This window comes from Bacillota bacterium (genome assembly GCA_013178045.1).
Lineage (GTDB): Bacteria > Bacillota > Ch66 > Ch66 > Ch66 > Ch66.
Map to the genome: position 1 here is coordinate 1 of JABLXP010000003.1, position 113100 is coordinate 113100.

General features: G+C 50.3%; 101 protein-coding genes and 5 pseudogenes. 21 read left to right on the forward strand and 85 right to left on the reverse strand.

Annotated features, from left to right (window positions below; translation table 11 throughout):
* The first annotated feature begins 203 nt into the window (after nt 1-203).
* Nucleotides 204-383, forward strand: a complete 180-nt coding sequence (locus HPY81_02855; GenBank protein NPV26400.1) for a hypothetical protein — start codon at nt 204-206, stop codon at nt 381-383.
* Between the two features lie 379 nt (nt 384-762).
* On the opposite strand, the pseudogene HPY81_02860 reads toward HPY81_02855, so the two are convergent.
* The 6 genes and pseudogenes from HPY81_02860 to HPY81_02885 all read right to left on the reverse strand — a co-directional run bounded on the left by HPY81_02860 (nt 763) and on the right by HPY81_02885 (nt 6148).
* A pseudogene (locus tag HPY81_02860) lies at nt 763-1782 on the reverse strand (tyrosine-type recombinase/integrase).
* Between the two features lie 985 nt (nt 1783-2767).
* Nucleotides 2768-4021, reverse strand: a pseudogene (locus tag HPY81_02865) (tyrosine-type recombinase/integrase).
* A gap of 143 nt (nt 4022-4164) precedes the next feature.
* Nucleotides 4165-4849, reverse strand: a pseudogene (locus HPY81_02870) (transposase).
* A gap of 79 nt (nt 4850-4928) precedes the next feature.
* A pseudogene (locus tag HPY81_02875) lies at nt 4929-5425 on the reverse strand (transposase).
* Between the two features lie 8 nt (nt 5426-5433).
* Complete coding sequence (locus HPY81_02880) at nt 5434-5634, reverse strand: hypothetical protein (protein NPV26401.1); 201 nt, start codon at nt 5632-5634, stop codon at nt 5434-5436.
* Nucleotides 5627-6148 carry a terminase small subunit gene (locus HPY81_02885; GenBank protein ID NPV26402.1) on the reverse strand — a complete coding sequence of 174 codons (522 nt, stop codon included), beginning with the start codon at nt 6146-6148 and terminating at the stop codon, nt 5627-5629. Before HPY81_02885 ends, HPY81_02880 begins: the two co-directional genes overlap by 8 nt.
* A gap of 72 nt (nt 6149-6220) precedes the next feature.
* On the opposite strand from HPY81_02885, the gene HPY81_02890 reads away from it, so the two are divergent.
* Complete coding sequence (locus tag HPY81_02890; GenBank protein NPV26403.1) at nt 6221-6406, forward strand: type II toxin-antitoxin system HicA family toxin; 186 nt, start codon at nt 6221-6223, stop codon at nt 6404-6406.
* Nucleotides 6407-6454: 48 nt separating this feature from the next.
* Nucleotides 6455-6862 carry a HicB family protein gene (locus tag HPY81_02895; protein ID NPV26404.1) on the forward strand — a complete coding sequence of 136 codons (408 nt, stop codon included), beginning with the start codon at nt 6455-6457 and terminating at the stop codon, nt 6860-6862.
* A 396-nt stretch (nt 6863-7258) separates the two neighbouring features.
* Here the strand turns inward: HPY81_02895 and HPY81_02900 are convergent, their stop codons facing one another.
* The 5 genes from HPY81_02900 to rodA form a co-directional block, all read right to left on the reverse strand.
* Nucleotides 7259-8932, reverse strand: coding sequence for a hypothetical protein (locus tag HPY81_02900; protein ID NPV26405.1), 1674 nt, complete (start codon nt 8930-8932; stop codon nt 7259-7261).
* A 50-nt stretch (nt 8933-8982) separates the two neighbouring features.
* On the reverse strand, nt 8983-9717 hold the full coding sequence (locus HPY81_02905) for a hypothetical protein (protein NPV26406.1): 735 nt from the start codon (nt 9715-9717) through the stop codon (nt 8983-8985).
* 233 nt (nt 9718-9950) lie between these two features.
* Nucleotides 9951-11960 carry a DUF2334 domain-containing protein gene (locus HPY81_02910; protein ID NPV26407.1) on the reverse strand — a complete coding sequence of 670 codons (2010 nt, stop codon included), beginning with the start codon at nt 11958-11960 and terminating at the stop codon, nt 9951-9953.
* Nucleotides 11961-12188: 228 nt separating this feature from the next.
* Entirely contained in the window at nt 12189-13535 is a 1347-nt protein-coding gene (locus HPY81_02915; protein ID NPV26408.1) for a butyryl-CoA:acetate CoA-transferase, read from the reverse strand.
* A gap of 153 nt (nt 13536-13688) precedes the next feature.
* Entirely contained in the window at nt 13689-14840 is a 1152-nt protein-coding gene (gene rodA, locus HPY81_02920) for a rod shape-determining protein RodA (GenBank protein ID NPV26409.1), read from the reverse strand.
* A 109-nt stretch (nt 14841-14949) separates the two neighbouring features.
* Between rodA and HPY81_02925 the strand changes: the two genes are divergently transcribed.
* Nucleotides 14950-15201 (forward strand): DUF3243 family protein, encoded by a 252-nt coding sequence (locus HPY81_02925; protein ID NPV26410.1) that lies wholly within the window; start codon nt 14950-14952, stop codon nt 15199-15201.
* Between the two features lie 55 nt (nt 15202-15256).
* Here the strand turns inward: HPY81_02925 and HPY81_02930 are convergent, their stop codons facing one another.
* Together HPY81_02930 and cysK are read right to left on the reverse strand one after the other, a co-directional pair.
* Nucleotides 15257-15709 (reverse strand): Rrf2 family transcriptional regulator, encoded by a 453-nt coding sequence (locus tag HPY81_02930; GenBank protein ID NPV26411.1) that lies wholly within the window; start codon nt 15707-15709, stop codon nt 15257-15259.
* Nucleotides 15710-15724: 15 nt separating this feature from the next.
* The gene (gene cysK, locus HPY81_02935) at nt 15725-16648 is read right to left on the reverse strand and encodes a cysteine synthase A (protein NPV26412.1); all 924 of its coding nucleotides are present in this window, start codon (nt 16646-16648) and stop codon (nt 15725-15727) included.
* Between the two features lie 143 nt (nt 16649-16791).
* Between cysK and hydE the strand changes: the two genes are divergently transcribed.
* Nucleotides 16792-17847, forward strand: a complete 1056-nt coding sequence (gene hydE, locus HPY81_02940) for a [FeFe] hydrogenase H-cluster radical SAM maturase HydE (GenBank protein ID NPV26413.1) — start codon at nt 16792-16794, stop codon at nt 17845-17847.
* A 92-nt stretch (nt 17848-17939) separates the two neighbouring features.
* Here the strand turns inward: hydE and HPY81_02945 are convergent, their stop codons facing one another.
* The 4 genes from HPY81_02945 to HPY81_02960 all read right to left on the reverse strand — a co-directional run bounded on the left by HPY81_02945 (nt 17940) and on the right by HPY81_02960 (nt 21221).
* Nucleotides 17940-18179 carry a MoaD/ThiS family protein gene (locus tag HPY81_02945; protein ID NPV26414.1) on the reverse strand — a complete coding sequence of 80 codons (240 nt, stop codon included), beginning with the start codon at nt 18177-18179 and terminating at the stop codon, nt 17940-17942.
* A 17-nt stretch (nt 18180-18196) separates the two neighbouring features.
* The gene (locus HPY81_02950; protein NPV26415.1) at nt 18197-19897 is read right to left on the reverse strand and encodes an aldehyde ferredoxin oxidoreductase; all 1701 of its coding nucleotides are present in this window, start codon (nt 19895-19897) and stop codon (nt 18197-18199) included.
* Between the two features lie 67 nt (nt 19898-19964).
* Complete coding sequence (locus HPY81_02955; GenBank protein NPV26416.1) at nt 19965-20768, reverse strand: hypothetical protein; 804 nt, start codon at nt 20766-20768, stop codon at nt 19965-19967.
* Between the two features lie 15 nt (nt 20769-20783).
* Nucleotides 20784-21221, reverse strand: coding sequence for a DUF441 domain-containing protein (locus HPY81_02960; GenBank protein ID NPV26417.1), 438 nt, complete (start codon nt 21219-21221; stop codon nt 20784-20786).
* Between the two features lie 187 nt (nt 21222-21408).
* Here HPY81_02960 and HPY81_02965 point away from each other — a divergent pair, with 187 nt between their 5' ends.
* Nucleotides 21409-21597, forward strand: a complete 189-nt coding sequence (locus HPY81_02965; protein NPV26418.1) for a ferredoxin — start codon at nt 21409-21411, stop codon at nt 21595-21597.
* A 57-nt stretch (nt 21598-21654) separates the two neighbouring features.
* Here HPY81_02965 and HPY81_02970 read toward each other — a convergent pair whose 3' ends face one another.
* The 13 genes from HPY81_02970 to HPY81_03030 form a co-directional block, all read right to left on the reverse strand.
* On the reverse strand, nt 21655-22485 hold the full coding sequence (locus tag HPY81_02970) for a L,D-transpeptidase family protein (GenBank protein NPV26419.1): 831 nt from the start codon (nt 22483-22485) through the stop codon (nt 21655-21657).
* Nucleotides 22486-22813: 328 nt separating this feature from the next.
* Nucleotides 22814-24844, reverse strand: a complete 2031-nt coding sequence (fusA, locus tag HPY81_02975; protein NPV26420.1) for an elongation factor G — start codon at nt 24842-24844, stop codon at nt 22814-22816.
* A 225-nt stretch (nt 24845-25069) separates the two neighbouring features.
* A complete protein-coding gene (surE, locus tag HPY81_02980) occupies nt 25070-25840 on the reverse strand; it encodes a 5'/3'-nucleotidase SurE (GenBank protein NPV26421.1) in 771 nt (256 codons plus the stop codon).
* Nucleotides 25841-25857: 17 nt separating this feature from the next.
* A complete protein-coding gene (lepB, locus tag HPY81_02985) occupies nt 25858-26382 on the reverse strand; it encodes a signal peptidase I (GenBank protein ID NPV26422.1) in 525 nt (174 codons plus the stop codon).
* 71 nt (nt 26383-26453) lie between these two features.
* The gene (locus tag HPY81_02990) at nt 26454-26630 is read right to left on the reverse strand and encodes a YpmA family protein (GenBank protein NPV26423.1); all 177 of its coding nucleotides are present in this window, start codon (nt 26628-26630) and stop codon (nt 26454-26456) included.
* Nucleotides 26631-26668: 38 nt separating this feature from the next.
* Entirely contained in the window at nt 26669-27229 is a 561-nt protein-coding gene (folE, locus tag HPY81_02995; GenBank protein NPV26424.1) for a GTP cyclohydrolase I FolE, read from the reverse strand.
* 30 nt (nt 27230-27259) lie between these two features.
* Complete coding sequence (locus tag HPY81_03000) at nt 27260-28021, reverse strand: 7-carboxy-7-deazaguanine synthase QueE (GenBank protein ID NPV26425.1); 762 nt, start codon at nt 28019-28021, stop codon at nt 27260-27262.
* Nucleotides 28022-28579 (reverse strand): DUF366 family protein, encoded by a 558-nt coding sequence (locus tag HPY81_03005; GenBank protein ID NPV26426.1) that lies wholly within the window; start codon nt 28577-28579, stop codon nt 28022-28024.
* Nucleotides 28576-29271 carry a 7-cyano-7-deazaguanine synthase QueC gene (gene queC, locus HPY81_03010; protein NPV26427.1) on the reverse strand — a complete coding sequence of 232 codons (696 nt, stop codon included), beginning with the start codon at nt 29269-29271 and terminating at the stop codon, nt 28576-28578. Before queC ends, HPY81_03005 begins: the two co-directional genes overlap by 4 nt.
* Nucleotides 29268-29666, reverse strand: coding sequence for a 6-carboxytetrahydropterin synthase QueD (gene queD, locus HPY81_03015; protein NPV26428.1), 399 nt, complete (start codon nt 29664-29666; stop codon nt 29268-29270). Before queD ends, queC begins: the two co-directional genes overlap by 4 nt.
* A 179-nt stretch (nt 29667-29845) precedes the next feature.
* Nucleotides 29846-30538, reverse strand: a complete 693-nt coding sequence (locus HPY81_03020) for a hypothetical protein (protein ID NPV26429.1) — start codon at nt 30536-30538, stop codon at nt 29846-29848.
* Nucleotides 30539-30682: 144 nt separating this feature from the next.
* A complete protein-coding gene (locus HPY81_03025; protein NPV26430.1) occupies nt 30683-30877 on the reverse strand; it encodes a hypothetical protein in 195 nt (64 codons plus the stop codon).
* Nucleotides 30878-31078: 201 nt separating this feature from the next.
* Nucleotides 31079-31933 (reverse strand): hypothetical protein, encoded by an 855-nt coding sequence (locus HPY81_03030; protein NPV26431.1) that lies wholly within the window; start codon nt 31931-31933, stop codon nt 31079-31081.
* 296 nt (nt 31934-32229) lie between these two features.
* Between HPY81_03030 and HPY81_03035 the strand changes: the two genes are divergently transcribed.
* The 5 genes from HPY81_03035 to HPY81_03055 all read left to right on the forward strand — a co-directional run bounded on the left by HPY81_03035 (nt 32230) and on the right by HPY81_03055 (nt 36522).
* Nucleotides 32230-32859: a hypothetical protein gene (locus tag HPY81_03035; GenBank protein NPV26432.1), complete on the forward strand. Its 630-nt coding sequence runs from the start codon at nt 32230-32232 to the stop codon at nt 32857-32859.
* Nucleotides 32860-33171: 312 nt separating this feature from the next.
* On the forward strand, nt 33172-34107 hold the full coding sequence (locus HPY81_03040) for a Gfo/Idh/MocA family oxidoreductase (protein NPV26433.1): 936 nt from the start codon (nt 33172-33174) through the stop codon (nt 34105-34107).
* A gap of 16 nt (nt 34108-34123) precedes the next feature.
* Nucleotides 34124-34867, forward strand: a complete 744-nt coding sequence (locus HPY81_03045; protein NPV26434.1) for a glycosyltransferase — start codon at nt 34124-34126, stop codon at nt 34865-34867.
* A gap of 28 nt (nt 34868-34895) precedes the next feature.
* The gene (locus tag HPY81_03050; protein ID NPV26435.1) at nt 34896-35357 is read left to right on the forward strand and encodes a hypothetical protein; all 462 of its coding nucleotides are present in this window, start codon (nt 34896-34898) and stop codon (nt 35355-35357) included.
* 115 nt (nt 35358-35472) lie between these two features.
* Entirely contained in the window at nt 35473-36522 is a 1050-nt protein-coding gene (locus tag HPY81_03055; protein NPV26436.1) for a glycosyltransferase family 4 protein, read from the forward strand.
* Between the two features lie 587 nt (nt 36523-37109).
* Here HPY81_03055 and HPY81_03060 read toward each other — a convergent pair.
* The 26 genes from HPY81_03060 to HPY81_03185 all read right to left on the reverse strand — a co-directional run bounded on the left by HPY81_03060 (nt 37110) and on the right by HPY81_03185 (nt 69894).
* Nucleotides 37110-38435: a hypothetical protein gene (locus HPY81_03060; protein ID NPV26437.1), complete on the reverse strand. Its 1326-nt coding sequence runs from the start codon at nt 38433-38435 to the stop codon at nt 37110-37112.
* A 17-nt stretch (nt 38436-38452) separates the two neighbouring features.
* Nucleotides 38453-38686: a biotin/lipoyl-binding protein gene (locus HPY81_03065; protein NPV26438.1), complete on the reverse strand. Its 234-nt coding sequence runs from the start codon at nt 38684-38686 to the stop codon at nt 38453-38455.
* Between the two features lie 33 nt (nt 38687-38719).
* The gene (gene lipA, locus HPY81_03070) at nt 38720-39571 is read right to left on the reverse strand and encodes a lipoyl synthase (GenBank protein ID NPV26439.1); all 852 of its coding nucleotides are present in this window, start codon (nt 39569-39571) and stop codon (nt 38720-38722) included.
* On the reverse strand, nt 39547-40308 hold the full coding sequence (gene lipB / locus HPY81_03075; GenBank protein NPV26440.1) for a lipoyl(octanoyl) transferase LipB: 762 nt from the start codon (nt 40306-40308) through the stop codon (nt 39547-39549). The genes lipA and lipB overlap by 25 nt, the downstream gene beginning before the upstream one ends.
* A 17-nt stretch (nt 40309-40325) precedes the next feature.
* Nucleotides 40326-41705 (reverse strand): dihydrolipoyl dehydrogenase, encoded by a 1380-nt coding sequence (lpdA, locus tag HPY81_03080; protein NPV26441.1) that lies wholly within the window; start codon nt 41703-41705, stop codon nt 40326-40328.
* Nucleotides 41706-41767: 62 nt separating this feature from the next.
* Nucleotides 41768-42568 (reverse strand): hypothetical protein, encoded by an 801-nt coding sequence (locus tag HPY81_03085; protein ID NPV26442.1) that lies wholly within the window; start codon nt 42566-42568, stop codon nt 41768-41770.
* Nucleotides 42569-42639: 71 nt separating this feature from the next.
* The gene (locus HPY81_03090) at nt 42640-44145 is read right to left on the reverse strand and encodes an FMN-binding glutamate synthase family protein (GenBank protein NPV26443.1); all 1506 of its coding nucleotides are present in this window, start codon (nt 44143-44145) and stop codon (nt 42640-42642) included.
* Nucleotides 44142-45233 (reverse strand): glutamine amidotransferase family protein, encoded by a 1092-nt coding sequence (locus tag HPY81_03095; GenBank protein NPV26444.1) that lies wholly within the window; start codon nt 45231-45233, stop codon nt 44142-44144. The genes HPY81_03090 and HPY81_03095 overlap by 4 nt, the downstream gene beginning before the upstream one ends.
* A 259-nt stretch (nt 45234-45492) precedes the next feature.
* Nucleotides 45493-46503 carry a hypothetical protein gene (locus tag HPY81_03100; GenBank protein ID NPV26445.1) on the reverse strand — a complete coding sequence of 337 codons (1011 nt, stop codon included), beginning with the start codon at nt 46501-46503 and terminating at the stop codon, nt 45493-45495.
* Between the two features lie 113 nt (nt 46504-46616).
* On the reverse strand, nt 46617-47684 hold the full coding sequence (gene carA, locus HPY81_03105) for a glutamine-hydrolyzing carbamoyl-phosphate synthase small subunit (GenBank protein ID NPV26446.1): 1068 nt from the start codon (nt 47682-47684) through the stop codon (nt 46617-46619).
* Between the two features lie 218 nt (nt 47685-47902).
* A complete protein-coding gene (locus tag HPY81_03110) occupies nt 47903-49156 on the reverse strand; it encodes a tetratricopeptide repeat protein (protein ID NPV26447.1) in 1254 nt (417 codons plus the stop codon).
* A 122-nt stretch (nt 49157-49278) separates the two neighbouring features.
* Nucleotides 49279-50070: an undecaprenyl-diphosphate phosphatase gene (locus HPY81_03115; protein NPV26448.1), complete on the reverse strand. Its 792-nt coding sequence runs from the start codon at nt 50068-50070 to the stop codon at nt 49279-49281.
* A gap of 165 nt (nt 50071-50235) precedes the next feature.
* Nucleotides 50236-51570 carry a type I glutamate--ammonia ligase gene (glnA, locus tag HPY81_03120; protein NPV26449.1) on the reverse strand — a complete coding sequence of 445 codons (1335 nt, stop codon included), beginning with the start codon at nt 51568-51570 and terminating at the stop codon, nt 50236-50238.
* Between the two features lie 331 nt (nt 51571-51901).
* The gene (glnA, locus tag HPY81_03125; GenBank protein ID NPV26450.1) at nt 51902-53239 is read right to left on the reverse strand and encodes a type I glutamate--ammonia ligase; all 1338 of its coding nucleotides are present in this window, start codon (nt 53237-53239) and stop codon (nt 51902-51904) included.
* 21 nt (nt 53240-53260) lie between these two features.
* Nucleotides 53261-53857 carry an ANTAR domain-containing protein gene (locus tag HPY81_03130; protein NPV26451.1) on the reverse strand — a complete coding sequence of 199 codons (597 nt, stop codon included), beginning with the start codon at nt 53855-53857 and terminating at the stop codon, nt 53261-53263.
* Between the two features lie 326 nt (nt 53858-54183).
* On the reverse strand, nt 54184-56751 hold the full coding sequence (locus tag HPY81_03135; protein NPV26452.1) for an SMC family ATPase: 2568 nt from the start codon (nt 56749-56751) through the stop codon (nt 54184-54186).
* Nucleotides 56748-57983 carry an exonuclease SbcCD subunit D gene (locus HPY81_03140; GenBank protein NPV26453.1) on the reverse strand — a complete coding sequence of 412 codons (1236 nt, stop codon included), beginning with the start codon at nt 57981-57983 and terminating at the stop codon, nt 56748-56750. The genes HPY81_03135 and HPY81_03140 overlap by 4 nt, the downstream gene beginning before the upstream one ends.
* A gap of 4 nt (nt 57984-57987) precedes the next feature.
* Nucleotides 57988-59598 carry an ATP-binding protein gene (locus HPY81_03145; protein NPV26454.1) on the reverse strand — a complete coding sequence of 537 codons (1611 nt, stop codon included), beginning with the start codon at nt 59596-59598 and terminating at the stop codon, nt 57988-57990.
* Entirely contained in the window at nt 59598-60173 is a 576-nt protein-coding gene (locus HPY81_03150; protein ID NPV26455.1) for a hypothetical protein, read from the reverse strand. The genes HPY81_03145 and HPY81_03150 overlap by 1 nt, the downstream gene beginning before the upstream one ends.
* Entirely contained in the window at nt 60170-61348 is a 1179-nt protein-coding gene (locus tag HPY81_03155; GenBank protein NPV26456.1) for a DNA double-strand break repair nuclease NurA, read from the reverse strand. The genes HPY81_03150 and HPY81_03155 overlap by 4 nt, the downstream gene beginning before the upstream one ends.
* Nucleotides 61349-61550: 202 nt before the next feature.
* Nucleotides 61551-62795 carry an S-layer homology domain-containing protein gene (locus HPY81_03160; protein ID NPV26457.1) on the reverse strand — a complete coding sequence of 415 codons (1245 nt, stop codon included), beginning with the start codon at nt 62793-62795 and terminating at the stop codon, nt 61551-61553.
* Between the two features lie 21 nt (nt 62796-62816).
* Nucleotides 62817-63788 (reverse strand): anti-sigma factor domain-containing protein, encoded by a 972-nt coding sequence (locus HPY81_03165; protein NPV26458.1) that lies wholly within the window; start codon nt 63786-63788, stop codon nt 62817-62819.
* The gene (sigI, locus tag HPY81_03170) at nt 63751-64515 is read right to left on the reverse strand and encodes an RNA polymerase sigma-I factor (protein ID NPV26459.1); all 765 of its coding nucleotides are present in this window, start codon (nt 64513-64515) and stop codon (nt 63751-63753) included. The genes HPY81_03165 and sigI overlap by 38 nt, the downstream gene beginning before the upstream one ends.
* A gap of 1014 nt (nt 64516-65529) precedes the next feature.
* Nucleotides 65530-65970 carry a DMT family transporter gene (locus tag HPY81_03175; GenBank protein NPV26460.1) on the reverse strand — a complete coding sequence of 147 codons (441 nt, stop codon included), beginning with the start codon at nt 65968-65970 and terminating at the stop codon, nt 65530-65532.
* 383 nt (nt 65971-66353) lie between these two features.
* On the reverse strand, nt 66354-67079 hold the full coding sequence (locus HPY81_03180) for a ZIP family metal transporter (protein ID NPV26461.1): 726 nt from the start codon (nt 67077-67079) through the stop codon (nt 66354-66356).
* Between the two features lie 88 nt (nt 67080-67167).
* Nucleotides 67168-69894 (reverse strand): aminotransferase class III-fold pyridoxal phosphate-dependent enzyme, encoded by a 2727-nt coding sequence (locus HPY81_03185; protein NPV26462.1) that lies wholly within the window; start codon nt 69892-69894, stop codon nt 67168-67170.
* 238 nt (nt 69895-70132) lie between these two features.
* On the opposite strand from HPY81_03185, the gene HPY81_03190 reads away from it, so the two are divergent.
* The 3 genes from HPY81_03190 to HPY81_03200 all read left to right on the forward strand — a co-directional run bounded on the left by HPY81_03190 (nt 70133) and on the right by HPY81_03200 (nt 71443).
* Nucleotides 70133-70501, forward strand: a complete 369-nt coding sequence (locus tag HPY81_03190) for a TIGR04086 family membrane protein (protein ID NPV26463.1) — start codon at nt 70133-70135, stop codon at nt 70499-70501.
* A 98-nt stretch (nt 70502-70599) separates the two neighbouring features.
* The gene (locus tag HPY81_03195; protein NPV26464.1) at nt 70600-71019 is read left to right on the forward strand and encodes a hypothetical protein; all 420 of its coding nucleotides are present in this window, start codon (nt 70600-70602) and stop codon (nt 71017-71019) included.
* Nucleotides 70952-71443, forward strand: a complete 492-nt coding sequence (locus tag HPY81_03200; GenBank protein NPV26465.1) for a TrkA family potassium uptake protein — start codon at nt 70952-70954, stop codon at nt 71441-71443. Before HPY81_03195 ends, HPY81_03200 begins: the two co-directional genes overlap by 68 nt.
* Nucleotides 71444-71906: 463 nt before the next feature.
* Here the strand turns inward: HPY81_03200 and pssA are convergent, their stop codons facing one another.
* The 3 genes from pssA to HPY81_03215 form a co-directional block, all read right to left on the reverse strand.
* The gene (gene pssA / locus HPY81_03205; GenBank protein ID NPV26466.1) at nt 71907-72437 is read right to left on the reverse strand and encodes a CDP-diacylglycerol--serine O-phosphatidyltransferase; all 531 of its coding nucleotides are present in this window, start codon (nt 72435-72437) and stop codon (nt 71907-71909) included.
* A 103-nt stretch (nt 72438-72540) separates the two neighbouring features.
* A complete protein-coding gene (locus tag HPY81_03210) occupies nt 72541-75444 on the reverse strand; it encodes a DEAD/DEAH box helicase family protein (protein NPV26467.1) in 2904 nt (967 codons plus the stop codon).
* Nucleotides 75445-75616: 172 nt separating this feature from the next.
* Nucleotides 75617-76090: a PaaI family thioesterase gene (locus HPY81_03215; GenBank protein NPV26468.1), complete on the reverse strand. Its 474-nt coding sequence runs from the start codon at nt 76088-76090 to the stop codon at nt 75617-75619.
* A gap of 478 nt (nt 76091-76568) precedes the next feature.
* Between HPY81_03215 and HPY81_03220 the strand changes: the two genes are divergently transcribed.
* On the forward strand, nt 76569-77846 hold the full coding sequence (locus HPY81_03220; protein ID NPV26469.1) for an SLC13/DASS family transporter: 1278 nt from the start codon (nt 76569-76571) through the stop codon (nt 77844-77846).
* Between the two features lie 159 nt (nt 77847-78005).
* Here the strand turns inward: HPY81_03220 and HPY81_03225 are convergent, their stop codons facing one another.
* On the reverse strand, nt 78006-78194 hold the full coding sequence (locus HPY81_03225; protein NPV26470.1) for a hypothetical protein: 189 nt from the start codon (nt 78192-78194) through the stop codon (nt 78006-78008).
* On the reverse strand, nt 78178-78510 hold the full coding sequence (locus HPY81_03230) for a hypothetical protein (protein NPV26471.1): 333 nt from the start codon (nt 78508-78510) through the stop codon (nt 78178-78180). The genes HPY81_03225 and HPY81_03230 overlap by 17 nt, the downstream gene beginning before the upstream one ends.
* A 206-nt stretch (nt 78511-78716) precedes the next feature.
* Between HPY81_03230 and HPY81_03235 the strand changes: the two genes are divergently transcribed.
* On the forward strand, nt 78717-79205 hold the full coding sequence (locus tag HPY81_03235) for a hypothetical protein (protein NPV26472.1): 489 nt from the start codon (nt 78717-78719) through the stop codon (nt 79203-79205).
* Between the two features lie 255 nt (nt 79206-79460).
* On the opposite strand, the gene HPY81_03240 is transcribed toward HPY81_03235, so the two are convergent.
* From HPY81_03240 to HPY81_03325, 18 genes and pseudogenes are all read right to left on the reverse strand, one after another.
* A complete protein-coding gene (locus tag HPY81_03240; GenBank protein ID NPV26473.1) occupies nt 79461-80636 on the reverse strand; it encodes a thiolase family protein in 1176 nt (391 codons plus the stop codon).
* Nucleotides 80637-80676: 40 nt separating this feature from the next.
* A complete protein-coding gene (locus HPY81_03245; protein ID NPV26474.1) occupies nt 80677-82662 on the reverse strand; it encodes an FAD-dependent oxidoreductase in 1986 nt (661 codons plus the stop codon).
* A 201-nt stretch (nt 82663-82863) separates the two neighbouring features.
* Nucleotides 82864-84684, reverse strand: coding sequence for an acyl-CoA dehydrogenase (locus HPY81_03250; protein ID NPV26475.1), 1821 nt, complete (start codon nt 84682-84684; stop codon nt 82864-82866).
* A 42-nt stretch (nt 84685-84726) separates the two neighbouring features.
* Nucleotides 84727-85521 (reverse strand): enoyl-CoA hydratase/isomerase family protein, encoded by a 795-nt coding sequence (locus HPY81_03255; protein ID NPV26476.1) that lies wholly within the window; start codon nt 85519-85521, stop codon nt 84727-84729.
* Between the two features lie 83 nt (nt 85522-85604).
* Nucleotides 85605-86501: a 3-hydroxybutyryl-CoA dehydrogenase gene (locus tag HPY81_03260; GenBank protein NPV26477.1), complete on the reverse strand. Its 897-nt coding sequence runs from the start codon at nt 86499-86501 to the stop codon at nt 85605-85607.
* A gap of 50 nt (nt 86502-86551) precedes the next feature.
* Entirely contained in the window at nt 86552-87700 is a 1149-nt protein-coding gene (locus tag HPY81_03265) for a thiolase family protein (protein NPV26478.1), read from the reverse strand.
* 32 nt (nt 87701-87732) lie between these two features.
* Nucleotides 87733-88944 carry a thiolase family protein gene (locus tag HPY81_03270; protein NPV26479.1) on the reverse strand — a complete coding sequence of 404 codons (1212 nt, stop codon included), beginning with the start codon at nt 88942-88944 and terminating at the stop codon, nt 87733-87735.
* Between the two features lie 32 nt (nt 88945-88976).
* Nucleotides 88977-90314 (reverse strand): butyryl-CoA:acetate CoA-transferase, encoded by a 1338-nt coding sequence (locus HPY81_03275; protein ID NPV26480.1) that lies wholly within the window; start codon nt 90312-90314, stop codon nt 88977-88979.
* A gap of 800 nt (nt 90315-91114) precedes the next feature.
* Entirely contained in the window at nt 91115-92524 is a 1410-nt protein-coding gene (locus HPY81_03280; protein ID NPV26481.1) for a sodium:solute symporter family protein, read from the reverse strand.
* A gap of 577 nt (nt 92525-93101) precedes the next feature.
* Nucleotides 93102-93587 (reverse strand): DUF2294 family protein, encoded by a 486-nt coding sequence (locus tag HPY81_03285; protein NPV26482.1) that lies wholly within the window; start codon nt 93585-93587, stop codon nt 93102-93104.
* A gap of 238 nt (nt 93588-93825) precedes the next feature.
* Nucleotides 93826-95376 carry a methylmalonyl-CoA carboxyltransferase gene (locus tag HPY81_03290; protein ID NPV26483.1) on the reverse strand — a complete coding sequence of 517 codons (1551 nt, stop codon included), beginning with the start codon at nt 95374-95376 and terminating at the stop codon, nt 93826-93828.
* Between the two features lie 53 nt (nt 95377-95429).
* Nucleotides 95430-95828, reverse strand: a complete 399-nt coding sequence (locus HPY81_03295; GenBank protein NPV26484.1) for a cobalamin B12-binding domain-containing protein — start codon at nt 95826-95828, stop codon at nt 95430-95432.
* A gap of 122 nt (nt 95829-95950) precedes the next feature.
* Nucleotides 95951-96163 (reverse strand): biotin/lipoyl-binding carrier protein, encoded by a 213-nt coding sequence (locus HPY81_03300; protein ID NPV26485.1) that lies wholly within the window; start codon nt 96161-96163, stop codon nt 95951-95953.
* A gap of 157 nt (nt 96164-96320) precedes the next feature.
* A complete protein-coding gene (locus HPY81_03305) occupies nt 96321-98000 on the reverse strand; it encodes a methylmalonyl-CoA mutase family protein (GenBank protein ID NPV26486.1) in 1680 nt (559 codons plus the stop codon).
* Between the two features lie 277 nt (nt 98001-98277).
* Nucleotides 98278-99427 (reverse strand): annotated as a pseudogene (locus HPY81_03310) (acyl-CoA dehydrogenase).
* A gap of 81 nt (nt 99428-99508) precedes the next feature.
* Nucleotides 99509-100285: an enoyl-CoA hydratase/isomerase family protein gene (locus HPY81_03315; GenBank protein NPV26487.1), complete on the reverse strand. Its 777-nt coding sequence runs from the start codon at nt 100283-100285 to the stop codon at nt 99509-99511.
* Nucleotides 100286-100317: 32 nt separating this feature from the next.
* Nucleotides 100318-101181 carry a glutaconate CoA-transferase gene (locus HPY81_03320; GenBank protein ID NPV26488.1) on the reverse strand — a complete coding sequence of 288 codons (864 nt, stop codon included), beginning with the start codon at nt 101179-101181 and terminating at the stop codon, nt 100318-100320.
* The gene (locus tag HPY81_03325) at nt 101178-102092 is read right to left on the reverse strand and encodes a CoA transferase subunit A (GenBank protein ID NPV26489.1); all 915 of its coding nucleotides are present in this window, start codon (nt 102090-102092) and stop codon (nt 101178-101180) included. Before HPY81_03325 ends, HPY81_03320 begins: the two co-directional genes overlap by 4 nt.
* A gap of 225 nt (nt 102093-102317) precedes the next feature.
* Here HPY81_03325 and HPY81_03330 point away from each other — a divergent pair, with 225 nt between their 5' ends.
* The 3 genes from HPY81_03330 to HPY81_03340 all read left to right on the forward strand — a co-directional run bounded on the left by HPY81_03330 (nt 102318) and on the right by HPY81_03340 (nt 105425).
* Nucleotides 102318-102461, forward strand: coding sequence for a hypothetical protein (locus HPY81_03330; protein ID NPV26490.1), 144 nt, complete (start codon nt 102318-102320; stop codon nt 102459-102461).
* A 320-nt stretch (nt 102462-102781) separates the two neighbouring features.
* Entirely contained in the window at nt 102782-104698 is a 1917-nt protein-coding gene (locus tag HPY81_03335; GenBank protein ID NPV26491.1) for a sigma 54-interacting transcriptional regulator, read from the forward strand.
* On the forward strand, nt 104691-105425 hold the full coding sequence (locus HPY81_03340) for an alpha/beta hydrolase (GenBank protein ID NPV26492.1): 735 nt from the start codon (nt 104691-104693) through the stop codon (nt 105423-105425). The genes HPY81_03335 and HPY81_03340 overlap by 8 nt, the downstream gene beginning before the upstream one ends.
* Nucleotides 105426-105475: 50 nt before the next feature.
* On the opposite strand, the gene HPY81_03345 is transcribed toward HPY81_03340, so the two are convergent.
* The gene (locus tag HPY81_03345; GenBank protein NPV26493.1) at nt 105476-106135 is read right to left on the reverse strand and encodes a hypothetical protein; all 660 of its coding nucleotides are present in this window, start codon (nt 106133-106135) and stop codon (nt 105476-105478) included.
* A gap of 310 nt (nt 106136-106445) precedes the next feature.
* On the opposite strand from HPY81_03345, the gene HPY81_03350 reads away from it, so the two are divergent.
* Nucleotides 106446-107699: an adenosylhomocysteinase gene (locus HPY81_03350; protein ID NPV26494.1), complete on the forward strand. Its 1254-nt coding sequence runs from the start codon at nt 106446-106448 to the stop codon at nt 107697-107699.
* Here HPY81_03350 and HPY81_03355 read toward each other — a convergent pair.
* Nucleotides 107696-108160 (reverse strand): response regulator transcription factor, encoded by a 465-nt coding sequence (locus tag HPY81_03355; protein ID NPV26495.1) that lies wholly within the window; start codon nt 108158-108160, stop codon nt 107696-107698. The genes HPY81_03350 and HPY81_03355 overlap by 4 nt on opposite strands.
* Nucleotides 108161-108371: 211 nt before the next feature.
* On the opposite strand from HPY81_03355, the gene HPY81_03360 reads away from it, so the two are divergent.
* Nucleotides 108372-108524, forward strand: a complete 153-nt coding sequence (locus tag HPY81_03360; GenBank protein ID NPV26496.1) for a hypothetical protein — start codon at nt 108372-108374, stop codon at nt 108522-108524.
* Here the strand turns inward: HPY81_03360 and HPY81_03365 are convergent.
* Genes HPY81_03365 through HPY81_03380 form a run of 4 tightly spaced genes read right to left on the reverse strand, consistent with a single transcriptional unit; the run spans nt 108514 to nt 112819 of the window.
* A complete protein-coding gene (locus HPY81_03365) occupies nt 108514-108747 on the reverse strand; it encodes a hypothetical protein (protein NPV26497.1) in 234 nt (77 codons plus the stop codon). The genes HPY81_03360 and HPY81_03365 overlap by 11 nt on opposite strands.
* A 21-nt stretch (nt 108748-108768) precedes the next feature.
* Nucleotides 108769-109893: an endospore germination permease gene (locus HPY81_03370; protein ID NPV26498.1), complete on the reverse strand. Its 1125-nt coding sequence runs from the start codon at nt 109891-109893 to the stop codon at nt 108769-108771.
* Nucleotides 109894-109917: 24 nt separating this feature from the next.
* Entirely contained in the window at nt 109918-111141 is a 1224-nt protein-coding gene (locus HPY81_03375; GenBank protein ID NPV26499.1) for a Ger(x)C family spore germination protein, read from the reverse strand.
* 7 nt (nt 111142-111148) lie between these two features.
* On the reverse strand, nt 111149-112819 hold the full coding sequence (locus HPY81_03380; protein ID NPV26500.1) for a spore germination protein: 1671 nt from the start codon (nt 112817-112819) through the stop codon (nt 111149-111151).
* Nucleotides 112820-113100: the final 281 nt, after the last annotated feature.

The following is a 113100-nucleotide window of genomic DNA, read 5'->3' on the forward strand; positions in this document are numbered from 1 at the left end:
GCCTGGAATAAAATGTTAAATTACATTGTGGTTTGGTTTTTGACCTTAATCTAGCGAAAAAAGAGTACATCTAAACGACTAACAATGTTTTACCTTTAACAAAAAAGCTAATTTTGCAAAAGGCTCATAATAAATAGCAAATAGCACATTATAACAACAAAAGGAGCAGCTTTTTCATGCAAATAATCACCACAGAATTCTATATGAACCCAATAGAATACAAACAAAATTTCAAGCTGTTGGATATCAACCGGCCTGAATCCTGCCCGCATTGCCAGCACTGGCATACCCTGCATAAGCACGGCTGTTATTTCCGAAATGTGCTTGATGAGCATTATGAGGAGCGGATTCCAATCATCCGGGCTATGCTGCAGAGATTGTAAGCATACGGTCTCCTTATTGCCCACCTTTGTGCTGCCTCACTTCCAATATTCTCTGCACTTCATCATGAAAGCCCTGGAAATAATCTTTATTACCCTGGCTGAGTTCAAAGCTCGGTGGACAACGTTATTCCGCTTTTACAAGCGCCGGTTTTACCATAATCTAAACCGCATTGAGTTGTTTTTCCGCGACCAAGGTTGGTCGGAAGCTCGACCAACTGACGAAAAAGAAAGAGCCATAAAAGTGTTCGGCCTGTGCGCGTCCTTCCCAAAAGCGGAAACTTTTTCCCAATTATGTGCCCAATCTGATTATGTAGTCATAAATAGTGAATCTCTACATAAATAATAAAGCCCGGGGCAGGGGATTTTGGGAACATAATTTTCATAGAGAATCAAGCCAAGATAACAGCGTTTCGTCCTCTCGCCAAATTGGTTTGGTGTGGTATACCACAGAAGAACTATTCTTGGGTTCACAAACCCGTAAGGCTGCCTCCTTCATTCGAGTAGTGATCTCTGCGTAACGATTGGTGGTATCTAAGCTTACATGTCCAAGCCAACTGCGAATCACGTTCACCTCCACCCCTGACTCCAACAAATGCACGGTTGCTGTATGCCGGAACATATGGGGGCTTACACGCCGCGGAGGCGCTGCTTTCTTATTCTTTTGAAGTGAGTCGGTATGGCAACGAACGATCTTGTAAATACCGTATCGACTAAGAGGCTTTCCATTCTAAGAAAGGAAGACTGCGTCCCCTGGTGTAGCATTGATGGTTTTTTGCCCGAGGAGAGTTTTTAGCAGGTTGGTCGTCTCCTCCCATAAAGGACAGGTCCTCCACTTGTCTCCCTTCCCGTGTAGTCTAACTCGGGGCGAGGCATCAAGGTCTAGGTCTCCTACGCGTAAGTCCGCCAACCTCCTGAACACGGGCACCCGTGTTGTAAACAAACATAAAAAGCGCACGGTCCCGTAGCGCATAGCTTCCTTTAGAGGGTAAATGTGCAAAAAGCGTAGAGATCTCTTCTCGTTCCAAGAAAGATGTTTCAGGGGGGGCACGCGCTTCATGGGTATAGCCGCTACCTGCTCGGAAATCAAAAGCATCTCGGGAATCCTCCTGGCAATGTAACCGAAGAAGGTGTGCAAAACCATAAGGCGGTGGTTGCGGGTTCGAATATGATTTTTGCGATCCTCTTCGAGATAATGAAGGAATTCCTTAACCCGTTCAAAGGTCAGATCCTGGAGGGAGAGGCGGGTAATTTTACGCCGCATGTTAGCTGAGACAAATTGGAGGAAGAGCCGAATGGTATCTCGATAGCTTTTTATCGACGCCGGACGCAACCCCTTTTGAGTTGCAAGGTAGTCTGTGAAAAAAGAATATGTGATGCGACCTAGATTCTCATCATTCATGGTGACACCTCCTGTAGGGTAGAGGCCGCAAACCGCTCAAAACAACGGTTGGCCTCCAGAAGTAAATCGGGTGTAATGGTCAGGTAGACCGCGGTTGAATTCGGACTGACGTGGCCTAAAAAAGTTGCTAAATGGAGTTGGGCGTTCCCGGATCGATATCTTCGCGCGGTACCAACGGAGCAGGGTGCCTACGGCAAATGAGTGCCGCAAATCGTGCACACGGGGAGGCAAGACTCCCTGAGGCATTCGCAATCCAAGCTAGGAAACCAAGGAATGAAAGACCCGGTCGATGGTGTGGCGGTTTATGGGACGGTCGCCACTGAAGGTAAACAAGGGCACCTCTGCTAGAAGTGATCCGTGTTTCTTTGCCCGTAACTGAAGATACTCCCCGAGAAGCGTTCGCATGCGAGGTCCAAAGGGAACGAGGCGACTCTTGGCAAACTTTGTTTGACGAATGACCAGCAATGAGCGTTCGAAGTCAACATCCTTTATAAACAGAGCCGGGTTACCTTCCCAACCCTAAGGCCAAAACCGTATAGCAGAGTAAATATGGTCCGATAGGTAGGACCCCGGAGGGGTGCAATTCTGATATCTGTCAGGTTCTCTGCACAAGCCAACAACTTCCGTGCCATATCGGGCGTGAATAGAAAGGGAATCCTCTGCGAGGTCTCTCGCCGCGTCTGCATGCGCAAAGGAAAGTTAGTCAAATAAGAGTGTTTTATCAACCAGGTGAATAACCGTTCAAGGACACTGATCAAATGGTTGTAGCTTCGCGGTCTTTTTCGAGGTCGGGAGGCCAGGAAATCGTAAACAAGCTCTGCGGTGACCCCTTCGATGGTTTGCACCTTCTGTTGGACCAAAAAGGTGTCTAATGAGCGGAGAACGTATTCTTCACTGAAGAAACTCTGTCCAAGGGCACGCTTGTAAGCAAGGAAATTTTGGATTGCTTCTGCCAGAGGACTTTGGAAGCCGTTCCAAGTCGATCTCATAGGATCTCCTCCCCCACGCCGGAGCCGATTTCTCGGAGGGCCTCTACATCCACTTTGGCGTAAACTTCCGTCGGTTTCGCACTCCGATGACCCACGTAGTCACCGATGGCTTTTAGGGAAAAATCGGCATCTACAAGCCGCTGCACGCATGTGTGGCAAAGAGTGTGAGTCCTGGCCTAGTCACAGGGATTCCGGCCTTCTGTAGGTAGTGAGATGCGCGATCGGATACGCCAGAGAAAGTCAGGGGTCTGTAAGGGGCCATTACTTGGAAAAAGATATGGCGTTCGGAAGTTTTGGGCCTGCCATGTTGGAGATAATCCAGGATCGCCTCCCCCACGATAGGGGACAGGGGGTATGCCGTGGAATGGTCGGCCTTCCGTTCAGGCACCCGGAGCCGCTCTCTTCGCCAATCAATATCATCCAGGGTTAAAGCTGCGATCTCCCTTGCCCTCAGTCCATAGGTTACCAAAAGGAGCAGGATGGCGTGGTCTCGTTTGCCAAGAGGCGTCCGGCGGTCAACCGTTTCCAGCATGCGGTTAACCTCATCCCAGGTGATAGAACGCGGTATGCTCGAGAGGCGATACAGACGAGGACAATCTACGGTGTCGCTCAGATCTTTTGCTACGATTCGTTCACGGTGAGATATCAAAGAAAAACCCGCAACGCTGTGCATCGGACACTAAGACTAGTTTTGCACAATCCGCTGCTATTGGTTAAAAACCGCTTAGGATGACTGGCGAAAGGGTATGGAGTTCGTGTAAGCTGATCTCTTGGAGATAGTTTTCGAAGGAGCGAAGATTACTCCTGTAATGGACGAGGGTGCTTTCCTTGAGGCCCCTCTCATTTTGCAGGTAATCGAAAAAGCCCGGGGCAAGGTCCTGAAATGGCTCGCGCGCTCGACCCTTGTCCCCAAAACTTGGGATGACCAAACATAACATTTGCTCTACAGGGTTTCGGGCTTCTTCTTCTACTCTCTTCCGAGCTTGGTCGATTTTACACCCTTGGCCATGTTTTTTGACCCAATGCAGTGTGAACCCTTCAATGTACCCAGTCAATTCTTCCAATTTTGTCGCCCCGTGCTGCCGGGTAAATTCTCCAAATTCCATCAAAAGCGGAATACGTCGTAGAACGGATCGAGAGGAATAGCCATTTTCGGTAAGCCACTCAACGTACCTTTCGATGGGGCCACCAATCCACGAGGCTCGAACACGATCGCACGTTTCCGGACGGACATAATAGCGTTCCAGCATTAGAACAACCTCCTTTAACAAATGTTTGAAGCTATTCTAAGCTAAAACTCGTAAAATGGAAATTATGTGGCCACTTTTAAACTCCGATCTTTGGCTCATGCTACAAATTAGGCTACCTGCCACATAATTAGAATGGGCACATAATCCACATAAACCGCGTCTGGAACGCCCCGCTTCAAGATGGCTTTCCGGAAAGTATCTTCTAAGGCCGGCAGCCGCTAGTCAAGGTAAAACTCCCCGTGGCACAAAAGCCGGGTGGCATCATCAATAAAGAAAGGCCACCAGGTAGGTCCTGAGCTTTCGTTTGGGGTTTTCGGGATGGGGTAAATACGGTCCATATTTGATGTCAGCCTGCCACAGGCGGTTCCGCTTTTCTTTTTGAAAGCGCTGGTGACCAGGTAAAGTTCGATTGGTTTCCTGTCTAGTTAAGCCCAGGCGCGACAGGTGTCTGCTCAGGGTCGACCGGGCAAGCTTTCCCGGACGGGTTTTCTGCTTCCCTTCCAGGATCTCGATAACCTGGCTGACACTCCGTTCGGGAAACTCAGCCTTAAGTTTAATTGCTTCCTGGATAATTTCGGGGGCAATCGTCCGACTTTTTCCCTGATCGGATCTGACTTTGGGCATAAGGCCGGACAATCCTTGTTGTCGGTAAAGCTGCAGGTAACGGCGCAGGGTGCGCGACGAAATCTTGCCGCGGGCTAGAATCTCATTTCGCCGCCGGCGCTTCTCCGCTGCTTCCAGATCCGGTTCAAGCAGGGGTGCAATCAGGGCGAAACGCTCAAGCGCTATGTCCTGTTGGGTGTATTTATCTTCTGACATCCAGACCATCTCCTTGTTAAAATATAGTGTTTTTTTCCACCATACCACGATTAAAGGATGGCCAGGAGCCCAAACTATGTGGAATTAGCTACAGCCAGAGGCCGACCACGTCCATGGTCAGCCAGATGTTTACTGCTCCCAGTACCGACGTAGAGTCTACAGGAGGCAGTTTATCTAAGGCGGCCCGTAACTGCTGCCAGGGAGAAGACCAATTTTCTCTGATGAGTGAAACTATTCGCTTTGATAAGTTGTGGAAATGTCTTGTCCACCCTGGACCCGTTCTGGCGGTACCTGACCAGCAACCACTTCCCCAACCGCCGGGGCAATAACCTCCATTGAATAATGGCGATAGGGGGCAATGAAATCGGGTAGGATGGCGTGAGTGCGGCGACAGTTACCGCAACGGTAGCGGGCGATAGGAATTCTGACTACGGTTCCATCGGCGGTGATTAATTTGCGCTGGTATTGCCCGTGAGCAGCCATTTTTGTGTCACATAGGGGGCAAAACTGCGGTTTTTGCCCCAGAATATGTAAATATGTTGCCAAATATTCCTTTACTGAAGCGCCTAAATACGTTACAATCAAGATGTGTTTTATGGAAGTCTTCGGTAAGGGAGTTTGCCAGCTCGTTTAACCTTACTCGAAGGCTTTTCCTTTTCTCCTTGCTCAGATTTCTTTCTCTTATTTTTCGTCAGGAGAAGAATAAATCCCTTTTCTAAATGGCCACTGAATCTGAGCAAGGTATGGTCAAATAGAGTGAGCGGAAACATCATCCCCTTAACCAGTTCATCCATTCTCCGTTTCTTCCCAGGCCTTTTTCAGAAGGTCAGCCAGGCTGACTTCCACGTTTACATCAACCTTGTCCTTAAACATCCCCAGGTGCTTGCCTAGTTTCTCTAAAGCTGGACATTTGCCATGCAACTTTATTTTCCTGGTTCTTTTGGTACCGCCTGACGGTAGTTCAATCTCTGTTTCTGAAACCTCAATAATAGCGGCCGCATCATCTTCTGAAAGATCGCAACTGGGTTTTAGACGAATGCTGCCGAAGTCATCCCATTCCACAAAGTCAGTTATCTTTGCAAAGCCTATTCTGGCATATTCTCGAATGACTCTGTCCTGGTTAATGCCGGTACGCTTTGAACGTTCAGCAATAGCTTTGTCGATTGCTTCCCTAATGCTAAATAGCTGTGCTCCCTGCTCATGAGCAGTTTTTGCACTGTAACCTGCTCGAATAGCTGCAGCAGTGGCGTTTAAATCAATCAGGTATTCTTCCACGAATCTTTGTTGTTTTGGTGTGAGTTTGACCATTATCACCACCTCTTCTTGACAATACGTATAGCACGTATTATAATTTAATCATAGAAAGGAGACGATGAACAAATGAAATTCCGGGAAATAGAGAACATAATCAAGAAAGATGGTTGGGAGTACTCATACACTGCGGGCTCTCATTACTACTACAAACATCCAACCAAACCCGGAAAAGTATCAATCCCCTTTCATGGTAATAAAGACCTCAAAACCAAAACAGTAAACTCCATCCTCAAACAAGCGGGGCTGAAATAAGTCCCATCTTGTGACGGATGTAATATAAAAATAAAGGAGGTTATTATAGTGAAATTAATTTATCCCGCTTGCTTTTACCCTTGTGAAGAAGGCGGATACACCGTAATTTTCCCTGATTTGCCAGGGTGTGTAACAGAAGGAGAAACTTTATCTGAAGCCGTGGATATGGCTATTGACGCAGCTTCAGGTTGGTTGTTGGAAGAAGTAGAAAACAATAAACCAATACCAAAAGCTTCAGACATCAAAAGCATTATTCCTGATGAATATGAGAACGGTTTTGTAAGCATTATTAGCGTTGACTTGGATGAGTACTCAAAAAAGTATGGGAACAAAGCTGTTAAAAAAACCCTGACTATTCCAGCCTGGCTAAACTCTATCGCGGAAAAAGAGAACGTCAACTTTTCTCAAATTCTTCAGGACGCTTTAGTAAAATATCTTGGAATTAAGCAGCCTTAAACCGGCTGCTTTCTTTCACACAAACCACCCATGCCGGCCGTCGTATGCAAGACATCCTGGAAATCTGTTGTGGTCTTGATGCCCACATGGATCATCTTAACTACCACGGGAAGATATCCGCACGGGAAGTAGAGAATTTTGTAAAGGGGCGTGCTAAGAGCAAGCTCCATGAAATCAAACAGGCTGTCAAATGGTAAAATGGACGTTCACCAAAGGGAGTTCCTCAAGCTTTTACTAGGGTGGCTGGATCAGCACTACGAGCATCTTCACCAGGTAGAGCAAAAGCTGGAGGAAAAACTAAAGCAATACCAAATTACGTTTTGCTGTCTCCCTGACGATCGCATTTTATCTTATCGCTCAATTGAATAAAGCACATTTTGTCACCGTTCACCTCTTTTATTTTACCTTTCCAGGTTCATTTAACTCCTGAAATCTGTTTTTAATATTGTCCATTCGTTTTAAAATATAGGCACTATCCCCCCGGTTTTCTGACAGCAGCAGTTCAATCGTTTTCAGCTCTTCGTTCATATAGGCCAAGGCTTGTGCCATCAAGTTATCCATCTCTTTGTGGGTTTTTTCGTTTAAATCCGAGGTCAGGCGGTGAAGATTCTTTTCTATTTCGTAAGGAATCCTGTTTCGGAAAAAGCGTTGGAAAACACTCCTAAATATAAACATAGGAAAAAGAAACCACAACATATCAAGATGAAAATCAAAAGACCTGCTGATGGAAATATCCGGCTTGTTTAAATTTCCAACAGTTATTTCCCATTTTTCCGGTTTCATTTGTACTCCGAGAACCCGATCCAGATTTTCACTTAATCTTTCCCGGAATGATTTTAAATAAAATGATAAATGCTTTTTGACCGCACTCAATAGTTCAAAAGACTTTGCCTCTTTGAGTAAGATTTCCTTTAATTCTAAAGCCAATGCCTGATTCAACCACTGCTCGAACTGACGGGTCACTGCGTAAAGATTGCCTCTCCAGTTTGGAAAAACAGCCTTATATTCTTCAGTTATCTTTTTTTCAATCTCCTCTCTGAATGATTCTAAATAGACCCTAAAATTGTCACGGGTTTTTTCTTTATAACTACCGATGATCAGCAGAAGCTCCTGCCGAATAAAGTGAAAATTCAAACGCTCATCAAAAATCATTTCCTTAAGTTCATCTTTTTCGGACTCCTTTTTTAACGAAGCCTGGTAGGAAATGTTTAAGTAGGAAAGACAGTCGCTAACCAAGGAACTGACTTTATGGTGCAATATTTTCGTATAGATTTCGTCCCGATTCCGGGCTAGTGGAAGGAATATATCCTGTTCAATTTTTTGGTTATACTGGCGAGTGTTAAAATGGGTTGAATAACGAAATACGGGAAAATCTCTATCAAAGGTTTTTCTGAGCACTTCTTTAGTGAATAATTCAATTTCCTTTATTTGTTCCTCTTTAAATAAATCTGTCTTTGTAATGACAACAGCAATTTCCGGTGAATATAAGCAAATCTCTTTTAGAAGGCCCAATTCGTTTTCAGATATTGGCTTTTCGGCGCTTATTACAAAAAGCACCCCACCCGTCTCCGGGAACCAGTCTTTCGTTGTTTCCGTATTGTGTTTCCAGATACTTCCTATACCCGGAGTATCCACCAGTCTTAATTCCTTAACTTCGCTTAATGAAGGCAGTTCAACATCAACCAAAAATACATTTTTGCAATTCCCCGGGTTTTTCAATTCGGAAACATATTCCGCTATATCGCCTATCGGTATTGTTACGCTTGTTCCATCTATAAAGGTTACAATTGCTTTTTCTTCCGGGCCAAATTTTATCCTAGTTATAATTGAAGTTACGGGAATATTACCGACAGGTAGTATGGAATTTCTTAGATACCCGTTTAAAAACGAACTTTTTCCCGCTTTGAACTGACCTAAAACCGCTATATCCAAATATTGATTTTGCTGGGCAAAGTTATTCACACTCTGTACGGTTTTTTTCAGGGTATTCAACTGAAATTCATCGCACACTGAGTCGATTTCGTTCAAAATTTCTTTTAATCGGATAAGTGTTTGCGCTTTTGTTTCCATCGCTTTACCACCTTATGAATCACTCATGTGTGTTACTCGGGAAAGAACCTCTAGCTGTCGTTATGCCCGGCGAATATAGCTACAGCCCTGATCCAGGATGTTGCTTCTTCTTCTCCAATTGGCTCGTGTTTATGAAGATAACTATGATGTTTTAAATAATATTTAAGTTGATGATGCAAGTTGTTTAATTTGCTTAATTGATCGTCAAGTAAATATTTTGTGTCTTCAGGATTTTCTGACTGTCTAAGCAGCATAAGGAGGTGTTTCAAACAAAAAATATGTTTTTTGTCAAATCCGTTCTCTTTAAGAATACGGATCATGCGTAAAAATTCATCGGCGTAGATTCCTTCTAACAAGTCTACATGCTCACAAACAGGGCATTTACCATTCTTCTCAAAAATTCGAAGCATTTCTACATATATCTTGGTTTGCGTGTTTCGCCGAAATATGCTTGTTTTGATTGGTTGAGGTTGCTCCACGCGTTGTCTGTAAGTTTCTAATTCTCTTATGAGCTGAGCTATTAAATACTCATAAATAATCCCATTTTTCATTCCGTCATGATAAACGTTTTCCTCCATTTTTTGAATCTGCCAGGCATGTTCATTACAAAAACCTCGGCTCTGATCAATTTTTGCTCGAACATTTAGATCATTGATATACTCATGGAGAAAAGTTTCAATGTAACTTCTTGTAAGGTGCTGCCTCGCGGTACATAGAGGACACCCTGGTTCACGTAAAAATTTTATCCATGATATATAGGAAAGCCCGCCTTTGATATTATCCAATTAATCACCCCCAGTTTAGCAAGAACCTTATAAATACAAAAGCTCCTACCTTACCGGAACGGTCAGAGTAGGAGCTATTAGCAACAAGGCATTTTATGACTTTTATAGTCAAAGGCAAGCTCCATCGCCCACGATTAACTTTTTATGATATTATAACAACAAAAATATATTTAGTCTAGATTTACATAAATCATGATTAATGAGGAGATTTCTCGAGGAAAATGAGCAAGTATTCACTTCAGATATGACAGCCCCAGGTCAAGGTATTCTCCTGGTTTAAAGGCCCCAATGTCCGCCTTATGGTTGCCGTCAAAGTCACCTATGACCCCTTGCCGGTTTAAACCTCTGGCCCACGGGCCGAAAGACCTTGGCCGGGGTTGGAAACCTGTACCAGTTGAAGAAAGCACATACCATAGGCCTTCCTTGTCGCTGAAAATGACCAGATCCGTGCGGTGATCCCCGTTAACATCACCGGCCAGCAGTTGCCCTTCCTTGCGCCAGTTATTTATCCAGATTGACGGAGTGGAAAAATATCGCCCTCTGCTAAGTGCTACCTCAACAGTTCCTATGTAGGGATCGTAGCCGATCAAGTCATCCTGGCCATCGCCGTTCGGGTCACCCACGACCCACTTGAGGGAACGACCGACGAAACCGGTAAACGGCTCTGGCTGCGGGATAAATGTATGACCATTACTCAACGCCGTGTACCATCTACCTTCCGCATCACGGACCAGTAGGTCGTCCTTTCCGTCACCGTTGACATCGCCGATCAGGGGTGTCCATGACCGACCCCGGGCCCAGTTATCCAGCCAGACCCCTTGGCTAGCAAAACGGGTCCGCTCGCTCAGGGCAACGAACCAGCGGCCGGTGTCCTGTTCAATGGCCAGCACATCCTTGACCCCATCGCCGTCAAAGTCGCCAGTCAACGGGACGACATTTAAGCCTTTCGGCCAATTACTTAACCATAGCCTGGGTGGAGCCGAGGGACGGTTCCTGGGCAGGCGAATGTCGGTAGTCACCACATAGATTTCACCTGAACTCAGGACATAATAAAGGAGGTCATCGCGGCCATCGCCATCGTAATCACCAACCAGTAATTTGCCAAACTGGTTGCTGGCCGGCCTCAGATTGATCCGGTGGGCCGGGGTAAAAGGAACAACGTCATGAATGGAAACAAACTGGTAGCCTTTTTGCCTAAAGCCGCTGATTACTCGGTGCAGGTATGATGGAGTACCCTCTTTATAGTGGTATAAAGGCAGGCCATCAACATATTGCACTTCATTGTTGACGATAACCGGCTCGAGGAAAGGAAACTCAAGAAACGGATGATAAAACAGGCTGGCCAGACCGCTAAAATGATTCAGGCGAACTAACATCTGGTCAATGCTGCCGATCGGATTAGCACCATTGATATAGTAAAAAGGAGTCGGCACATAGACCGCACCCAGGGTTGGTGAGCCGTATTGATTATCCCCTTCCAGGTAGACTGGATTGCGGTCTTTTTTTTCCAGAGATTCGTACTGCAAACCGATGTAGGACCGAAAAACATCTTTTTGCATGGATGTCGAAACATTGTGTGGTGTTTCCCAGAAAGCCGGTTCGATCCCATGACTGAGAAAAGCGTTGAGACTCAAGTTCAGACGTTCAGCGGCGTAATCCGGCCAGGTGGTCTGCTCAACCCCGGCGACATTAAACTCGTTACCCGTCCCAGAATCATGGTGTCCGTCAAGCCGGCGTACGTCGCCATACTGGTGGGTATAGCCGTGCATCCCAATTATGCCTCCTTTAGCCTGAGCCCGTTTAAGCAGAGCGATAAACAGTTTGGTCTCTTCATCGGGCTCAGTGTCATCAAGGCTTCTGACCTGCCAATTATTGTTGCTATCTAATCGCTTAAAGTGCGGGATGACGGTGACGTGAAAAGGGACATTTTCCTGCGCACAGAAATCCATAACCGCCCGAAGTTTGCCTAGATCGTCTTTGCTGCTGTAAAGACCGCCAGGCCCAATATCCTCAAAACGAATCAAGGCCAATTTCGGAGTTGTTTGGCCAATTGGGGGAATCATGCTGGTGATAGAATTAAAGGCACCGGAGTTGGAATCTGAAAGAGCCTCTTCAACTTCAGCAGCCCAGGCCAGGTTAGGCCAATTGCGGACTGGTCGGTGGTAGTTTTGCTGGATATAAGCCAAAAGAGCGCTGGTAATAATAATCAGAGCCGAGAGAATCTGAGTAAGCCGTACTTTCAACCTTAACTCTCCTTCGTTTGACCAGTTCTCAGATTTGTTCTTATTACTAGTGTATTTCTAATCCTCCCCGAAAATTAACGGTTTATGCTGTTGCGTTGAACCGACCAGTTATAATCAGGAAGGTGAGAATATAAATTCGTCACCTTCAGCCTGATTTCCTGCTTAGCAAAACATAGGGTGGTAAAAAAATAAAGACCGGTGCAAACCGGCCATTATAGCATCTAGTACTTAACTGATTTTGTTGGTTTTCCGCCAGATCTTCATCTTTTCAGCTTCTTTGATCAGATCTTCTCGCAGGTCCGGGTGCGCAATATTGATCAGGGCCTCGGCCCGCTGCCAAGTGGAGCGTCCCTTCAGGTTGGCCTTCCCGTATTCAGTTACGACATAATGAGTGGCGGTTCGGGGATCGGTCGTGATAGCACCTGGGGTTAATGTCGGAACAATCCGAGACTTCATGTTGCCGTTCTTATCGGTGAAGGTTGAAGACAGACAGATAAAGCTCTTACCGCCTCTAGAGTCATACGCTCCCTGGACAAAGTCTAGCTGACCACCAGTGCCGCTGATGTGGCGCCATCCAGCTGACTCAGCACAGACCTGACCGAACAGGTCAACTTCTATGGCGTTATTGATCGAAACAAAGTTATCGAACAAAGCCACGGTTGATGGATGGTTAGTATAATCGACCGGATAGCCAGCAACCGTCGGGTTATCGTCTACCAGGTCATACAACTTTTGAGTTCCAGCCGCGAAAGCAAAAACCATTTTATAGCGGTCGATGTTTTTTCTTGCCCCGGTGATCTTGCCCGCGTTGAACATGTCTACGTATGCATCAACAAACATTTCCGTGTGCACACCCAAGTCCTTCAAGTCGGACTGAGCAATCATCGCCCCTACAGCGTTGGGCATACCGCCGATCCCCAGTTGGATAGTCGCGCCATCAACGATTTCTTCCACAATAAGCTTAGCCACAGCCTGATCGACTTCTGTCGGTGGCACTGCTGGTAGCTGCGGCAGGTCAGCGTTGTCGCCCTCAACTATGTAGTCAACCCTGGAAATGTGGATGGCCTCTTCTCTTCCACCCAGGACCCGCGGCATCTTTTCATTAACTTCAACGATAATAACCTTCGCCCGCTCGGCCAGGGCCATCATGTGCGAAGTCTGCGGTCCAAAGTTAAAGAAACCATGTTTGTCCATCGGCGCCACCTGGCACATCAGGACATCAACCGCTTCTACTTCCTGGCGAATGTAGCGCGGCAGTTCGCAGTACTTAATTGGTGCATAATAAGCTAAGCCAGCATCATAGAGCTTACGAACCTGTCCGCTGAAGTGCCAATCTACCCATGTAAAAGTCTTACCTTCAGGGTCAGCCTGCATACAATGCATTGGCCAGATTTGGACACCCCCGCGAAGTTTAACGTCGGTCAATTCGTCTTTCCGTTTGGCGAGGGCTTTGTCCAGAACGTTGGGAGCACCAACACACCAGCCCATTTCTACCCAATCCCCGGACTTGACAACCTTGACCGCCTCATCTGCCGTTACCAACTTCCTTTTGTACTCTTCCATGTAACTTGCCATCAACCCATCCTATCCTCCCTTTATTATATATTTTTCTAATGAATGTACAGGGGTACTATATATTTCGACATTGGTCCAGCTTTTCCTGCAAAAAACACCCTCGCGCCGTAATATTTTGTCTATTTATGTCGGTTTTTGCGATGTAATGTTTAATTAAAAGATGACTTTTTGGCGGCGGATGTTGATATTGAGTAATAAGCCTACAGCCAGGAGATTGGTGAGCATAAAGCTTCCGCCATAGCTTAAGAAAGGTAGCGGAATTCCTGTGATAGGCATGATCCCGATGGCCATCCCAATATTTTCCAAGATGTGGAACCCCCACATTGAAGCTACTCCAACCGCGATAAAGGTCCCGAATAGGTCTTTAGACTCAATGGCAATCCTGAGTGCTCGGTAAATGATTAAGAAGTAAAGTACCAGGAGCACGGCCGCCCCAAGAAATCCCAGTTCTTCGCCGACCACCGAGAAAATGAAATCTGTATGGTGTTCAGGCAAGAAATTTAACTGCCCCTGCGTCCCTTTAAAAAGCCCCTTACCAAACAGCCCGCCTGAACCAATGGCTACCAGGGACTGGATCATATTCCATCCGGCTCCCCGACCGCCGTGGCCGTCGTTATACGGGTTAAGAAAGACGATCAACCTGTACTTTTGATACTCATCCAATGGCAGAGGAAGGCCGAATTTAAAGTGACCAACCAGGGCCAGGGTAACCACCAGCAAACCACTGAAGATTAAAATAAGCAGCAAGCTCGGACGAGCCCCAGCAATATACAACATGCCAAACATAATGGCAATAAAAACCAGGGATGTTCCCAGGTCAGGCTGGGCTAAAACCAGCAGCAAGGGGATGCCTACGTGTATGAAGGCAGGAAGCAGTTCACGCCAGGTATTCAGCTTACCCTGCCGTTTGACCAAAAATTCGGCAAAGGTGATAATGATAAGCAACTTGGCAAACTCCGCCGGTTGAAACTGAAATCCACCGATAGAAACCCAGAGTTTTGCTCCTTTTGCCACTTTTCCCATGACAAAAACCGCCAGGAGTAAAACGATATTAATCCCGTATAGATATTTAACATAACGAGGGAGGATGGTATAATCAACAAACAGCATAAAATAAATGCAGAGCAAACCTAAGCCGATCCAGATGGCCTGTCGCTCAACAAAATGCCATCTGCTCAGCTTGTTAATCTCGGCCATACTGCCAGAAGCACTGCTGAGAACAACCAGACTTATCACCAGGACCAAAGCAACGCATATCGCAAAGGTAGAGTCCAGATTCTTTAGCATTTTGCGGTTTACAAACATTTCATCTCACCCCTATACGATTATAAAAGAAAGACCGGGCAAGGGTCTAGTGGTAATTCCGTGCACTTCGGGGCATACTATAAACACACTTTGAGAGGAGGTGATGGGAATGGGCAGAGATACAATAAGTAACTTCCCAGAAGAATTAGCGCAAAACATCCGTGATGGACTAAAGCATGGATTATCAGAAGAGATGATGGTTAAAGGACTGGTCAGTGTCGGCAACCTAATGAGCCGTTTCGTTAAGCCCGATTCCGTAGAAGAGTCTTTAATGAATGAAATCTGGCAAACTGCCACCGATGAGGAAAAGCGGATGCTGGCGGAAATTGTGTTGCGGATGGGCAAAAAGAGAGTTCACTAACTAATAATAGATAAACCCCTCAAGTGTTGAGGGGTTTTGCGCTAATCTACCACTTTTAAATATAGTACATATAAGCACGATTAGCGTGATTAAGTCGCTCCGCTTCGTGACACAAGTCCTCCAGGGTGTAAGAGTCCAGGACCGCGATCATGCTATCGCGCAGTTTTTCCCAGATGATCCGCGTCACACAGTAGTCTTCCCGCCGGCAGACATCTGGATTGTCTTCACTGACACACTCAACTGGTGCGATTGGTCCTTCCAGGGCTCTGATAATATCGCCAACCGTAATCTCGGCCGGGAGCTTGGCCAAAACATATCCTCCCTGGGCACCGCGAATGCTTTTAACCAGGTCGGCCTTGCGCAACACAGCAAATAACTGTTCTAGATAATGTTCAGAAATATCCTGACGTTCAGCGATGCTCTTCAGGGAAATTGGCCCCTCGCCAACGTGCTGCGCCAGATCAAGCATTGCTCGTAACCCGTAGCGACCTTTGGTTGACAGCCTCATTTCATCACCCCCAGTTTAGTCAGCCTCAAACAGTTCAGAACTTAAATATCTTTCACCGGTATCCGGGGCGATCACCACCACCCGTTTACCTTTACCTAACTCTTTCGCCAGTCCTATGGCAGCAAAGACAGCCGCGCCACTGGAAATCCCCACCAGAATCCCTTCTTCTTTGGCCAACCGCCGGGCAGTCATAAAAGCATCTTCATTGGTCACGCCGATGATTTCATCAATCAATTCGGTCTTGAGGACCCGAGGGATAAAACCAGCACCAATTCCCTGGATCTTATGGATTCCCGGCTTGCCGCCAGCTAAAACCGCAGAGGCGGCCGGTTCCACCGCGACCACCTTTATCTGGGGTAAGTGTTCTTTCAGAACTTCACCCACCCCGGTCAAAGTCCCCCCACTCCCTACTCCGGCAACAAAGGCATCAAGTTGTCCTTGGGTCTGGGTCAATATCTCCTGGGCGGTTGTCTGCCGGTGCGCGGCCGGGTTGGCGGGGTTGTCAAACTGTTGCGGCATGAAGTAGCCAGGGTTTTCATCCAGCAGTTCCTCGGCTTTTCTCACTGCTCCACCCATCCCCTCAGTCCCAGGAGTCAAGACAAAATCGGCACCAAAAGCCTTCAAGAGTTTGCGCCGTTCCACGCTCATTGTTTCAGGCATCACGAGAATCAGTTTATAACCTTTGGCCGCAGCGATCATAGCCAGCCCGATCCCGGTATTGCCGCTGGTCGGTTCAACAATCGTCATTCCTGGCCGCAGTATCCCTCTCTGTTCGGCATCTTCAATCATGCTCAAGGCGATGCGGTCTTTAACGCTGCCGGCCGGATTGAAAAATTCTAATTTTACCAGCACCTCAGCATCTTCCTGCCCCACCAGGCGATTTAGTTTAACCATTGGTGTTTGACCAATCAGTTCGGTTATATTGTTGGCTAACCGCATTAAAAAACACCCTTTCCATATCCGAGTATCTTTATCGGACTTTATATTTATAGCTTACTATGTTAAATTGACTATTGTCAACTATATTAGCATTGCTCAGCGGGAGCAAATCTTTTACAATTAGCTTAGGGGGAGGTTGTAAGATGATCGGTGAACTGATCAACCGGGCGGAACAAAATCATCAACTGAAGCGGGAGGAGATTGTGCAGCTCCTCAGCCTGACGGAGCCTGACCAGCTGGAGGCTCTTTTTTGTGCGGCGGATCGGGTACGGGTTCGTTTTATGGGCAATCAGGTCCACCTGCGCGGGATTATCGAGTTTTCCAATTATTGCTGCCGCAATTGTTTTTACTGCGGTCTGAGAAAGGATAACCATCATTTGACCCGGTACCGGCTCAGTGAGGATGAGATTATCTCCATTGCCAGACATGCTGTTGGCGACCTGGGATACCGGACCATTGTGTTGCAGTCTGGTGAAGACTTTCGGTACACGGCAAAAACGCTCGCCAGCATAATTAAGCGGATCAAAGAACTGGGCGAAGTGGCGGTAACGGTGAGCGTCGGGGAACGTTCATACGCAGAATACGCCATCATGCGTGAGGCCGGCGCGGATCGTTACTTGCTTAAACACGAAACCGCCGACCCTGATCTCTACCGTCAACTGCACCCTGACCTTCTTTATGAAAACCGTCTCAGGTGTTTACAATGGTTACGTGAGCTTGGCTATCAGGTTGGCTCCGGAAACATGGTCGGTCTGCCTGGTCAAACCCTGGAAACACTGGCGGATGACATTCTGCTCTTGAAAGAGTTAGACGTCGAAATGGCTGGTATAAGTCCATTTGTCCCCCACAGCCACACTCCTTTAGGCACATACCCTGGCGGAACAGTTGAGCTAACATTAAAAGTGCTGGCCGTTACTCGCCTGCTTATGCCTTACACTCACCTGCCGGCCACCACAGCCCTAGGCTCGATTCACCCCAGAGGGCGCGAACTTGCTCTACGTTGCGGGGCTAACGTGATTATGCCAAACGTCACCCCGGCCGCTTACCGGCCGCTATATGAAATCTATCCCAACAAGATTTGTGTCAACGAGGAACCAGATAACTGCCGCGGTTGTTTGCATAGCCTGATCACCTCACTGGGCCGTGAAGTGGCAACTGACCCGGGGCACAGTCCGAAGTTCGTCCAACAAGATAAATAATCTTCATAAATTGAAGAGGTAAGCCGGCAAACCAGGCTTACCTCTTTTAGTTACCTGCAGATTACCTAAACAGCAGTTGAAAATAAAGTCTATCAACCGCCTTCAATAAAAGAAAACAACTGGACCACGTCGTTGGGCTGGAGCGCGGTCTCCTTCTGGCTGAAGGTACCGTTAATCAGCACCAAACCAACCTCTTGCGGGGGAATAGCTAATAGCGCCAATAAATCGAGTACCGTGGCTGGCTGGGACAGACTCAACCTCATTCCGCTCTCGCCTGGATAATTTGGGATGCGTTGTCTGATCGTGGCATCGGCTTTTACTATAACCTCCATTGGCATTCCCCTTTAAATTAGAAATTGAGGACCTCATCCAACTCTTCATCACTCACGTCAAAGACCAGTTCATACGGCGCCAGTTTTTCCTGACGGAAGAAGACCGGCAAACGGTCATCCGTGCTGGTCAGGCCAGCTCGACGGTTAAAGGCGATCTCTGTCCGCAGGATGTTTTGCCCAAGGGATAATAAATCGGCAACTGTTACTTCTGTTCCTCTGGCCTTACTCAACAACTGGGCAATCATTTCCATACTGTCGGGTAGCGGACCGACGAATAGGCATAGCCCTAGTGCGTCGATGACGGTTGACATGATTTGCAGTTCGCGCGATACTTTAACCTGCCCCTCTCGCTTATTCGGGTCTACCCCGCCGCGGCCGGGCAAACAGTTTCCTGCGGTATGATCCGCCCCCATGGGGGAAGTAGCATAAGTTATACCGGTTCCCTTCAAAGCCCGTGGATCGTAGGCGGCCATCCCTTGTCCCTTAACCACCGGTACGCGGGCAACGTTGAAAACCCGCCCCGTCACCGCGGCGCCCTGACCAAGAATACGCCCCAATACCGTCCCACTAGCGATCTCACCCAGCAGTTCCTTAACTCTGTTCACATCGCCAAACGGCAGCAGACCGGCTTCCATTGCCACCGCCATGGTGTGACCCATTTCCATGGTATCCAATCCATAATCATCACACAGGCGGTCTAGTTCGGCAATAGCATCTAAATCATCAATTTCACAATTTGCGCCGAGCAAAACGATTGTCTCGTACTCGAGGCCAGAGGTTAGATACTGTCCGTTTTGGTCATGGTAAACGTTGGAACACCGGATCACACACCCCGGTGAACAAGCATGACCGGTTTTTCCTCCGCGGGCCTTGGCTCGTTCCGCCAGGACCTCGCCATTGATGTTATCTGCCCCCTCAAACGTTCCGCGGCTGAAATTACGGGTAGGTAGACCGCCGACGGCACTGATCGGTTTGACTAAACTGGCTGTACCAAAGTTGGTTAAACCCTTCCTGGTTTCGCTCAGGGTCTTGGACCATCTGCGTGCAATTTCATTAAAACCGCTCGGGTCGACCAGGTCAAGCAGGGTTTCGTGTGCCTCAGCGTCATCAATGACAACAGCCTTAAGGCCCTTGGAACCCATAACTGCTCCCATCCCACCCCGGCCGCAGTGGCGTGACGGCCGTCCGTCTGGATCAGTCACCGCAACACTGGCCGCCGCCATCAGTTTTTCACCCGCTGGGCCAATGGAAATCAGCCCGACTTTCTCGCCAAAGCGGGTGCGCAGCTTATCTACCGTGGCGTAGTTGCCCAGGCCAACCAAGTCACCTGCCGGCAACAGTTCTGCTCCGACACTGGACACCTTGAGGACAAACCATTCCCCAACTTTTGCCCGGCCCTCAAGAATTATGGCTTTAATACCGAGGCGCGCCAGTTTCCGCGCAGCCGTTCCCCCAGCGTTACTCTCCTTGATCCCACCGGTCAGAGGGCTCTTGGCCCCGATCGAAAGGCGGCCAGAGGAAGGGGCGGTAGTGCCGGTCAATAAACCGGGAGCAATCACCATTTTATTGCCATCCCCTAGAGGATAAGTAGTGGGATCGACTTCTTCGAAGATAAGCTGGGATGTCAGCCCCCGGCCACCAAGCAGGTTATAGTGCTCCGGGCAAGGTTCAGCGGTCACAGAACCATTCGACATGTTGACACGTAAGAAGTTTGCCACCAGGTGCACCTCCACATTAATTTGTATGATATTGCCTTCACCAGCTTTGTTATGTGCTTCTGACCGCTTACTGCGTTTTTTTAGTCCAGTGGCATGGTTCCTTGCAGTCGGTACAGGCTTGCTTTAAAGCTGGAATAGGCTTCTCTCGCTTGAGTAGGCGCACCAGTTCCATCGTTGCTTTAACCTCTGCTTCACTTCCCTCGACAGCCAGCACTGTGGCTCCTTCAGAACCTCCAACACCGCCAGCCCCGATACAAGTGGCCTTCACGTTGGTAACCAACTTGAGGGCTTCGATTTCGGTCACCACCGTTCCCATCATTAACGGCATGAAACCGACGGGTTTACCAAAGTGGTAGTCAAAGTGTTGGATGCCGGCTGCCTGAGCCGCCGCCCGTACTGATGGAATCATTTTTTCTAGCCCAACCGGGATGACTAACTGGCAACCGCGGGATGCGATTAGCCCGATCATACGACCAATCGTGCCGCCGGTTGGGTTGGCCATAAGGATACCTACATTTCCTTCGCTGTCGATGGCATTGGCACCTTTAATAAAGACATCTGAGCCGCTAAACTCTTCGATGGCCTTGTCCCAGGGTTGATCGCTGACCTTGCCGCGAACCAGAACATACGGGGCAATGCGCTCTGCCGCAGGAGTCAAACACTGCCGTCCCTGGGTGATCACTCCAGCCGTGTAGCGCTCCTTGCTGATCGTTACACCTAAAAGTTCTTCGACAATATAGGCATTGGTAGTTCCTCCCGCGATACCGATCCGACCATTTTGCAAGGCCGATTGCACCACCGGCAGTTGGGAAACGCCTTTGGCAATCAACCGCTTGGCCTCCGCCGGAGTCAAGGTAAATAAAGCTTTCATTTATAAAATCACCCCTTACCTGATTAATAAAGCAACCATTCCAGCCGCAATTAACGGACCGACTGGCACACCCCGGAAGAAAGCAACTCCGATGATGGTCCCAACTAAAACACCGGTGATCACTTGAGGACGATCGGTGAGCAAAGTCACTCCCCGTTTGCCCATGTAAGCCGCCAGGATACCAGCCAGAATGGCCAGCACCCCCACCGGGTTCTTCATGGTCTGTAAAATATCGCTGAGCCGGATCTTCCCCTGGGCAATAGGTGTCATTACAGCGATAATTAGCATAATAATCCCTAACTTAAGGCTGTATTTTTCTAGCCAGGGGAAGAACGGCTCGGCCTGTGCAAGTTTTAAAAGTAAAACGATACCAGCGCCGATGGCAACCAGATCATTTCGTCCCACGATCCCCAAGACCAGCATCAGACCGAGAATCAAAAAAGCCTCCAACATCCTCTTGTCACTCCATTCCTCTTCCGCATGCAATTTATATAATTTATCCTCATAGTAAGCTTACTCAAGTTTACTGTCAAGAGGGACACATCAGCTATAAATTGGCTTGTCCCAACCCGAGAAGTACATAATATCAATCAGGTTGAAACAAACTAAGACGAGAATTTCTCCTGAGGAGGTAGAGATAATGAAGGTTGCCGTTGACCCGGAATTGTGCATTGAATGTGGCCTGTGTATTGATACTTGCCCGGATGTTTTTGATTGGGACGGAAACGGTAAGGCTCACGCCAAGGTAGATCCTGTGCCTGCAGCACAGGAAAGCAGTGCCCGCGAGGCTATCGAAGGGTGTCCCACTGAAGCCATCAAGGAAGTTTAAAACAATTTGTTATGAATTAGGCCCGCCTGATTATGCTTATTCAGGCGGGCCAATATGTTAAGGTTGTCGATTGCCCAGAACAACGTCAAAGGCTTTTTGTAGTTCCTCGTAGGTTCTTGGACCAACAATACCATCCGGCTCTAAGTTATGATCACGTTGGAAGTCGATAACCGCTTGCTGTGTTTGTGGACCGTATACCCCATCAAGGTCACCATCATAATACCCAAGAATCTGTAACCTTCTTTGCACCTCCAGAACATCAGACCCACGGTCACCGACCCGCAGGATCCGCCCAGTAAAGACTCGACCGATGATCCGCACTGGGGTCCCAATGTCTACCAGATCGTAAAGTTCAATGACATCTTCATTAAACATACGGACACAGCCGTGACTGGCCGCCATACCGATCGAACTGGGGTTATTGGTGCCATGAATCCCGTATCCCCCCCACGGGATTGACAGGCGCATCCAACGGGCACCAAACGGGCCGCCGGGATTAAGCTGTTTTTCCGTGATTACCCAGTTGCCCAGGGGAGTTGGCGTTTCCGGTCGCCCGACCGCCACAGGGTAAGTGCGAATAAGGCGATTTCCTTCCCTCAGGGTCAGGTTCTTTTTTTCGGTGTCGATAGAGATTCGCCGATTCCCTCGAGCGGAAGGAATCCGGTCAATCCCCAAAGCATTCCAGGTTGTTGGACCGACGATTCCGTCTACGGTTAGCCCAGCCTCAGTCTGGAAAGCTCTAACCGCCGTCTCTGTCGCTGGTCCGAAGACCCCATCAAGGGGGCCACGATAAAAACCCAGTTCTTGTAATCGCTCCTGAAGTTGGCGCACATCCGGCCCAACCATAAAGGGGGACATAAGTCGCAAATATCGACTTGCGTAGAGCACTAATTATCTCCTCCTCACCTTTTGTTCACTGTATAATATTTAACGGTGTTCAAAAAGGTGACTGATAGTGTCTACGCCCCATAGAATGAAATTTCCTGGATCTGGCCAATCTCGTAATTGAAGAATAAATTAACAGCAATCTTAGCGGCAAGTAGAATAAAAATGTCATAAATGGACAAAATTAATGGTGTGGACAGCTCCCAAAGCAAACATCGCCTTTTGTACCAGTAAAATCTTCCCCTGGCTGTCCACGACGAAGATTATAAGGACCGCCGACGAAAACTAAGGCGGTCCATAAATTTTTGCCTTATCAAGACTTAGTAGAAACTCAATCCTTATTCTCAGCCTTTTTAGCCGCAATAATCTTCTCGGCGATATTGGCCGGCACCTCTTCGTAGTTGGCAAACTCCATCTTATACGTACCCCGGCCCTGGGTAATCGACTTCAAATCAATCGCGTACCGCATCATTTCGGCCAGCGGCACCTGGGCGCGGATAACCTGCAGTTTTCCCTGAGGCTCCATCCCCAGGATCCGTCCGCGCTTCCCGTTCAAGTCGCCGATGATGTCGCCCATGAACTCGTCCGGCACGGTCACTTCCACGTTCATGATTGGCTCCAGCAAGACGGGTTTAGCCTGTTCGCAGCCTTTACGGAAAGCAAGGATCGCTGCAAGCTTGAAGGCCATTTCGGAAGAGTCAACTGTATGGTAGGAGCCATCATATAGCGTAACCTTGACTCCAGTCACCGGATAGCCAGCCAGGACGCCCTCGGCCATGGCTTCGCGCACACCTTTTTCCACCGCGGGGAAGTATTGTCTCGGCACTGCCCCGCCGAAAATTTCTTCGGTAAATTCAAAGTCTTTATCGTAAAGCGGTTCCAACGCTAACCAAACATGGCCGTACTGGCCGTGTCCACCGGTTTGTTTCTTGTGCTTACCTTCCACCTTGACGCTGGCACGAATCGTCTCCCGGTAGGGGACTTTCGGTTCACGAACATTGACTTCGACCCCAAACTTACGCTGCAGTCTTTCCATGATAATATCAAGATGCATTTCACCCATACCGGTCAGCAAAGTCTCTTTGGTCTCCGTATTTTTTTCCATGCGCAGTGTTGGGTCTTCTTCCATCAGCCGGGCTACCGCGGTACCCAACTTATCTTCATCACCTTTACTCTTGGGCTCAATAGCCACAGACAGTGTAGGGTTAGGGAACTTAATCCCTTCCAGAATAACTGGTTTATCCTTGCGGGTCAGGGTGTCACCAGTCGAAGACTCTTGGAGTTTAGCAATCGCCGCGATATCTCCCGCTCTGACTTCGGGAACCGGCTCCTGGTTCTTCCCGCGCATGATTAAAATCTGACCGATCTTTTCTTCTTTTTCCTTGTTAGCATTATATATATAGGAATCTGACTTTAAGACACCGCCGTACACGCGGAAAAAGCTGAGCTTACCTACATACGGGTCGGCAATCGTTTTGAAGATCAATGCTGCTAGCGGCGCGTTTTCCGGATCCCCTTCCGCCCGATCAAGAGGTGACGGGAGACAATCGATGATAAGATCCATTAAAGGTTGAACCCCGATGTTTTTGGTCGCCGAGCCGCAAACAACCGGGACTACCAGACCCTGCCGCACAGCTGAGCGCAAACCAGTAACCACTTCTTCCGGCGTGAGTTCTTCTCCTTCCAGGTACTTGGTCAGCAGTTCATCATCTGCCTCAGCCGCGGCCTCAACCAGTGTATCCCGGTAAGTGGCTGCTTCATCAGCTAAATCGGCAGGGATATCCTTTTCTTGCACTTTGCCACCTTCAAAGTAATAGGCTTTCATTTTTAGCAGGTCAACCACGCCTTTAAAGTTGGCTTCGGCGCCGATTGGTAGTTGGATTGGCACTATGTGAGAGCCAAAAGCTTCCTTCATCTGGTCCACAACCCGTAAGAAATTGGCGTTTTCACGGTCCATTTTATTAACAAAAGCGATCCGCGGAATATTGGCGGCCACCGCGTCTTCCCATACGATCTGCGTCATGACCTCAACCCCGGCTACGGCGTCAAGCACCACGATCAGTCCGTCAACCACCCGCATGGTTCCTTTGACTTCCCCGATGAAATCTGAGAAACCAGGGGTATCGAGCAGGTTGAGTTTATGGTCTTTCCATTCACAAGGGGCCAGGGTGGCATTGATGGTAATCTTCCGTTTGATCTCCTCGGGATGAAAATCGGTTACCGTGGTTCCATCCTCTACTCTGCCCAGCCGGGTAGTGTGACCGGCATTATACAGCATGGCTTCGGTCAGAGAAGTTTTCCCCGCCCCACCGTGGGCCACCAGACCAACATTGCGTATCTTACCTGCTTGATATACTTTCAATCTACTCCGCCTCCTTCGGATAATTCTGATTTATTGGTTATTTCCAATGCTCTGCCAAAACATACAAATATATATATTTAGCCAGAAAATTGGAAACTCCTCTTTCAAATTGATACTATTTTATCAATTACGCCCAAAACCTATACGTTTCTATTCGTGAAACACTCCTGGGCAATACTTTACCAATCTTCGTTCCTGACGTCAAGGTGAGATCATTTGGTGTTATTAGCGCAGCATCCCGCTCAAGCGCCGCTGAATGTCTTCCATAATCGCATAGTTTGTTAGATCAAAATGGATCGGTGTGATTGAAACCTTGTTTTCATGGATGGCTACCACATCACTATCAGGATCCTCCAGATCGTCAATCACGTCGCCAGCAAGCCAGTAGTAACTCTTACCGCGCGGGTCCTTGCGCTCTTCAAAAACATTCTCGTAACGCCTAACCCCCAGTTTAGTTACTTTAACACCGGCGACACTCTCCTCGTCCAGTGGCGGGATATTCACGTTCAGTAAGGTGTCTGGGGTTAAACCCTGGCGCGAATACTCCTCACACAACCGACGGGTAAAAGAAGCAGCAAAAGAATAATCGGCATCATAGTCGTAAGTGGTCAATGAAACCGCTATTGCTGGGACCCCCAGGATGATCCCTTCCACTGCGGCTGACACTGTTCCAGAATACAGCACATCCGTCCCCAGATTTGGGCCGCGATTGATCCCCGAGACAACCAGGTCAGGCGGTTCGTCCAGCAAAGCACAGATTGCCAGTTTAACGCAATCAGCTGGTGTTCCTTCCACGATCCATCCCCGGGCAGTTGTCTCCGGTATATTGGTTCGATCAACCCGAATTGGGTGAAACACAGTAATACTGTGCCCGGTAGCACTCCTTTCCCGGTCAGGAGCAGCAACGATCAGTTCACCCAACCCTTCCAGAGCTCGGGCCAGTGCTTTAATCCCCGGGGCATATATTCCGTCGTCATTTGTTAGAAGTATACGCATATCAGGCCTCCAAATCGTCATTTGAGTTTTCCCAGCCGGGATAACGGCCAGTAGGTGTAGAACGCCTTGCCCTTCACGTGGTCAATGGTCAGCCAACCCTCCCACAGGTGGCTATCAAAACTGTGGTTGCGGTTGTCTCCCATCACAAAGAGAGCGTTTGGTGGAACCTCGACTGGTCCGAATTGGTAATTAGGTTTCTCCATAATATATGGCTCATCCAGAGGTTGGCCGTTGATAAACACCTTGCCCTTCTTAACCTCAACTGTCTCACCCGGCAGTCCAATGACCCGCTTGATAAAGTCCTCATGCTGTCTCGTTTCTGCCGGTGGTTCAAATACGATCACATCAAATCTTTTCGGCGGTTGAAAGCGATAGATAAACTTATTCACCAGCACCCGGTCCTGAAGTTGAATAGTTGGCAGCATTGACCCCGTTGGTATAACCCTTGCCTCAATAACAAAAGTCTTCAGGACCAGTGATAACAGGTAGGCCACCACGACAATGCTGATGAATTCTTTCAAGATGTTTCTCAACGACTGCATGTATAGCACCTCTCACCTAGTTTGTCAGGAATGCCCGGCCATTATCAATAATCAGCGAGAACCGCCCTAAGCTAAGTCTCGTAGACCGAGATGGTCATCGTCTCCTCCTGGGTGTTTTTCGTCAAGCCAAACATGATGTTTTTGTCTTTGAGGGTTTTATTAAGAAAATCAACAATTTTGTATAAATCGTTATTTGCCGGTACAGTCTTGGTGGCGATCAATTCCAGTTTACCAGGTCTCTCTGTCAAAACCCATCCCTCGCTTTCACAACATCATCAACCAACCGTTAACTACCTTTGATCAGGGCAAAGGCCTCCGCCCGCGTCGCCTCACTTGTCTGGAAGACCCCGCGCACAGCCGAAGTCAAAGTTTTTGAACCGGGTTTACGGATCCCCCGCATGGTCATGCACATGTGTTCGGCCTCAATTACCACCACCACGCCCCGCGGCTGCACTCTCTCCATGATGGCATCGGCAATCTGTGAGGTCAATCTTTCCTGGAGCTGCGGCCGCTTCGCATATCCCTCAACCACCCGGGCCAGTTTGCTTAAACCGGTAATGCGACCCTTCCGGGGAATGTAAGCCACATGTGCTTTCCCATAGAAAGGAACCAGGTGGTGCTCGCACATCGAGTACAGGGGTATATCCTTAACCAGTACCATCTCTTCGTGTTCTTCGGTAAAGAGAATTTCCAGGTGGTCACGGGGATCTTCCTGCAAACCGTGGAAAATCTCCTGGTACATCCGCGCTACCCTGGCCGGTGTATTGCGTAATCCCTCACGTTCAGGATTTTCACCAATTGCCTCCAGGATCATGCGAACCCCCTGTTCAATTTTTGCCAGATCCATATTCTGTCAGTCCCTTCAATATGTTTTCCGTCATAATTGCCTCAATATCTTATGTAACTGAGGGATAACCCTGACCTGATGCAGCCACTGTGCCGCGCGCTCCTGCCAATCGAGCATGGCTTTCGGACTCGGTGCAGCCTCAACGTGGCCAGTTGGCGTCACTGGCTGCAGGATCAGCGGGATATTCCGGTCGTGATTAGCAATTAACGCAACAGCCTGGTCAAATTCAGCCAGTGTGGTATCTGGCGTAATCACAATTTTGACGTAAACCCCTTCGCCGGACCGGCCTGACGGTAAATCAAGGGCCACCCGGAGAAACTCGTCATGCTCTGTCCAAAGCTCTCCGCTGGTCTGACCGGGCAGTTTAATGTCCATGCTAATATAATCAAACCAGTAACGCACCTCAGTTAAGGCGTCGGCCAACGTTCCATTGGTCTCTAAAAATAAGCGAGTCCCCAGAACACGTAGTTGGGGTAACAGGAGCTTTAAAAAATCCACATGCAGCAGGGGTTCTCCGCCGGTCAGGCTTACCGAGTGGTGCCGCTGCACTGGAAAATGCTTGACCAGTTCGACTACCCGTTCTACAGATAGCAGGTTAGGCACTTCGAGAAAATCACGCTGGCCTGGCGTTAATTCCACCCGACAAACCGCTGGTGGAGTTAAACTGTCTGTGGTATCACAATAAGTGCAGCGCAGATTGCAGCCAGCCAGCCGGATAAAAATTTGCCGGCAGCCGACCAAGAGGCCTTCGCCCTGGATTGATGACATGATTTCGACGACGGGGGCCAACATCTAGTCCACACCCCTGACCTTGCAGCGGGCGTAGTTGACACCTTCAACCTCGCGGACGTAATCTTGTAAAATCGTCTCCGCAAATTCTTTAATGTCTCCAACCCCCAACTCGGGCAGACTGACCGTCGGCACCGGCGTCCCCTCGCTGCTTACGTTTAATCCCACGTGGATCAGAGCTGATACTGGCGAAAGGGTCGCGATGGAAACCGACAGCTTCCGGTCGCCCAGGTACAGGTCATCACCGTGTCGTTTAACCTGACCCGAACATTTTTCGTTAAGCCGTTCGCCGATCAGGGCGATCAACAAACGCTGCTGCCAGACCGCTTTTTCCAGATCGCGGTGAAAGTGCTCAACGATAAAATGCAGCATGGCCTGGCTGAAAATCGGCGCGTTCTGCCGGACATCCTCCTGGTCAACCATTTCCGTCAATTGGACCGCGCACGGTCCTTGCCAGGCGACAATGCTGTCTCCATGCAGACCAAACGTCCGAAAAGCCCACAGGGAATGGAGCTGCCGTCCATCGTATTTAATTTCCTGGTCAATGTACAAGTGTTTCACCGGTCATCTCTCCTGAAGTTGAAAAGTTCAGCGGGTACATAGCCCGCAGCGATACAGGCGCGCCACAGGCGCTGGCAGCTTTCACAGTGTCCACACATGGCCGACTCACCTCGGTAACAGCTCCAAATATATTTTAAAGGAACGCCCAGGTCCCGGCCCACCTTGATTATTTCCACCTTGGTCAGATCCTGGACAAAGCTGGTCACCTTGACTCGACCGCGCGTGGAAAAAGCTAAACTCTGGTTGATCGCTACCACAAATGCCGCGGTATTATCGGGAAACGTAGCTGCTTCCTCAGCGTTAAAACCACAGATGATCAACTCACAATCTATCGCTTCCGCCAGGCAAGCCGCAGCGTTGATAAATACCCCGTTGCGGTTGGGCACCCAGACCGCGTCCGCAGTTTCCTGCAGGCGGTCAGGACGCTCAAAATCAGCCGCAGCGAGTTCGGGCAGTTCCACCAGGGGATCAACCAGAGCAGTTTTGGTGATCTCCCCCAGCCAGGGGAAGGTGAGCACCCGGTGCGGCAGCTGATAGTATTCTGCTAGATTTTTCGCCGCTATTATCTCACGGGCAGCGGCCCGCTGTCCGTAGTCGAAAGTCAAGGCCAATTTCACTTGCGTCTTATCTACGGCAATACCTAAAGAAACTGCTGAATCCAAACCGCCGGAGAGCAAAATTAAACTGTTCATTCCAGGGCCTCCCCATAACAGGCGGCTGTAACCGGGGACTCCCAGATCGTCACTGACCGCAGTTTGAGCTGGGGATAGTCGCGGCTCAACACAGCAGCCAGCCGCTGATAAAGATACCAGGCCAGGTTCTCGGCGGTAGGGTTGAGGGCAGTGGGAGAAGTATCAGCAAACACCTCAAGATCGTTTAAACACGTGTGGTCCAGTTCCTCGCTTGCTTCCCGTAAGATCCGCTTCAGTTCAGCAAAATCCATCAGCATGCCGGCCTGGTCCAGCTTCTCTCCCCGGACCTTGACCTCAATCTCCCATGTATGACCATGGAGCTGAGTACACTTCCCCTGATAGTTTCTCAGCCGGTGCGCGGCAGCAAAGCCTGATTTAACTGTTAGCTCATACACAATTATTTTCCCCTCCTGCGGGAACGTGTTGTTACATCATAATTCGCTTCATACATTCTTATATATTCTAACATTTTCCTCAAAAAAAAACAGCCCTACGGCAAAAAAGGCTGTACTCAACTCAACTACTATCCACATGTTGGTTCCGACTCCCGGTCAGAGATCAAGACCCGCGGTCCTCAACCGCCTTCAATGGATGGTTTAGGGGGAGGCGGGTTCATGACCAAAGTCATGTAGCCGTCTACTCCTGACGTAGGGCCGATATAAACAATATCGGTTCCCGGACGCAGGTACTTACCGAAACTCTGTTTATAATTGTCAAGCGGTAAGTTCTTGTTGGTAGTGGCGTCTATTTCTGATCGCTCTGTGCATGGTGTGACTTCGGTTAGTTGTTCCAGGTTGAGGATCAATTCAGCGTGTAAGGCACCCGTCACCTCGACCTCAATCTTCCAAGTGTTAGATGAACTGTGTTTACTCAACTTCTCGTATTTCTCCGACCGATTGTGGGCAACATTAACCACCCGGGCCGTGCAATCCAACATCCTGACCGGGTTGATCTGGCATTGAACACGGCCCAGCAATTCGGGCTCAATTTTCTCGACACCGGTCAGCCGGATCGGAATGATCTCGACAAAAGTCTTTTCCTCATTTTGCACTCGATAATTACTAATATCTTCAAGTCTGCCGGACGAACAGCAGATTAACAGTTCGTATTTGCCAAAAACCGCCACCAGGTCAGGCCGGAGCAGTCGGTAACCCAATTGGGGATTGATCACCTGGCAGCCAACGACCTGGTCACTGGCTTCAGCCAGCAATTGATACTGGTGGGAAAATGACACCTCGCCCTTTCCTACCGGTTGAGCCTTCAACATTCCAGCTTGACTCCTTTCTTTATATTAATCTTGGACTATTGCTAATTTTCTTCTCTGCCGCCGCAGAAAGCCAAGAGGGGGAGTGCACGACTCCCCTCTAAGTTCGGTTCCTGGTCACCGACCAGAGCACTGAACCTCTTAACCTCAACGATACCTCCCTGTACCAGAACCGGTGCCACTCGCCTGACCTCCCGTTACACGTTGGGGAATACCCTGGGACCTGGCAATCTCTTCCGGTAACCGGAGGTTCTTGTAATGCTGGATAACTTCGTAGGCGTGATCGTAGACCTGTTCTTGGATTGATTGTTCATCATGTTCACCTTTCAAATCTTGGTACAAAGTTCTACCCTCCTTCTTGCAAATGCTTCCAACGCATGTGTTGGTTTTCCTTCATCTTTAATTATGATATGCAATTGTTTTTCTTTGGTAACACCTGCCTAAAAAATTATCCAGGTAAAGACCTGTTCATAATTTCGGCAAAAAAAGACAAGAGGAAAATATCCCCTTGTCTCTTCTTCACTTGGCTCTGTCTTAAGTACTTTAAGGCTGGATGAACAACTCCACCACGACCAGCCCCGGCTTATCCTTATAATAAGCGACGCCAATTCCCACCTGAGAATAAGTAGGATCCAGCATGATCTGTTTGTGTGCTGTGCTGTTCATTAACAGCATATGCGCCCGGTAAACATCAGCAGCTTTACAAATATTTTCTCCATACTGTCTGCAGTTGACACCAGCCTGAGAAAGCATTTGTCCCGGGCTGCCATATGTCGGCGAGATGTGGCCGTAATAATCGAGTTCGGCAATTTCTCGGGCTTTCATCCGGGCTAGGTTGACAATGGCTTCATTGATCGCCACCGGGTTGACGCCGGCGGCAGCCCGCTCCTGGTTGACCAGTTCAAACACCTGTTTTTCCTCTGCGGTCAGTCCGGTGGGTGTCGGAACTGTCGGCGGGTTAGCTGGCCTTGACTGCGGGTCAACAGGCGGGTTTGTTCCTTCCAACGGTGCCGTAGCTGGTTGATTTGCCTTGACCAGCATACTGGTTGTCGCCTTGTATTGTTGTAAATATTTGATGTAGTTACTGGCCGTAAAATTAGTGGGTAGCTGGGATCCAGTTGGGGCTGGTGTACTGCTTGGCCTAGGCTGAGTCGGCTTCATCGGTTGTACTGGTTGACTCGGTTGAGTCGGTACGGATTGACCAGGGGCAACCGGGAGCAAATTGGTGGACTGGTTGTATGTAGGCATACTTGAATATTGCTGCATGTACTCCAGATACCACTGTTGGACGTTTTGAGCGGGCCCAGAAGTTCCAGCCAGGGCCTGAGCTGGGAGCGAGCTCAAGTGGCTGAGAAGAATTGCGATCAAGAAAGCGAACGCCTGTTTTGCTTTTTTCATCCTTTACCTCCTGAAAAAATGTAATACTGGTAACTTATGTTTACATAATAAAACAGATCCAGGACAAAAGCAAACCACTAGACAAGTGACATCCAGACGAGAATAACGACCAGTTATCCCACTGTCGATATATATGGAGATATCACAGGCTGGCTGATATCTGGGATAATCTGGACTTTGAACCCAAATCCAAGAAATTTTAGATAAAGCCTTAGTGAGAATGCACAAAATTACCAACCATTCCATAACATAAAGTGAACCCGGGTTCAGATTAAATATGGAAAGGAGGAATTATCATGCCTGATCTAATTAAGCCAGGGCCATGCCCACCTGTGGTGGGGTGTCCGCCCACCACGGAGATCGACTGCATTGAAGTCTTAAAGGTCTATGACCAATGCTTCCGAGAAGAGATAAGCTTTGGAACGTTTGATCTCCCGGAAGATTTACCTATTTTAAGATGTGACATTGATTTTTCTCCAGACGCCAGCGGTTTGCCGGCCACCCGCTGCGAAATCGCCAATATTGGACCACCAGATGCGAACAATTTTCGATCTATTATTGCCAGACAAATCGTCAGAATCAATATCGTTCTCATCGACAATAGCGTCACACCAGCCCGCCTGGTCACTGTGACCAGAGACGTTGCGCCATTCTATACGGACGCTTTTTTGTACAGCCCAAACGGGACCTTTGCCCAATGCGAACTGGTTGCCGCCAAATGTGAATGCGAGCGTTTGCCTGGAACACCTCCGCAAGCCTTGTGCAAGATCAAGGTCTGTAAAATCATCGAAATCAAGGCCCTGGTTAAGTTGCTGGTCCCGACTTACGGTTTCTGTCAACCGGCACCTTGCCAACCAACACCACAGGTTGGTTTCATCTGTCCGCCCTATCCGCTGTTCCCCCCCCAACTGGAGCAGAATACGTAATTTCCTCTTTTTTAACAGAAAAGGGCCAGCCGGCCCTTTTCTGTTAAAAAATTTCAGAAAGGAGAGGAACGGAATTGAAAGTTACTCAAAATTGGCGGGTGATGGATGTTGTCCGGAAATATCCCAAAGCGGCGACAGTTTTATTTAAATACAAAATTAACCCGAGCTGCTGACACGGAAGTGGTCATGAGACCATTGAGCAGGCTGCTCAAAGACAACATCTTAACCCATCGGATTTAGTCCAGGAGATCAATGAACTGATTGCCAAGAACACATAAGGCAACAAATGGCCTTAAATGGGAGATGACGCCGATGCAAAAATTGGGAATTATTGGTCTTGGTCCCTGGGGCAGAAACTATGTGCGTATTTTCCACCGGCTGGTAGGAAAAGAGCGTCTGGTCGTTTGTGATCTTAATCACCTGCGCCGGTCGGAAACGCAAACTGCCTACCCCGAAATAGAAGCAACCGGCAATTATCTTGAATTGCTCAAACGTCCTGATATTATTGGGGTGGTCATCGTCACCCCACCCCAGACCCACTTCCTGCTGGCCAGAGCCTCACTTCTGGCCGGTAAACACACCCTGATCGAGCAACCAGTGGTGGAAAGCCTGCTCCAGGCCGAGGCCCTATTTCAATTGGGCCGTAAGAAGGAACTGGTTGTCATGGCCGGTCACCTAATGGTCTTCCACCCCGTCGCTGAAAAGGTGCGTCAGATGCTTGCCGCCGGCCGGCTCGGCCAGTTGCAGTACATTTTCTTCAACCAGGCCAATCCGCAGACCTATTCAAGTAGGGAAAAGTTTCTCTGGAATGTGATAGTACATGATCTGGCACTGCTGGAATACTGGTTGGGCGAGGAGCCCGGGCAAATCAAAGCCTCTGGTGTCGGTTGGGAGATAAATCAAGCCAAAAAAGCAATCTCTGTTTTAATGCTGATGCCTGGGGGATGTATGGTCCATTTATTTGAGACCTGCTGCCATCCAGTAAAAGTAAGAAAAATTGTCCTGGTGGGTAACCGTGGCAGTCTGGTGTTCGACGACCTGGAGCCAGGGCATAAGCTCCAATTCTTTTCAGGAGGTGGAAACACACCTGATCAATGTTTCCCGACCTGGACCGAGCCTTTAGAATGGGAATGCTGTCATTTTCTGGAATGCATCACCAGGCAAATTCCGCCCTGCACTGGCGAACAGCATACCCTATGGGTCATGCGGAACGCGGAAAAGATCCTGAACCACCTAGCAGATGATTAGCCAGGAGAGGTTTGGCATGCCAAAACTCACTGCCATGATGATTGTTCGCAATGAAGTCAATCGTTATTTACCACGCTGTCTTAAGTCTTTAACCAGCTACGTTGATGAGATTATCATTTTAGATGATGCCTCCACTGATCCAACTCCTGAACTCTGCCTTAGCTTTCCAAACGTTAAACTCTTTCGCCACGAAATTTCCTTGTTTCTAATAGACGAAGCGCAGTTGCGCAAACAACTCTGGCATTATACCGTTTCTACTAACCCCGAATGGATTCTTGCCCTCGATGCTGATGAATTCCTGGAAACCAGGGCAGTTTTCGAACTTCCATACTTATTAAATCAAGACCTTTTTCCGGCTGTTAGTTTTCGGCTTTATGATTGTTGGGGAAGTGAAGATTATTACCGGGTCGATGGTTTATGGAACCCCTGGAGACGAGGTTTTTCTATTTACCTTGTTAAGTATCAGCCTCAATTAGTTGCTGATTGGCCATCACATAAATATCATTGCGGCCGCCTACCCCTTTCTTACCGCCGTCTACCTAACTTCGAAAGCGATTTGCGAATCAAGCATCTCGGCTGGGCAAATCCTGCAGAAACCAGAGATAAATACGAACGAGCGGTAAAGCAAGACATCAACTTTAATTTTATGCCCAGGGAGCATTATGAAAGCATTCTTTGGCCACAAGAAAAAATTATGCTTGAAAAATGGTTGGAACCTTTAGCAACCCAAGGCATATCATATAGCAACAAGAACAGTTAATATTTGGTATCAAAGGAGGATGTTTGCAATGCCGTTTACAATTAGTTCAACTGTTGCCGGCAGTACAGCCGGAACCGCAGAAGTAGCGATTGATTTAAGCCCTTCAACTGCCCTTTTTTCTCCAGCCAACCTGGTTCCAGGTCAGTCTGTGGGCTCACCTCAACTGCAAGTAGCAAACACGGGTAACGTAGACGCATTCTATTACATTTTTGCCGATTGGCAAGGGGTTAGCCCCACTACAGCGTCTCAGGCTCAGATTCTTGCCGATCGTTTACAAATTGCCATCGAGGCAAGTCCAAACGTTGAACTCTATAACGGACCGATCTCTGGTCTTAACAACCAGCCATCTGACGGGCGATTATTAACCTTAACCGAAGCCGACCTTTTAACATTCGTGGTTAGCTTGCCAAGCGATACCGGTCCCATATATCAGAACCTTGATATAAGCGTTGACCTGATCTTCACAGCGCAATCATCTCCCGCCGCTTAAATCTAAGCCCTGCTTATCTGCAGGGCTTAACTTAGGAGGTGCGTTGAAAGTGAGTGCTAAGAAAATTGCCTTACTAACAACAAATTTTTTTCACCCAACCAGTGAGAGAATTATTATGGGTGGTGCTGAGCGGTATCAAGTTGATCTTTGTCGATTACTCCGGGAACAAGGTTTCTCTGTCGAGGTATGGCAAATTGGTAGCGGTTGGGTTCGGGAATTCGACGGCATTGTCATCCGCAGCATTCCCGTGAACAAAAACGAATACTATACCTTTCCCGAGCTCAGTATCTCCTTTTACGAAAATTCTATTTCCTGTGATTACGCGATTTATTTTATCCTTCCTTTAGCCTACCCAATCGCGCGGGAGAACAGTATTGCCATCAGTCACGGAGTCTTTTGGGATTGGCCCGGGTTTGAGCTTATCGCCGGGAGGCAGGAGGACCGTCGAGAATGGTTGAGACGCATGCAGATTGCTTTAGCAGGACCACAAAAATTGGTATCGGTAGATACCAATACCATAAATTTCTTCAATGCCACTCTCCCCAGCTATTATCATAAGTGGGAGTACATCCCCAATTATGTAGATCTAGACCTTTTTTACCCACCTTCAGTAAAAAACGGAACCGAATGTGTCCGTGTCCTCTTCCCTCGCCGTTTGGTTCCCGTCCGTGGGATTAATGAAACCTTGCGAGCGGCAGAAATATTGTCTGCTCGCTATCCCTGGATTGAATTTCACTTTTGTGGGCGCGGTCATGATGACAATATCGAACAACTCATGTCACAATGGGTTTCTACCCAAGAACGTTGTTACTATTATTGGAAGCCCTTTGAAATGATGCCTGAGATATACCGACAATCAGATATTGTGCTTATTCCTTCTCGTTCTACTGAAGGGACCAGTCTGGCTGCTCTAGAAGCTATGGCCTGCGGTCGACCAGTAATTGCTGGCATAACGGGCGGTTTATGTGACCTCATCATTAACGGTTATAATGGCTACTTAATAAAACCTTCGGTGGAAAACCTCGTATCAGCCATCGAAGAATTAGCGCTGAACAGAAGCAAAAGACGGCTGATGGGACAACGAGCCAGAGAAGTAGCCATGGCCTTTAGCAAGAAATTGTGGGCAGAAAGATGGACCAGTTTATTAGAACAAATTTTTCGTTAGCAAAATGAATTGCAGGTGAAAAGATATGCCTTTCACATCTCCCAGTGTGGCTAATAAAGGCAATCTGTTTCACATCAGTCCAGGCAACCTCATTTTTGTTAAAGTGCAAGAGTTGGTGACTTTTCATATATTAGAAAATGCTATATTATTAATCCCAGTTTTTGATACCTGGCCCGACCCTAAACATAAAATAATTGAAGCAATTATGACACCTCGCGTCCAAAAGACAAACTGTTTGAGCACGGAAAACATTCTTGTCACTTATATACCGGTCGGTTTTTCCCCAATAGGTTCATTGAAAAATATCATCACTCGCTACAAAATTATCACAATCCGCACCAACAACATGAATAAAGTCCTTATTTTATACCTCTACGAATTCCAGGTATTGTGTGTCGATCCGCTTGGCCGGACAACAACGGTTAAATTGACGTCAGGTTGCCGCTGCCAAGAGGTGGTGGTCAACCATGACGTCTACCGAATGGAAGTAGATATTAAAATTAATTATTTAGGCGCACAGATTGGTTCTCGTAACATCATTCAACAAAGTTTACAGCAAATTATTTGGTATAAACCAACCCGCATTTTTATTTCCAACCCAATAGTTCGGCCAACTGCGTCCCGCCGTCTGCCGGCAGTTCATTCAGCCCCAGTTTGCGCCGGGCTTTCTGATCCGGCTGAGCCAACCGGCCGCTCTTCTGGAATAACTCCAGTCCACCTTTAATAGAGACGGGGGCAGCTTGCTCGGCCACAGCCAATTGTTTCAACACGGCAAACAACTTCTCCATCCCGAACGCATTCGGGCATAGTTCCGAACAGGTGTGGCACTCCACACATTTCCAGAACTCGCCATCACGCAGAAGTTGTTTAATCTGTCCGTTTGCCGCGGCCTTCACCAGGGCATTTGGTCGAAAACACTCCGTACTCTGGGCAACCGGGCAGTCATCCTCACAGGCCCCGCAGTTGGCGCACTTCTGCAAGACAGCATGGTCAAGCTGTCGGCTGAGCTTGTCCCCTTGGACAGCCCGTTCCAGCCAGCTTCCCAGAAATTTATTGGGTTTAACCCGGTGGCCATCAAGTCCCATTTCTGTTGGTGAAAGCCCCAGGCTTAAGCCGACCAATTCAGTAAAGGTCAAAACTGGTAGGTTCAAAGCTTCTCCCCGCTTCTGCGCCAGGTACTGTATCTGGTCAAACTGTAGAAAACAGGCCGGGCAAATCAGGGAAATTGCGTCTGCTCCTGCCCGCTGGGCGTCCTGAATTTTCCGCCTGGTCAAGGCCAGAGCTTCGTTGGCTTCACCGACGTAACCCAGACTTGCCCCGCAGCACAACATTTTACTGGGGTACTGGACACTGGTTGCTCCCAGGGCAGTAATCAGGGTGTCATACTTGAGCGGTGATAGAGGATCATCAAAGTGAACCGCCTGAGCGGGACGAACCAGGTGACAACCGTAGTGCACGGCCACCTTCATGCCTTGCAGGGGATGGGATACCCGATTCTTCAACTTAGTTGGTCCAATATCATCGTGAAAAACGTCGAGGATATGCTTAATTTTAACCGTTCCCCGGTAATTCAGACCAATTTTATGTAATTCTTCATTTATCCTTTGTCTTCGTGCCGGTTCTGTGCGCAAAAAATACTGGGCCGTTCGCAGCGATGAGTAACACCCATTGCACGGCGTGACCAGATCATACCCGGCCTCCTCCGCCACCGCGAGATTGCGGGCAGCGGCCAACAGCCACACCTCATCGCCGAGCGTACTCACCAGAGAGCGCTCTGGGCAGCAGCTCAAGCCAGCCAGATCTTCGGCATTAATTTCCATACTGGCCATAACTAACCGTGTGGCTTTTTCCATAAAGGGTAGGCGCCCGGGGATCTGACAACCCCAGAAGAATGCGTAGCGACTCGTGGCCATGCAGCAAACCCTCCTCGTTATTCTTCCTCAATTATGGCCAGGGTTTCACCAACCTTGACGATTTGCCCCTCCTGAGCCACAATTTCCACAAGCCGGCCGCTCACTGGCGCCGGTAATTTAAAAGCAGCTTTGCTGGTAGTAATCTCTACCAGTTCGTCCCCTTCCGCGACCTCGTCTCCTTCATCAACTAACCATAAAGAAATCGTGCCCTCGTAAACATCTTTCGCAATGAATGGTAACTTAACTTCCATGGCAAAACCCTTCCTTTCTCTTTTAAAAAATTTTTACACTGATACTAAACAAGCATCAGCCTGATATGAACTCCGGACAAAGGGCCCGGTCATTACCTTTTTAAATCCCAGCTCATACCCCAGGGCCTCGTATTCCATGAATCGAGCCGGGTTAACATATTCCACTACTGGGATTTGATGGGGTGAAGGACGGAGATACTGACCGATAGTCACCACGTCACATCCCACTGCTCGCAAATCCCGCAAGACATTCTTAACCTCAGCTGGTGTTTCCCCCAGGCCAACCATCAAACCAGACTTGGTAATGAGGGAGTTATCCCCCTGCTTGGCCCATGCCAATACTTTTAGGCTGCGGTTGTAATCAGCCTGGGGACGAACCCAGCTGTACAACCGGGGGATTGTCTCCAGGTTGTGAGCAAAAACCTGCGGTCGTGCTCGAGTTACGCATTCAACCGCTGCCCGTTTGCCGTTAAAATCAGGGGTTAAAACCTCTACCGTGGTCAATGGATTCTCCTGCTGAAATCGATTGATAACTTTGACAAACTGTTCGGCCCCACCATCAGGCAAGTCATCCCTGGTAACCGAAGTGATCACCACATGCCTCAAACCAAGTTCTCGAGCAGCTGCCACCACCCGGGCCGGTTCGTCAGAATCGGGGGGATAAGGTTTGCCTTTTTCTACGGCACAAAACCGGCAGCCACGTGTACAGATCTCTCCCAGAATAAGGAAGGTTGCCACCCGGGCAGAAAAACACTCCCCCAGGTTTGGACATTGGGCGGCAGCACAAACCGTGTGCAGCCCATACCGTTCGACTATTTCATGTGTTGTGTGGGTTGCCGATTCTGGCGGTAACTTCTTACTCAGCCAGGACGGCAACCTCTTGATCTCTTCCACTGCCTGCCATCCCCTCTCTCTTCCCAGGAAAAATCGTCAAGCCCCAAGTCAGCGATCCTGGTCTGATAACAATCGGCCGCCATAACCACGCTAAATGAACTGATCAAACGATCTACTAGGTCGGCATAATCAACCAGACAGCCCAACTCATCGGCCAGGCACGTTACACCGCGGCCTCTGATCCCACAGGGAATAATATACCGAAAATATTCCATCTGAGGGGCAATGTTCAGCGCAAACCCGTGAAAGCTCACCCAGTGGCTGACGCCAATCCCAATGGCGCCAATCTTCTTCTGCCCGACCCAGGCCCCGGGAAAACCTGACAATCGGCCAGCCTTAAGGCCGTATGTTGCGACAAGACGGATCATTACTTCTTCATACAGGTAGATCAGGCGATGCAAATCCCTGGTTTCCCCCTGCAGCTTGATGATTGGGTAACCAACCAGTTGGCCAGGACCGTGGTAGGTCACATCCCCACCCCGGTCGATACAGTATACTTGGACGCCTAAATTCGCTAAATCCTCATCATTCACCAGGATGTTGCGCCGGTTACCACTGCGACCAATTGTGTAAACCGGGTGATGTTCAACCAACAGCAGCAGGTTGGGGATACGGTCCTGGGCCCGGGCAGCTACCAGAAATTGCTGGTAGCTGTAGGCTGTTTGATACTCCATCATTCCCAAGTTGATCACCGCGCAGCGCGATTTGTCAGTCGTTCTTCTGCTCACTATTCATTCCCCTGCTTTCAAGCGTGGATTGCCAATCCGCGTGTTAGTTCAACCGCTTCCAGAACAGCTTCCGCCGTTGTGGGGTGAGCGTGAACAGCCTGAGCAAACTGCTCACCCGTTAAACCCAGGGTTACCGCCAGTCCAGCCTCAGCAATGAGTTCGCTGGCATGACTCCCAATTATGTGGGCGCCCAGGAGTACGTCCGTGTCCCGGTGGGCGATTATCTTGACAAAACCTTCAGTTTCCCCCGCGGCCAGGGCTTTACCATTTCCTGTAAAGAAGAATTTTCCGGCGCGCACTGGAATATCCAGTGCCCGGGCCTGTTCACTGGTCAACCCAACCCCGGCAACTTCCGGTCGCGTGAACACACACCACGGAATAGCGTTATAGTTTAGTAACCGACCGTGCCCAAACATTCGCTCCACCGCAACAACTCCTTGCGCCGAAGCCACGTGAGCTAACTGCAGTTTATTAGTAATGTCGCCGACCGCATAAACACCGGGGATATTTGTTTCCATCCACTCATTGACGATGACCTCACCCCGCTCACCAACATTGACGCCAATCTCTTCCAGGCCAAGATTCTTCGTGTTCAACCGCCGGCCGACCGCGAGCAACACTTTTTCGGCAGTCAGGGACTCGCCTGAAGCAAGTGACACCTCGGCCAATCCATCAGCCAAATGAATGGCCTGGACGGAAGTTTTAGTTTTGACCTGGATGCCCTGTCCCCGGAAAATGCTCATCAACTGCCGGGAAACCTCGCGTTCGGCCATGGGCAGCAGGTTTGACAGTTGTTCGATCACGGTCACTCGCGTGCCAAACGCCCTGAAGATGGAAGCGAATTCGCACCCAACCACGCCGCCACCGATGATGATCAGACTGGTTGGAATCTTTTCTATCCCTAGTAGATCATCGCTGCTCACGACTGTCCGTCCATCATATTCCCAGCCGGGGAAAATTGCTGGCTCGCTGCCAGTTGCGAGCAAGATATGCTGGGATTGAACGCTCATTTCATCACCGGACGCCAACTGAATCTGGACTGTATTCGGGGTAACCAACCGACCCCAGCCTTGTAACAGGGTGATCCTGTTTTTTTCAAACAGCCTGGCGATTCCGTTACGCAACTGGTTTACCACTCGCTGTTGCCTATCCATCACTCGCGGCCAGTGCACAGTTAGGCCACTGACTGTGATCCCCAGTTCTTCGCTCTCCGTAATCCTGGTCGCCAGATTAGCGCTGGCTACCAAAGCCTTGGTGGGGATACAGCCCCGGTTCAGACAAGTTCCACCCAGCTCTCTGGCTTCTACCACACAGACCCGGGCCCCGAGTTGGCTGGCCCGGATGGCAGCCACATAGCCACCTGGACCTGCCCCAATTACCGTCAGGTCATATTCCATGACATTACCCCCAAACTAAATAATACTTTATCACGTTAGCGTCATGGAGCCTACCTTTTTCCTTAGTAAGCGTAGAGACGGCCGTACGGTCGGTGCGACGTTGGTACCAGTTTGATAAAGGGTTTATTCCGAATCGCAGCATAGTCTAGATTGAAGTCCCGGCAGAATTCGCTCAGGTGTTGATCTAATACCACCTCATCTGCCGGCGTAATTGACATTACTACCACTTCCTTACCCAGTTGCGCCGGATCAACTTCGCCGCGGACGTAGATTACACCACCGTGCATTCCAGTACCCAGGTAGTCGCCAGCGATTGGTCTGTCCGTCTGCTCCAGGCCAAGCAAAATAATGATCCCACCGGCCATATACTCACCGAAAAAATCCCCGGCGGTGCCGCCAATCACCATCACTGGCACCTGACGCCGGTATTCCTTCATGTGAATGCCGACTCGGTAACCAACGTTGCCTCTGATGAAGAGCTTGCCACCGCGCATGCCGTAACCCAAGACATCACCCGCGTCGCCATGGACAACGATCTTGCCATCGTTCATGGTGTTCCCGATACAATCCTGTCCATTACCCCGGACTATAATCTGCGGTCCGTTTAAGAAACACCCCAGGTCATTGCCAGGTGTACCGTGTAAGATTATTTCCACCGGTTGGTTGAGCCCTCGCCCGATGTAGCGTTGACCGTTGACATTCTCTACCTCAACCACCTTGGCCCCGCCGAATACCGCCTCATGGATCGTCGCGTTTAACTCCTGGTAAGACAGTCTCTTTGCGTTAATCCAAACAGTTGCCCTTGCCTGGGGAGATACCTCCGCACAAGCAAGATTATTTTGGGCTAAGGTACAGTTCTGCATCACTTTTCACTCCCTCCACTTAATTAATTAAAATATTTTTAATCCTCATATACAAATTATGAAGGTAATCTTTACTGCCCCGCTGGCTTAACCCCCAATATAGTCAGACTGGTGTCATCCAGTCCTACCCCGCGCAAACGTTCGCGATTTCCCCGCAGACTTTCGATAGCATTGATTCCCAGGGCCCCCAGTACTTCTTTAAGTTCCAACGACCAGGCTTGCAACAAATTGATGAGACGTTCGGCGGCCTGATCGGGGTCCAGGCGTTTCACCAACTCCGCGCGCTGGGTGGCAATCCCCCACGAACAGTTGCCGGTGTAGCATTTTTGACAGACCCGACAGCCCATAGCGATCAGGGCAGCGGTACCGATAGCGACCGCATCGGCTCCCAAGGCAATCGCTTTGGCGATATCGCCACTGTGCCGGATTCCCCCGGCGGCGATAACCGAGACCTGATTGCGTATCCCTTCTTGCCGCAGGCGATCATCAACTGCTGCGATGGCGACCTCAATCGGGATGCCTACATGGTCCCGAATGACATTAGGGGCTGCGCCGGTGCCACCCCGGAACCCATCGATATAGATGAAGTCAGCCCCCGCCCGGGTGATTCCGCTGGCAATCGCCGCGACGTTGTGGACTGCACTGATTTTTACTCCAACTGGTTTGCTGTAATTGACCGTCTCCTTAAGGGCATAGATCAGTTGAGCTAAATCTTCAATAGAATAAATATCGTGATGGGGAGCTGGCGACAGGGCATCGGTCCCGATCGGAATCATCCTGGTTTCAGAAACTTCCTGGTTGACCTTCTCACCCGGCAGGTGACCACCGATACCCGGTTTTGCGCCTTGACCAATTTTGATTTCAATAGCCGCCGCCTGGTCCAAATACTCCTGATTTACACCGAATCTTCCCGAAGCCACCTGAACGATGACATTGTTTTTGTACGGATATAAGTCCTTGTGTAACCCACCTTCGCCGGTATTCATAAACGTTCCGCAGGCTTGAGCTGCCCGCGCCAGCGCTTTTTGGGCATTGAGACTGATCGCGCCAAACGACATACCGCCAAAAATAATCGGTGTCTCCAATTTCAGTTGCGGCCCCAATTGGGTATCAAGCCCAATCTTTTTGTTCCAGGCAGTGTTATTACCCAAACTATCCGGTTTTCGACCAAGGTACGTTCTTAGTTCCATCGGTTCGCGAATCGGATCGATCGGGGGGTTAGTGACCTGACAGGCATCAATCACCAGCCGGTCAAAATAACTGAGATACGGTTTGTCATTACCTGAACCGGTGAGCAACATTCCGCCTTGCTCGGCCTGTTTAAGGATGTTTTTTCGTACTTCCACCGACCAGTGAGCGTTGGCTTTGTACGCCAGACGATTTTCTTCCACGGTAATCGCCTGTTCAGGGCAAAACGTGACACACCGGTGGCAAGCCACGCACTTGTGATGTTCGGCCACCACACCATTTTCAAATTTTAAGGCGCTGAACCCACAGTTGAGGATACACCGTTTACACCGCCGGCACCGGTAGTGGTCAACTTTGACGATAAATTCTGCTGGTAGATGGCTGTTCATAAAATAACCCCCTCGTCTAATTCGGCGATTACGGGTTCCCCAGCGCGGGCCGCCCAGACTTGCGCCGGATTCGGACACACTTCTCGGATCGCAGCCTCTTCGCTGGCCATGTACACCCGATGGCCATCCCGAGCGCAAACCATCGGTCGCAGCTTAATCCGATCATTCAAAGCAAGCATACCACGGCTGTACCCAACGATGACACTAAAGGGGCCATTTAACATCGCCGATCCGTAGACCATCCGCAGTTCTTCCTGACGCCGGGATTCGACCGGGTTTAACCGATCAATGCGCTTCCAGAAAGGAGGCGCCATAACCTGACAGGCTTCGGCCAGTGACAAACCATGCCGCCGGTGGAGCAGGTCAAATGTATAAGTCACAACCTCGGTGTCGGTCTGCAAGGTGCAGTAATAACCAAAAGTCTCCAGATAGCGCTTATTAATCCCGTAAGAGGAGATTTCCCCATTGTGGACAACTGACCAGTCTAACAGGACGAAGGGGTGCGCTCCGGCCCACCAACCAGGTGTGTTTGTCGGGAAACGACCATGCGCTGTCCAGAGGTAGCCTTCGTATTCCTCTAACCGAAAGAACCGTCCGATGTCTTCTGGGAAACCGACTCCCTTGAACGCCCCCATATTCTTCCCGCTGGAGAAGATGAAGGCGCCGGGAATACGGTGGTTGACGTGCATTACCGCTTCCACCACCAAATCAGCTACATCCACCTTACAGTCGCGCTGTACTTCATCTTTGAGCCGGATAAAATACCGCCAGAGCAAAGGATGATCGGTTATGTCAGGCTGCGGGTCGACAGGAATCATTTCCGCGTGGTCAACCATGAATTTACTCTTCAGGTACTCCTCCGTCTGATGGCGGTTCGCCTCTTGTTCGTACATAATGTGGAAGGCATAATGCTCTTTAAACTCAGGGTAGATTCCATAAGCGGCGAATCCCCCTCCTAGCCCATTCGAGCGGTCGTGCATGACAGAAATTGCTTGAATTATCTCTTCACCGTTAAATCGCCGTCCTTTTGTATCCATAATGCCGACAATCGAACACCCGGACGGGATGCGCGGGATTTCTCCCTGCATAACCTCACCTCCAGAAACAAATAATATAATTTCAATATTAGGGCGGAAAAACAAAACGTCCCCCGCACAAACGAAACCGTTGTGTGCACGAGGACGCCATTGCCCACGCGACTGACAGACACAACCTTGCATCTGCCATCTCTTGTTTACGCTAAGCTAATTATAGCAAATTGTATCGCTTGAACAAGGGATTTTCTAAAAGAATGCTGTATACTTGCTTATTTCTTCAATTTGGCCGTCCTGGCTATTGTATTTCCAGCTAATTCCCAAATTTTAATCCAAAGCGTTCAGCCAATAATAGTCTGGTTGTCTGCCAGTTCAAACCTCCCCTGAGTCGGGCCCGTTCATGCTGAGAGAGGTCCACTACCGACTGGATTACGCGTTCAGCCGCTTCTCTCTCACCAAGGTGTTGGAGCAGCATCCCACCGGCCAAAAAAACTGATTTGACTACATCCAGTGGTTCAGCCTGCTGCAAGTTGCAGGTGCATTCAAACACGCCAACTTCGTCCCCTAGATTACCTTCGTAGGCCAGCATAGACTGTCCAGCCAGCACCCGGCACAAACTGGTCACCACCAGGGCATAGTTCGGTGGTACGAGCAAAAGGTCGCATTCACTCGGTTGTTCAACCAGTCGAACTACGAGTTGGTCCAGTTGAATGTCTTCAAAAACAATGTCCGAGTATTCCTGAGCAACACTACGTGAGCACTCCAGATACAACCCATCGCTTATCTTCATCTGGTTCATCTGGTTCATCTGGTTCATCTGGTGCACCAGAGTGACCTTTCGTCGTTGGTATTTCCTGGCCAGGTTAAATGCCAGCCGGCTGATTCGTTCTGCTCCTCTGCGCGTTACCACCGAGGTACACTGGACGACATCTTTGCCCAATTTACGTTCGGATACCCCCAGACTTCCCTCCTGGTTTTCCCGAATCACCAGGACGTTCAGGTTGTGACGGTAGGAATTAAGATTGACAATCTGACAAATATTGGAGTACAGCTTTAACCTCCGCCGTAAGGTAATGTTCAAATCCATTCCTCCACCAGTTTCGTTTAATCCAAGGAACGATAACTTTAACCCAATCCCGTTTCGTTTGATACACTTTAACACATAATCAGGCAGCGGGGTACCGCTTTCCGCCATCACCCCACGCCCCGCACGGACTATTTCCCACTCACATCTGACCCCGGCTATTTCGAACATCTTCTGGGTCGTTTCCAGGATCTCTCGACCGATGCCGTCGGTAACCACAACTGCAATCCCGTGTTTCATCACTATCCCTCCATTCTCTATAAAAAGTTCAACCAGTGATTGATCATCACCGGAAGAACGTCTTTGCTCTAGTGCAAAGCACCATATCGTGCTTTGCATGAATCTTAAATTTTTTACGCCAGCAAGCTTACAAATTCATTAAACAAATGACAGGTGTCCAGGTGCCCTGGCGCACCTTCGGGATGAAACTGAGCAGTGAAAATTGGCCAGCGTTTATGGCGCAGTCCTTCCACCGTTCCATCATTCAAGTTGCGAAAAGTGACCTCGAGGTCAGTCCCGCCCAACGAAGCCTCATCAACCGCGAACCCGTGATTCTGGGAAGTAATATAGACCTGACCGGAGTCTCTGTCTTTGACCGGGTGGTTCATTCCCCGGTGTCCAAATTTAAGTTTATACGTGTCTGCGCCGCAGGCCAGCGCGACAATCTGGTGCCCGAGGCAAATTCCCAAAATTGGCATTTCACCCAGCAGTTCTTGAACTGTGGTAATTGCGTATGAAACCATTTTGGGATTGCCGGGGCCGTTAGACAGGACCAGCCCGGCGGGCCGGTACGATCGGATCGCTGGCGCGCCGGTGCCGGCCGGCACAACCACCACCTCGCAGCCTTCCCTGGCCAGAAAACGCAGGATACTGGTCTTCACCCCAAAGTCCATCACTACCACCCGCTTTAGACCGGTGGAAAAAGTATACGACGCCGCCGTGGTCACCCGGGAGACCAGATCTTGCTCGGAGATGTCAGGAATTTGCTCTACCGTAGCTAAAAGCCGATCAATCTGCTCGGGTTGCGTGGTGATCCAACCCCGCATCGTCCCCTGCTGGCGTAGTTTTCTGGTTAAGGCCCGGGTATCTACCTCAGCGAGCACTGGAATGCCGGCCTGCCGCAGGAAAGCCTCAAGTCGCGCCTGGCTCTGCCAGTGATTGGGCCGCTGGCACAGCTCCCGCACCACGAAACCGGTAACCTGAATACCGTTCGATTCGAAGACCTGGGGATTAATTCCATAGTTGCCGATATTCGGGTAGGTCATCACCACGATCTGCCCACAATACGAAGGGTCACTGAGCAGTTCCTCGTAGCCGACCATACCGGTATTAAATACAACTTCACCCCCACGGGTTGCCACAGCTCCACACGCCTTGCCCTGAAAAACGGTTCCATCGGCTAAAACTAAATATCCGAGAATACGTCATCCCCTCCCAACCCGGTTTATTTCGCTGACACAAATAGTCTCGAAAAAACAAAGTGCTCCCAAACTAGGCGGTTTTACCCGCCAGCTCAAGAGCACCTTTGCCCTTTAGACGATACCCCAATGCATCGCAAGCAAATATTCAGTTACCCATTGTTATGTTATTATCATACACCATGACCGGCAGTGTGTAAACACCCTTTTATTTCCGCGCCCTACTGGAGACCCCAGGCCCGGTTATAACACTCAACGGCCAATTGGTGCTCCCCCTGGACGGCGTAGATATTCCCCTTGTGACTCCAGACTGAACGGTTTTGTGGATTTTTGCGGATCACCCGGTCAAAATATTCGAGGGCCTCGCTGTATTTTTCAAGTTTAGCCAGACAAACCCCTTTATTTTGTAGGAGGGCCTCATTACCAGGATCCAGTTCCAGGGCTCGGTCATAGTTAGCCAACGCTTCTTCAAGCCGTCCGGCTTCTTCCAGACAAAGTGCATAGTTGTTCAGGAGAGTAGCATCCGGTTCATGCTGTTCGAACAGTTGCTCATAATACTTTAAAGCAGCCGGGTAATCGCCCATCTTCACCAGAACACCTGCCAGGTTTTCAATAATTTCTTCATCGCACCCACCCTGTTCAACCGCCAGCCGGTAGTATTCAGCCGCTTCGTCAAAGCGTTTCAGGTGGGTCAAACAAACCCCGATATTATTTAACAACTGCGGTTCCTTCAGGCCACACCGATAGGCGGTTAGAAAACTCTGCAAAGCTCCCTCCACATTCCCTAGTTTGCTCAGGACTAACCCTTGATTGTTCCAGAGCACGCCGTCGTGGGGAGCGATTTGCGTCGCCAGGGCGAACAGCCGCTGTGCTTCTTCTAGATTCCCTTCTGCCTGTCGATACAGCCCAAGGTTATTTAGTACAGTGACATCGTGCGGATTAATAGCTAAAGCTCTCTGCCAACACTGCACCGCTTTATCCGGCTGTCCAAGTTTTAAGAAACATTCTCCTTGCAAATTGAAGCCTTTGACCGAATTAGGGTAACATTCGAGCGTTACCTTGGTAACCTCCAGTCCCTTTTCAAAATGCTCGGCTGCTTGATAAGCTGTCGCCAGCCAATATAGGTAATCCTCTTCCGGTACACTCATGGCTATAGCCCATTCAAAACATTCAGCAGCCAGCTTTGGCCGCCCCTGTTCTAAATACAGCTGGCCGAGCCGAAAATAGCGTCGGGGATTTCCCTTGCCACTCTTCAGGGCATGTTCCAATCGCTCAATCTGGGCAGCCGGGGTCATTCGCCACCAGAAGATCTCCTGCACCCATGCATACAATTTATTCCACACCTGGTACCACATCCTTTCCCATTGGCTTACCCTTTCGATGCCGTTACCAGGTTCTATATTTCTGCCAATCCCTCCCATCTCCTGCTCGAAAAACCCAAGAATCGTCCAACAAATCCCTGCAGAAAAGGACATCCTCTTCTAAATTAATCAAAACAATGGACATTGTGTCGTTTAAACTACCGTTCGGAAATTTTCGTCTTTGACGCCAGCCGCTGTCTGAAGACAGGAGTTACTCACCCGTAGCTGGCTGCCGTTCAGAAGAAACGGTGGGTGACCAGTTGATCAACAAGCACCAGTATGCCGATTAACCAAACGTAATAGGCAAATCCCCGCAGGCTCCCCCGAGCCAGGACCCGGAGCATAAAGCGGATGGCCAAGTACCCTGAAATAGCGGCGACCAGTGTGCCCACAGCCAGCGGAACAGTACCAATCCCCTGGGGTGCTCCCGCGGTGCTGAAGAGCGGCTTAGCGGCAAAAACTGCTGCGCCCAGGATCGCCGGAACAGACAGCAGGAAGGAATAGCGTGCCGCCAGCTCACGATTAAGCCCTCGCAACAGTGCCCCCGCAATGGTTAAACCGGAACGGGATACCGCGGGCAGAATGGCCAAGCCCTGCATGGTACCGATAAACAACGCGTCAACATAACTTGTTTGCGTCAAGGTCTTATTCCTCGACCGAACAGATTCCGCCCACCACAGAACAGCCCCGGTCAGCAAAAATTCAAGGCCTAAGGTCTGGCCAGAACTAAACAATTCTGCAAAAACATCATTCAACAAGATTCCAATCAGGGCGGTGGGGATCGTTCCGGCGACAACCAGGAGAGTCAGCCGGCTGAACGGGCGGCGCACCATATACCAGACGTCTTGCCAAAAAATGATCAGGACCGCTACCAAGGTACCCAGGTGAACGGCAACATCAAAAACCAGTGCGTCCTGACGGATGCCAAACAACTGTTGAAACAGCACCAAGTGCCCGGAACTACTCACCGGTAAAAACTCGGTTAAACCCTGGACCAGTCCCAGAATCGTCGCTTCCCAGACAGTCATCTCTATCAACCTCATTCCATAAATTTATCGTTCACAACTACCAGTATACTGCACCGTAACCGTTTCGACTATTAGGAGCAAATAATTTTTAAAAACAAGGTCAAGAAAAAAGCCAACTTCATGGCCTTTCGCCAGAGTTGGCTTTTCGGTGGTTAGGTTAAATCATTAGAACCTGGTCAGGTATTCATCGATTTCCCATTGGTGCACCTGGGTACGGTAGCGGTTCCACTCGATCGTCTTGGCTTCGATGAAACGGTGGTAAATATGGTCGCCTAGAGCAGATTTGATCACTTCATCCGCTGACAGTTCCTCGAGCGCTTCCTTCAGGCTGCTGGGGAGACTCCCAATCCCTCGTTTGGCCCGTTCAGCATCATCCATGTGGTAAATGTTCTCATCTGTCGGCGGCGGGGGAGCAATCTTGTTCTTAATCCCATCGAGCCCAGCTTTTAACATGACTGCCAGAGCCAGGTATGGGTTGCAGCTCGGGTCGGGATTACGCACCTCAATGCGCGTCCCAATCCCACGGCGGGCCGGGATCCGAATCAGCGGGCTGCGGTTACGTTCTGACCACGCCAGGTAAACCGGAGCTTCGTAGCCGGGAACCAGCCGTTTGTAGGAGTTAACCGTCGGATTGGTAATCGCTGCATACGCCCGCGCGTGCTTAAGGACGCCACCAATGTAGTACATCGCTATTTCGCTTAATTGATTGGGCGTATTGGGATCGAAAAAGGCGTTAACCCCGTCCTTAAACAGTGACTGGTGGCAGTGCATTCCAGAACCATTCTCACCAAAGATCGGTTTCGGCATAAAACTGGCGTGCAACCCGTGTTTTTGGGCGATAATGCGAACAGTATGTTTGAAAGTAACAATGTTATCGGCGGTCGCCACTGCATCGTCGTACTTGAAGTCAATCTCGTGCTGACCCGGGGCCACCTCATGATGCGATGCCTCAACCTCAAAGCCCATTTCCTCTAACGCCAACACCATGTCCCGACGAGCGCTTTCGCCCAGGTCAACCGGGGCTAAATCGAAGTAAGCCGCTTTATCATGGGTCCGGGTTGTCGGAGCGCCTTTCTCATCAGTCTGAAATAGAAAGAACTCCGCTTCTGGCCCAACTTTCATGGAGAACCCCATCTCAGCCGCCTCGGCCAGGACTCGTTTCAGGGTGTTCCGGGGGCAGCCAGCAAACGGGGTTCCGTCAGGGTTATATACATCGCAGATCATGCGGGCTTCTGCTCCTTCTCTTGGGCGCCAAGGGAAGACCACAAATGTTGTCGGGTCCGGTCGCAAATACATGTCTGATTCCTCAATCCGGACAAATCCTTCGATGGATGATCCGTCAAACATCAGTTCTCCATCAAGTGCTTTCGGTAGTTGGTTGACAGGAATGGCTACGTTCTTTAAAACCCCCAAAATATCGGTAAACTGCAGGAAGATAAAGCGGACATCAAGTTCTTTAGCTCTTTTTAAAACATCCTTGGCTGTTAAGTTATTGGCCATAACGATCCCTCACCTTTCTTTAATTGAAGTTTTGTTGGTTTAAATAATTTCCCAATGATTAAACCTGCTCCCCTCCCCCTTATGTTTCATTAATTGTGGTCAATCGCTAACTGAATTAAGAGAAAACAAAATAAGACGTCCTTATGTACAGATTTCTGCACCTAAGGACGTCTTTGTCCTTCTTTATTGGAAGTACTCCCTTGTGACTTCCAAAATATATTATCTTCTTAGTTGTATTTATAACATATCTTTTTGTAATTGACAAGAGAAAAGTTAAAACATTAACTTTATCTCAAATTATTAACGAATACGTATCATATTCATTTAAGGTTTAAAACCTATTGAGATATTCATTAATTTCCCAGCGGTGAATCTGAGTCCGGTAATGGTTCCACTCAATTGTTTTAGCTTCCATAAACCGCTGATAAATATGCGGTCCTAACGCCTCCTGAATCAATTCATCCCGGGATAACTCCCGCAGAGCTTTCCCCAGGTCCTCAGGTAGCTCATCAGATTCAATCGCCGTCCGTATAGCTCCATAAAGCTGGATGGAGCTTTGTTTCATTGGTGGTGGGGGTAAGACCTGCTGCCGGATCCCCTCTAGGCCGGCTTTTAACATAACCGCGAGTGCCAGATATGGGTTGCAGCAGGGATCAGGGCTTCGAACTTCAAGCCAGGTACCAATCTCAGGCCAAGAAGTAACACGAATTAACGGGCTATGGTTCTGTTTCGACCAGTTGATATATCTTGGGGCCTCGAAATCCGACAATAATCGCTTATATGAGTTGACCAATGAATTTGTTATCGCAGTAAAACCCCGCACGTGACGTAAAAGTCCACCCAGGAAAAACAAGGCGGTATCACTCAAACCATCTGGACTGTTTGGGTCATAAAAAACATTAATCCTATCCTTAAACAACGATAGGTGTAGGTGCATACCGGAACCGGCCACCCCAAAGATCGGTTTAGGCATAAAACTGGCATGCAAGCCGTGTCGCTGGGCAATGGCCCGAACTGCGTACTTCAACGTTACGATCTGGTCGGCAACTCGTAAACCATCGTTGTATATGAGGTCGATTTCATGCTGTCCGGGTGCTACCTCATGGTGAGATGCTTTGACTTCAAACCCCATTTCCTGTAATGCCAGAACCATATCCCGTCGAGCATTCTCTCCCAGGTCCACCGGGGCCAGGTCAAAATAGCTGGCCCGATCCTGGGTATAGGTAGTCGGTCGTCCCTGTTTATCAGTTAGAAAAAGAAAGAATTCTATCTCCGGTCCAACTGTAAAGGCATAACCCATGGCTTCAGCCTCAGCCAACACCCGCTTGAGCGTCAGGCGAGGGCAACCAGCAAAAGGTGTGCCGTCTGCATTATAGACATCACAAATCAGACGAGCTACCGCCCCGCTACGCGGTCGCCATGGAAAAATCGTAAATGTCGCGGGATCAGGCTTGAGCAGCATATCGGATTCTTCAATCCGGACAAACCCCTCAATCGACGAGCCATCAAACATTATTTCTCCATCTAACGCTTTTTCCAATTGTTGCACCGGAATCGCTACATTTTTCAATACTCCTAGAATATCAGTAAACTGGAGACGAATAAACTCGACATCCATTTCTTTAGCCATAGCAAGCACTTTTTCCTTATCCAAATCTATCTGAGTCATATGGTATACCTTCCTTCTTTATCATTTATTATTGTTTGACCGTTCCAGAGAACTGGCTAGTATGATTGCTTCAGCAATCTCGCGTATAGAAATACCCTTGTCCATACTTTGTTTCTGGAGGCGGCGATGGGCTTCACTTTCCGAAATTCCCAATTTCTCCATAAGAATTCCCTTGGCCTGGTCCATAATTTTTCTGGTTTCAAGTTTATGTTTGAGTTGCTGAATTTCTTTTTCGAGTTCGATAGTCTTTCGATACTTACCTACGGCTGCCTCAATAGCAGGAATCAGGGTTGATTGTGTAACAGGTTTGACCAGAAAAGTCAATGTCCATGACTCTCTAGTTTTTTTCAAAAACTCCCTGGTTACCTCCTGAGTAATAAGCAGAACCGGGGCTAATTTATCTTCTTCAATCACGTGGGCCAGCTCAAGAAGGCTCATACCGGGAAGATCGCCGTCCAAGATGACCAGATCAGGTTGAATTCCCCGAATAAGGCGAAGTGTAGACAGAGCCTCCTCTGCTTCCCCAATAACCAGGTAGCCATTTCTAATTAATATTTCTTTTATACGTTTTCGTGACCGAATTTGACTTGACCCAATCACGATCCTGATTTCATTCACTGTATGTCACCTGCTTTACCGCTTCGGTTATGAAACGCCCACTTTTCTGGTAAGAGTTCCACAAAAAAAGCGCCCTTAAACACAGTTTCTCCTGTGACTAAGGACACCATTGTCCATCTCTAATAAGATACGCCAATAAGATACGCCGTTGTATCTCCCACATATATCTTTTTCCTTCATTGTCCATCAATTTATTATATCATTATTATTATAGGTGACAACTTCTTCAAAAGCAAGCCTGTGAACAAAGATTCGCTATTTTCGTCATGACAACAATTGGCAGCTGTCATCTCCTGAAATCTTGATTATCAGCAAAAACCCTGGTGTTATCGATTGACCCGTATCACCGATCCCTGAGCCGTTTTAACCACTTCCAGCTCCACCGGGAAGGCGTCTTTCAACTCCTGAATGTGGGTGATGATCAAGATTTTGGCGAAGTCGGGCTGAATGGCATTGATCAGTTCAATCAAGGCTTCCTTGCCCTGCCCATCCTGGGTACCAAATCCCTCATCAATGACCAGAGTCTGCAGCTTGGCCCCGGCTCGCCTGGTTAAAAGTTTAGACAGGGCAATCCGCAGGGCAAAATTAACCCGAAAAGCCTCCCCACCGCTGAATAATTCATATTTCCGCGTCCCCAGTTCGTCACTGATGACGATGTCCAGGGTCTCGGCCGTTGTTCCCCGTTTGCTTTCCCGTTGGGTAACCAGGGCTACGTGCATTCGACCGTCCGTCAGGCGCGCCAGTAACCGATTTGCCTCGTCCTGCAAGTCTGGGATGGCGTTCTCGATAATCAGTGCTGGGATACCGTTTCGGCCAAAAGCCCGCACCAGTTCGCTGTAGAGGGATTTCTGGCGCGCCGCCTCACCCAAGGCGGTTTCTTTATCTTTCTTCACTTCGACCAAGGACAAGCAGTGCTGCAGTTTTGCCCGCAGCTCTCCCAGAGCCTGATCCAGGACGATCCGCTGACGGCGAAGCTGGGAGAGCTGGTTCTCGGTTTCACCGATCTCCTGGATGACCCGGGTCAAGTCGGCCTGACGAGGTTCCAACAGATTGATGAGCTCACGGTCAGACTGCAGGGCCTTCTCCCTGACCGCCACCTGGCGCTGCAGGTGACGAAGAGTTTCTTCGTCCCGCTCAATGGACTGTTTGGCTAACAGCAGTGCGTTTCGCCGTTCCTCGATTGGCCTGAGTTGTTTAACCCGCGCCTGCAGTTGGGCATGCTGTTCGGGCTGGTAGCCCAGGTCAGCCAGCTGACGGCGGAGGGCGGCTGCCTCTTCCAGTTCATCCCGGGCATATTTCTGTTCAACCAGTACCTGTTCCAGGCTATGCCTTTCCTCTTCCAGTTCTCGCGCCCTGTTTTCCTGGACAATAATTTCTTTCAGTTCTTTTTCTAAAACAGCCAGGCGTTTTTGCCAGTGGTCCCGGTTGAGCAGGCGCTCGTTAAGCTGTTTCAGGTTCTCCTCACCCTGCGCCACAAGCCGTCTCAATTGTTCCATCCGCTGCCGGTGCTGGATCAACTGTTCGTTACGCTGCTGTCCATCAGCGCGAAACTGAGCCAGGACAGCTTCTCTGTGTGCCGGGGTGAGGGGTGAGGTGCACAGTGGGCAGGTAGCTACTGGTTGGGACAAAGAACGGTACTTCTGCCGCAGTTCATCTTGCTCAGCTTTAACCCGCTCAATCAAGGCGGTTAAGGAAGCCTCTTCCTGCCGGGCCCGGTTGATTTCCTCCTGCAGCTTCACCCGCTCCTGTTCAATTTCATCCAGCGTCTTCAGTTCTCTTTGTGCTCGCTGAAGCTCCGTCTCGACCTTATCTCGGCTGGCCATCAGCTGGTAAGCGTGCGCCAATTCCTGATTCAGCCTCTGGAGGGTTTGTTCAATAATCAGTTTTTTCTGCCAGATGACTTGTTCCACCTGAGCTTGGTGCTGGTTCAATTCGAGATATCGGGAGGCCAAAGCGTTGTACCGCTCCAGTTCGTGCTGCGTCCGCTGTAGTTCCTGGTACTCATTCAGAATGGCTTCGGCCTGGCTCAAGACAAGCTGTTCCTGGGCTACCCGGTCGGAATAACGCTTGATCTCCTGCTGCTGTTCCCGCAGTTCTTGCTCCCCCTGGGTCAGGCGCTCTTTCAAGGCCCGCACTTTTTCTGCGGTCACCTCCAGGTTCTGTCTGCTCTCCCGCTGTGCCGCCAGTTTTTCCTCCAACGTGTGGATCTGCTTATCCAGTTCATCTAACTGCTGCCGACAGTTAGACAGCTGGACAGTGTAAACGTCCATATTGGCTAACTCACCATTGATTTCCGTGAGTTCCCGTTCCAACGCGCGGATCTCTTGCTCCAAACCCAATACCCGGTCCCGCGCTTTGCGCTCTAGCCGTCCGTAATACTCCAGCCCCAGAATCTCCCCCAGGATCCTTTTACGTTCACTTGGTTTCTCGGTGGTAAAGGCATCGGCCTGCCCCTGGAGGATAAAAGCAGAATGGATAAAGGTTTCGTAGTCCATCTTCAACACCTGATCAATCTTCTCCTGGGTATCGCCGATCTTCTCCTGGGTGAGAGTCCGCCACCGCTCTCCGTCATATAGATAAAACTCAAGGCTGGACATACCGCGCCGCCGGTTGCGTTTTCGGTTCACCCGAAACAGGTCGCCTTCCAGTTGGAAGGTCAACTCGACCTCCATTTCCTCACTGCCCAGGCGAACCAGGTCGTCCATGCCAGCACCGTTACGGTCAACCCCTCGCGCCCGCCCCCACAACGCCCAGGTCATGGCGTCTAAGAGGGCAGATTTGCCGTGCCCATTGTTCCCAGATAAACAGGCGGTTTGCCACTCTGAAAACTCTAGCGGTGGAACGTTTTCACCATAACTTAAGAAATTCCGTAAATACAACCTGACCGGGATCACTGACCGCTCATCTCCTCTTCGCGCAATTCAGCCACGAGTTGCCTGGCTAAATTCATTAAGGTTTCCGACTGTGACCGCAGTTCTTCACGACCATGGATATATTTTTGCAGAGCCGTCAAAGGGTCAAGGTTTTCCGTCATTTCCGGCTGCCGCACCACTCCTCGGGGTAAAGTCACTTCCCGGTTGATGCCGGCCACCCAGAAGGCCCGCTCCTGGAGCACCCGGTTAATCTCCGCTTGACGGAGCAGCGGTAATACCGCCTGCTCCAGCCGCAGGTTTAATCTAACGATCGCCCCGGCCAATTTGACCTGCTCCAGGGCAGCCAGAACGCTCTCCGTCGGCTGCTGGGGATCGACATCAACGTTGACAGTCACCAGCGGCCGGGTCTGCACCGGTTGAAAGCGGAACTTGGTCTGGCCTTTAGCCAGATCAACCACCACAAACCCTTTTTCTTCTCGCTCCTCGCCAAAATCGATCCGGTCGAGGCTGCCCGCGTAGACAGTCGGGGGAGCAAGACTCAGCACTTGATGCCGGTGGATATGTCCCAGGGCCACGTAGTCGAATTCGGGACGCGCCAGGCAACTCAAGGGTACCACGGGGTCATTACCGATCATAATGCTCTTTTCTGATCCGAGAACAGCGTTAGCCACTGACAGGTGGGCGGTGAGTATACTCGGCAATTGGGGATCAAGCCGGCGGGCCAATCCCTCGACCAGTATGCTTAGAGTCTCTGCGATCTTCAGGTTCAGTTCCTCCAACCCCAGGTTCTTATAATCATCCTTGGCCAGCAGCATACTCCGGGATAAATAAGGCAGAGCGGCCACCTGAACTTCACCGCGCCTGGTCATCAGCCGGAAAACCTGCGGCCGTCGCACCACCTGCACCTGGGGAACTGCCAGCGTCCGAAAGATCTCCAGGGAGTGGGCCTTGCTGTCGGCGTTGGGCAGGTCGTGGTTACCCACCAGCAGCACCACCGGAATGCCCGCGTCAGACAACTGCTTAATGCGGCGGGCAAACTCCCGTTGTTGGGTAGGACTGGGGTCACGCGTCTTATAAGCGTCCCCGGCAAACACAACCAGGTCTATTTCCTGTTCCAGGGCAAACCGAACAGCCTGATCCAGGGAGTGAAGAAAATCTAGCAAACGCGAGTGCAGGCCCGTCTGGGCATCAACCCGCCCTAAGTTTTCCATCCCCAGGTGGACATCAGCCAGATGTAATACTCGAATGCCCAAACCATCATCCCTCCCCGTACAGTTCATCGACCAGACGCTCAAAAGACGCCTCGCTACTGGTGTCCGGAACTCCAACTTCCCGGTAAAATTCTTCATCGTAATTCCTGGACCGGATCACCACCGGCATGGGCACGGCGTGGCCAAGGATGAGGGCCTGCTGCTTGCTGTCCAGGCTGGCCAAAACCGAGCGCAGACTAGCAGCATTACTGACCCCGGTCAGCACCGCGTTGATGTCGTGCTCGTCATTGAGCAGGCAGGTCACCCTGGTCCCCACCTGAGACAGCACCTCCGGGTCAATCCCCGAGGGACGCTGATCAACGATCAGCAGGGTAACGTTATACTTGCGCATCTCCCGAGCGATGGTTCCAAAAATCGTCTGCCGGGCGGTCGCAGGGTTCAGAAACTTGTGGGCCTCCTCGATGGTGATCATTAAGGGCTGGGGTTGGTCTTTTCCAGTGAACAGATATCGCTCGCTCTTTTCCATGTACCGCCGGTGAATCCGGCGGGTCAGGATATTGGCCACCAACATGTAGGTCAGGAGTTTATTCTGCAAGCCGAATTCTAAAATGACATTGATCCCCCGCTCCAGATACTTGAGGATCTCTTCCACCGCGTCCTGACTCACCTTTTCCTTGATGAAAGTTAGCTGTCGCAGCAAATTCAACTTGCGGTACAGAGCGGCCAGGGCCTGGGGGTGGGCTCCCACGTCTTGCGCGTACTCATCGACACTCGTTCCATCCCAGCGTAAGAATTCGCTCAGCCAGCGCTCCTCGCCGAAGCGGCGGACTAACTGATAAGCCACTTCCACCGCCGTGTTGTTCAGCTTCAGCTCATCCTGCAGGAGAGCGATGTCTTCGACCTCGATCTGGCTCAGAGGGATCTCCACCACGAAGTCACTGGTAAACCCCCGCCGGGTTGCCGATTCCTGGTCGAGGGTAAAGACCACCACCTGGGAGCCAAACAGCTGTTTAAGTCCCTTAACCTTTTTCTCTCCGAACTCGTCCTCCTTTTTGGCCTCCCAGCCATATTCGTTATGCATGTCAAACACCAGGTTTACGGCCTGCCGGCTGCGGATCAACCCGGCCAGGACCAGCCTGGTCAAAAATGTCTTACCCGTGCCTGACTTCCCGAAGATCCCGTTGCTTCTTTCCACGAAGCGCTTCAGGTTTAAACACACCGGGATATCCATATCCAGCGGCATCCCCAAGTAAAAATGGGTTTGATCCGGCCGGCCGAAGACCTGATAGACGTCCTCCTCCAGCGCCTCCCTTACCGGAGAAAAATGCGCGGGAATGGTTTTTACCGGGCGGGGACCGTCGGCGATGGCCGTCTCGTCTTTTTTCAGCATTAACATGGGTTGTATAGAAACCGTCCCAAAAATACTGGTACCGGTCAAGATCTCCCTAGCCAGGTCATCCTCCACCCCGGTGGGGTCAAGCAATACCTGGGGATTCATGGCATCTAGCCGAACATCAGTTACCATAGAGAAGAATTTATGCTGTTCACCCTCGACCACCACGAAGCTCCCGACCCGCACGCTCTCCACCGACTCCTGAGCAGCCAGTTTGGCCTCCAGTCCGCCGCTCAAGGAACCTCTGACGATCGTTCCCCGCATTACCGTAACCTCCTCAAGATGGCGTTAAACCGGTCGTAGTCGTCCTTCAGCAGTCGGACCAGTTCTTTGCCCGCGTCAATCAGGTACTGGCGCGGCACAGGATGAGCCTGACTGGCCCGCCGCAGGCAGGCGGCGATCAGTTCATCGCTCCCCGCCTGGCTGAAACACAGGGTATGCAGGTAATTGAAATTACTGGTGATCCCCACCACTTCCTCCTCCGTACACTCTTCCACAAAAGCGTGAATCCGCGGTGGCTGGGGCGGCAGGTAACCATACCATGCATCACTGTCCTTAAAGCCAATGGTCAAGACCTTGAACTCCGTCCTTAAAAGAGAAAAGATCTGAGGCTGTTCCCTTTGCAGTTCTTCTTCGCTCAGGCCGTAAGCGGTCGACCGCCGATTTGGTTCCAGGCTAGTGGTCTGGGCCTCATAAACCACGCCGAACGTCACCACGTAGTCCGACTCAGTTTTAACAAAGCTCCCGAAAGCCGGCGGCTGATGCAGCTTGAGCGCTTGGGCCACCAACTGATTCGTGGTAGCCTCAACAACCTCGCCAATATGCTTTGGTGCAATCAAATCAACCCACTCCTTTTCCGCCAACTCTTGCGGCTGACCGCCGCGGTAACTCCCCGCCGTACCAAGGCCTCAGTCAGCAAGTGGTAGAAGGTCTCGCGGTCAGCCCCCTTAATCACCGCCTGCTCGTGCGCCTCTGCCAGCGCTACCGGATAGCCCTGCCCTTTTTGGGTCTGATCAACAATCACTGTGTGGACCAGTTCCACCAGGTCAGGGTTTAGGGCCGCCCAGGCCGGCAATTCAACCCGGGCGATCTCATGGCCGACGTGCACGTAGAAAAAGGCGACCCGGTGCCGACCATACTGCTGCAGGACTTTGGACTGACTGAAAAAGAGACCGGTGCGTTGTCCTGGCAGCATTCGATGCTTAAACAGAGCCGCGTCAGTCAACCCCTCCAGTTCACCACACGGGGCAAGCTCCAGGGAACGACGAAAGGCGCAGTGGTCGCAATCAGCCACCGCCTGCGGACAGCGGTAAACCCGCAAAAGATTGACCACGTCCGTGCTGCGGGTGCCACTCAGGTAGCCGACGGGTGGCACTTCCAAGGTATGCATTTGCTCAAACAGTGCCAGATAACGCTGCAAAAAGTATTGCTGAACCCCCTCGGCCTTCCCCTCCAGGACCCACTGGATCAAGGTGCCATCAATCAGGGCGACAGTCGGTAAGTCGCGTTCTTTAGCCCGCCGACTCAATTCCACCAGGTGCTCCCACTCGAAAAGCGTCCGCCGGATGGCCAGCAAATCTCCTTGTACCAGGACCTTGCGTCCATTGGTCTCCTGATAGAGGTCATCTTCCAGGTAACCGAGGTAGGGGACACTTTCCAGGACGGGTGGCTCGCCGGTCCCGTAGTGCAGCATGACTCGCCCGATATTCAACAGGTAGCACAGAACCACTTCGTGATGGTCAGGGGCAATCTGGGAACCATCAGTGGCCGCAACCGTGACCTGAGGAGGCCGTGGGAGCGGTAGATAAGCCCGTACCAGTGATTCCACCGGCTCGGCCACTAACCAGGAAGTCTGACTCTGCCTAACCTTATCCACCAGGCGCGCCAGATTTACCTCCGCCGACTCCAGGTCGACCAGGGCCTGACCGAGCCGTCTTTTCCAATCGGCCAGGCCACTGACCTGGCTGGCGGCCAGTTCATCAATCTGTCTGGCCACTTTTGACCAGTTCAGCATCTTTTTTCCCTCTTTTGTCAATCATAGTATAAGTTTTATTTATTCGGCTAACCGGAAAAAGAATCCTGCTGCCGGTAAATAAATCAAAGTAAATCAACCTGGCAAAAAAATCCCAACACCCTTGGAGTGTTGGGATTTTCCACTATTCTACTTCCTCAACCTCATTTTCACGCACTGCTGGGGCCGGGACCAGCCACGATTTTCATGACCACGTCAGGCTATTGCTACCAATGGCGGTAATAACGCCAGCGAGTTCAGTTTCCTGGCTTTCCGCCTCAATGGCCACAACCAGCTTATTCTCAACCCTGACCTCAACCCCCTGCCCGGCTTTCAGGTCAGCCAGGGTGGCTGTCTTGCCGTTTAATTTGACCGGTACCTGGGGAGCAACATCAAGGGTAATCTCGGCTCCACCCACCACGATGGTCATGGTGGTCGAATTATTAATGGTCACGATGGTCTTCAAGGTACCCCTGATTAAATCAGTGTCTTCCACCGGCACCGGCTCGGGTTTATACACCCGAATAAAGACCGCGACTCCCTGGGCGTTGGTCAGAACGTCAACTGCGCCGCCGACCGGTAATTTTTCCAGTGTCCCTTTTCTCTTGTCAATAAAGATGAAGGCCTCGGAGGCAACAGTCATGGTCTGGGAACTGCCATCCACCTTCTTCACCGTGATCGTGCCACTGCCATTTTGGGCCACCGTCACCGCGGTGAGGGTTCCCTCCACTTCCTGAGCACCAAATTGATTCTTTAGCAGGTTTTCCATCCGCACCATCAAGGTGGCCATCTCAGCCCGGGTGATGGGCTTATGCGGCTGGAAGGTACCGTCCGGATTGCCGATCATCACTTTCTTCTTCGCGATCATGACGATGTACCCTCTGGCCCAGACCGGTACGTCTTGTTCGTCACAAAAAGTCGCTGTGCTCCCTGACTGAACCTCGGCCTGACCCGCCAGATCCAGCGCGCGCAGAGCCATCACTGCAATTTCATAGCGTTTCGCAGGTTCATAAGGTCGAAAATCCCGCAAATCATCACCGGCGATGATGCCTTTCTCAACAGCGACCGCGACGTATCCTTTCGCCCATTCGGGTATGGCCTGGCCATTTTTAAATGCCAGGGGAGTTGTTGCCGACTGCCTGGCCTCATCCTCCAAACCCAGCAAACGCACTAACATCACGACTGCTTCCAGGCGGGTGATTGGCTTATTGGGCTGGAAAGTCATATCCTCATACCCGGTGATCACACGCTTCATATTCATTTTCGTCATTGCTTCTTCCGCCCAATGGCCCGGAATATCCCGCAGGACGCCACGTGTTTCTATCTCTATCTTCTTGGCTTTGCCTGGTGACCACTCTTTCCATGCCGAAGCCATCGCGCTGGAAGCTACCAAACTAAAGCACAGGGTCAACACCAAAGTATAGATAAACAGTTTATTCATTCTCTTCATACCTTCGCGCCACTCCTTTCCCTATTTTGCTTCATTACCAGACCTGAATCGTCTTTTTTCGTGACTGTTTCCATCTGATTTTTTTGTTCGATCCGAACCATTCAATCTCTCATGTTCTTCCGACTTCGACTCGTCACGTTTTTCCGGCTGGCCACGGTCTTTCCCCTGCTCAGTGTATTCCTGTGAACCAGGGCCTGGCAGCTGTTCGACCGGCTGGTCTGCATGCTTTTTCGGCAGCGGCTGGTGTTTTTCAATCCATTGCTCCACCCTTAAGTCCTTAAGCTTCAAATTCTTTAGCTCTTTATTAGTCAGGTTCTTAATCTGTTGCCCCGTCTCCTCTTTGACAGCGTCCGAATAAAGGAGATACCGGCCGATCGATACCCCGAGCTTCTGCGCTTCGCGCCGCGCCTCCGGCTTCGCCACCGTTACCTGCACCGCCACCGGTACCTTCAGTTTAGCCACTGAGTTGGCAATGGCTTGATAGACCTGCTTTTCCTCAACCACCGTCGGGGGCGCCTCCGGCTCCACTTCGACGGCAGAGAAGACCAGGTTCTCTTGTTGTGGGTTTAAGTAATTGTTCTGGACCGCGGCCTCCACCAGTTCCGCCACGGCCTCATAGATATCTTTCCCCTTCACCGGTGCCGCTCTTAGCAGAATTTTTCCATCCGCATTCAGTCCTTTGGCCTCAACAACCCGACTGTTCTGGTCTACCCCCAGTTCCAGGCTGGGATTGATGTCGAGCGAGACGTACGCCACCGCTGTTGGTAGTAACCACTGATACAGAGACCAGCCCATGACCACCAGCAATAGCGAAGCCACCAGGGCCAGTGGCCGCAGCCAGCCGCTCCAGGTATGCAATTGAACAACGATTTCCTCACCAACCTCTACCCGAGAAGACGGTCTGGGCACCCGGCGAAATTCCCCCGCTTGAGTCATGATGATACAGTGGCGTTTCTCAACTTCCATGACTATACCGCGTACCTGGTGCTTCATCATGACTCCTCCTTTCCAATGGGATCTGAATGTAGCTCTTGAGATAGGCGAACTCCTCGGGAAACTGCAGGATCAGGGCCAAGGCGATGATGTACTTGCGGCCGCGTTCGACCGTCTTCCGGCTGATGGCCAGCCGGTCGGCCAGTTCCTTGACCGGCAGTTTTTTCTTGGCCAGCAGGTATTCCATCAAATGGGGAGTTTGGACCAAACCCACTGCCACCTGGAATAAGGTTCGGCGGGTGTCGTTATGCTGGGGCGAAGCCTCCACCAGATCGCCGAAAGTGATCCCAAAACCTTGCAACAGTTCGTTAAACCGGCGGATTTCCTCGGCCCGTTCCAGCGCAATGACTTGATCCCAGTAATGATCCCAGGCGGGTTGAACTTCCTGAGCTGGCTGACCACTCTCCTCACTCGTTCCAACCAGTGAGACGGTCGTCTGATAGAACCGGTTCTCCTTGCGCCAGTAATCTCTGAGCCGGCTCTGGATCACGATCCGGGCAAACGCCAGGAAGGGCACCCTCTTCTCGGGACGGTAGGCGTCAATCGCTTCGTTCAACGCGATCAAGGCGATACTTAACTCATCATCCCGGCCCCATTCCAGGCTCCGCTTGGCTAAAGCGCAGGCAATCTTGTGGACAAAGGACTGACACTCCCGTATGAGGTTTTCTCGGGCCCCGCTGTCACCAGCCATGGCCTGGGCCAGCAGGGTTTCCACTCCGTAGTCCATCAAGCACACCTCGGGGTGGCCGTTTTTCCGGCCTTGTTATTTAATACGGTCAACCCCACGCTTTTGTGGGGGTGCCTGAGCAGATTACGATCAGAATTTCCGGACCAGTGGTATCGGCTTAATATTTTCGCCCTGCTGGCCGCATAATCCTTGTTCAAAAATAAAAAGCCAGTTATAACCGAACTGGCCTTCCAGATGGACAATATTCAGCATGCTTTGTATTTATATATTGTTCACTTGCTTCAAATAATGTAAATAGTTATCGAGCCGTTGTGAGCAAGTAATAAATATAGAAGATTTGTTATGTCAGGTCGCCTGGGGGCTTGACTGAGGGATAAGAGGCCCTGTTCAAACCTTGTTTGCAGGTGGCTGATATTAACGGGTGCTTGGAGGTAAAGTAACCATAAGCAAAGACGAAAGAATCACCGGCACGCAATTAGCTTTTCTCATGGTTTGGACAATTGTTGCCCCCGGTATGCTCTATATTCTTTTTTTATCAGCCAGCATGTGGTAGAGGATGCTTGGTTGGTCGACCCTTTCTTTATCATCGGGGGATTGCCATTAGCCTTGCTTATATCCAGCCTGGGCTTGAAATTTCCATAGCAAACAGTCATCCAGTATGCACAAACGATCCTGGGAAAAATTTTTGGCAATATTCTTGAGCTAATTTTAATTTTCTATTTCATTTCAGTCAATAGCGATTAGAACCAATCTTTCTTTGGAATTATTATGCTGGGAATATTCCTGGAAATAGCGGTGTTTCATTACTGCAGTGTTTTGAGTATTACCCAATGGCTGAACTTAAGCTCATATAAGCCGCTTGTCTTACCAGTAGGGGCAATTACATTAACATTATCTGTAATCATCGCTGACAACTTATCCGAATTATTAGAGGCAATCAATACTCTGATTCCATTCTTTCTAAAGCTTTGGGATAGGAATACCACTGCTTCTGTTAATTGTGGACCATTTCAGGTCTAAAGCCAAATGATCCATAACTATAAAGCAGCCCAGCTAGCGCAGGAGAATTTTCGCGCCTACCCCGAGCAGGGCGATGCCAACCAAGTCCCACCACCGGCAGGGTAGCCGCTCCACACCAAACAGGCCGAAATGGTCAATGGCCACCGCCGTGAGGATCTGACAGATCACGATCATCGTGGTCGCGTTGCCAACCCCTACCTTGGGGATACTGACCGACACTCCATAAATGATCAACACGCTCAATAATCCACCAAAATAAACATACCAGGGAGCCTGACTCCACCTGACCAAACCTCCCTGCCCCAAGCGCAGCAAGAGCAACACCGCCACCGTCAGAGTACCCAGTAAATGCACCACAAAAGTCGATTCAAAGAGGCCGATTACTTTACCTAAAATAGAATTAAGCGTGCCCTGGACAGCCATCGTCATCCCGGCCACCCCGGCCACGAGCAGGTATACCCACGCCTTTGGCAACTTGCCCACTCCTCTTTTATCTTTCCCGCCGGTATCCACCGACACAAGGATAGCTTGACCCAGGAGCAATATTATTATGCACCACAAAAAAGTACCCAACTTATTTAAAGTTGGGTATACAAGGAAAGGTATTTAAGGAGTATATGGATCCTGCAATAATATATTAAATAAGCAAAAATCATGCCAACTTGCGAATAGCTGTTTTTTCTTGGATCTACTAGGTTTTTTATACCATGTTTGGGAAATGATAGAACTCTATGTTTCATAATTGATACATTTCGACAAATCTGTGAAACATAATTGATACATCTGACATATCTGGTAAATTTTAATAGGGCAACCGCTGGTAAAAAGCTATTATCTTAATATATCTTAATAATATCTTAATAATAATAAATGGTCAGCAAAAAGATTAAAACCACGCCAATGGTAAATCCCAGTACAGCCAGTGGGAAATGCCGCTGCCTGGCCTCGGGCCATAACTCGACTTTGACCAAATACGACATCGCCCCCGCTGCTAGTGCCAACAGAAAAGCAAGGAACTCCGGCACGAAACTGGCTAGCCCCATACCGATGGTAGTACCAATTGGTGTCATCAGGCTTAGTAACAAAGTAATTGCCAAAATGCGCGGTGCAGATAAGCCCCCCATCCACAGCGGAGCAGCCGTAGCCATCCCTTCAGGGACATTATGCAACCCAATCCCCACAGCGATCGCCAGCCCCAGGCGTTCGGTGGCAGCATAACCAACAGCTATCGCGATCCCTTCCGGCAGATCGTGGATGGCGATACCGATGGCAATTAGGTACCCGATCTTAATCATGGATACCCGACTGGGCGTGACCGTTGCCATAGTCAAAGTAATCACCTGATCCAGACACCAGATCAGCATTACCCCACACCCAAATCCAAGCAGGGTTTCACACCAACCCCCATTAAAAAAAGCCGAGGGCAACAGATCAAAGCCAACTACCGCCAGCATCACCCCGGCCGCCAGACCGAGAAATGCCGCGATTGTCCGGTCGCCTGGGCGCCCAAACAGAACGACAATTAAGGCCCCCAGCGTGGTCGCCAACCCGGCGAGAACTCCGTAACTTAGAATCTCAAACATCAGCGCCATCCCCTTATCATTGGAAAAGCCCATATTTAAATGTATTGGGGATAGCGCTGGAATATTACGGCTATATCTTGTTACTCTTCTATATCTTGTTACTCCTCAAGTGTTCATTCATCCTCCGCTGCTTCGACTTTTCTCTAACGCGGGCAAAATCAGCCTCTGTGACCTCACCCAATTGGGTCCGCAGCTCAGCAACCCGAAAACCGTGTTTATTGGCCAAGACCCGTAGGTATTCCACGTGTTCTAACGGAATGCGGTGACCAACGCTAAAGTCTCGTTTTTCTCCTTCCATACACAACATGATGGTCTCGGAAAGGCAGGCCAAGGTTAAGCCATTCCGGTAACCCAGATTCTGGCCGAAGGCTACGGGCTCAGGGAGTTCGACTAAACCTCCCTCCAGGATCAAGACGTCATCTCGTTCCTGGCTCACCTGTTTGGAAACATCAGGGGGCCGGGCAACATCACAGACCACCGCACCTGATTTTAAATAAGGGGGGTTGATTAGAGTTTGAGTGGCATTAGTTGCCGTAATAACGATATCAGCATTGCTGAGGCCCACTTCCAGGTCCACCGTAACGACCAGCGGCAAATTATCCCCCAACACCCGGGCGACCCGGGTCCACAGTTTTAATAGGGTACCGTCCTCGGTCCTCTCTTGCGCCGCCATGGCTTTCACAACCTCATCCGCCAGGGCTGTGGACATTTCATCCGAACGGGATTTTAACCTGTTTAATGTGAGGAACAACCATTTCGGCAGTCCAATCAACTCCTCCTGCCCTGAAAGCAGCGCCTTATTCCAGCAGTGTCTAATGATCTGTTCAGCCAACCTTTCCAACCGACGCGTACTGCTGACCCGCTTATTCTGATTACCAATAAGATTCAACCTGGCCACCTTTTCTGCCAGAAGCAAGGCCGCCACCTGACCAATGGAACCGGTTGCTCCAACAACTGCGGCTTCAGCATTGGCTAAATCAATTTCCAGTTTTCTCGCCCCCAGCAGGGCAGCCTCTACAGCAGTAACAATGGTGAAGCTGTTCCCGGAAGTAATCGCCACGCCCCGATTTAATACATCCAGTCCACCCCGGGTTACCACCGAGGTATAGGCTCCCAGACCAACTACCTCTGCGCCTAGCTTTCGTCCCAGATCAACCGCTTCTTTGATCACTTCCACAACTTCTTCCCGCGGACGGTTCATCATCTGGTGGGCCCCATATGGCACACCGATTAACCACCCCTCCACCAGTTTTCCAGTATTAGAGCGGAGCGCGGGCATATGACAGACTACGCCCGGTTTTGGGTATTCGGCTTCCCAAGCCATTAGCGCTTCCAGTTCATGTTCCGTAAACTGCTGGAAAGCGGGCGTGTTCTTCACCAGGTCTTCCGTACCCGGGTAATGAATTAGAAATGCGAACTTCCCTGTCGGGACTTCTGTCGATTCAACCTGGGAAGCAACAATCGGACGGGTAAGATGCCGATAATCTTTAAGGTTCTCTGGTCGGCGCTTATCCCCAAGGACATATCGATATAACCAGGCGTAATCGCCGTGTTCCAGAATCGCACAGATTTCGTCCAACGCCTCGACCACCCGGTCAATCTCAGCATACTCAATCGTCAGGGCTGGCTCCAATCTCACGGTCATAGGATTGTTCAGGAAAGGAGCACACCTGATCCCGAAAACATTCAGCAGCATCCCGGCCAACAGGGCAGAAAACCCACCCTGGTCGCACATAAAACTCAGGTCATAAGAACGCGAACCATCAATTTTATAAAACTCTAACCCAACCAGGAGCCCTTCACCCCGGACCTCTTTGATTACTCCTGGCCACCGCTTCTGCAGTTCGCCCAGTTTTTGTTTCAGGTATTCACCCCGCAGAGCCACCTGACAGACAAGCTGTCGATTATTACGCAGGAGCATTTCCAGGGCCCTGATGGCGACAGCACAGGTAAAGTTGTTGTTGGCAAATGTTGAACTGTGTTTAGAGCCAAACTCTTCATTCCAGACCGCCGGCGTGCTGAGACAGGCCCCGATCGGCACCAGGCCGCCTCCCAGGGCTTTAGAAAGGAGCATAATATCAGGCTGGACCTTTTCCTTTTCTGCGGCAAAAAGATACCCTGTCCGGCCCAGGCCAGTCTGGATTTCGTCAAGGATCAGCAAGACGCCGTGACGGTGACAGATCTCCTCCGCACCTTTCAGGTATCCTGGTGCTGGCACCACTACGCCGCCTTCACCTTGGACTGGTTCGATGATGAAAGCGGCGATTTCCTCCTGGCGCTTTTTTAAGGTGTCTTCCAGGGCTTGCAGGTCATTATACGGTATGTAGGCAAATCCAGGGGCAGGAGCATAAAACGGTTTTTGGTAAACCTCTCGGCCAGTGGCTGATAGGGCCCCCAGGGTTTTACCGTGAAAGCTTTTGTATGTTGAAAGGATCACGGGGCGCCTGGTAGCGGAACGCGCCAATTTAATCGCTGCTTCTACCGCTTCGGCGCCGCTCTGGCTCAAGGTACAATAGGTTAATTCACCTGGGGCAACAGTCGCCAGCATATTCGCCAGCTTTACCGCCCACGGTGGTACTGACGGCTGCACCAGGCTGGGACCCTGAGCTTCGGCAAACTCCTGAACCGCCGCCCAAATCTCCGGGTGATTATATCCAAACGGCACAGCCCCATACTGAGCGATAAAATCCAGATACGACCTCCCCTCACGGTCGTAGAGGTAGTGTCCCTGACCGCGGACGTATTCTTTGTCCAATTTAAACGACTGCAGGATTTTAAATAGGGTTGGATTTAATATGTCGCGTGAACCGTCCAATTGTTTTCCCTCCTTGATGTCGTGTAACTAATCCGGTCATGTGTACATTTGTGCACATACTTGTGCACAAATTCTGATGTTATGATTATATAACATTCAGGAAGGAATATTCCAGGGATAATTTTCCATAAATAAAAAATGGCCCATTGGAGATTTTTGGTCCCATATGAATTTAACTGACATATTTGGCTCATTGCTGCATAAACCTGTATTGAAGTGATATTGGGAGGTGTCTGATTTGCTCCGTATATTTAGCCCGGTCATAAACGGATTCATGAAAGGAATCATGCTGGCAATTGTCCTAAGTCTAATCAGTGCTCTCACCCTCCATTTTACCTCGCTTTCCGAATCAACTTTACCCGGCCTCGCTTTAGCCATCTTGCTCTTTAGTGTTTTTATGGGCGGATGGTGGGCTGCACGCCAGGCCGGCTCACACGGATTGCTCAATGGGACCAAGGTTGCCTTTCTCTTTATCGTCTTATCCCTGATCATCACCATCGTTTTTCTACCTGGCCACTTTACCTGGTTGGGCTGTCTGTTTAAACTGTTGCCAGTTCTTTTGGTTGGCGCAGCAGGAGGAATGCTCGGAGTCGCCACAAGGAACTAACCAAAGCAGGTAAAAAGTTTGCACCTGAACGAGATGAATGTTAAAATCTTCTCAGGTGCTTTTATTTGTCGACAAACTCCAGTTGAGGAGTGACCTCTTTGAGCCCGCTGCGCAAGTTAATCCTGGGGCTATTTTCCGTCCTCTCCATTGTCTTGATCGGGATCGTGGGTCTGATGATTCTGGAGGACCTTACTTTTCTCCAGGCAGTCTACTTGACCGTGGTCACCCTTACCACTACCGGTTTTGGGGATGTTGTCGTACATACCCCGAGAGGAATGATTTTTATCATTTTTCTCTTAATAACCGGTGTTACCTTGATCGCTTATACTTCAGGGATATTCGTCAGTATAATCCTGGAGGGTCAACTAGCATCCTTTATAGGGAGACGGAACATGAGCAACGAGATTTCCCGACTGAACAACCACATCATTGTGTGCGGAGCCGGGCGAGTTGGCCGCCACGTGGTCGACGCATTGCGCCGGGAAGGAGAATCATTCGTCGACCAGCAAGGGGCTTAATCCCCGGCTCACAGTCGTTGCGCGCGTCGAGCGTTTGGAGTCACAGCAAAAACTGCAACGGGCCGGAGCCGATAAAGTCATTTCCCCTGCCTTGTACGGCGGATATCGGATGGCTAGCGCCATGCTCAAACCGGCTAGTGTTAAGTTTGTGGAAACCCTCATGCAAAACAGGCACATGGACATCGAGCTGGAAGAGATCGTCCTGGCACCAACATCTCCACTGGTGGGACAAAGTCTTCGCCAAACGCAAATTCGAACAGAAGCGGGAATCACAGTCGTGGCAATAATTAGAGGAGACGACGTGATCATCAACCCGGGGGCTGATGAAGTCTTGCAGGCCGGCGACCAAATGATCGTCCTCGGCCAACGCAGTTCTCTGCCCCGCCTGGAAGAACTGGCAGGAAACCGTCGTGCTGTGACTTAGTCCTCTAAATAAGCATAAAATTCCATTGATAAACAACAAAGTATACGGCGCATCGGCGCATAACAAACTGAGGTGGATGTCTCACACAAAATCGCCCTGCGGCCATGTGGACACCCACCTCTGAAAAACACAGCTTTAACAATCCTGCCTTTCTACCTATTTGATAAACCTGGACAAAAAATTTTTTATAAACCCCGGCAGACGGATAAAGTAGACCCGCAAGCTTCTCACCCCTTTTTGATTACCTCTTCTAATAATATATTAGTGAAACTTCCAAAAGGTGAACGCTTGAATAACATATTTAAGCAAACCGCATCCGTTATTCCTCCAGATCGACTTCGCTGATGCGATCCCTTATCTATAGTATATGCCGGCTTGGACAGCCTTAGACTACATAAAAAATTTAAGCACCCCCAATGGAGTGCCCCCAATATTCTCTGTATTTTAAATTAAAACACCCTCTTTAATACTTCGGGACCTTGATTTTACTGACCATTAGACCGGCCATCGAGATCATGACCACCGCCACGAACCAAAACGGTAGCCACGGTAGTCGCTGACTCATCAAAATGACTGCCGCCATTAAACTACCGGCGAAAGTAATTGGCACACCGACAAAATGGGTAGTAATGTTCAGGACATTGAAACGAGCCAAACGAACCGCCCCACACAGAGCAAACAGGATCGCGATCATCAGGCCGACCACCCCTAAATCCTGCTGCAGGGCCGCCGCGTAAGCCAGAATTGCCGGGGCTACGCCAAAGGAGACTAAGTCTGCCAGGGAATCTAACTCTTTACCAAAGGGTGAACTGACGTCGAGTCGACGCGCGATCTTGCCGTCCATACCGTCCAAGATCATTGACACGAGAATCATAATCGCTGCCAGGTGGTACTGTGAATTCATGGTGTAGATTAGAGAAATAAATCCAAGGAGCAAGTTTGTCAGGGTAAACGCATTGGGGATAACTTTCGTCCTCATCGCCTGCCCTCCAATCCAATTGATTCCTGCCTAAACGCTTATTTTACCTTGCTCTGAGACTTGTTGATAATATTCTATCATTTTTCCAGGATACAATAAAGTAATTTCTTTCAAATGTCTATTTTTTTAATTGTGTATAATCAGCAAGCTCGTCAGGGGCAAACCAATCTTTGACTTTGCGCAGGATAAATGCGCTTTCTCCGCGAATATGCGTCTGGATCGGCAGCGAATTAAGGAAGATCCGCCCATACCTCTTCTCAATCAAGCGCTTGTCCAGGATGACCACCGTACCCCGGTCTTTAGCCGAGCGAATTAATCGACCAAAACCCTGTTTTAACCTGATCACTGCCTGTGGCACGGTAAAATGAAGAAAGCCATTCCTGGCCTTCTCCGCCAGAACCTCTAAGCGGGCTTCGACCCGTGGGATCGAAGGCGGCCAGAACGGAAGTTTGACAATCACCACACAACTCAGGTTCTCTCCTTGAATGTCTACTCCCTCCCAGAGACTGCTCGCCCCAAACACCACCGTGCGCGGCACTTGGCGAAGTTCTTCGACCAGTCTTGATTGGTTGCCATCGATATTGTGCCCTAATAAGATAATGTTCCGCGCCTCCAGGATGGGCTTGAGCTGACTGTAGACATTTCTTAACATCCGGTGTGAAGTAAACAAAACAATCGTTCGTCCCTCTGTCAGGGTAAGCAGTTCACTCAAAAAGGGCACCACTGCCTCAGCAAATTCCTCGTCATCCACTTCAGCTGGGTTGGGTAAATCCCGGGGTATACAGAGCAAGACTTGTTGATCGTAATGAAATGGCGACTCGATTTGACCAGTAATCAGCCGCTCCGACGGTAACAGCGTCAAACCGAGATTATCTAAAAAGTGGTCAAACTTCTTGTCAACCGTCAAGGTGGCTGAGGTAAATACCGCTGATTTCAAACGGCAAAAAAGATACTGGTTAAGTAAATCACCCACCTCGATCGGTGCCGATCGCAGCCAGCAGTTCGTCCAATCCTCTTTTTCTTCTAGTTCTACCCAGTTAACAACTCCGCAGTCTTCGCCGGTGACAATGGAGACAAGACTCTGGCGGTACTCGTCCAGGAAGGTCAACTGTCCCTGAATATCCCAGATCTCGCCAACCAATGAATCGCCAGCCCCGGGCAACCCCTCCAGGAACCGACGCAACTGCCGCAGAGCGTCAACCAGGGAAGCGATCTGAAAATCAAGATTGTTAAGCATGCCCAGCCACGCCTGATACCAATCAGTCTTTCGCTCCGTCGGCCGGATCCGCCAGGTCAGGTAATTGCTCATTTCATCATGCTCCAGCCGCTCGCGCGCTATCCCGGCGAGCAGGTTAAAGAATTCCTGAGCAGCTGTCCGTACCGAACTAACAACCGTGATGGCCCGGTCAATCAATTTATCCAGTGTCGCCCGATCACTACGGTCCAAAGTAACTGGCAGACGACTAAGCCGTTGGCGCACATTGTGGAGCCAGCCGGGGTTGCCCACACGCTCGCTGCGGCTCAGACTGCTACAGAAATTTATGAGTTCACTAAAACCGACGCTCACCCCCAGGTTTTCCGTGGCTGCCTCTTCCAGGTGGTGGGCCTCATCAACAATCAGGTATTCATATGCTGGCAGAACCTGACTGTCAGCTTTGAGGTCTGTCAGCAGCAACGAATGGTTGACGACCAGAATATCTGCTTGATCCGCCTGCCGGCGGGCACGCATCACGAAGCAGTAGTGTTTAAACCAAGGGCACTTGCTACCCAGACAGGCATCTTTTTCGGCCGCGATCAGCTGCCAGGTATCAAGTTCGTCCTGACTGAGCAATAATTCAGCACGATCACCTGTCCTGGTCTGGGCCAACCAACTCATCAACCGGAGAACGTTTTTCCTTTCCTCAGGTGAACTACCCAACAGGTTTTCTTCCAATTCAAACCAACGCCGGAGGCAAACGTAATTGCTCCGGCCTTTGACCATCGCCGCGCTGAATTTTATAGGAAGAACAGATTGCAGAAACGGCAAATCTTTGGCCCAGAGCTGTTCCTGTAAGGTAATCGTGTGGGTCGAAACCACAACCTTTGTTCGCGCTAACGTCGCCTGGTAAATCGCCGGCAGCAGGTAAGCCAGCGATTTGCCAGTTCCTGTCCCAGCTTCAATGACCAAAAACTTTTCTTCATTAAAGGCAGCGACAATCTGCCGCAGCATGCGCACCTGTTCCGGCCTGAATTCATAATTCGGGCGTTGACTCAACAGACCATTTGGTTCCAGGAGTTTGGCCAGTTGGTCAGGGTCAAGTGGTTCAGCCGGGTCTGCCTCCACCCGGGCCCGTGCTTCCCGCCGCTCAAACAGTCCCACTTCCTCTGACCGGACGGATAAAAAAACCTGCTTGTGCTGCCACCGCCCGACCATGAAATTTCGTCGACGTTCAGCCTCCAGTTCGACCAACAAACGGCTCAGCGTCCAGGGGCAATCCTGGCCCAGGCGAGTAATTTTCTGCAGCAAACCGTATTCCCATGCCTGCAGGGCTCTCATCCCGGCCAGAAACACCTCGCCAGCCATTTCGGCATCTACCAGAGCCCGGTGTGAAGCCGCAATGCACAGCCCCAGGTGTCCCGCCAGTGTCTGCAGCTTATAGTTTCGTAAAGCTGGCCACACTAAGCGGGCCAGTTCAAGGGTATCAATAGTAGGGTTTGGCAGGGGATATCCCAAATGCTTTGTCAAGAAACTCAGGTCGAAAGAAACCTGGTGGCCAATAATCACTGCCTCACCAATGAAATCCAATAAGTCAGGGATAACCTCAGCGAAGCTGGGAGCATCAGCAACCAGAAGGTTAGTGATACCAGTCAGGCGGGTAATATGTGCAGGGATCTGTCGACTCGGTTTAACCAGGGTGGAAAACCGCTCAGTCAGCCGACCTTCTTCCAGCCGGACCGCCCCTATCTCGATAATCTCATCATATTGAGGAAATACACCCGTAGTTTCCAGGTCCAAGCAGCAAAAAAGTTTCCCACCCAGCATTTTATCCCCCCTCAGGAGTAACTACCAAAACTATAATAAAAAATATATATTTATTATACCTGAAAAGCCCAGAGGCAAGGTACTCTTCCAACACAAGAAAAGTCGACTAAACAAAATATAAAAGCGCCCCGTAGAGCGCACAGAACAGTGTACGTCAAGTTTATTTTCCTGTTCATGTTCTCAGTAGAGGCCCTTTATTGAAAAAGGTCGCTCTGGCTTTGGCGATCAGTTTCTCTTCATTTTGCCAAACATCAGCCTCGGCAATAAGGACCTTGCCCCCTTTGAATACGACCCGGCCTTCCGCCATCACTTGATCACCTGGTCTGGCTGGGGCCAGATAGTGAGTAATCAAATCAATGGTAACACCCTGGATCCCGAATGAACGCACTGCAGCCCCCATAGCCGCATCAACCAGAACACTGATCACCCCACCGTGAATAATCTGCCAAAAATTAATATGCTGTTGCTGAACTTTTAAGTCCAGCCTGGCAACACCTAAACCAACTTCCCGTAAGTTAAGCCCCAATAATTGATACAAAACCGATTCGGCATTATTCTGCACGATATTGGCAAAGAGTTCAGGACTGATCCCTAAATTAGCTATTTCGACCGGAACCTTTTTTTCTAAAGTTCTAATTTTCGCCATTCCCTGCTGTCTCCTCACTATATCTATTAAATGTGTCCGATCAAAAAACATTTTATAATACCGGTTCCAGAACCGCAAGTAAGGTTCTGGGAATAGCCGGCAAGACACGAAAAATTATAAAAATTATTATGTAAAATTTTCAAAATTTTATTTGGCAAAAGAAGGAATATTTCTGGTAACGGCGAAATATTTTAAATAAAAATTTAAAATAAAACATTTAAAATTTTTGGTGGATTCTAGCAGAAAGTGTCATACACTGGCTGCCATAAACCAGTAGATGAGAGCTATGCTCTCTAATACTGGTTTTTCTTTTTCCAACCAAAATACAATACTCTCTAAGGAGGTGAGCAAATATGAATTTTGGATATGTTATCGGTTTTACATAGATTATGACTTACTAATTTTTTCAACTAAAAGGTGGAAAAGTAGATAAAACCATGTGCTTAATAACAATTGATATTGTGAAGGGGGGACATTCATGGCTTCTTCTACTATCGCGTTAATCATTATGGCAGTAGTAATCATCTTATATGCCACCGAGATCATTCCATTGGCCGTTACTTCCGTAGCAGCGTGTTTAGCCATGGCTATATTTAAAGTCATTCCGTTTAAGGACGCCTTCGCTGGTTTCGGTAGTGATACTGTTATGTTGGTCATCGGTATGGTGGTCATAGGTAACGCTTTGTTTGAAACTGGGGTAGCCAAACTAATCGGAACAACCATTGTTCGTCTGGTTGGCACAAACGAAAAAATATTCCTTGTCACCGTTATTTTAGTTGCCGCCGCCATTTCAGCATTCATGAGCAACACGGCCACCGTGGCCATGTTCATGCCGGTAATAGCCACAGTAGCCGTCAGCTCAGGCGGCCTGATCACGAAAAAGAACACTTACATGGCCCTGGGAATTGCCGCCGTGGCCGGCGGGATGTGTACCCTGGTTGGCTCCACTCCTCAATTGATCGCCCAGGGAATACTAACAAAAACCGGCTGCCGGCCGATGGGATTTTTTGAACTGGCTTACGGCGGTGTGCCGGTAGTCTTAGCCTGTGCGGTTTACTTTTTCACAATTGGCTACGCCCTGCAGAAAAAAGTCTTTGATTTCCCGGAAAAGCAAGAAGTGGCCATCGCCGCCTCTGCTGCCACAGAAGAAGCTCCACCAAATCCCGTTAAGATGTGGATCTCGTCTTTAACTTTAGTGGGGTGCATTATCGCTTTTGTGGCCCAGATCTGGACGGTAGGCACTATTGCCCTGGTTGGCGCGCTGATTTGCGTAATCACCGGGTGCATTGCCGAAAAAAAGGCTTACCAGACCATGGACTGGGTAGCTGTTGCCGTTCTCGGTGGCGCTTTGGGTTTTGCCGATGGCCTGGACAAGAGCGGCGCGGGTAAGCTGATTGCTGATACCGCCATAAGATTGTTAGGTCAAGATGCTTCTCCCTGGATGGTCTTTGCCCTCATCGTTGGGGTAGCCACTGTCCTGACCAACATCATGTCCAACACCGCGGTGACAGCCATGCTCACCCCGATCGGTATTTTTATGGCAAAAGGGTTGGGCCTTGACCCCGTAACAGTAGTTATTGGCATCATTTTGGGGGCTAATCTGTCCTACGCCACCCCGATTGCCACCACACCGGTCACGCTAACCCTGATCGGTGGGTATCGTTTTATGGACTATGTAAAAGTCGGCGGATTATTTAACATCCTGGCTTATCTCGTAGTTATCGTTGTCGTACCATTGTTCTTACCATTGCGTTAGCCTTTCGCTTTCAATTTATTCAATTGGCATTTCTAACTAACCAACCCATGTTTCGGCCTGAACGTGCTGAAAACAGTTTCTGCATCTAACCCATATTGTAAAAATACTAACCCCACCACATGGTAGACCAAGACCACGGTGGGGATTTTTTATTCCTTATCAGGTCGTTAAAAGCAAGTAATGCTGTTTATTGACCTGATTGGCAAACATCTCTTTTTCGATCACGTCTTTAAAAACACAAGTATAACATTCCTGGCTAAGTGGATCATTTATTTCCAAAACAAGAAGCCGTGCGGGGGCTACTAAAGCCAGCGTTCCATTCAGAAATACATCAAACGGGAGAGACATCAGCGGTGATCACCCTGGCTCTTGTCTGTTCCAGTGGGATTTTGGTAATATAACCATCAGCGGACTCAATAATGCCGAGAAATTTTTCCGTGATTACCAGAGATACCTCTCTTTCATTTGTGCCAATCAGGGGATGGTTGCTGCTAACAACCCGGCCATTGGTTTTATTCAACACTCTTTCGCTTTGTTCTATCTTTTGGATTGCCGTTTTAACCAGCTTCCCATGGAAATCCCGGCGGTTGAGGACGCACGTCCCTAAAACTACCATAACCCCAAAGAGAATAAATAAAAAAAGAGATAAGCCTGAGTTTATCATAATTCCACCTGCAGTCATCACAGTCCAGTCATGAATTTCGTTTACTGTTTATTGTTAAAATTTTTTCTTGTAAATATTCTTTAATTTTCTAATTAATTTAGCAAATACGCAGGATAGAATATGTTTTATCTTGAAGGGATTTGACAAATCTAAGCAAATAATTATTTATGGTAGCAAATTTCTTGCCTAAAGGAGTTGACTGAAGGTTGGAACTAAAAAAAAATGAACTCATCATCCACCAACAAGAAAAAGCCAGAAGTTATTACTGGTTTGGGATCGCCATTGCTCTAGCCGCTATGGTTGGGGCAATCTATTTTACGAATGTTTGGCCACAGACTATGCCCAGCATCATGCTCAATGAGCGCACGACCGTATTGATGAAAATAGCCAGCATGATTTTTCTGGTCTCTTTTCCAACCGCAGCAATTATCTTCTGGTTGGAGTCGCGCGGGACGTTTGTTTTAACTAATAAAAGGATCATCATCCTCGGCAAAAAGCCAGCCGACACTCGCGAATTGAGTTTAGCTCAAGTGGATAAAATTGAGTTAACTACTTCGCTAGTTGAGTTGGTTACCGGGTGCCGGAGTCTAAGCGTATTTCTCAAGCATGATGATGACCCACCGGTCCAAATCGGTCCCTTTTCCCGGCAAGATGCTGAACACTTCTATTCAATTATTATGAAACACGTGTCCTGACGCCGGGCAGACTTATCACGAAGCAAATATTAATTATCTCCCACATATTTCGCACAACAAGATAACCGATTGATGTAGACACAGGAAAAGTTTAAACTTAATTCCCTGAAGCCTAAAAAGCCTGATTTACACCAATGCCTCAATACAAACAGAGGCTGGGCCCTCCACGCGGACAGCGCCAGCCTCTAATCTTTTAATCTGCCTTAACGGCCACCCAAATCGTTAGAAACAAATCAGTTACCAGCTGTTTTTGTCTTATTTAATCCGTTCGAAAACCGCGGCTACCCCCTGGCCGTGACCAACGCACATGGAGACAACACCGTATTTCGCATCAACATCATCCATAATATTCATCAGGGTAGTTGTCATTCTAGCTCCCGTACAGGCCAGCGGGTGCCCCAGAGAGATACCGCTTCCCCACATGTTCAGGCGGTCTTTAGGCAGGTCGAGTTCGCGTTGAACCGCCACACACTGCGAAGCGAACGCTTCGTTGACTTCCCAGACATCAATATCTTCTTTTCGCAGGCCAGCCCGGGCCAGGGCCTTCGGAATGGCATAAATCGGCCCCACCCCCATGATCCGGGGGTCTAAACCGACCACTGCGTAGGATAGCATCTTCAGACGAGGTTTGAGGCCTAACTCCTGGGCCTTCTCTTTCGTCATGATCAGGACCGCTGCGGCCGCGTCGTTAATCTGGCTGGAGTTACCGGCTGTGACGGTCGCCTTTTCATCTTTCATGAAGACAGGCTCCAGTTTGGCTAGAGATTCCATCGTAGTTTCAGGCCGGATACCCTGGTCACGGTCGACGACCATCCGCTTGGTTGTCTCATCTTTTTGCGGAACGTCCGCTTCAATGGGAACGATTTCCCGCTTGAATTTACCCTCCTGGGTAGCCTTCCAGGCCTTCTGATGACTCCACATGGCAAACTCATCCTGGGCCTCCCGCGAAATTCCCCACTCCCGGGCAACAATTTCCGCGGTATAGCCCATACTGACCGCGTTGATATCAATATATTTTCCCAGGTCAGGGTGCCGGTCGGCCATAAAGCCCATTGGCACCCGGGTCATGTGCTGGGCCCCTCCCGCGATTACACAGTCAGCCCAGCCGACCATCATCGTGGATATAGCAAACTGAATGGACTGAATACCTGAAGCGCAGAAACGGTCAACCGTACAGCCAGCGACTGAATAAGGGAAACCAGCCATAAACACAGTTATCCGACCCAGGTTAGAACCCTGTTCTTTTACCGCGTTCGAGCAGGTCGCCCAGACCACATCTTCAACAACCGCCGGGTCAATCCCGTTCCGTTGCACCAGGGCCTTCAAGCAAGCAGCTCCCAGGTCGTCAACCCGGACGTTAGCAAACCAGGACATTTTCCCCGCTTTGGCAATCGGTGTCCGCACACCATCAATAATATAAACTTCTCGCATAAAAAAATCCTCCCCTCATTTTTATATAAAATAATCCAACTTAAATTTGACAAGCCACACGATATCCTTCGTGAATAGCCTCCAGGATGTTTCTCGGGCAGACGGCATCGCCAACCACAAATACCTCTGGAACTTTCTCTGCGACCGCCTGCGCTAAACTTATCTGTGGACGAGCGCCGGTCGCCAAGACAACCGTATCGGCGTTAACCAATCGGCGGCTGCCTTCCCTCAGCGTAATTACTCCTTCAGGGGTGATTTCAAGTACTCGCGTATTCGTCAAAATGACTACCCCGGCGATCGCCAGCTCATTTAAAATTACCCAGCGGGTTGACAGTCCAATCGATGCTCCCGCCTTCGGTGCTGCCTCAATCAAGGTAATCTCTTTCGTCCCTATATTCAGCTGCTTCTCCAGATTATCCCAGTTTTCTCCCCGGTGGCGCACGAAAAAGGCCAATGCTTCTGGCGTAAGCGTTCCCTGTCGGGCTAAAAACAGGGCTGTTTCACATCCAACAGCACCCGCTCCGATCACCGCGACACGCCGGCCGGCCGTAACCGTCCCCCGTAAGATATCCCACGCTTGGACCGCTCGCTCAACGCCGGGAATATTCGGTACAGAGGGTTCAGCACCCGTGGCGATAATCAACACGTCTGGTGCAGCCGCGCAAATATCTTCCACGGTAGCCCTTTTCCCTAGATGGATGCTTACACCGCATGACTGAATGGCCTCAATCAAGTAACGACGTAGGGTTTCCCATTCCTCTCGCCCCGGAGCCCGACCGGCTAGATTCAGTTGCCCCCCCAGAACATTGTCTTGTTCCCACAGCGTCACCGCGTGACCACGCTCCGCCGCAACCCGGGCTGCTTCTAACCCAGCCGGCCCACCGCCGACGATCATCACCCGCTTGACTTTAGCCGCTGGCTCGACCCGCTGAAATGCTTCCCGGCCAGCTTCAGCGTTGACCAGACAGCGTACCGGTCGTTGTCTAAATATCTCATCTAAACAACCCTGGTTACAACCGACACAGGGCCGAATTTCCTGTCTGCGGCCCAACTGGGCCTTTCGCGGCCAGTCGGGATCGGCGACCAGGACACGACCGAGCCCGATCAGGTCAGCAGCTTCACTCTTAATGATTTCCTCCGCCAGAACAGGGTCTGTGATCCGGTTGCAGGCTACTACCGGTACGTGGACGGCTTCCTTAATGCCACGCGCCAGATACACCATGGCTCCCCGAGGAACCTGCATAGTGATCTGTGGTACGGGAGATTCATGCCAGCCGCCGGTGACATCAAATGCGTCAACCCCGGTTCTTTCTAAGGCGATACAGAACTCAGCAGCTTCCGTGTTGGTATTTCCACCCGGCATAAATTCATGACCGGAAATACGAAAAAGGACAGGATAGTCAGCGCCAGCTTCTTTTTTTATCTGCTGGACAATTTCCAGGCCAAAACGCATTCGATTTTTAAGCGATCCTCCGTATGCATCTTCTCTATTATTGGTCAATGGTGAAAAAAACTGGGATACCAGGTATCCAGCGCTACCGATTACCTCCACAGCATCAAAGCCGGCTTCCTTCGCTCGTCGGGCAGCCTGCCCAAATAACCTAATTACTTCTTGAATTTCGTCAAAGGTTAGCGCCCGCGGCACCTCGCCAGTGAGCCGGGATGGGATCGGCGACGGTGCAACCGCCTGGCGTTTAGTGACCTTCGACGAGGCGTAACGACCGGCATGAAACAATTGAGCCGCCACCTTGGTCCCATAAACGTGCAGCACATCGGTTAGCCGTTTCAAACCTGAGATGTACCGATCGTGGCCAAGGCAAACCATATCTCCATAGCCAGGCTCCTCGATCAGACAACCACCCACGACAATCAATCCGACACCGCCAGCGGCCCGCCGTTCATAAAAGCGGATAATCCGTTCGCTGATTTCACCATCAGGACAATAGCGCAGATTCAATGCTGGCATGATTAACCGGTTTTTGACTGTCAGTGAACCGATCTGCACTTCCTCAAACAGGTGTCGCATGACTGGCACCACCTATCTACAGCGTAATAATTAACTTAAAAGAAGACTTGTAAAAAAAGATTAATTCGTTAAGAATTGCCCTTTGGGGTACCTATCCCTCTGGTACCCCAAAGGTATTTAGGAGGAGATAAGTGGTTGTCGCCGTAGACTTGCGTTACGTCGACAAGCACAATTAAGTATATTTATAGTTAATGTTATTGATTAAAATGCTTCTTCAGGAATATCAATCGCTGAAGTGTCGCCATCCATAATGATATTATAAGTAGTCATGATGTTCGGTACGATGTTATGCACAAAGTAACGGGCGGTATCTACTTTCCCTTTGTAGAACGGATAATCAAAGTGGCCTTCGCCGATCTCTTTCGCCCGTTTCAACGCCACTACCGCCTGGTCTAAGAGCAGTTGCCCGCAGACCAGTTGAGCGCAGCTGTGCAGCGTCCGCGTCGAATACAATGGCATCAGCGCCCGGTTGCCACCCTGGGCCTGGGTAGCATACCATTCGCGGATCTTCTTCACCTTTTCCCAGGCTTCGTTGAGAATAGCAACTTCGTTGGCAAACTCCGGTACTGCCGCACACTTTTCAATCCCGTCTTTAATCTCAACCATCCATTCTTCAAAGACTCGACCTTTATCCAGGTTAAATTTCCGGCCGATCAGGTCCAGGGATTGAATGAAGTTGGTGCCTTCCCAGATCGAGTAGATCTTCACATCGCGTGCACACTGGGCTACGGGGTATTCCTCAGAAAATCCATAGCCACCGTGGACTTGAATCATATCAGCCACAATTGGCCAGGCCATATCAGAACAGAACGCCTTGATCAGCGGGGTGTTGACCTCTAACCGGCGCAAAGCCGCTGCCCGCTCTTCTTTGGTTGGCGCTACTTCGGACATATCCAGCAGGAAGGCTGTCTTGTACACCAAAGCTCTCTCGCCTTCAATTAAGGCCTTCGCATTCAACAGCATCCGCCGGATGTCTTCGTGTTTAATAATTGGCACCCGGCCCAGCTTGGGATTGGTAAACGGCCGACCCTGGATACGTTCTTTCGCGTATTGTACCGCATAAGCATAGGCAGAAGCCGTTACACCCAAGGCCGCAATACCCGTTCTCAAACGCGCTCCGTTCATCATCTGGAACATCTGGGCGATCCCTTCGCCGGCGCCTTCTTCATTCGGCGGGTTACCGAGCAGGATGCCACGACAGTTATCATTCTCCCCGAAGCTCAGGACACACGTGGCCGAGCCTTTTAAGCCCATCTTGTGCTCGATCCCGACGGTAGTAACATCATTCCATTCACCCAAGCTGCCGTCTTCGTTTACCCAGATCTTGGGAACAATGAAGAGGGACAGCCCTTTGGTCCCGGGTGCCGCTCCGTCAACCCGGGCAATCACCATATGTACAATATTCTCCGTTATGTCATGGTCACCGGCGGTAATGAAGCACTTAGTCCCTTTGATCTTGTAGATCCGCGGATTATCAGTCGGAAATGCCTTGGTTGTCTGATCGCCCAGGTCAGAACCGCCACCCGGTTCGGTTAGACACATCGTTCCCGACCATTTGCCAGTGAACATTTTCTCACAGAACATTTCCTTATCTTTTTCCGCCCCAAAGCTCTGGATCAGTTTTGCGGCCCCGGTGGTCAGACCAACGTATGGATAAAATGCCGGGTTAGCCCCATAGAACATCTCGTGACAGACGCAGTGTAAGGTGAGCGGTAGAGTGCCTTCCGCCTCTTCGTACTCGTTGCTCGAGCCCCAACCGTTCTCCTGCACAAACCAGTAAGCTTTATGGAATGATGGAGGAACCGTTACCTTGCCATCCTTGAACTGGGCATGGATAGTATCTCCGTCTTTATTTGTCGGTCCAACCACTTCCTTGGCTACCTTATGAATTTGGTCAATGATCATTTCCAGGTCGTCAACCGACCATCCACTATATTTTTCCGCAGCAAAAACCGGTTCCAGGTTGAGCCATTCCTTACAGATAAACTTATTGTCCCGGTTATCAACTAAATAATCAGCCATGTTGTCCCCTCCTTTTTATCTCTTCGGTCTGTCCATTGACGACTATCGGCCTTTAAAGTTCGGTTTCCGTTTTTCGATAAAAGCCCGCATACCTTCCTTTTGATCTTCAGTGCCATAGACCATAGCCCAGGCATCAGACTCCAGTTTCAAACCGGTGTCAATGTCACAACTCCAGGCAGCGTTGATTGCCATTTTCGCCATCCTTAAGGCGATAGGTGGCTTTTTAGCCAGTTTCTTAGCCCATGCTTTAGCCGTATCCATTAATTCGGCGAGCGGGACAACCTTGTTGATAATCCCTAAGGCCAGAGCCGTCTGAGCATCAATCGGTTCGCCGAAGAAGATCATTTCCTTTGCCTTGCAAATCGAGATATTTTGGACCAGCCGCTGGGTCCCCCCGCCCCCAGGGAAGATTCCCACATTTATTTCCGGTAGAGCAAACTTAGCGTTGTCAGCCGCGATCCGCAGGTCGCACATCAAGACGTTTTCCATCCCGCCGCCAAAGGCATATCCCGCAACAGCGGCAATGGTCGGCTTCGGCATATCTGCCAGGAGCTTCTGATTAGCCACAACCCGGTCAGCAAATGCCCGGGCTTCAACCACCCCAAACTTGGAAAATGACACCAGGTCCCCTCCTGCGCAGTAAACCTTTTCACCACCCGTGATGATTACGACCTTGACTTCCGGGTCCTGGGCGACACCAGCAAATATTTCTAAGCGCTCATAACTCATCTCTTCATTGACCGCATTGAGTGCCTCCGGTCGATTGAACTGGATGATGGCAATATCGTCTTCAACTGTGACCAACATGGTATTGTACTTCTTATCCCGGTAAGACATGAAAACAGCCTCCTCCCTTAACTTTTAAATTTAGGCGGAAGCCCTCTGGCTGGCTTTGAGCCAGCCAGAGATCCGTCAGACAACTAAATATTCAAATCTGTTCGCGGTTTCTTCTCACCGCTGGTGTAGTCGTACCAACCTTTCCCTGTCTTACGGCCGAGATCACCGGAAGCAACCAGCTTCTTCAGGATGAGCGATGGTGCCCACTTGGGATCCTTGAAATTCTCCCACAAGGTTTCGGCAACAGCCAGACCAATGTCCAGGCCCACAAAGTCGCCAAGTTCGAATGGCCCCATCGGGTGGCCAAGACCATACTTCAAAGCCTTATCGATATCTTCTATTGTGGCCACACCTTCAGCCAGGCACTTGTAGACTTCATTGCGCAGCGCAGCATTGACACGGTTGACCAGGAAGCCCGGACCATCCTTAACATACACGCCGACCTTACCGATCTTCTCAGTTAATTCCTTGATCACCAAAGAAGTTTCTTCCGAGGTCTTCAGGCCCTTTATGATCTCGACCAGTTTCATAACTGGCACCGGGCTGAAGAAATGCATCCCGACAAACTTATCCGGGCGCTTGGTCGCGGTCGCCAGTTCGGTAATGGGGATGGAAGATGTGTTACTGGCGAAGATAACATGAGGCGGGCACATTTCATCCAGCTTTTTAAACAAGTCCATTTTGACTTGCTTATTCTCGATGATCGCCTCGATGATCAAGTCACAGTCTTTGGCTGGAGCCAGTTCCGTGGTCGGAGTAATCCGCCCCAAAATAGCTTTCATTTCTTCTTCGCTCAGTTTCCCTTTGGCGACATTGTTTTTCAGGTTCTTCTCGATCGTCGCCATGCCTTTTTGGACAAACTCCTCTTTAATATCCTGCATAACAACAGCGTAGCCGGCTGCCGCTGTCACCTGAGCAATACCGGAACCCATAAAGCCGGCTCCCACGACCATTATCTTTTTAATATCATTAATATTCATGTTGATAACCTCCTTGGTTAAATTTCGAACTCATTTTATCATTTTATTATTTATACTTTCTGGACAATCAAGGCCATACCCTGCCCACCTTCAGCCGCTAGAGCAACCAAGCCTTTTTTAGCCTCCCGACGACGCAGTTCAAAGATTAGTTTGGTGAATAAGACCGCACCCATTGCTCCCCAGGGATTACCAGTCGCCAAAGCACCACCGTTGGGATTAACCTTTTGGACTAGCTCATCTGGATTGACTCCCCATCCTTGCCATTCTCGGAAAATAGCCAAACATTGAGCAGCCGATATTTCATTAAGTTCAATCACGTCAATATCTGCAAGTGCTAGATTGGCCTTTTTCAAAGCAATCCGGCTGGCTTCCACAATCCCCAGACCGGTGTACCGCGGGTCACCTGCCGCAATCCCAACCGACAGGATTTGACCAAGGCACGGCAAAGACAGTTCGCGTACTTTTTCTGGACTGGCCAAAAGACACATTGCGGCAGCATCTGCCGGTTTAGCTAGAAGATCTTGTGCATTTGTTAGTTCATCTTTGCTGATTTTTTCTTCCTTTTTACCTTTCTTCAGTACCACCTCCCCAATTTCTTCATTAATTTGACCGCTTTCCACGGCGATCTTAGCTCGTTCTCGGCTGATACTGCTGTAATTTATCTGTTCTTCATCAGACAGCCGATATTTTTTGGCTAAATTCTCAGCCACCTGGGCCATGGTCACAACCCCGTACTTCTCAACCGGTTGAGCACCGACCTCCTGAGCGGGAATTGCGTCCACGATTTCCCGCTGCTTTTCAGTAAATTCATACCGGGCGTTGCGAATTTCAAAGGGTATCTGGCTCATGCTTTCCGTTCCACCAGCCAGAATAACACCCGCGTCACCGCTTTTAATCGCCCAATAACCGTTAACAATCGCTTGCAAGCCAGAAGCGCTATTCCTCTGCACCGTATAGGCCGGTACCTTTTCCGGTAGACGCGCGACCAACATAGCGTGACGGCCGCAGTTGGAAGGCTTACTGGTCTGCTTAGCTGTTCCTACGATCACTTCATCAATTTTCTCGGGATCGATTCCAGCGCGCTGCACGGCTTCCAACATCATACTCGCGCCCAGTTGCTGCTCTGATAGATCCTTTAACTGGCCACCAAAAGCCCCAAACGGGGTTCGGGCCGCACTGACGATCATGACATTGTTCATCTCTTTTTCCCCCCCTCGCTTTTGATTTCAAATCAACATTTCTCAACGATCATGGCAACACCCAGACCACCAGCACAACACATGGTAATCAATCCGTACCGGTTTTCTGGGACCCGTTGCAACTCGTACAGACATTTGACTGTCAGAGCCGCCCCGGTACAACCAAGTGGGTGCCCCAACGCAATCGCTCCACCATTGGGATTCAGCTTCTTCATGAGTGACTCGCGATCGATACCCCAGGCCATCCAATCCCGCAGTACGGCCAGTGACTGGGCAGCGAAGGCCTCGTTAAGTTCTATCACATCAAGATCATTAATCGTTAAACCGGCTCTTTCCAAAGCGATTCGGGTGCACTCTACCGGACCAATGCCCATGATCGTCGGATCGCAGCCGCTGGAGGCAATCGAAAGGATGCGGGCCATCGGCTTCATCTCCAGAGCTTTTGCCTTTTCTGCTGCCATGACCAGCACCACCGCCGCTCCGTCATTTCGCCCCGAAGAGTTCCCCGCGGTCACGCTGCCGCCTTTTTTGAAAGCCGGCCCAAGGGCAGCCAGTTTTTCCATGGTAGTCGCCCGCGGATGTTCATCCGTATCAAAAACTACAGTCCCCTGGGGTGTTTGCACCTCGACCGGCAGAATTTGGTCTTTGAATCTGCCCTCCTGGATCGCCCGTAAGGCTCTAACCTGGCTCTCAAGGCCAAACTCATCCTGCTCCTCCCGCGGGATCTGATACCGCTCCGCCAGGTTCTCCGCGGTGATCCCCATCGGCTGGTTACCGTAGATGTACTCCGGGATCGCGCCTGGCCCGCCTTGGGTCAGCGAGTCATCGATCAGGTGATCACCGTTCCCGAGACCGTTTCGGGCATTGCGGATGTAATAAACCGATTGGCTCATGTTTTCCGTCCCGCCGGCAATAACCACATCCGCTTCCTCACAGCGGATCATCTGGCTGGCATCCATTATCGCCTGCAAACCGGAACCACACTGTCGATGGACGGTGTAAGCCGGGACATTCTCCGGAAGCCCGGCCATTAACGCAACGACGCGGGCGGTATTGGCGGGGTCAGAACTTTGTTTTACGTGACCGAGAATGACATGATCTATTTCATGTTTATTAACCTGGGCACGTTTAAGTAGCTCTACAACGACCTGACGAGCCAGTTCTTTGTCAGGTATATCCTTGAGTGAACCCCCGATCCGGCCAATCGGTGTCCGTACCGCATGTGTTATCACTACCTCTCTCACAAAAACATCCTCCCTTCTGAATATTAGTCGAATTATTCAATTTTCGCCGTCCGTCGCCAGATCCCGAGTTTTTGCGCCTCTTTGATCAGATCATCACGGAAATCGGGATGGGCAATGGAGATGATCAGTTCGGCCCGCTGCCATTCGGATTTACCCTTCAAAATGACCTTGCCGTATTCCGTCACCAGGTAGTGCACGACTGGCCGCGGTGTAGTAACCACTGCGCCGGGGGTTAATGTGGGAACGATCCGCGATGCCCGACCGCCTTTTTTCGTGTATGTAGAGTGCATGCACAGGAATGATTTACCTCCCCGCGAGAAAAACGAGCCAAAAGCAAACTCTAATTGACCACCAGAACCCGAGATCATCCGCGTTCCTTTACTTTCCGAACAGACTTGTCCTGTAAGATCGACCTCGAGTCCGTTGTTGATGGAGATGGCGTTATCGTTAGCCATAACATACTGGGGATAGTTGGTGTAGCGAACTGGACAGCAGGCCAGTGCTGGGTTGTTGTCAATCCACTCCCAAAACTTCTTCGATCCCAATCCAAACGAATAGACAATCTTACCTGGGTCCAGGGTCTTATAACGCCCCGTGATCTTCCCCGCCTCATACATGGTCATCATGGACTCAACCAGCATTTCTGAGTGAACACCCAGGTCTTTGAGGTCAGATTTAGCGATCATCTCGCCAACTGCGCGCGGAACGCCACCAATGCCGAGTTGAATACAAGCTCCATTAGGGATCTCCTCAATTATGTACTCCGCAATTTTTGCATCCTCAGGTGAAACTGGAGCTGCTTGAATGTCCGGCAGCGGATTGTCAGCCCGGGGGTCTTCAACAATCATATCCACCTCGGAGATATGAATGCATTCTTCAAATCCCCCGAGCGCTTTAGGCATGGAAGGGTTGATCTCGACAATCACCTTTTCCGCCATATCACACACAGCTTTGACAAATGTGGCCTGTGGTCCAAAGTTGAAATATACGTGTTTGTCCATCGGGGTGACACTAAGCATGGCGACATTGACCTTGCTGTACCCCATTCGGAACCAATCGGGGCTCTGGCCGAACTGCGACGGGACATAGTAGCACAAACCCTGGTCATGCAACTGACGCTCGGGACCAGTCATGTGCCCACTGTTATAGCGAAAATGCGTCGTGGTTGGATCGGCTTCTACGGTATAGAATTTACGCATGCAGGTGGCGCAGTGGATGTTCACGTCATAGAGTTCATCTTTCCGCTTGGCCAGTTCCATGTCCAGCGCAGTAGGCTTAGTGAAACTGTATCCGTAGCGAACCCAGTCACCCGACTTAACCACCTTTACTGCTTCTTCCGCCGTTACCAATTTGCTGCGATACATCTCCATCAGGTCGCTCACGATTTTTCCTCCTCTCAATTCACAATACAATTACGCTACAAAAATGCGTAATTAATAATCCAACCTCTTACTAAAAACCCTGACTAAATGGTTTCGTCTATCTCGCCTTCATTCATCCCAGCCTCATAACGCTTATATCCTTCGATATTAGTTCCTTGCTCAACAGAGTTAATTAGTTTAGCCACTACATTCATCCGTTTCATTTACAAAACCGGGGCACTCTAATAACTTCACCTCCTCCGTTCTGATTTCCCGTAGTGCTCAGGTAAATAAAAAAACCAACACGCTAGAGCCCTGCAGACTCCATAGTGTTGGTTTATCGGCAGCCAGTGTCATCACACTCTCCGCCAAAATCCACCGTCTTTCGGTTTTATTGTGCGTATATGCTCGGAATATTGTCTCGAAATAAATACTTTATCTTGGAATAGTATTTCTATAAAAAGTATAATATCCCTGCTAAAAAATTTTTGTTTCTTAACTTTTTTAGGCAGAATTTTTTTGGTATGTCTTGAATAAAAAGACCAACCCCTTTTGAATTATAATTATATTAATTCGCAGGGGTTGGTCATTTGCGATCAAGGTTTTCCGCATCTACCGCTTCTTACCAACCTCATCATTCTAATTAGAACCTTCCCCTGGCCTGCACATGCCTCAGGCGGGTTCAATTTCTTATTATATAATTCTACTATATAATTCTACAGCCTAACAGAAATTCCTTCCCGTATTTAGAGATTTCATTATACCTGAAAAATTACATTTTTTTGATAGATTATAAAATTAACAGTTTATCATATCGTTCCGTCGGTCTCCGCCTCTTTAAGTGCTGTTTGATACCGTTTGTAGCCCTCTGACACCGGTTCTTTGCTCAGCAGAGTTAACAAAAACAGTGTAACTAAACCTACCGCTGCCGATGGCCAGAGTGGTGCCACACCAAAGGGGCTGCCCGCAAAGTGCCAAATCGCGGCCAATGAACCACCGAGCAAGGTTGACCAGAAGGCGGCTGTGCTGTTCACCCGCGGCCAGAGCAATGCCATAACCAACACGATGCCGGCAACAGACCGGATCTGGAAAGCCCCTAACATTTGCCCAAGAATCGACGAGGCCTTCATCCCCAGGTACGTGGCTATAATTCCAATGACCAGGATCGTAATCTGCGAAAACCTTAACTGTTCCGCATCAGTTGCCTCAGGCTTAACTATCCCCTTGTAAAAATCTCTGGTCAGGGTCGTCGACACGATCAGCAGCAGGGCCGGGGCAGTGGAGAATATGGCGGCAATAATCGCCATCGCAGCCAGTCCGCCGATCCACGGTCCCACGTGGGCAGACATAGAAAAGAGCGCGTTTTTCGCCACAATTGTGGGCATGTGCACCTTGGCCGCCATACCGATCAGGGCCGGCATCAAGGCAAAGGGTAACACCAGAAAACCGCCTAGGGCGATCCCAGTATTGGCTTTTTTGAGGCTCTGCGCCCCAAAACAAACCCCAACCACAGTGGCAGCGGCAAAAAACGAGACCGCAGTCCCGATGCACCAGGCAACCACTGTCCAAAAGTCAGGTTGCGCGAAACTGAAAAACGAAGCAGGCAGGGTCGCTTTAAGTTGTCCATAACCGCCGACATGGTTCACACAGACAAAAGCGGCAATCCCCATGCCAAAGTACATCACGAAAGAGTGAACCACGTTCATCCAGGCCAGACCTTTCAATCCACCCGTCAAGGTCATAATGATAAAGATTGCTCCCACGATCCAGGCCATCAGATTATTATCCACTTTAAACATAGGACCTAAGATAGAAGCGGCTGCTGTCGGCTGTTGAGCAAAAATGATACCGTAAACCAAGCAGATAATCAAGAGCATGATCAAACGCGTCTTCGAGTCAAACAAAACCTTATACGCTTCGGGTACAGACATCACGCCAAATTTAGCACCAACTACACGGTAGAACTTGGAGACGAAAATAACAAAGACCAAACAACCGACGACCATTCCCCAGTTAGCCCAGACGGATGAAAATCCCATCCTAAACGCTTCGGCCGCGTTACCAATCGTCCCGGCGCCGGCGATCAGTTCAGCAAACAACAAGGGGATAATCAAAGCCACACCCAGTCCCCTTTTCGCGACAAAGAACTCCTGAATACTCTTATTGGTTTTACTCAGATAAAGACCAATCCCAATCGTTAACGCCATATAGGTAATCATTATAGCAGCAGGACTCACTGTTTTCCCCCCCATTCAAAATTAACCGAAATTACTCGTTAAAACATAGAAAATTCCATCAATATAAAGCCTTGGAAACTTAATAACCTCTTTCCTATATACTTCACCTCCTTTTCTTTTGATTACCCCTTTTTTTGATTAGGGAAACAATTTTTAACTTATAAAATATTGATTATTGCGCAAAATGTATTAATTTTGTTGCCATTCTGTCTTTTTTGAATATTTGGGGTAAAAATAAAACCAACACGACAGAAAACAACCTTAACTCTGCTGTGTTGGTTTATCGGCAGCCAGTACTAACACTTTCCGCCACAATCCACCATATTATATCTTTTTTCCAATAACTACTCGGTTATGTTCAATAAGTTAAGTCGTGGATGGTTATTAATTACCTGCTTCTAGCTACTAACTATTATATTACTGCTTGTGATTATTTATTTCTACAAAAATCAAAATTATCCTGCTGTGATTTGTGTAAATTTTATATTTTTTAAATTTTTCCCCTTTTCCATCCAGATAATTTATAGTCTATGCTTGACGTTCGTAGCTTTGTCCACTTTTAAAGGTTGTTGGCTGTTTTCTCATTTAATCCTCCAGCCACCTTGAACAATTCACGGTTTGGTTTTGGCCAATTTACTCGCGTATAGTTGGTCGACGATATGTTTTCAACACCAGCTGTTTTCAGTTCGTAGTCAACATCCTTATCAATGACGATTAACAGGTAGCGGTCATTGCGTTCCATATTGATGTCCCAGCAAGCGGTGATAATCTTGGCGCCCAAATATTCATCGATAATCTGTTGAAACTCCGGGATTGACGCCCGGATAATATCTTTTCTAATACGACGCAGTTTTTCGATCCCGTCGGGCTGGTTCCTGATTACCTTTTCTACACTGGTGATAGTAGATAACCACAGGACTAAAATAAAATTCCCGTATACTTTTACACACACGTCTTTTGGCCCACGTCCTAGAGTACGGGCGTGCAGGCGAGTAAAAGCACTTCTCAATCCATCTTCTAACTGTCCTTTCGTGCGAATGTTCACACAAACCCTCCTCTCAATAATACCAGGAGGCAAAAGTCCGTGGTTAAACAAGAACTATCCTCGGCTTTTTCAATTTGGACAACAAACTTTAAAGATTATTAAAATTCAGATGTTCTTGTTCCTGTTCCAGGACCCTCCCCGGGTAATGAAATCATCCAGCACGACACATCAGATCCGCGCTTAGAGCACTAATCGCCCATATTATCCCCCCCCTTTTCGGGAAAACGCCTTGACATTCCTACAGCGGAATGTTACCGTGCTTCTTAGCGGGCCGCGTTTCTTCCTTGGTCAGCAGCATATGCAGAGCCGCGATTAACTTCGGCCGGGTCTCCTGCGGTTCGATGACCGCGTCCACAAATCCCCGCTGCGCCGCCACATAAGGATTGGCAAACCGTTCCGTGTATTCCTCAATCTTTTGCTGCCGTACAGCCTTCGGATCCTCGGCTTTGGCGATCTCATCCTTGAAGATGATATTCGCCGCCCCCTCCGGTCCCATGACCGCGATCTGCGCCGTCGGCCACGCAAACACCTGGTCGGCCCCCAGGTCCCGGCTGCACATGGCCAGGTAAGCGCCCCCGTAGGCTTTTCGAGTCACCAGGGTGATCTTCGGCACCGTCGCTTCGGAATAGGCGTACAGCATCTTGGCCCCGTGGCGGATGATCCCGCCGTACTCCTGTCCAGTCCCGGGTAAGAAACCAGGCACATCGACCAGGTTCAACAGCGGGATGTTGAAGGCATCGCAGAACCGGATGAACCGCGCGGCTTTATCCGACGCGTTCACGTCCAGGCAGCCCGCCATGTAGTTCGGCTGGTTGGCGATGATCCCGATGGTGTACCCGTCCAGGCGGGCGAAGCAGGTGATGATGTTGCGGGCGTAGTACGGCTGAACTTCCAGATATTGTTTGTTGTCTACGATGGCGGCGATCACTTTCTTCATGTCGTAGGGCCGGTTCGCTTCGTCTGGCACGATGGTGTTTAAAGCCGGTTCAACCCGATCAGCCACGTCATACGGTTCCCGATACGGGGTCCCCTCCGCGTTGTTGCTGGGCAGATAGCTCAGCAGGTCGCGGATCATCTGAATGCATTCTTCTTCGTTGGCCGCCGCGAAGTGCGCTACCCCGCTGGTCTGGTTATGCGTCATCGCCCCGCCCAGTTGCTCGGCCGTGACTTCTTCTCCCGTTACCGCTTTGATGACCTGCGGGCCCGTGATAAACATCTGGCTGGTCCCTTTGACCATGAAGATAAAGTCGGTCAGGGCGGGAGAATAGACCGCTCCTCCAGCGCACGGCCCCATGATCACCGAGATCTGGGGAATGACGCCAGAGGCGATGGTGTTGCGGTAGAAGATTTGTCCGTATCCACTTAATGCGTCTACCGCTTCCTGGATCCGGGCCCCGCCCGAGTCGTTGAGGCCAATCACCGGGGCCCCCATTTTTAAAGCCATGTCCAGCACTTTGCAGATCTTCTTGGCGTGCATTTCTCCCAGAGAGCCGCCAAGCACTGTGAAGTCCTGGGCAAAGACGAAGACCAGCCGGTCGTCAATTGTCCCGTAGCCAGTGACTACTCCTTCGCCTGGGGCTTCAACTTCCGCCATGCCGAAGTTTGTGCACCGGTGCGTGACAAATTTGTCCAGTTCCTGAAAACTCCCTGCGTCGAGCAGACGTTCGATCCGTTCGCGGGCGGTGAGTTTCCCCTCCGCGTGCTGCTTGTCAATCCGTTTTTGGCCTCCGCCCTGTTCGATTTTCTGGGACCGCTCTTTCAGGTCGGCAATTTTGTCCAGTGTACTCATCGCATCCTCCATGTATATTTTTTTCTTTTCTTCATCTACCGAATAATTTACTGTTATTTCTGGACGTGATTGCGAATATATTCGATCGCCACACTTGTCGGGGTCCCCGGGGTGAAGATCTCGGCTACCCCCGCTTCTTTGAGAACGGGAATGTCTTCCTCTGGGATGATCCCGCCGCCGATGACCAAAACATCTCCCATGTCCTGTTCCTTTAATAATTCCACAACACGCGGGAAAAGGTGCAGGTGGGCACCAGACAGGATACTCATGGCCACTACGTCAACGTCTTCCTGGACCGCCGCTGCAACAATCTGTTCCGGGGTTTGCCGCAGACCTGTATAGATGACCTCCATCCCCGCGTCCCGCAGCGCCCTGGCGATCACTTTCGCACCCCGGTCGTGCCCGTCCAGGCCCGGTTTGGCCACCAGCACGCGAATTCGTTTATCTTCCATCGTCTTTCACTCCTTCTTCAATTCTTACTGACATGTCATCGCTTCTCATCTCCACAATCGATACGACTGCCGACCTCTTTAGACCCAGCATCTTTTTCTAGCTCATCAATACGCTGACCGTGTTATTCGATTACGGCTAAGATGTCTCCCTGGTTAACCACGTCGCCTACTTTGCATTTGATTTCTTTGACTGTCCCACTGGCGGGTGCGTATATCGGGTTTTCCATTTTCATGGATTCCAGTATGATGACTTCGTCGTCTTCTTTTACTGCGTCTCCAGGTTTGATCATGATGTCGACAATTTTACCTACCATCGGGGCCTGTATTTCCGCCACTGCTATCCTCTCCTAACTTGAGTTAGTTGTTTTTTTGTTTTTTGTTTTTTGTTCTGGTTTGTTATGCAGTCGGGCCAGGGGTTGGCAGTCGTGATCGTGGTCGAGCTACCTCTATAGTGTTATTTCTGGTAATTGTTTCATCAGCGGTGGTTTGTTTTTAAACTGTTTCCACCGGCCGGTATTCGCCGAATACTTCGCGCAGAACGCCGCAGATTTCGCCCAGGGTGGCGTAGGCTTTTACTGCCTCCAGGATATACGGCATCAGGTTGTCTGTGCCCTGCGCGGCCTGACGCAGGTTGGCCAGGGCGGTGTCTACTTTTTGTTGTTCCCGTTCCGCCCGCAGTTTGGCCAGTTTCTGGGCCTGTAGTTCTGCCACCGCCGGGTCAACCCGCAGTAAGTCTTTCGGCGGCGTTTCTTTGATCTGGAATTTGTTCATGCCGACGACGATGCGCCGGCCGCTTTCGACGTCTTTCTGGTAGTTGTAGGCGCTTTCTTGAATTTCCCGTTGGATGTAGCCCTGTTCAATGGCTTTGACGGCCCCGCCCATGGCGTCGATTTTTTCGATGTAGGCCATGGCCTGTTTTTCGATTTCGTCGGTCAGGGCTTCTACGTAGTAGGACCCCGCTAATGGGTCGATGGTTTCGGCGACGCCGCTTTCATAGGCAATGATCTGCTGTGTCCGTAAGGCAATGCGCACCGAGTCTTCTGTCGGCAGGGCCAACGCTTCATCTCGGGAGTTGGTGTGGAGCGACTGGGTCCCGCCCAGGACGGCCGCCAGTGCCTGCAGGGTGACCCGCACGATGTTGTTGTCTGGTTGCTGCGCGGTGAGGGTGCAGCCCGCGGTTTGGGTGTGGAAGCGGAGCATCCAGGAGCGCGGGTCTTTGGCCCCGAAGCGTTCTTTCATGACCCGCGCCCACATCCGCCGGGCCGCCCGGAATTTGGCGACTTCTTCGAGCAGGTCGTTGTGCGCGTTAAAGAAGAAGGAGAGCCGGCCCGCGAATTGGTCGACATCCAGTCCCGCTTTGATGGCCGCTTCGACGTAGGCGATCCCATCCGCCAGGGTGAAGGCGACTTCCTGGACCGCCGTGGCGCCCGCTTCTCGAATGTGGTAACCGCTGATGCTGATGGTGTTCCAGTTCGGAACGTGCTGGGCACAGTAGGCAAAAATGTCGGTGATTAACCGCATTGAGGGCCCCGGTGGAAAGATGTAGGTCCCCCGCGCGGCGTATTCTTTCAGGATGTCGTTCTGGATCGTTCCGTTGAGTTTTTCTGGGGTGACCCCCTGCTTTTCGGCTACGGCGATGTACATGGCCAGCAGGACCGAGGCCGGGGCGTTGATGGTCATGGAGGTGCTGACTTTATCCAGCGGTATGCCATCGAACAGGATCTCCATGTCCTGCAGGGAGTCGATGGCTACCCCTACTTTCCCAACCTCACCCTGGGACAGGGGATGGTCGGAGTCCAGGCCGATCTGGGTCGGTAAGTCAAAGGCAACGCTTAAGCCCGTTTGGCCCTGTTCAAGCAGGTATTTATACCGTCGGTTCGATTCTTCGGCGGTGGCGAATCCCGCGTACTGGCGCATTGTCCAGAAACGGCCGCGGTACATGGTAGGCTGGACCCCGCGGGTGAACGGGTATTGGCCAGGTAGTCCCAGGTCCCGGTCATAGTCCAGGTCCGCTACATCGGCTGGGGTGTACAGCCGTTTCACCGGCAGGCCAGAACCAGTGACAAACTCTTCTTGCCGTTCTTTGTTTTTGGCCAGTACCTTGCTCAGCGAATCCGTTTCCCAAGACGCAACCTTTTGCTTGAGTTGCGTTATCTTTTCACGGTCAAACATTAAGCTTGTCCTCCCTTAACTATGGTTATAGAAATATAAATTTTTATGGGACATTGGCCGTTTTCGCTATCCATGTTCAACAATCGACGTATTTCAAGCATTTTTAGGTTAAATAAAACAATTGCTGAAACTTTTTTAGCGGGTTACTCTAGCAAGAATTAAAATCAATGAGGCAATAAAAGGACCCTCCCTGCCGGTTTGAGATAACCGGCAGGGAGCTTCAAAAATCGTTTTAAGAGAAGTGGTTTGTGTGAAGGTGCACTTGCAATAGTAGTACCTATCTATCACCTAGGACAAATTTAGCGATAATCATCTTTTGAATAAAGGTCGTGCCTTCCACAACCTTGAATGAACGGGCGTCCGCCAAATAACGCGTTCCGGGATACTCGGTCGTGTAACCAAAGGAACCAAGAATAGTCAAACAATCGTTAGCCCCATTAACCGCGGCCTCCGAAGCAACATACTTGGCCAGAGACGTTTCATACTGATTAGGCAGCCCTTGATCCTTCAGCCAGGCCGCCCGGTAGACCAGGAGCTTGGCTGCTTCGTGCTCAGCTGCCATTTCCGCCAGGGTGGACTGAACCATTTGGAAGTCCCCAATCCGCCGGCCAAACTGCTGCCGTTCATTAGCGTATTTTGCCGCTGTTTCGAGACAGGCGCCGCTCAAACCCAATGCCCCAGCGGCGCAACCGATGCGGGTGTTGTTCAGCTGCGTCATGCAGATCTTAAAGCCATCCCCGGGTTTACCCAGCACATTTTCTTTGGGGACAATGGCGTTGTCAAAGACCACTTCACCGGTCGGTGAGCAGTGGAGGCCAAACTTCGTTTCTATGGGATGCACTTCAACCCCTGGTGTGTTTTTAAAATCGACCAGGAAACAGGTAATGCCGCGGTGTTTGGCCGCCTTATCTGTCGAGGCGTAAAGCAGGCCATAGTCAGCGATCGGGGCGTTCGTGATAAACATCTTCTGCCCGTTAATCACCCAGTGGTCACCTTTATCTACCGCATAGGTATTCATGGAAGCCACATCCGAGCCGGTGTTCGGTTCGGTAATGGCAAAGTAACCAATCCACTCGCCACTGACAAACTTCGGGATGAATTTTTCCTTTTGTTCCTTGGTACCAAACAGCTGGATGGTGAGGGCCGGGCCGATGCACTGCATGTTGATCGGGAGCCGCCAGGACGCGTGGACCTTGGCCAGTTGTTCGGTCACCAGGCAGGCTTCCACGAAACCCATGCCATTTCCACCGTACTGTTCTTCGATACAGAACCCAAAGAAGCCAAGTTCCGCCATCTTGTCGTGGATTTCTTTTTCGGAAATAATGATTCTTTTCATCCTCGTCTACATAAGGCGCGATCTCGTTTTCGGCAAAACGTTTCGCCATCTCTTGAATTATCCTTTGTTCTTCTGTTAACCCAAAATTCATCAGACATTCCTCCTTAGCTTTCTATACTTCTGGTAAATCATCTTGCTTTACCAAAACAATTCGAAACAACACAAGCTTAGCTTATTTTCCCTGAAACCGCGGACTGCGTTTCTCTAAAAAGGCATCCAAACCCTCCAGTCGGTCCTCGGTGCCAAAAATCACCGCTTGCCCCAGAATCTCAATGTTTAACGCAGTACGGAGATCAACCTCTGTCCCCAGCCGCATGACCCGTTTCACCATCCGGACGGCCACCGGGCCCTTGCTCATGATCCGCTTGGCCGTCTCCTGGACCGTCACCATCAGTTCTCCCGCCGGGACCACCTTGTTGACCAGGCCGATCCGCAAGGCCTCAGCGGCATCAATTATCTCCCCGGTCAGGATGAGTTCTTTGGCCTTAGCCAGCCCGACTAATCGCGGCAGCCGCTGGGTCCCCCCGGCTCCCGGCATGATCGCCAACCCCAGCTCGGGCTGCCCAAACTTGGCGTTCTCACTGGCGATCCGCAGGTCGCAGGCCATGGCCAATTCACATCCGCCGCCGAAGCAAAAGCCATTGACCGCGGCAATTACCGGTTTATCCAGTTCTTCGATATCCAGCAAAACTCGATGGTATTCTCCCACCAGTGTTTGGAGCATACTCCGCTCGCGTAACGCCCTCACGTCCGCTCCGGCCACAAACGCTTTATCCCCGGCGCCGGTAATCACCAGCACCTGGACATCATCATCTATCCCCAGTTCACCTACCGCCTGCCGGATCTCAGCCCACGCCTCCCGGTTAAGGGCGTTTCGCTGCTCGGGACGGTTGATGGTGATCAACCCGATCCCAGCCTCCTTTTCCACCAGCAGGTATTGAAAAGACATGCTCATACCTCCTCCGTAATGTTTGCGACTTCCTATAACTTGAGCTCAATCGCCTCATAAGAGCGTTTCATCTTCTCATAATATTCCTCAAAGGTCTCTGTCTTTTGGGTCGATTTCTTCCCCAGGATGATCCCCATGGAATCAAAGGAACGCATCACCCGCACCTGTTCCTCTGTTGGGGGCTCAACTTCCGAGAGCCAAGGCGCGACCTTCAAGTCCCAGTCAACCCGTTCCCGCACCTGGTCAACCGTCACGCCGGGGAACAGGGCGTCAAGGTACATTTCTTTGGTCTCTTCGTCGAACTTGAAAATACAGTGATCAGTGACAACCATAACGGGTCCCCCACCCATAAGGCCGGCGCGTTCCCTGGCACCGGGTCCGGTCAGATACCCGGGGCTGGTCATAAAGCGCACGCGCTCCACAAACTTGCCCTTTTCCAAGCGGATCATGATTACCGTCCGCTGGGCCGAAGACGCAATATCGTTGGCCCCACCGCTGCCGGGCAGCCTGACCTTGGGCCGGGTATAGCTCCCATCCACCCCCGGGATCACCGTGCTGTTAAGATTCCCATAGCGGTCAACCTCTGCCCCGCCGATAATTCCCAGCGTAATAAACCCTCGTTGTTGATCACTGAACACCCGCCACATGGGACCGGCCGCCAGGGCATTGTCCGTCGTCGGGTTGTCGGAGATCGTCCAGGGAATCCGCCGGCTCATGGCCCCGACTCCCCCGCCTTCGTAGATCAAGATTGCGTCTGGCGCGTGGGTACTCACCGCACAGACACCGGCAATCAAAGGAATCCCGATCCCAATAAAGGCAACATCATCATTGCGGATCTGGCGGGCCGTAATTGCCCCCATCAATTCGGACGTCGTATAATCCTTGGCGTAGCTCATCGGGCTCCCTCCTTTGATACAATCTGGGGGATCTGGTAGTTATCATGTTCAAGCTCCTGCAGTTTGGCTAACCGATCCCAACCGACTTTGTTGAGATAGTCGTTATGGCTTTCTATCCCGTAGATCCACTCATCCATCCACTGCAGGATCCCTTCCCTGGTCCGTGAGGCAGCCACCATCTGGCGGCGGAAGGGAATATCCATCCAGTAATACCCCGCTACCGATAAGGGGTGACAGCCAAATGGTGCCTCCACGACAGCCGAAACACAGTAGGATGGAATCGCCGTCATGTTCGGGAGCTTACGAATCTCGCTCGTCGGGATTATTTCTTCACAGGTCAGCACTACTTTTTTTGCCGCCCGGGCGATGATATCATCGTTAACAAACATTCCCCAGATCTGGGCATTGCCGGCCTTGTCCGCCCGCTGCACGTGAATAAAGGCGACATCCGGCTGCGCTGCTGGTACCAGTGCAACTGGTCCGTTCCCATAGGGGTCATCAATCACCTTAATCTTCGGGTTTACTTTAATCATATCAGTCCCCAGCAGGGACTTGGTCGGCATAAAGGGCACCCCGCTGGCGCCGGCCATAAAGCGTAGTCCCATCGCGTAATTTGAATATTCCTCAATTTCGAGGTAATGGGGAATCCCTTGTTCCACCGCGCGCCTCCAGTTCAACCCCATGCCAACGACACCAATCCAGATATATGCAGATTCAACTCGCTTGATACAGCCAGCGGCGATCAGCGGCTCGGCTGTATCGGTAGTGGTGGCCGTAATGAAAGTGAGGTCCTTCTTCCGCTGCCGGATGATCTCGTGACAAGCCGCAAAGGGTTCTCGACTTCCCAAACCACCAAAAGTTATCGAACACCCATCTGTGACAAAGGTGGCAACTGCTTCTTTTAAGGTCATTCGCTTATCTTGCACACAACATCCCTCCTTATGGCGAAAAACAGATTTGCATATTCCTTCACCCCCACCCTGTTCGGCCGTGCTGATAATGTCTCTTTTTGTGATATGATGTCTAATTTTGTCTTGCTATGTTGTCTTGTGTCATATCGTGCCTGTTTTTGTCTTTTTCTGTTGTTTCTGTTGATCTAACCCATTTTTAACACTAATTGCAAATAATGTGCCAGCTTGTTTAACCGTCTGGTGCCTGGGCGTACTGTTCCCATCCCAACACAAAAAATAAATTTTTCAAAAATTGATAATGCTTCTTTCGCCGACGCAGAAGGAGTCAATCATTTTGTTTTTGCAACATCTGCGCCAATGGTGATTTAATTTTGAAACAATTCAGACCGGTGTGTTTGTGGAATAAAGTGCATGCATGATTATGTTTAAGCAGGTGAGTAATCTCTGGAGAAGATGAACAATAAATTTCTCAAAAAGTCATTTTTAGGCTGTCGTTACCAGAGATTCGGCAAAATATAATTGTTGCTCTCGCCAGAGCAAACAGGTACACTTATATTACAACTGATCGCTATTCTATGTAAGATTCCAACCTGTCACAGAACAAATCCCGAAACTTTCAACATTCATTCCCGCCTTAATTCATTCCACTTTATCCAGCCGAAAAACATTCAAACGTCGGAGGTGGTAGATTGTTTGAAAACATTGTTTTTATCAACCCGGACCCTTTGCTGCCAAAGCTGCACCGAGAGATTAGCCAACACGTCCGCGTTATCGATGCCATCATGGATGAGGCTATTCCTTACCTGGAAGAACTGGCTAAGTCAAATGTAGATGTCGTAATCACACGCGGCTACACCGCGGATCTGATTCGCTCTCGCATGAAAATTCAGGTGGTCAATGCCGAAATATCGACCTTTGACGTGCTGCAGACGATTTTCCGCAACCGCCGGCGGATTGCCCCGGATGAAAAAGAGATCGGCTTTGTTAGTTACTATAATCAACCTTACGATATCAAAGTCATGGAGCAGATCCTGGGCATCAAGATCCGCCACTTTACTTACCGCGAACAATCCGACGTGATTAAAAACGTGCACGAAGCCAAACAATTAGGATTGAGGACTATGTTCGGCGGCCTGATCACCTTAAGGACCGCTCAGCAAATGGGCATGCAAGTTATTCTCATCCGCCCCAACCGGGAAACGATTTTTCAAGCCATACAAAAAGCCAAGGAAATCGCCCAGATCCGCCAGCACGACTACGAGATAAATGAGCGCTTGAAAGCCCTGCTTAATCTTACTTCTGAGGGGATCGTGGCGCTCGGGTCAACGGGAAAAATCCGCTTGATCAACCCGTCTGCAGAACGCATTCTGGGACTAAAAACAAACGTTAATGGCAAGTCAGCCGCTGAGGTCTTGCCGGAAGGTCTGGTTGCCCTACTGAACTCGAAAACGGCTGCCTGCGAACAGTTGGTGAATACCAATCAGGGACAGATCGTGGTCAACAGCACACCCATCCATTTCGGCAATAAGTATATCGGCTCACTGGCTACCTTTAACGACGTGACTCACGTGCAGGTCCTGGAGCAGAAAATCCGCGCTGAATTATTCTCCAAGGGTCTGGTGGCCAAGTATAACTTTGATGATATCGTTGGCCGCAGCGAGCCGTTGCTGCGGGCGGTCTCTGCCGCCCGGCATTACGCTCAATCTGACGCCACCGTCCTGATAACCGGCGAAAGCGGGACCGGCAAGGAACTTTTCGCCCAAAGTATTCACCAGAGCAGCCGCCGGCACCGCGGTCCTTTTGTGGCCATTAACTGCGCCGCGTTACCGGAACACCTTTTGGAAAGCGAGCTGTTTGGCTATGAAGAAGGGGCGTTTACCGGGGCCCGCAAGGGGGGAAAACCCGGTTTGTTCGAACTGGCGCACAAAGGCACCCTGTTCCTGGACGAAATCAGTGAAATGCCCCCCCATCTCCAGTCCCACCTGCTCCGTGTATTACAACACAAAGAAGTGATGCGGGTTGGGGGTTCGCGGGTCATTCCCGTGAATGTACGGATTATCGCCGCGACGAACAAGGATATTAAGGAACTGGTTGAACAGGGGACGTTCCGCAACGACCTCTTCTACCGCCTGGATGTGCTCAGACTGATCGTTCCACCGCTGCGCGAGCGGCAGTCAGACATTCCCTATCTGGTGCAATACTTTCCCAATCAAATATCATCACGCTACAACAAACGGGTGCCACCGTTAACGGAAACAGTTTTACAGTCCATGCAATCCTATCACTGGCCAGGAAATGTGCGGGAATTGGAGAACTTTGTTGAAAAATACGTTGTCCTGTGTAACGCCGGCGAATCTTCTGAGATGGCGGAACAAATGGCCCTGGGTCTCCTGGCGCAGGGAAAAGGAGAAACCTACAAACCGCCTAAACCAACCATTACCGTACCCGTCGGCAGTCTGGAAGAGATGGAAAGCAACATTTTAATTCAGTTGGACCAAATGATCCAGGATAAGCAGAAACTGGCAAGCCGCTTAGGCATCAGTCGGTCGACCCTGTGGAGGAAACTCCAGAGCAATAATCAAGTTAGGAGTGAGAAAGATGCTTAACTACGACTACAAGGCCGGTTCCAAGGGGACACTTGTCTTTATTCACGGCTCCGGCGGCAGCCGCCGCAAGTGGCGAAGTTTGATGAGTGATCTGCCTGAAGGGTATGGGGGGCTGGCCCTGGATTTACCGGGTCACGGGGAATCAACAGGCGAGGCACAGTCCGATGTCAGCGAGTACGCCCGTGTGGTCAGAGATAGCGTGACCGCCATTGGACCCACACGGCCGCTGATCTGGGTAGGACACTCCCTCGGTGGGGCGATTGTCTTAATGGTCGCCCTGATTGACCCGAACGCGGTTGATTATCTTGTCCTGGTGGGCACGGGGGCCCGTCTGCGGGTCGTCCCTGCCTTTTTAGAAAACCTGCGACAAGGGATAGTTAACCCGGCCTTTAAACGGCGGGCCTTTTCCCCAGCCACAGATGAAGCTTTGATTAACGCCGAAATCGAAATGGATCTAACAGTGGATCCGGTCGTTGTTTACCGTGATTTTCTTGCCTGCGACAACTTTGACGTGATGTCGCGCCTGCCCGAAATACAACAGCCCACCCAGGTGATCGTTGGCGCCGATGACCTCCTGACCCCGCCCAAATACTCCGAGTATCTGGTAAAAAACTTACCCAACAGCACTCTGGCGGTGATTCCTGCCGCCGGACACATGGTCATGCTGGAACAGCCCGCCGCAGTCAAACAGGTGATCACCGAGTTTCTCCGCCAACACAACCACTGAGCACAATTAAAGCCTTGGCAAGATTTGACTAATTTACAAACACCGATAGCCTACCTGCGCGGTAGGCGATCTTTTTTCAAACCCTGTATTACTCCAGTCAAGACGTCGACCAGTAAATTTACCTGTTTCGCCAGTTCCACCACCGCTTCCGCAATCCCCAGCCCTTCATTGCTCAACACACCACTCTCTTCTCCTGCTCTCCCCGACGTTAGTTTAGCGCGGTGAGCACCAATGTAGTCACAATACCGTTGGGCAATCAAGCGCCCATCCCCTAAGGTCCTGCTCACTGTTTCCCGGCTGCTCGGGCTGTCCAGGCAGTAACCATTTAACAACTGAAGCCGGCAGCCGCGGGGGTAGACCGGGCTCGTGACCAACCCCGAAACCTGATTAACTGCCACATAACCATAAGCGCTGTCGTTTGCCGTCACTGGCCGCCGCAGCTTGACCGGAATGAGAATCAGGTGAATAGACAGGGGAAGCGGCACCAGGGCCCGGCGGCCGACCAGTTCACCGTAGATCTCTCTGGCCGCTTGCTGGTCCAGAGCAAACTGACGCGCCAGGGCGTTCCGCACCCCCCGGATGGTCCGCCGGTCCAGGTAGTGTCCGCCATTGTTCGTAATAATCTCGGTGGCATCTCCCAGCCCCGGTTGATAAACCGGGCATAAGGCCGTTAATTCGTTATACAGTTCCTCAACTTTCCGGTATTCCATACCCTGGCCTCCTCTCCGCCAACTTTGCCATCATCATAGACCAGGGTTGTGTAGAGAGCATGATCCTTCTGTGCAGAATAAGTGAATTGTTTGTGTTCCCAATGATACTCTTTTTTCTTTCATGTCCCCCGTAAAAATTGTTTCAGCCGCCCCTTTACGCCAATTGCAATTTGCGCTAAAGTGAAAACAGAATGCCATTGGGCATTCTGCCATAGACTAGAGAAAGACTGGATATGTAAAAGTCCCATTCAGGTTAGAGGTTAGACACTGTCAGTAAAATTTTAGATGCGCTCATGGAGGTATCAGACATATGTATCCCACGTCACAGATCCGTGATCTTAGACTTGCGCCAGAAGGCCACCGAAAAATCGACTGGGTTCGTCCCCACATGCCGATCCTGAATCAGCTCCGCACCGAGTTTGCGCAGACCAGACCATTTGCTGGACGGCGTCTCGTCCTCTGCCTGCACCTGGAAGCGAAAACTGCCTACCTGGCGCGAGTCCTGCAGGCCGGGGGGGCCGAGGTCACTGTTGTTGCCAGTAACCCCTTGTCAACGCAGGACGATGTTGTAGCCGCGCTGGTGGATAGCGGCATTCGCGCCTTCGCCTGGCACGGAGCCACTGTCGAGGAGTACCGCCGCCACCTGAATCTGGCGCTGGACTGTCACCCCGACGCCATCATCGACGACGGCGGAGATGTGGTGGCTCTCCTCCACGCGGAACGCTCAGCCCAGCTCCCCGAGATCCTGGGCGGCTGCGAGGAAACAACCACCGGGGTCTTGCGCCTTCGCGCCATGGAACGTGAAGGCCAATTGCACTTCCCCATGATCGCCGTCAACGACGCCTACATGAAATACCTCTTTGACAACCGTTACGGAACAGGCCAATCTGTCTGGGACGGTATTATGCGGACTACCAATCTGGTCGTCGCTGGCAAGACGGTCGTGGTAATCGGCTACGGGTGGTGCGGCAAGGGAGTAGCGCTGCGCGCCAAAGGGCTCGGGGCGAAGGTAGTGGTCACCGAAATCGACCCGATCAAGGCCAATGAAGCCATCATGGACGGCTTCCAGGTCCTGCCTTTGATTGAAGCCGCGAGTATTGGCGACGTTTTCATCACCGTGACTGGCAACATCAATGTCATCCGGCGGGAACATTTCGCGGTGATGAAAGACCAGGCGATCCTGGCCAATGCCGGTCACTTTGACGTCGAGATCAGCAAACCTGATTTATTCCAAATGGCGGTGTCTTCCCGGACCGTCCGCCGCAATATCGAGGAGTTTGTCTTTGCCGACGGACGGCGGGTCTACCTCCTGGCGGAAGGGCGGCTGGTCAACCTGGCCGCAGGCGATGGACATCCCGCGGAAGTGATGGATCTGAGCTTTTCCCTGCAAGCCCTGTCCCTTAAATACCTGATTGCGAATCGGGCCAACCTCGTGCCGAAAGTTCACCCGGTGCCGGCTGAGATCGACCAGCAGGTCGCGCGTCTGCGCCTAAAAGCGCTCGGCATTACCATTGACACCCTGACGCCAGAGCAAGAACGTTATCTAGCCAGTTGGGCCGATTAGCCATACCCGTCTGTTTCTGCCTTAATCAGCCGGTAAGTACCCGGGCGTAGTTGGTAGCCCAGTGAGCGGTGATTGAGAATATAATAGGGGTCGCGGCCATCATCGCCCAGTTTGCGGCGCAGATTACGGATGTGCGAACGTACATCAAAACCGGACCCCTCCCCGCCTGTTCCATCCCCATACAGGGCATCATACAAAACCTCTGGAGTCGTTATCCGTCGGCCATTTTCCGCTAACTTGGCGAGAATCCGCAGTTCCGCCGCTGTTACATTCAATCTCTCCGTGCCCAACCAGACTTCACCCGTCTCTGGGCTAATGACCAGCAGGGGACGGGAAGAACCACCCACCTGATAGACTGGGTGGTTCTCTGCGATCTGGAATTCTACTTCCAAGCCATCTGGCAAACTGCCCACCCGCATGAAGATCACTCTTCCTCGACTGCCATCACTAGTCCCATCCATAAAATATCTCGCCCTCCTTTGAAACGTGTGTTTGGTGTAATTATTCGCCGGTGGAGTCAAGAATCCTGTCTGGCAGAGGAAGTTATTTCCATCAAATTCCGACAATCCATGACGCCAAGATGGTAAGTTCGCCGCATATTTTTCATTTTTCTCGGGCAACCTGTCAGCAGTAGAGAAACTTTATAAAATAAAAAATCCTGGGGGGAAAAATGTGACCTACTTCATCAGGCGCCGGCGCATCGCCCTGTTTTTCCTCTTCTTCGGCGTCGTGATCGCGATGATGCTTTCTTTCAAGCTCTGGGTCGACCCACCGGTGCGCAAAACCGTTCCTTTACGGGTCGGGGCGGTTGCCGTTATTCGGTAGGTTTCAACAGGTCGCTTAAAGGCTTAAACACTTCTGCTATGTAACTGCTGGGACTGGGTAGGGTAATCCCCAACACCTGGGGAATCGTCAGACCTAACCAAAGTACCACCAGAACTATATAGGCAGCCAGTTCGCGCCACATTTTTTCTTTAATTAACCAGGGCAAGTCAATCGCCAGCATGATCATCAAAGCTATGAACACCAGGGCCAGTAGTCCAAGCATCTTTACCCACTCCTTTGTTTGTTAATTCGTCCCTTCAGACCCGTTCCCGCGGGGCTGAGCCTTAATCCCCCGTCCCAGGGCCACCAGTAGCATTAGCACAGGCAAGCCGACTTCAACCGTTAAAAGCGAGTACACCGGCCAGGACTTACCCGCAAAATGAAACAGTTCAACTATATTGCGATAATTGAGCATGCCCATGGCTACGATCAGTCCGCCGGCCGGCAGCACCAACGGACGATAGTCGCGCAGCTTTAGCCATTCCGCCAAGCCGTAAACAAAAGCCAGGTAGAACAGGCTTATCTTTACCACCCCGCCAAACACCCAAATCCCAAGGGTGAAGGCCTCCACCCGCTCGATGGAAGCGGCGATATGGATCATCCGCGCGGCGTTCAGAGTAGAAATGACAAACGATGCGACCTGGACTGGCCCGAACACCGCCACCACTATGAGGTCGGTCAGGACAAACAACAAACCAGTCACCAGGATGCCTGTCAGGGAGGCTGTTCTTACTTCGTGGTTTTGATTTAAGCACGGGAGAAACATCCACATCACCACCAGTTCCCCCAACCAGGCCGTTGTCGGGATGGCCCCCTTGACCAAGTTGCTCAGGCCGGTCTCGCCAACAGGAAGTAAGTTTTTCCCGTCCATAACGTTGATTACCAGGAGATGACTGAGCAGTAACAGGCTGATTACCAGTGGCAAAAAAACCAGGTTAAGTCGAGCGATCACCTCCAGTCCGCTGCGGACCGCATAGGCCGACAGGGCAATACCGACGAGGATGATGACAATGAACGGGGTTTCCGGCAGGAACCCAATGAGCACTATATCCCCGAACTCTTGACTGATAGCAGCGGTAGTGTGGAGCAGCCACCAGAGGTAAAAGAGGCTGACCAGCCGCCCCGGCCACTTCCCCAAGATGATTTCTGCGGCCTGGATCAGGTTCTGGTCAGGTAACCGTCTCCACAACGCAGTGAGCAGTAGGGTTATGCCCAGACCGAATCCCGTTGCCAGCAAGCCGGCCAGCCAGGCATCCTGTTTGGCTGTCCCCGCTGTAACACTGGGAACAAAAAGGACACCGGTAGACAGAATGAGATTGGCAATCAGACAGCCCCATTCCACACTGCTGATCATCACCTTGTCCTTCATGCCATCACCCTCTTTCCATGTGAATTAACTCTTCAATGACTGTATTTTCTTAAAGATTGGTTTCGTCATCAGACCGGTACGCCGGATTTGAGCGTTGACGGTTACTTCAACTGGGACTTTTGGGAACTCGTCTTCCCACCGGTTTTTCAATAGTTTCCACTCCTGTGGGTAGCGGCGGTGTACTGCTTCCCCAAAGCCGAAAACATCTGTTTGCAAATCCGTCTGGGCCTTCTGAAGCGCCAGCTGGCAGCGTTCTTCTATCTGACTGGCCATGTACTGATTAATCTCCTCGATGACCGCCGGCTGGCTGGCATCATCAGGTCCCTGTTCCTCGGCCAGATCGCCCTCGGTATCAATTTCCACCTTGATCTTTAACATCCCATCATGGATTTCTGGGATCACCTTCGTCCTTGACCGGTAGATGTTGATTGATATTCTTCCTTCTTTTTTTTCGGGGCTCGGAATGGTCACCACGCCGCGGACGACTTCTCCCTGCAGCCACATCAAGCCGCGGGTCTCCGTTTCATCCAGAAACCCCACCAGTTTAGCCTGACGGAAAACCGCTACCCCAACCATTTTAACCTCTTTGGGCTTTTGTCCGTCCTCTTGGTCTTCACCCTCAATGGCAGTTGTCAGTTCTAACAGAGAAGCAGTTGCACCTGCCCCGGGTGTTACGACCTGTTTGACAAAATCCTTCAGCATCACAGCATGACCCGCCTTTGACCGGGTGAGAAACCCGATCGCCTGGGCCGGGATCTTTTCCAGTTCTGGCTCTGCTGTCAGGATCTGTTTTGCCGTTCCCCGGGCAACCATGATCCACATGAACTCTCTCGGTTGGGGACCGCGAAGGAAAAAATCAAGGACATCATCAACACCCTGGCGGGCCAGTTCTTCTCCGAGCACCAGGAAGATACAGTGTGCCCAATAGATCTCCCGGGATGATTTCAGATTTAACCGGCGTTGGGCCTCGCTAATGGTTCTCCCTCGCGCGCTGGCCACCCAGACCGGTTTGGTTTCAGACCCGCCAAGTCCCCCACCCTCCTGGCCGACAAACGTGGCCCCGGGTTTGACAATCTGAACCGTAACCTCTATTTCATCGGTTCCCGGTACCTTATCAATCCCTACCCCCATCACGATGGCCAGTTGCTTCATTCCTCGGAAGCTCCAGCAGCCGGTTTGACTAAGCAGCAAGATGGACACCAGAAAAATGGCCAACCACTTGCTCAGACGTGATTTTCCACCACTCACCAGCTACTCACTCCCCCCTCTGTCGCCGGTATCTGTGCGATGCGCTGGCGGTTTTCTGTTTTTGGCTCTGTTCGGCTGGCCGCCCGGGCTTGAGATTAGGTGCTTGCCGTTGCGGGTTCCGGTATCCGATCACCCGCGGCCGCGTCCGCATCGCCCACCAGGGGGCCCGGTTAGTAGCATCCTTCAGGTCGCGAAGCGTCAAGGGAGCCACGGGTGACAAATAAGGAACACCGAAAGAACGCAGGGAGGCCAGGTGAATAAAGATGGCAATGATTACGGCCATCACCCCAAACAGACCCAGTGTGCCACCGGCCACCATCATCGGAAAGCGCAGAAGCCGGATGCTGATGGCTGCTGAGTAGCCGGCGATGGCAAATGAACTGATGCCCGAGAGTGCCACCACGATCACCGTGGTAGGGGCAACCAGTCCTGCCCGCACCGCGGCATCGCCCATGACCAGGCCACCAACGATGCTGACGGCCTGACCGACCTGACGCGGCAAACGTACCCCGGCTTCCCGCAGGATTTCGAATACCATCTCCATCAATATCGTCTCCATAATAACGGGGAGAGGCACGGCTTCCCGCTGTCCAGCCACGCGGATCAAGAGCGGGGTAGGAAGCATCTCCTGGTGGAAGGACACGATAGCAATGTAGACTGAAGATAAGGTCAAGGCCAGCACCATGGCCAGGAAGCGCACCATCCGGATCGCCGAGCCGTAGTAGTAGCGCTCGTAGTAGTCTTCCGCCGACTGCAGCTCTGCGGTGAACAACAGCGGCACCGTCATCGCAAAAGGTGTCCCATCCACCAAAATGGCCACTTTACCCTCCAGGAGGTCGGCGCATGCTTTATCAGGCCGTTCGGTGCGCTTGATCTGTGCGAAAATTGAACCAGGGCGATCCTCAATCAATTCCTCGAGGTAACCACTCTCCAAAACACCGTCAACCTGGACCTGTTGAAGTCGTGACTTGACTTCGGCCACCAGTTTTTCGTCCGCGATTCCCCGGATGTACATGAGCGCGACATCAGTCCGGGTATAACGGCCAATTTTCAACATCATTACCTTGAGATCCGGACTTTTAATCCGTCGGCGGACTTGAGTGATATTGGTCCGCAGGGTCTCGACAAAACCCTCCCGCGGCCCCCGCACCACGCTTTCGGAGGTAGGCTCTTCAACCGATCTTGATTCCCACGCCCTGGCCCCACACAGCAGAGCCGTCGCGTAGCCATCGATCAGCAGGGCAATATCACCGTCCAGGATGCCATTGATCACATCTGGCAGGTTATGGTACTGCTCCAGTTGGTGGATTGTTAGTGCGCGTTCGACCACTGTCTCCAGGACATTGTGCGGGTTGATCCTCTCCCCTTCCTCCACCATGGAAATGTCCATCATCAGCGTTTTCATGATCTGGAAGCTGGCCTGGCCCTTGTCGATCATCCCGTCGACATAGATGAGCACGGCGCGGATTTCATCTTTTTGCGCGATCACGAACTCACGGTAGACCACGTCCGCACAGCCGGCTAAAATCTCCTTAATCTGCCGCAGATTGGTTGGCAGGCTCTTACTTAAAGCCTGCTGCTCAGGTTGCCCCGGGTCAGCCGTCCGCTGTTTTTGTTTTGACTGGCCTCGCGAGGAGTAAGTGACGGCTTTTTTCAAGATGCGAAAGAATCCGAACATGGTGTGCCACCTTTTCCTTGGTCTTATAAAGGTTATTCATTGCTAATTGTTTGCGCTCTTGGGAAATTAAAGACTTTTGTCAGAAATTATACAGTCATACCTGATACAACTACTTTCACCAGATGTACATCTGTTTATGCACAACTTGCCTGGTTAATTATGCAAAGTAATTGCTTATGTCAAGTCGAGTGCAAAAATAATTGAAAAAGCTCAATTCATGATAGAAATACTATCCATAATCCTTCAAGATGAAAGTGATGCTGAAGCATCCATCATATTGA

Excerpts from the sequence above, each read along its gene's own strand:
- HPY81_02930 (NPV26411.1), bottom strand. The coding sequence starts at position 15,709 with ATGAGGCTGTCAACCAAAGGTCGCTACGGGTTACGAGCAATGCTTGAT.
- HPY81_03305 (NPV26486.1), bottom strand. The coding sequence starts at position 98,000 with ATGTTTGACCGTGAAAAGATAACGCAACTCAAGCAAAAGGTTGCGTCT.
- HPY81_03230 (NPV26471.1), bottom strand. The coding sequence starts at position 78,510 with ATGATAAACTCAGGCTTATCTCTTTTTTTATTTATTCTCTTTGGGGTT.
- HPY81_03315 (NPV26487.1), bottom strand. The coding sequence starts at position 100,285 with ATGTCTTTTCAATACCTGCTGGTGGAAAAGGAGGCTGGGATCGGGTTG.
- lpdA (NPV26441.1), bottom strand. The coding sequence starts at position 41,705 with ATGGAATATGACCTGACGGTAATTGGGGCAGGTCCAGGTGGCTATGTG.
- HPY81_02960 (NPV26417.1), bottom strand. The coding sequence starts at position 21,221 with ATGTTGGAGGCTTTTTTGATTCTCGGTCTGATGCTGGTCTTGGGGATC.
- HPY81_03020 (NPV26429.1), bottom strand. The coding sequence starts at position 30,538 with ATGTTGAAGGCTCAACCGGTAGGAAAGGGCGAGGTGTCATTTTCCCAC.
- HPY81_02915 (NPV26408.1), bottom strand. The coding sequence starts at position 13,535 with ATGGCAAGTTACATGGAAGAGTACAAAAGGAAGTTGGTAACGGCAGAT.
- HPY81_03295 (NPV26484.1), bottom strand. The coding sequence starts at position 95,828 with ATGGAAGATAAACGAATTCGCGTGCTGGTGGCCAAACCGGGCCTGGAC.
- HPY81_03065 (NPV26438.1), bottom strand. The coding sequence starts at position 38,686 with ATGGAAGTTAAGTTACCATTCATTGCGAAAGATGTTTACGAGGGCACG.
- HPY81_02925 (NPV26410.1), top strand. The coding sequence starts at position 14,950 with ATGGGCAGAGATACAATAAGTAACTTCCCAGAAGAATTAGCGCAAAAC.
- HPY81_03225 (NPV26470.1), bottom strand. The coding sequence starts at position 78,194 with ATGTCTCTCCCGTTTGATGTATTTCTGAATGGAACGCTGGCTTTAGTA.
- HPY81_03000 (NPV26425.1), bottom strand. The coding sequence starts at position 28,021 with ATGTTGGCCCCCGTCGTCGAAATCATGTCATCAATCCAGGGCGAAGGC.
- HPY81_03260 (NPV26477.1), bottom strand. The coding sequence starts at position 86,501 with ATGAATATTAATGATATTAAAAAGATAATGGTCGTGGGAGCCGGCTTT.
- HPY81_03115 (NPV26448.1), bottom strand. The coding sequence starts at position 50,070 with ATGACTGTCTGGGAAGCGACGATTCTGGGACTGGTCCAGGGTTTAACC.
- HPY81_03220 (NPV26469.1), top strand. The coding sequence starts at position 76,569 with ATGGCTTCTTCTACTATCGCGTTAATCATTATGGCAGTAGTAATCATC.
- HPY81_03050 (NPV26435.1), top strand. The coding sequence starts at position 34,896 with ATGCCGTTTACAATTAGTTCAACTGTTGCCGGCAGTACAGCCGGAACC.
- HPY81_03280 (NPV26481.1), bottom strand. The coding sequence starts at position 92,524 with ATGATTACCTATATGGCGTTAACGATTGGGATTGGTCTTTATCTGAGT.
- glnA (NPV26450.1), bottom strand. The coding sequence starts at position 53,239 with ATGACTCAGATAGATTTGGATAAGGAAAAAGTGCTTGCTATGGCTAAA.
- HPY81_03215 (NPV26468.1), bottom strand. The coding sequence starts at position 76,090 with ATGGCGAAAATTAGAACTTTAGAAAAAAAGGTTCCGGTCGAAATAGCT.
- HPY81_03250 (NPV26475.1), bottom strand. The coding sequence starts at position 84,684 with ATGGCTGATTATTTAGTTGATAACCGGGACAATAAGTTTATCTGTAAG.
- folE (NPV26424.1), bottom strand. The coding sequence starts at position 27,229 with ATGGATCTGGCAAAAATTGAACAGGGGGTTCGCATGATCCTGGAGGCA.
- HPY81_02880 (NPV26401.1), bottom strand. The coding sequence starts at position 5,634 with ATGGATGAACTGGTTAAGGGGATGATGTTTCCGCTCACTCTATTTGAC.
- HPY81_03055 (NPV26436.1), top strand. The coding sequence starts at position 35,473 with ATGGGTGGTGCTGAGCGGTATCAAGTTGATCTTTGTCGATTACTCCGG.
- glnA (NPV26449.1), bottom strand. The coding sequence starts at position 51,570 with ATGGCCAATAACTTAACAGCCAAGGATGTTTTAAAAAGAGCTAAAGAA.
- surE (NPV26421.1), bottom strand. The coding sequence starts at position 25,840 with ATGCGTATACTTCTAACAAATGACGACGGAATATATGCCCCGGGGATT.
- HPY81_03045 (NPV26434.1), top strand. The coding sequence starts at position 34,124 with ATGCCAAAACTCACTGCCATGATGATTGTTCGCAATGAAGTCAATCGT.
- HPY81_03165 (NPV26458.1), bottom strand. The coding sequence starts at position 63,788 with ATGAAGCACCAGGTACGCGGTATAGTCATGGAAGTTGAGAAACGCCAC.
- HPY81_03265 (NPV26478.1), bottom strand. The coding sequence starts at position 87,700 with ATGAACAATGTCATGATCGTCAGTGCGGCCCGAACCCCGTTTGGGGCT.
- HPY81_02965 (NPV26418.1), top strand. The coding sequence starts at position 21,409 with ATGAAGGTTGCCGTTGACCCGGAATTGTGCATTGAATGTGGCCTGTGT.
- HPY81_03365 (NPV26497.1), bottom strand. The coding sequence starts at position 108,747 with ATGCTTGGACTACTGGCCCTGGTGTTCATAGCTTTGATGATCATGCTG.
- HPY81_03380 (NPV26500.1), bottom strand. The coding sequence starts at position 112,819 with ATGTTCGGATTCTTTCGCATCTTGAAAAAAGCCGTCACTTACTCCTCG.
- HPY81_03340 (NPV26492.1), top strand. The coding sequence starts at position 104,691 with ATGCTTAACTACGACTACAAGGCCGGTTCCAAGGGGACACTTGTCTTT.
- sigI (NPV26459.1), bottom strand. The coding sequence starts at position 64,515 with ATGGACTACGGAGTGGAAACCCTGCTGGCCCAGGCCATGGCTGGTGAC.
- HPY81_03155 (NPV26456.1), bottom strand. The coding sequence starts at position 61,348 with ATGCTGAACTGGTCAAAAGTGGCCAGACAGATTGATGAACTGGCCGCC.
- HPY81_03355 (NPV26495.1), bottom strand. The coding sequence starts at position 108,160 with ATGGATGGGACTAGTGATGGCAGTCGAGGAAGAGTGATCTTCATGCGG.
- HPY81_03145 (NPV26454.1), bottom strand. The coding sequence starts at position 59,598 with ATGCGGGGAACGATCGTCAGAGGTTCCTTGAGCGGCGGACTGGAGGCC.
- HPY81_03100 (NPV26445.1), bottom strand. The coding sequence starts at position 46,503 with ATGAAACACGGGATTGCAGTTGTGGTTACCGACGGCATCGGTCGAGAG.
- cysK (NPV26412.1), bottom strand. The coding sequence starts at position 16,648 with ATGCGGTTAGCCAACAATATAACCGAACTGATTGGTCAAACACCAATG.
- queC (NPV26427.1), bottom strand. The coding sequence starts at position 29,271 with ATGAACAGTTTAATTTTGCTCTCCGGCGGTTTGGATTCAGCAGTTTCT.
- HPY81_03320 (NPV26488.1), bottom strand. The coding sequence starts at position 101,181 with ATGAGCTACGCCAAGGATTATACGACGTCCGAATTGATGGGGGCAATT.
- HPY81_03085 (NPV26442.1), bottom strand. The coding sequence starts at position 42,568 with ATGCAGAACTGTACCTTAGCCCAAAATAATCTTGCTTGTGCGGAGGTA.
- HPY81_02855 (NPV26400.1), top strand. The coding sequence starts at position 204 with ATGAACCCAATAGAATACAAACAAAATTTCAAGCTGTTGGATATCAAC.
- HPY81_03370 (NPV26498.1), bottom strand. The coding sequence starts at position 109,893 with ATGAAGGACAAGGTGATGATCAGCAGTGTGGAATGGGGCTGTCTGATT.
- HPY81_02955 (NPV26416.1), bottom strand. The coding sequence starts at position 20,768 with ATGAAAGCTTTATTTACCTTGACTCCGGCGGAGGCCAAGCGGTTGATT.
- HPY81_03345 (NPV26493.1), bottom strand. The coding sequence starts at position 106,135 with ATGGAATACCGGAAAGTTGAGGAACTGTATAACGAATTAACGGCCTTA.
- HPY81_03180 (NPV26461.1), bottom strand. The coding sequence starts at position 67,079 with ATGTTTGAGATTCTAAGTTACGGAGTTCTCGCCGGGTTGGCGACCACG.
- HPY81_03245 (NPV26474.1), bottom strand. The coding sequence starts at position 82,662 with ATGCGACACCTGTTTGAGGAAGTGCAGATCGGTTCACTGACAGTCAAA.
- HPY81_03090 (NPV26443.1), bottom strand. The coding sequence starts at position 44,145 with ATGAACAGCCATCTACCAGCAGAATTTATCGTCAAAGTTGACCACTAC.
- HPY81_02885 (NPV26402.1), bottom strand. The coding sequence starts at position 6,148 with ATGGTCAAACTCACACCAAAACAACAAAGATTCGTGGAAGAATACCTG.
- HPY81_03350 (NPV26494.1), top strand. The coding sequence starts at position 106,446 with ATGTATCCCACGTCACAGATCCGTGATCTTAGACTTGCGCCAGAAGGC.
- HPY81_03240 (NPV26473.1), bottom strand. The coding sequence starts at position 80,636 with ATGCGAGAAGTTTATATTATTGATGGTGTGCGGACACCGATTGCCAAA.
- HPY81_02890 (NPV26403.1), top strand. The coding sequence starts at position 6,221 with ATGAAATTCCGGGAAATAGAGAACATAATCAAGAAAGATGGTTGGGAG.
- HPY81_03210 (NPV26467.1), bottom strand. The coding sequence starts at position 75,444 with ATGCTGGGTGGGAAACTTTTTTGCTGCTTGGACCTGGAAACTACGGGT.
- HPY81_03060 (NPV26437.1), bottom strand. The coding sequence starts at position 38,435 with ATGGCCACGAGTCGCTACGCATTCTTCTGGGGTTGTCAGATCCCCGGG.
- HPY81_03160 (NPV26457.1), bottom strand. The coding sequence starts at position 62,795 with ATGAAGAGAATGAATAAACTGTTTATCTATACTTTGGTGTTGACCCTG.
- HPY81_03255 (NPV26476.1), bottom strand. The coding sequence starts at position 85,521 with ATGTCTTACCGGGATAAGAAGTACAATACCATGTTGGTCACAGTTGAA.
- HPY81_02945 (NPV26414.1), bottom strand. The coding sequence starts at position 18,179 with ATGGAGGTTATAGTAAAAGCCGATGCCACGATCAGACAACGCATCCCA.
- HPY81_03290 (NPV26483.1), bottom strand. The coding sequence starts at position 95,376 with ATGAGTACACTGGACAAAATTGCCGACCTGAAAGAGCGGTCCCAGAAA.
- HPY81_03040 (NPV26433.1), top strand. The coding sequence starts at position 33,172 with ATGCAAAAATTGGGAATTATTGGTCTTGGTCCCTGGGGCAGAAACTAT.
- lepB (NPV26422.1), bottom strand. The coding sequence starts at position 26,382 with ATGCAGTCGTTGAGAAACATCTTGAAAGAATTCATCAGCATTGTCGTG.
- HPY81_03275 (NPV26480.1), bottom strand. The coding sequence starts at position 90,314 with ATGGAGATGTATCGCAGCAAATTGGTAACGGCGGAAGAAGCAGTAAAG.
- HPY81_02900 (NPV26405.1), bottom strand. The coding sequence starts at position 8,932 with ATGGAAACAAAAGCGCAAACACTTATCCGATTAAAAGAAATTTTGAAC.
- HPY81_03095 (NPV26444.1), bottom strand. The coding sequence starts at position 45,233 with ATGCAGGGAGAAATCCCGCGCATCCCGTCCGGGTGTTCGATTGTCGGC.
- HPY81_03325 (NPV26489.1), bottom strand. The coding sequence starts at position 102,092 with ATGACCTTAAAAGAAGCAGTTGCCACCTTTGTCACAGATGGGTGTTCG.
- hydE (NPV26413.1), top strand. The coding sequence starts at position 16,792 with ATGATCGGTGAACTGATCAACCGGGCGGAACAAAATCATCAACTGAAG.
- rodA (NPV26409.1), bottom strand. The coding sequence starts at position 14,840 with ATGTTTGTAAACCGCAAAATGCTAAAGAATCTGGACTCTACCTTTGCG.
- HPY81_03035 (NPV26432.1), top strand. The coding sequence starts at position 32,230 with ATGCCTGATCTAATTAAGCCAGGGCCATGCCCACCTGTGGTGGGGTGT.
- HPY81_03030 (NPV26431.1), bottom strand. The coding sequence starts at position 31,933 with ATGAAAAAAGCAAAACAGGCGTTCGCTTTCTTGATCGCAATTCTTCTC.
- HPY81_03110 (NPV26447.1), bottom strand. The coding sequence starts at position 49,156 with ATGTCCTTTTCTGCAGGGATTTGTTGGACGATTCTTGGGTTTTTCGAG.